General features: G+C 63.2%; 84 protein-coding genes and 1 riboswitch (1 of these 85 cut by a window edge). Of the genes, 47 read left to right on the top strand and 37 right to left on the bottom strand.

Annotation, left to right across the window (positions count from 1 at the left end; genetic code table 11):
- Together RBH19_RS12305 and RBH19_RS12300 are read left to right on the top strand one after the other, a co-directional pair.
- The coding region (locus RBH19_RS12305; RefSeq protein WP_306729149.1) for a hypothetical protein at positions 1-643 on the top strand (643 nt) is incomplete at its 5' end.
- A 522-nt stretch (positions 644-1,165) separates the two neighbouring features.
- Positions 1,166-3,178: a CARDB domain-containing protein gene (locus RBH19_RS12300; protein ID WP_306729148.1), complete on the top strand. Its 2,013-nt coding sequence runs from the start codon at positions 1,166-1,168 to the stop codon at positions 3,176-3,178.
- Positions 3,179-3,253: 75 nt separating this feature from the next.
- Here RBH19_RS12300 and RBH19_RS12295 read toward each other — a convergent pair whose 3' ends face one another.
- Positions 3,254-3,658 (bottom strand): hypothetical protein, encoded by a 405-nt coding sequence (locus RBH19_RS12295; RefSeq protein ID WP_306729147.1) that lies wholly within the window; start codon positions 3,656-3,658, stop codon positions 3,254-3,256.
- A 107-nt stretch (positions 3,659-3,765) separates the two neighbouring features.
- Between RBH19_RS12295 and RBH19_RS12290 the strand changes: the two genes are divergently transcribed.
- On the top strand, positions 3,766-5,373 hold the full coding sequence (locus RBH19_RS12290; protein WP_306729146.1) for a Na/Pi cotransporter family protein: 1,608 nt from the start codon (positions 3,766-3,768) through the stop codon (positions 5,371-5,373).
- An 11-nt stretch (positions 5,374-5,384) separates the two neighbouring features.
- Here the strand turns inward: RBH19_RS12290 and RBH19_RS12285 are convergent, their stop codons facing one another.
- A complete protein-coding gene (locus tag RBH19_RS12285) occupies positions 5,385-7,016 on the bottom strand; it encodes a cation:proton antiporter (RefSeq protein WP_306729145.1) in 1,632 nt (543 codons plus the stop codon).
- Between the two features lie 109 nt (positions 7,017-7,125).
- Here RBH19_RS12285 and RBH19_RS12280 point away from each other — a divergent pair, with 109 nt between their 5' ends.
- The 8 genes from RBH19_RS12280 to RBH19_RS12245 all read left to right on the top strand — a co-directional run bounded on the left by RBH19_RS12280 (position 7,126) and on the right by RBH19_RS12245 (position 15,120).
- Positions 7,126-8,550: an amidohydrolase gene (locus tag RBH19_RS12280; RefSeq protein ID WP_306729144.1), complete on the top strand. Its 1,425-nt coding sequence runs from the start codon at positions 7,126-7,128 to the stop codon at positions 8,548-8,550.
- Entirely contained in the window at positions 8,550-9,836 is a 1,287-nt protein-coding gene (locus RBH19_RS12275; protein WP_306729143.1) for an amidohydrolase family protein, read from the top strand. The genes RBH19_RS12280 and RBH19_RS12275 overlap by 1 nt, the downstream gene beginning before the upstream one ends.
- Before the next feature lie 45 nt (positions 9,837-9,881).
- The gene (locus tag RBH19_RS12270; RefSeq protein WP_306729142.1) at positions 9,882-10,130 is read left to right on the top strand and encodes a hypothetical protein; all 249 of its coding nucleotides are present in this window, start codon (positions 9,882-9,884) and stop codon (positions 10,128-10,130) included.
- A gap of 107 nt (positions 10,131-10,237) precedes the next feature.
- Positions 10,238-10,465, top strand: a complete 228-nt coding sequence (locus tag RBH19_RS12265) for a hypothetical protein (RefSeq protein ID WP_306729141.1) — start codon at positions 10,238-10,240, stop codon at positions 10,463-10,465.
- Between the two features lie 76 nt (positions 10,466-10,541).
- Positions 10,542-11,744: an NHL repeat-containing protein gene (locus tag RBH19_RS12260; protein WP_306729140.1), complete on the top strand. Its 1,203-nt coding sequence runs from the start codon at positions 10,542-10,544 to the stop codon at positions 11,742-11,744.
- The gene (locus RBH19_RS12255) at positions 11,741-12,709 is read left to right on the top strand and encodes a YbgA family protein (RefSeq protein WP_306729139.1); all 969 of its coding nucleotides are present in this window, start codon (positions 11,741-11,743) and stop codon (positions 12,707-12,709) included. Before RBH19_RS12260 ends, RBH19_RS12255 begins: the two co-directional genes overlap by 4 nt.
- A 255-nt stretch (positions 12,710-12,964) precedes the next feature.
- Positions 12,965-13,819, top strand: coding sequence for a hypothetical protein (locus tag RBH19_RS12250; RefSeq protein ID WP_306729138.1), 855 nt, complete (start codon positions 12,965-12,967; stop codon positions 13,817-13,819).
- 68 nt (positions 13,820-13,887) lie between these two features.
- Entirely contained in the window at positions 13,888-15,120 is a 1,233-nt protein-coding gene (locus RBH19_RS12245; RefSeq protein ID WP_306729137.1) for a DUF4785 domain-containing protein, read from the top strand.
- Positions 15,121-15,206: 86 nt separating this feature from the next.
- Here RBH19_RS12245 and RBH19_RS12240 read toward each other — a convergent pair whose 3' ends face one another.
- Complete coding sequence (locus RBH19_RS12240; protein ID WP_306729136.1) at positions 15,207-15,938, bottom strand: hypothetical protein; 732 nt, start codon at positions 15,936-15,938, stop codon at positions 15,207-15,209.
- Between the two features lie 269 nt (positions 15,939-16,207).
- Here RBH19_RS12240 and RBH19_RS12235 point away from each other — a divergent pair, with 269 nt between their 5' ends.
- Genes RBH19_RS12235 through RBH19_RS12225 form a run of 3 tightly spaced genes read left to right on the top strand, consistent with a single transcriptional unit; the run spans position 16,208 to position 18,255 of the window.
- Positions 16,208-16,609, top strand: a complete 402-nt coding sequence (locus tag RBH19_RS12235) for a DUF4168 domain-containing protein (protein WP_306729135.1) — start codon at positions 16,208-16,210, stop codon at positions 16,607-16,609.
- Positions 16,610-16,632: 23 nt separating this feature from the next.
- Positions 16,633-17,028, top strand: a complete 396-nt coding sequence (locus RBH19_RS12230; RefSeq protein ID WP_306729134.1) for a PilZ domain-containing protein — start codon at positions 16,633-16,635, stop codon at positions 17,026-17,028.
- Between the two features lie 3 nt (positions 17,029-17,031).
- Complete coding sequence (locus RBH19_RS12225; protein ID WP_306729133.1) at positions 17,032-18,255, top strand: cyclic di-GMP phosphodiesterase; 1,224 nt, start codon at positions 17,032-17,034, stop codon at positions 18,253-18,255.
- Between the two features lie 41 nt (positions 18,256-18,296).
- Here RBH19_RS12225 and azu read toward each other — a convergent pair whose 3' ends face one another.
- The 3 genes from azu to RBH19_RS12210 all read right to left on the bottom strand — a co-directional run bounded on the left by azu (position 18,297) and on the right by RBH19_RS12210 (position 19,452).
- Positions 18,297-18,749, bottom strand: a complete 453-nt coding sequence (azu, locus tag RBH19_RS12220; RefSeq protein ID WP_306729132.1) for an azurin — start codon at positions 18,747-18,749, stop codon at positions 18,297-18,299.
- Positions 18,750-18,830: 81 nt separating this feature from the next.
- A complete protein-coding gene (locus RBH19_RS12215; RefSeq protein ID WP_306729131.1) occupies positions 18,831-19,073 on the bottom strand; it encodes a DUF2835 family protein in 243 nt (80 codons plus the stop codon).
- Positions 19,066-19,452: a DUF4156 domain-containing protein gene (locus tag RBH19_RS12210; protein WP_306729130.1), complete on the bottom strand. Its 387-nt coding sequence runs from the start codon at positions 19,450-19,452 to the stop codon at positions 19,066-19,068. Before RBH19_RS12210 ends, RBH19_RS12215 begins: the two co-directional genes overlap by 8 nt.
- A 196-nt stretch (positions 19,453-19,648) precedes the next feature.
- On the opposite strand from RBH19_RS12210, the gene RBH19_RS12205 reads away from it, so the two are divergent.
- Positions 19,649-19,846: a hypothetical protein gene (locus RBH19_RS12205; RefSeq protein WP_306729129.1), complete on the top strand. Its 198-nt coding sequence runs from the start codon at positions 19,649-19,651 to the stop codon at positions 19,844-19,846.
- Positions 19,847-20,071: 225 nt separating this feature from the next.
- Here the strand turns inward: RBH19_RS12205 and RBH19_RS12200 are convergent, their stop codons facing one another.
- A complete protein-coding gene (locus RBH19_RS12200; protein ID WP_306729128.1) occupies positions 20,072-21,301 on the bottom strand; it encodes a TraB/GumN family protein in 1,230 nt (409 codons plus the stop codon).
- A 170-nt stretch (positions 21,302-21,471) separates the two neighbouring features.
- On the opposite strand from RBH19_RS12200, the gene RBH19_RS12195 reads away from it, so the two are divergent.
- Positions 21,472-22,008, top strand: coding sequence for a hypothetical protein (locus RBH19_RS12195; RefSeq protein WP_306729127.1), 537 nt, complete (start codon positions 21,472-21,474; stop codon positions 22,006-22,008).
- 140 nt (positions 22,009-22,148) lie between these two features.
- Positions 22,149-22,235, bottom strand: a riboswitch (cyclic di-GMP riboswitch).
- Positions 22,236-22,334: 99 nt separating this feature from the next.
- On the opposite strand, the gene RBH19_RS12190 is transcribed toward RBH19_RS12195, so the two are convergent.
- On the bottom strand, positions 22,335-22,973 hold the full coding sequence (locus RBH19_RS12190; RefSeq protein ID WP_306729126.1) for a c-type cytochrome: 639 nt from the start codon (positions 22,971-22,973) through the stop codon (positions 22,335-22,337).
- A gap of 280 nt (positions 22,974-23,253) precedes the next feature.
- Between RBH19_RS12190 and RBH19_RS12185 the strand changes: the two genes are divergently transcribed.
- The 3 genes from RBH19_RS12185 to RBH19_RS12175 all read left to right on the top strand — a co-directional run bounded on the left by RBH19_RS12185 (position 23,254) and on the right by RBH19_RS12175 (position 25,773).
- Complete coding sequence (locus RBH19_RS12185) at positions 23,254-23,766, top strand: DoxX family protein (RefSeq protein WP_306729125.1); 513 nt, start codon at positions 23,254-23,256, stop codon at positions 23,764-23,766.
- 106 nt (positions 23,767-23,872) lie between these two features.
- Positions 23,873-25,153 carry a metal-dependent hydrolase family protein gene (locus tag RBH19_RS12180; protein WP_306729124.1) on the top strand — a complete coding sequence of 427 codons (1,281 nt, stop codon included), beginning with the start codon at positions 23,873-23,875 and terminating at the stop codon, positions 25,151-25,153.
- 137 nt (positions 25,154-25,290) lie between these two features.
- Positions 25,291-25,773: an energy transducer TonB gene (locus tag RBH19_RS12175; protein ID WP_306729123.1), complete on the top strand. Its 483-nt coding sequence runs from the start codon at positions 25,291-25,293 to the stop codon at positions 25,771-25,773.
- A 32-nt stretch (positions 25,774-25,805) separates the two neighbouring features.
- Here the strand turns inward: RBH19_RS12175 and RBH19_RS12170 are convergent, their stop codons facing one another.
- The gene (locus tag RBH19_RS12170) at positions 25,806-26,450 is read right to left on the bottom strand and encodes a YbhB/YbcL family Raf kinase inhibitor-like protein (protein WP_306729122.1); all 645 of its coding nucleotides are present in this window, start codon (positions 26,448-26,450) and stop codon (positions 25,806-25,808) included.
- A gap of 101 nt (positions 26,451-26,551) precedes the next feature.
- On the opposite strand from RBH19_RS12170, the gene RBH19_RS12165 reads away from it, so the two are divergent.
- Positions 26,552-27,193: an alpha/beta hydrolase gene (locus RBH19_RS12165; protein WP_306729121.1), complete on the top strand. Its 642-nt coding sequence runs from the start codon at positions 26,552-26,554 to the stop codon at positions 27,191-27,193.
- A 72-nt stretch (positions 27,194-27,265) separates the two neighbouring features.
- Here RBH19_RS12165 and RBH19_RS12160 read toward each other — a convergent pair whose 3' ends face one another.
- The 5 genes from RBH19_RS12160 to RBH19_RS12140 all read right to left on the bottom strand — a co-directional run bounded on the left by RBH19_RS12160 (position 27,266) and on the right by RBH19_RS12140 (position 30,447).
- Positions 27,266-27,610 carry an HU family DNA-binding protein gene (locus RBH19_RS12160; RefSeq protein WP_306729120.1) on the bottom strand — a complete coding sequence of 115 codons (345 nt, stop codon included), beginning with the start codon at positions 27,608-27,610 and terminating at the stop codon, positions 27,266-27,268.
- Positions 27,611-27,716: 106 nt separating this feature from the next.
- Complete coding sequence (locus RBH19_RS12155; protein WP_306729119.1) at positions 27,717-28,154, bottom strand: DUF4426 domain-containing protein; 438 nt, start codon at positions 28,152-28,154, stop codon at positions 27,717-27,719.
- 93 nt (positions 28,155-28,247) lie between these two features.
- Complete coding sequence (locus RBH19_RS12150; RefSeq protein WP_306729118.1) at positions 28,248-28,820, bottom strand: YggT family protein; 573 nt, start codon at positions 28,818-28,820, stop codon at positions 28,248-28,250.
- A gap of 12 nt (positions 28,821-28,832) precedes the next feature.
- Complete coding sequence (proC, locus tag RBH19_RS12145; RefSeq protein ID WP_306729117.1) at positions 28,833-29,660, bottom strand: pyrroline-5-carboxylate reductase; 828 nt, start codon at positions 29,658-29,660, stop codon at positions 28,833-28,835.
- A 97-nt stretch (positions 29,661-29,757) separates the two neighbouring features.
- Positions 29,758-30,447 carry a YggS family pyridoxal phosphate-dependent enzyme gene (locus RBH19_RS12140; protein WP_306729116.1) on the bottom strand — a complete coding sequence of 230 codons (690 nt, stop codon included), beginning with the start codon at positions 30,445-30,447 and terminating at the stop codon, positions 29,758-29,760.
- A 202-nt stretch (positions 30,448-30,649) separates the two neighbouring features.
- Here RBH19_RS12140 and RBH19_RS12135 point away from each other — a divergent pair, with 202 nt between their 5' ends.
- Genes RBH19_RS12135 through RBH19_RS12125 form a run of 3 tightly spaced genes read left to right on the top strand, consistent with a single transcriptional unit; the run spans position 30,650 to position 33,997 of the window.
- On the top strand, positions 30,650-31,693 hold the full coding sequence (locus RBH19_RS12135; RefSeq protein ID WP_306729115.1) for a type IV pilus twitching motility protein PilT: 1,044 nt from the start codon (positions 30,650-30,652) through the stop codon (positions 31,691-31,693).
- Positions 31,694-31,727: 34 nt separating this feature from the next.
- On the top strand, positions 31,728-32,891 hold the full coding sequence (locus RBH19_RS12130; RefSeq protein ID WP_306729114.1) for a PilT/PilU family type 4a pilus ATPase: 1,164 nt from the start codon (positions 31,728-31,730) through the stop codon (positions 32,889-32,891).
- Positions 32,892-32,938: 47 nt separating this feature from the next.
- Positions 32,939-33,997 carry a PilT/PilU family type 4a pilus ATPase gene (locus tag RBH19_RS12125; RefSeq protein ID WP_306729113.1) on the top strand — a complete coding sequence of 353 codons (1,059 nt, stop codon included), beginning with the start codon at positions 32,939-32,941 and terminating at the stop codon, positions 33,995-33,997.
- Between the two features lie 168 nt (positions 33,998-34,165).
- Here the strand turns inward: RBH19_RS12125 and ggt are convergent, their stop codons facing one another.
- The 3 genes from ggt to rsmD all read right to left on the bottom strand — a co-directional run bounded on the left by ggt (position 34,166) and on the right by rsmD (position 37,885).
- Positions 34,166-35,848: a gamma-glutamyltransferase gene (ggt, locus tag RBH19_RS12120; RefSeq protein ID WP_306729112.1), complete on the bottom strand. Its 1,683-nt coding sequence runs from the start codon at positions 35,846-35,848 to the stop codon at positions 34,166-34,168.
- 430 nt (positions 35,849-36,278) lie between these two features.
- On the bottom strand, positions 36,279-36,761 hold the full coding sequence (gene coaD, locus RBH19_RS12115; protein WP_306729111.1) for a pantetheine-phosphate adenylyltransferase: 483 nt from the start codon (positions 36,759-36,761) through the stop codon (positions 36,279-36,281).
- Positions 36,762-37,297: 536 nt separating this feature from the next.
- Entirely contained in the window at positions 37,298-37,885 is a 588-nt protein-coding gene (rsmD, locus tag RBH19_RS12110) for a 16S rRNA (guanine(966)-N(2))-methyltransferase RsmD (RefSeq protein WP_306729110.1), read from the bottom strand.
- 283 nt (positions 37,886-38,168) lie between these two features.
- Here rsmD and RBH19_RS12105 point away from each other — a divergent pair, with 283 nt between their 5' ends.
- The 3 genes from RBH19_RS12105 to RBH19_RS12095 all read left to right on the top strand — a co-directional run bounded on the left by RBH19_RS12105 (position 38,169) and on the right by RBH19_RS12095 (position 47,205).
- The gene (locus RBH19_RS12105) at positions 38,169-40,331 is read left to right on the top strand and encodes a hypothetical protein (protein WP_306729109.1); all 2,163 of its coding nucleotides are present in this window, start codon (positions 38,169-38,171) and stop codon (positions 40,329-40,331) included.
- Between the two features lie 529 nt (positions 40,332-40,860).
- Positions 40,861-43,887 (top strand): S8 family serine peptidase, encoded by a 3,027-nt coding sequence (locus RBH19_RS12100; RefSeq protein WP_306729108.1) that lies wholly within the window; start codon positions 40,861-40,863, stop codon positions 43,885-43,887.
- Positions 43,888-44,112: 225 nt separating this feature from the next.
- Positions 44,113-47,205, top strand: coding sequence for a S8 family serine peptidase (locus tag RBH19_RS12095; RefSeq protein WP_306729107.1), 3,093 nt, complete (start codon positions 44,113-44,115; stop codon positions 47,203-47,205).
- A 336-nt stretch (positions 47,206-47,541) separates the two neighbouring features.
- Here the strand turns inward: RBH19_RS12095 and trmB are convergent, their stop codons facing one another.
- The 12 genes from trmB to gshB all read right to left on the bottom strand — a co-directional run bounded on the left by trmB (position 47,542) and on the right by gshB (position 56,623).
- A complete protein-coding gene (gene trmB / locus RBH19_RS12090; protein ID WP_306729106.1) occupies positions 47,542-48,231 on the bottom strand; it encodes a tRNA (guanosine(46)-N7)-methyltransferase TrmB in 690 nt (229 codons plus the stop codon).
- A gap of 307 nt (positions 48,232-48,538) precedes the next feature.
- Entirely contained in the window at positions 48,539-49,342 is an 804-nt protein-coding gene (locus tag RBH19_RS12085; RefSeq protein ID WP_306729105.1) for a thiazole synthase, read from the bottom strand.
- A 169-nt stretch (positions 49,343-49,511) separates the two neighbouring features.
- Complete coding sequence (gene thiS / locus RBH19_RS12080) at positions 49,512-49,712, bottom strand: sulfur carrier protein ThiS (protein WP_306729104.1); 201 nt, start codon at positions 49,710-49,712, stop codon at positions 49,512-49,514.
- A gap of 148 nt (positions 49,713-49,860) precedes the next feature.
- Positions 49,861-50,775 (bottom strand): dihydroorotate dehydrogenase electron transfer subunit, encoded by a 915-nt coding sequence (locus RBH19_RS12075; protein ID WP_306729103.1) that lies wholly within the window; start codon positions 50,773-50,775, stop codon positions 49,861-49,863.
- A complete protein-coding gene (locus tag RBH19_RS12070; protein WP_306729102.1) occupies positions 50,772-51,692 on the bottom strand; it encodes an aspartate carbamoyltransferase catalytic subunit in 921 nt (306 codons plus the stop codon). The genes RBH19_RS12075 and RBH19_RS12070 overlap by 4 nt, the downstream gene beginning before the upstream one ends.
- Before the next feature lie 2 nt (positions 51,693-51,694).
- Complete coding sequence (gene ruvX / locus RBH19_RS12065; protein WP_306729101.1) at positions 51,695-52,144, bottom strand: Holliday junction resolvase RuvX; 450 nt, start codon at positions 52,142-52,144, stop codon at positions 51,695-51,697.
- Positions 52,141-52,707: a YqgE/AlgH family protein gene (locus RBH19_RS12060; RefSeq protein WP_306729100.1), complete on the bottom strand. Its 567-nt coding sequence runs from the start codon at positions 52,705-52,707 to the stop codon at positions 52,141-52,143. Before RBH19_RS12060 ends, ruvX begins: the two co-directional genes overlap by 4 nt.
- 96 nt (positions 52,708-52,803) lie before the next feature.
- Positions 52,804-53,742: an energy transducer TonB gene (locus RBH19_RS12055; protein ID WP_306729099.1), complete on the bottom strand. Its 939-nt coding sequence runs from the start codon at positions 53,740-53,742 to the stop codon at positions 52,804-52,806.
- Positions 53,739-54,308, bottom strand: coding sequence for a Gx transporter family protein (locus tag RBH19_RS12050; protein ID WP_306729098.1), 570 nt, complete (start codon positions 54,306-54,308; stop codon positions 53,739-53,741). The genes RBH19_RS12055 and RBH19_RS12050 overlap by 4 nt, the downstream gene beginning before the upstream one ends.
- Positions 54,289-54,663, bottom strand: a complete 375-nt coding sequence (locus RBH19_RS12045; protein ID WP_306729097.1) for a NusG domain II-containing protein — start codon at positions 54,661-54,663, stop codon at positions 54,289-54,291. The genes RBH19_RS12050 and RBH19_RS12045 overlap by 20 nt, the downstream gene beginning before the upstream one ends.
- Entirely contained in the window at positions 54,660-55,691 is a 1,032-nt protein-coding gene (locus tag RBH19_RS12040) for an FAD:protein FMN transferase (RefSeq protein ID WP_306729096.1), read from the bottom strand. Before RBH19_RS12040 ends, RBH19_RS12045 begins: the two co-directional genes overlap by 4 nt.
- A complete protein-coding gene (gene gshB / locus RBH19_RS12035) occupies positions 55,691-56,623 on the bottom strand; it encodes a glutathione synthase (protein ID WP_445353983.1) in 933 nt (310 codons plus the stop codon). The genes RBH19_RS12040 and gshB overlap by 1 nt, the downstream gene beginning before the upstream one ends.
- A gap of 326 nt (positions 56,624-56,949) precedes the next feature.
- On the opposite strand from gshB, the gene RBH19_RS12030 reads away from it, so the two are divergent.
- The 6 genes from RBH19_RS12030 to RBH19_RS12005 all read left to right on the top strand — a co-directional run bounded on the left by RBH19_RS12030 (position 56,950) and on the right by RBH19_RS12005 (position 66,946).
- Positions 56,950-57,441: a response regulator gene (locus tag RBH19_RS12030; protein WP_374728975.1), complete on the top strand. Its 492-nt coding sequence runs from the start codon at positions 56,950-56,952 to the stop codon at positions 57,439-57,441.
- 62 nt (positions 57,442-57,503) lie between these two features.
- Complete coding sequence (locus RBH19_RS12025; protein WP_306729094.1) at positions 57,504-57,869, top strand: response regulator; 366 nt, start codon at positions 57,504-57,506, stop codon at positions 57,867-57,869.
- A 6-nt stretch (positions 57,870-57,875) separates the two neighbouring features.
- Entirely contained in the window at positions 57,876-58,442 is a 567-nt protein-coding gene (locus RBH19_RS12020) for a chemotaxis protein CheW (RefSeq protein ID WP_306729093.1), read from the top strand.
- A 71-nt stretch (positions 58,443-58,513) separates the two neighbouring features.
- Positions 58,514-60,793 carry a methyl-accepting chemotaxis protein gene (locus RBH19_RS12015; RefSeq protein ID WP_306729092.1) on the top strand — a complete coding sequence of 760 codons (2,280 nt, stop codon included), beginning with the start codon at positions 58,514-58,516 and terminating at the stop codon, positions 60,791-60,793.
- Positions 60,794-60,842: 49 nt separating this feature from the next.
- On the top strand, positions 60,843-66,398 hold the full coding sequence (locus RBH19_RS12010; protein ID WP_306729091.1) for a hybrid sensor histidine kinase/response regulator: 5,556 nt from the start codon (positions 60,843-60,845) through the stop codon (positions 66,396-66,398).
- A gap of 47 nt (positions 66,399-66,445) precedes the next feature.
- Positions 66,446-66,946, top strand: a complete 501-nt coding sequence (locus tag RBH19_RS12005) for a chemotaxis protein CheW (RefSeq protein ID WP_306729090.1) — start codon at positions 66,446-66,448, stop codon at positions 66,944-66,946.
- Positions 66,947-66,961: 15 nt separating this feature from the next.
- Here the strand turns inward: RBH19_RS12005 and RBH19_RS12000 are convergent, their stop codons facing one another.
- The 3 genes from RBH19_RS12000 to argE all read right to left on the bottom strand — a co-directional run bounded on the left by RBH19_RS12000 (position 66,962) and on the right by argE (position 70,576).
- The gene (locus RBH19_RS12000) at positions 66,962-67,678 is read right to left on the bottom strand and encodes a 16S rRNA (uracil(1498)-N(3))-methyltransferase (RefSeq protein WP_306729089.1); all 717 of its coding nucleotides are present in this window, start codon (positions 67,676-67,678) and stop codon (positions 66,962-66,964) included.
- A 6-nt stretch (positions 67,679-67,684) separates the two neighbouring features.
- Positions 67,685-69,040 (bottom strand): adenosylmethionine--8-amino-7-oxononanoate transaminase, encoded by a 1,356-nt coding sequence (locus RBH19_RS11995; RefSeq protein ID WP_306729088.1) that lies wholly within the window; start codon positions 69,038-69,040, stop codon positions 67,685-67,687.
- 387 nt (positions 69,041-69,427) lie between these two features.
- Positions 69,428-70,576, bottom strand: coding sequence for an acetylornithine deacetylase (argE, locus tag RBH19_RS11990; RefSeq protein ID WP_306729087.1), 1,149 nt, complete (start codon positions 70,574-70,576; stop codon positions 69,428-69,430).
- A 71-nt stretch (positions 70,577-70,647) separates the two neighbouring features.
- Between argE and ampD the strand changes: the two genes are divergently transcribed.
- Together ampD and ampE are read left to right on the top strand one after the other, a co-directional pair.
- On the top strand, positions 70,648-71,235 hold the full coding sequence (gene ampD, locus RBH19_RS11985) for a 1,6-anhydro-N-acetylmuramyl-L-alanine amidase AmpD (RefSeq protein ID WP_306729086.1): 588 nt from the start codon (positions 70,648-70,650) through the stop codon (positions 71,233-71,235).
- A 58-nt stretch (positions 71,236-71,293) separates the two neighbouring features.
- Positions 71,294-72,184 carry a regulatory signaling modulator protein AmpE gene (ampE, locus tag RBH19_RS11980; protein ID WP_306729085.1) on the top strand — a complete coding sequence of 297 codons (891 nt, stop codon included), beginning with the start codon at positions 71,294-71,296 and terminating at the stop codon, positions 72,182-72,184.
- A gap of 181 nt (positions 72,185-72,365) precedes the next feature.
- Here ampE and RBH19_RS11975 read toward each other — a convergent pair whose 3' ends face one another.
- Positions 72,366-72,941, bottom strand: a complete 576-nt coding sequence (locus tag RBH19_RS11975; RefSeq protein WP_306729084.1) for a cob(I)yrinic acid a,c-diamide adenosyltransferase — start codon at positions 72,939-72,941, stop codon at positions 72,366-72,368.
- A 171-nt stretch (positions 72,942-73,112) separates the two neighbouring features.
- On the opposite strand from RBH19_RS11975, the gene RBH19_RS11970 reads away from it, so the two are divergent.
- Positions 73,113-73,874, top strand: coding sequence for an inositol monophosphatase family protein (locus RBH19_RS11970; RefSeq protein WP_306729152.1), 762 nt, complete (start codon positions 73,113-73,115; stop codon positions 73,872-73,874).
- A 54-nt stretch (positions 73,875-73,928) separates the two neighbouring features.
- The gene (locus tag RBH19_RS11965) at positions 73,929-74,753 is read left to right on the top strand and encodes a PhzF family protein (protein WP_306729083.1); all 825 of its coding nucleotides are present in this window, start codon (positions 73,929-73,931) and stop codon (positions 74,751-74,753) included.
- A 17-nt stretch (positions 74,754-74,770) separates the two neighbouring features.
- Here RBH19_RS11965 and RBH19_RS11960 read toward each other — a convergent pair whose 3' ends face one another.
- Positions 74,771-75,439 carry a histidinol-phosphatase gene (locus RBH19_RS11960; protein ID WP_306729082.1) on the bottom strand — a complete coding sequence of 223 codons (669 nt, stop codon included), beginning with the start codon at positions 75,437-75,439 and terminating at the stop codon, positions 74,771-74,773.
- Positions 75,440-75,648: 209 nt separating this feature from the next.
- Between RBH19_RS11960 and RBH19_RS11955 the strand changes: the two genes are divergently transcribed.
- From RBH19_RS11955 to bfr, 7 genes are all read left to right on the top strand, one after another.
- Entirely contained in the window at positions 75,649-76,191 is a 543-nt protein-coding gene (locus RBH19_RS11955; protein ID WP_306729081.1) for an RNA pyrophosphohydrolase, read from the top strand.
- 110 nt (positions 76,192-76,301) lie between these two features.
- Entirely contained in the window at positions 76,302-77,318 is a 1,017-nt protein-coding gene (locus tag RBH19_RS11950; RefSeq protein WP_306729080.1) for an extracellular solute-binding protein, read from the top strand.
- Between the two features lie 4 nt (positions 77,319-77,322).
- A complete protein-coding gene (locus RBH19_RS11945; protein WP_306729079.1) occupies positions 77,323-79,011 on the top strand; it encodes an ABC transporter permease in 1,689 nt (562 codons plus the stop codon).
- On the top strand, positions 79,001-80,080 hold the full coding sequence (locus tag RBH19_RS11940; RefSeq protein WP_306729078.1) for an ABC transporter ATP-binding protein: 1,080 nt from the start codon (positions 79,001-79,003) through the stop codon (positions 80,078-80,080). The genes RBH19_RS11945 and RBH19_RS11940 overlap by 11 nt, the downstream gene beginning before the upstream one ends.
- A gap of 237 nt (positions 80,081-80,317) precedes the next feature.
- Entirely contained in the window at positions 80,318-82,606 is a 2,289-nt protein-coding gene (locus RBH19_RS11935) for a TonB-dependent receptor family protein (RefSeq protein ID WP_306729077.1), read from the top strand.
- 122 nt (positions 82,607-82,728) lie between these two features.
- Positions 82,729-82,932 (top strand): (2Fe-2S)-binding protein, encoded by a 204-nt coding sequence (locus tag RBH19_RS11930; RefSeq protein ID WP_306729076.1) that lies wholly within the window; start codon positions 82,729-82,731, stop codon positions 82,930-82,932.
- A 110-nt stretch (positions 82,933-83,042) separates the two neighbouring features.
- Positions 83,043-83,510, top strand: coding sequence for a bacterioferritin (gene bfr, locus RBH19_RS11925; RefSeq protein WP_306729075.1), 468 nt, complete (start codon positions 83,043-83,045; stop codon positions 83,508-83,510).
- Between the two features lie 14 nt (positions 83,511-83,524).
- Here the strand turns inward: bfr and RBH19_RS11920 are convergent, their stop codons facing one another.
- Complete coding sequence (locus RBH19_RS11920; protein ID WP_306729074.1) at positions 83,525-83,938, bottom strand: CopD family protein; 414 nt, start codon at positions 83,936-83,938, stop codon at positions 83,525-83,527.
- Positions 83,939-84,067: 129 nt separating this feature from the next.
- Here RBH19_RS11920 and RBH19_RS11915 point away from each other — a divergent pair, with 129 nt between their 5' ends.
- From RBH19_RS11915 to RBH19_RS11900, 4 genes are all read left to right on the top strand, one after another.
- The gene (locus tag RBH19_RS11915; protein ID WP_306729073.1) at positions 84,068-84,781 is read left to right on the top strand and encodes a DUF6776 family protein; all 714 of its coding nucleotides are present in this window, start codon (positions 84,068-84,070) and stop codon (positions 84,779-84,781) included.
- A gap of 97 nt (positions 84,782-84,878) precedes the next feature.
- A complete protein-coding gene (locus tag RBH19_RS11910) occupies positions 84,879-85,400 on the top strand; it encodes a bactofilin family protein (RefSeq protein WP_306729072.1) in 522 nt (173 codons plus the stop codon).
- Positions 85,401-85,470: 70 nt separating this feature from the next.
- Positions 85,471-85,845, top strand: a complete 375-nt coding sequence (gene erpA / locus RBH19_RS11905; protein WP_306729071.1) for an iron-sulfur cluster insertion protein ErpA — start codon at positions 85,471-85,473, stop codon at positions 85,843-85,845.
- 93 nt (positions 85,846-85,938) lie between these two features.
- The gene (locus RBH19_RS11900) at positions 85,939-87,474 is read left to right on the top strand and encodes a Ppx/GppA phosphatase family protein (protein ID WP_306729070.1); all 1,536 of its coding nucleotides are present in this window, start codon (positions 85,939-85,941) and stop codon (positions 87,472-87,474) included.
- 222 nt (positions 87,475-87,696) lie between these two features.
- Here the strand turns inward: RBH19_RS11900 and RBH19_RS11895 are convergent, their stop codons facing one another.
- Both RBH19_RS11895 and RBH19_RS11890 read right to left on the bottom strand, forming a co-directional pair.
- Positions 87,697-88,797, bottom strand: a complete 1,101-nt coding sequence (locus RBH19_RS11895; RefSeq protein ID WP_306729069.1) for an anhydro-N-acetylmuramic acid kinase — start codon at positions 88,795-88,797, stop codon at positions 87,697-87,699.
- 7 nt (positions 88,798-88,804) lie between these two features.
- Positions 88,805-89,248, bottom strand: partial view of a peptidoglycan DD-metalloendopeptidase family protein gene (locus RBH19_RS11890; RefSeq protein ID WP_306729151.1) — the end only. The gene runs 813 nt beyond the window's last position; the window shows 444 of its 1,257 coding nt (coding positions 814-1,257); the start codon falls outside the window, past its right edge — the gene reads right to left on this strand; it ends in the stop codon at positions 88,805-88,807.

Below are 89,248 nucleotides of genomic sequence, written 5' to 3'. Positions count from 1 at the left end.
ACACTCTGACCTCGGGGAACGCTTACAAAAAGGGGGTCTCAGCATGCGTCTCAGTGCCATCCTGACCGGGATTGCCGGTGCCGTTCTTCTGCTTTTTCCATCGATTCCGCTAGCCCAGTACGTCTCCGGGATTGCCATCAAGGTTGAGCCGCCCGTGCCGGAAATCCAGCGCAACGGGGATCAGCTTGAGCACCTGAACCTGGGGTTCGCCTGTGTGGATGGGCGAACCGGCGCGCCAATTCGCTGCCGTCTGCAGGTCGAGAAGCTTGGGCTGTCGAACGATCTGGAAAATGATCGCGTGAGCGGCGGACATCACCACGATGACCCGCCACGGCCAATGACGGGGCTCTACTCCCGCCTGGACGAAGAGCCGGATGATCCCTTGCGTGTCGTTGGGTGGACGGTCAACTTCGGAGAAGATCCACCCTATGATGAAGCCCACCGGCTCGAATACGAACTCATGGAAGTGGCAGGCGAATACGTGCTTGATGTCCGGCTAGAGCTTAGCGGCGGCTGGGTTTGCCTGAATTGGTGTTGGGACCGGTATACACGGCGTATCCTCTCCTATATCAGGACAGGGTTTGATCTTCACCCGCTCGAATGTGAGTACGACCACCCAGGAACGCCGACACCAGGTGCCTGACGATCGGACGATGGCAGCTTTTTGATAATTAGGGGTGAGCAGGTTACCCAGGAGCCGGCGCACAAGGAGGCGATGCATTTGAGGCGCTTGGCAAAAGCTCGGCTAATGCTGTACGCCGGCCTGTATCAATCCACGTATGGTGAGCCACTTAGTATTAATGATTTGAGCTTGCCTATTGGCGGTCTTTTTGACCTAAATGGGCAGTGGTGGGCGGATGGTAACAGCAGCGGGAATGGGCATTATTCTCATCGCGACGGTCGGCACGCGGATTTCAATTCGCGCCGACAAGATGGAAGCAGGTTTGAATGCCGGAGTAATCGTTGGCTGCGTGAACAAGTGAGGGAGTCCAATTATATTCTTTCTGGAAGCCGAAATCTCTCGGGGCCGATCCATTGGTCCTGCAGTACGGTTTACAGTACGCACCTTACCTTCGTTGCTGTCGATGATATCTAATTTGGAATCGTCTTCATCTCGAAATGAAGGTTCTTGGTGATCCGATGACGGTTGATTGGGAGAGTTCGTATGAGTCCTATTGCTGCAGGGCTTTTCTGGGGGGCGGCTGTGGGTTTGATTCCAGTGCCGGATTTCGTGATTCACGACTCAGATTTGACTGTCGAAATTAGCGGTAATGAGTCGTCACCCAGTGATTATGTCTATGAGTACTATGTGAAGAATAACGACTCAAACACAGGTAATATTGTTTTCTTCCGTGTCGAAATGAAAGTCCCGAGGGGGCAGGCTTGGCCGAGAGGTCGGCGTGATCTATTTGTCTATCCCGGCCGAGGCGAGACATTGTATTCGGAATTGGTCAACTCATCAGCCTATACGCCAGTACAGACGGTGCCCGAACCAGGGTGGGAAAATACTCTTCATCCTGACGTCGTCTCGTTCTTTCCCAGCCGCGACCCGGGGGTGCCGCCAGGGCGGCTTGCGGGGCCATTCAAGATTGTTTCTCCTGCGCCACCGGCATTAAGACAAGTCACAATCGAGACGGATTGGGCATTGATGACTGAAGCCCACGATCCGACACCTGAACAGGTACAGGCAGCCTGGGAGGTTGAGAAAGAACTTCGCCAGGAACTCATCTCAGTGGCTCCCTTTGGTGTCCGCCCCAACAGTGGTCTCTATCTTGAGAAGTTCCTCTCGGATATGGGGCAGTTGGCCGAAATGGGATGGTGCGGTGCGGCTTTCACCGAGGCCGCTCACGAGCTTGTAACAGCGCAGAGAGAGGCCATCCAGTCGGCGGACTACTCGGCGCGTGAGCCGCTGACCGATTTTCTGGACACCTTGCCGAACTGGGAGGAGGTCTGTTCCCGCCGCGAGGCTTTTGATCTGATTCTTTATGGTGTCGGCGCCATGCGGGGGCAGCTGCCGGAGGAGCCGCCATCATCGTCACCGCCACCCCCACCCGCGGAGCCGGTGTATGAGATTGAGCCCCATGTCGGTCGCTATTACATCGGTGAGGAAGAGAATCTGGCGGTGTTGGCCAGGGACGCCGCCAGTGGTTACGACCCGATCGTCGGTCAGGATGTGGTCATGACGATCACTCAAGGGCCGCATCAGGGTTTGGCGGATATTAGCCAGACCAACGAGGAGGGGCGGGCGACTTTCTCCTACGAAGGTTACAGAGTGGGCGAGGATGTCATCCGCTTTGAATACCTTGAGCTCGGCATGCCTCCCATGGGTGCGGTTGCAAATTTCGATCCCGAATTCCTCATTTCCCACATGATTGGTGAGACGCGGGTTCTTTGGCGAGGTGGTGCCGACCTTCTGGTGCCGTTTTTCTCACCGCCATTCATCCGCTGGGATGGGGAGCAGAAGATTCGATTCCAGGATGAGACTGAGAACCGTGGCCGCCTGCCGGTGCCGGAGACAACAACCCGTTATTACATCAGCCCGGATGAACACTTTCGGCATGACGTTCATGTAGTAGGTGAGCGCCGCGTCCCGCCTCTGGAGGCGTTTTCCGGCCATCGCGGTGAGGCTCAATGGCTGGCTTTGCCTTCACAGCTGGACGCGGGAGACTACTATTTTCGAGCCTGCGCAGATGCCGATGATGAAGTCGTCGAGACCGATGAGGACAACAACTGCGCCACCAACACCATGGTGCTGGTGGCCATTCCTGACGAGACCGTGCCTGAGCCGGAGGTTCCAGTCTGTGAAGCATTAAAGGCCGACCCGGAGACGATCTGGCCGCCGAACCATCGAATGCATGCCGTGAATTTCACGGTAACGCACCCTGGCCTGGGGAATGAACCGACGATTGTAGTGACGGGGATCTATCAGGATGAGCCGCTCAATGATCTGGGCGATGGGAATTTCGAGCCGGACGGCAAGGGCGTGGGTGGCTCAACGGCCTGGGTGCGGGCGGAACGATCAGGCCTCAAGCGAGGGCGAATCTACGAGGTTCATCTTGATGCCGAGGCGAACGGTGTTCGGTGTGAAGGTAGCGTCACGGTCAGTGTGCCTCATGACCGCCGCCCAGGCGGTGAAGCAGAAGACTCGGGTGAACGTTACGACTCAACCGCTGATTGATCCCTTCATCCTTCGCAATGATCAGGCCCTGCCTCGCAAGAGGTAGGGCCTTTTTTAGGTTCTTCGTGGCAGCGGCTAGGGCGTACGCTCCTGGTTCCGGCGGGCAAGCAGAGCCGACACCAGCAGCCAGAGGCCGATGACGAGCAGGAAGTACTGGACGGTAATCAGGTTCTGTTCCAGCTGCGGCGTGCCGTTTCGTTCCAGCAGCATGACCAGGGGCCAGCCGGCAAAGAAGGCGAGGATCATCATCAGCCAGTGGCTTTCATCGCCCCCCTGGTGGTACTGATGCCCCAGGTAGGCGCTCAGTATCCCCGCCGGCACGGCCGCCGCCAGTGCGCTCAGGGCCCCTTGCTCGAAGCAGAACAGGGCCAAGCCTGTGGCCACAAGCAGCAGGCCGAGTACCCAGCCACCCCGGTCGGCAAAGGCCAGCAGTGAGCGGATCCACTCACGATGCCGATTCTGGCTGGGCGCACGTCGCATGCCTGAACCTCTGGAAAGGCGCTCCCGGTATTCCGAGGGGGAAAAAGAAGCGCGGGTGGTCGACCGCTCATCGAGGATGAGCCCCCGTTCAGGCTATCATTGTCTCCATGAACCTGTGGCAGATCCTGAGTTTTCTGGGCGGCGTGGGCCTGTTCCTCCTCGGCATGAAACTCATGACCGAGGGGCTGAAGGTGGCGGCCGGAGACGGCCTGCGACATGTGCTCGCCTTTGCCACCCGCAGCCGCGCGCGAGGCCTGGCTTCCGGCGCCATGATCACCGGCGTGGTGCAGTCATCCAGCGCGGTGATCTTTGCCACCATCGGTTTCGTCAATGCCGGCATTCTCGGTCTGGGACAGGCGGTCGGCGTCATCTACGGGGCCAACCTCGGCACCACGGCCACCACCTGGCTGGTGAGCGTGGTGGGCCTGGAATTCAGTCTCAAGGCTTTCGCCCTGCCGTTCATTGGTGCCGGGATGCTTATCCGTCTCCTGGCCAGGGTCAGCCGCCTGCGCGGCCTGGGGGATGCCGTCACCGGATTCGGTGTTTTCTTCCTGGGGCTGGATGTGCTCACCGACATGTTCCGCGAAACCGGGCCCATGCTCACCCCGGCATTCACGGGCAGCGGTGCCCTCATGCTCTTCCTGCATCTGCTGGCGGGCTTTCTGATGACCGTGGTCATGCAGTCGTCGAGTGCCGCGCTGGCGGTGATCCTGACGGCGGCCACCGGGGGTGCCCTGGCCCTGCCGGGAGCCGCGGCAATGATGATCGGGGCCAATCTCGGCACCACGTCCACAGCGGTGTTTGCCGCCCTGGGAGCCACCCCCAATGCCCGGCGCGTGGCCTCCTCCCATGTGATCTTCAATGTGGTGGAAGCCGCGATCCTGTTCCTGTTTTTCGGTTTCCTGCTTCAGCTGGTGCAGTGGCTCGCCGCCAGCGTGGGCATGGCCCATTCCATCGCCGTGGCGCTGGCCTTCTTTCACACCACCGGCAAGCTCATCGGCCTGATGGCCATGTGGCCGCTGACCCCCCTGATGGTGGACTGGCTCAGTCGCCGCTTCCGGCCACTGCCGGACGAACTGGCCCGCCCCCAGTATCTCGACGAGACGGTGCTGGCCACGCCGAGCCTGGGCCTGCGCGCGGTGGAAAAAGAGCTCAATCGGGCCCTGGTGGCCGCCGGACATCTGTTCACGGATGCCATTGCGGAAAAGCGCATTGAAAGGGCTCGCCTGGAAGGGCGTCAGCAGGCCCTGCAGTCACTGCTGGACATCATTAATGACGCGGCCCAGAGTCTGTCCAGCCATGACCTGAGCAGCCAGCATTCCCGAACCCTGCCGGATGTGCTGCGTACCACCCGATATCTGGAGGAGTTGGGGGAGCGGGCACTGGAGCTGGATGAAATGGCCCGGCGTCTGCCTGCCATCTGTCCGGTGGAGGAAGGGCAGGAGGGACCGACGCTGTCGGAGCTGGCGCGGGCAGTGCCCTCCGAACCGCTGACGAAAAGCGGCGTTTCGCCGGAGTTCGAGGAACGCTACCAGCGCATCAAGTCCGAGCTGCTGTGGGCCGGTGCATCGCGCCGCATGGGCAGCCGTCAGATGAGTGACTGGCTGGATTACTTCAGCGTCCTCCGGCGCGCGGCCAAGGTGCATGGCCGGGCCTGCCAGCACGCTGCTCTGGTGGCCTCCGCCTTGCACGAGGAGGCGGAGGCCGAGCACTGAAGTGCCTGTCTTCAGGCGCCCAGATGCCGCACGATGCGCTCGGCCGTTTTCTCCGCGGCGTCCCGGAACGGCAGCAGCAGCTCATGTTCGGGCAGGTCGGCCAGGGCGCGGATATCCGCCGGATGATGGGCCGTGAGCATGACACGGCCACGAAAACCCGCGTGGCGGATGCTGTCGATCAGGGCCCGATTGGCCACGGGGTCCGGCACCGTGCTGATCACCATCCTTGCCTGACTAAGCGGCAGCCGGTCCGGCAGTTCCGGGTCCTCCGCATCGCCGTAGCAGGCAGGGACCGATTCCGATTGCAGGGCGTCCACCGCCGCCGGGTCAAAATCCACCCCCAGCACGCGCACTTTCTGGTCACTCAGGCCCATGGCCAGGTCATAGCCGAAGCGCCCCAGACCGATCACGATCACATCCGCCTGTGTGGCCTCCTCGTGGCTGTCATCCGCCTGCTGGATGTTCTGGCGTTCGAAGATCCGCAGCCAGGGGGCGAGACGGTCGTAGATGGGGTGGGAGTAGATGATGAGGTAGGTGGACAGGCCGATGGTGATCAGCCCCACCAGGGTTACCAGCCCCACGGTCTCGGCCGTGATGTGGCCAAGACTGTAGCCCAGGGCGGCGAGGATCAGGGAAAACTCACTGATCTGGGCAACGGTCAGGCCGGCCAGAAAGCCGGTGCGGCTGCGGTAGCCCATGATGCCCATGATGATCATGACGATGATGGGGTTGCCGATCAGCACGAAGACCGAGAGGATCAGGGCCGGGCCCACCTGCGCCCCCAGCAGGTTCAGCTCCAGCTGTCCGCCCAGGTGCAGGAAGAAGAACAGCAGGAGAAAATCGCGCACGGTGGTGAGACGGGCGCCCAGGGCGTCCCGGAAGCGCGTCGAGGCCAGGGAGATGCCGGCCAGGAAGGCGCCCACCTCCATGCTGAAGCCCATGGCGTCACCCAGTGCCGCCAGGGCCACGGCCCAGGCGATACCGAACAGCACCAGCAGCTCACGGTTGCGGGCAATTTGCTCCATCAGCCAGGGCAATACATAGCGCATGGCCAGGCCAATCCCGACCAGCATCAATGCCCCGGCAGCGAACACCCGCAGGGCCTCCAGCCAGGGTCCTTCCGCCCCGGCCCCGGCACCGAAGGCGGACAGGCCGATCATCACCAGTACCACGACGATATCCTGGACAATCAGGAAGCCGATGGCGATGCGACCATGGAGGGCATCGATCTCGCGCTTGTCCGAAAGGAGCTTGACGATGATGATGGTGCTGGAGAAGGTCAGGGCCACGGCCACATACAAGGCGGTCACCGGTGACATGCCGAGCATGATGGCGATGCCGTAACCGATGAAGGACGTGAAGATGACCTGGCCCATCCCGGTAGCCAGGGCCACCGGCCCCATGGTGCGGATCAGCGAGAGATCGAGTTTCAGGCCGACCACAAAGAGAAGCAGGGCGATCCCCAGTTCGGCCAGCAGCTCGATGTCATCGGGATGGGGCACCAGACCGGCCACCGCCGGGCCGGCGATGATACCGGCGGCAATAAAGGCTACGATGAGAGGTTGCCGGAGCAACATGGCCACGCCGCCAAGGGCGACAGCCAGTGCCAGCAGAATGGCGATGTCGATAAAGCCGGTTTCCATGGAGTCCCCTTGCCGTTCGATCAGGCATGGGATTGAAGCATATTTTTCCACGCATTCACACGGAAGGCATTCACTTGCCGCAATTCGAACCAGTCGTGAAGGAGGCAGCATGGCAACACAAGTGATCAGGCCGGCCCTGGTGGCGGCTCTCGGCGCACTGGCGCTGGGGTTCGCCGCCTGCGGTGACGGCGACCAGAAAACGCAGAATGACGAGGATTTCGAGTTTTCCGTCCTCTCGGGAGGCTTTGAATCCACCTATCGCCCAATGCCGTCCGAGACGGTGCTGTTCACCAATGCCACCATCCTGACCGGCACCGGTGAGCGTATCGACAACGGCAGCCTGCTCATCCGCGACGGCCGGATCGAGGCGGTGGGCAATGACATCGAGGCGCCGGATGATGCCGAAGTGGTGGATGCGGACGGCAAATGGCTGACACCCGGCATCATCGACACCCACTCCCATCTGGGCGTCTATCCCTCGCCGGGTGTCTGGGCTCATGCCGATGGCAACGAGATCGTTTCGGCCAATACCGCCCATGTCTGGGCCGAGCATGGCCTGTGGCCCCAGGACCCGGGCTTCATCCGCGCCCTGGAAGGCGGTGTGACCACCGCGCTGATCCTGCCAGGGTCGGCCAACATCTTTGGCGGGCGCGGGGTCACCATCAAGAATGTTCCCGGGCGCACCGCCCAGGACATGAAGTTTCCCGGAGCGCCCCACGCCCTGAAGATGGCCTGCGGTGAGAACCCCAAGCGGGTCTACGGTCAGGGGCGCAACTCCCAGCCCTACACCCGCATGGGCAACAAGGCATTCGTGCGCGCGGGATTCGAGGACGGCAAGGAATACCTCAAGCGCTGGGAAGACTACAAGCGCAAGCAGGCCAATGGCGAGGACGCCGAAGCGCCGAAGCGGGACCTGGCCCTGGAGACCATTGCCGGCGTGCTCAATGGGGAAATCCTGCTCCACAATCACTGCTATCGGGCCGATGAGATGAGGCATCGCCTGGATATCGCCGAGGAATACGGCTTCCATATCACCGCCTTCCATCATGCGGTGGAGTCCTACAAGATTGCCGACCTGCTGGCCGAGAACAATGTCTGTTCGGCCATGTGGTCCGACTGGTGGGGCTTCAAGCTGGAGGCCTGGGATGGCATTCGCGAAAACATTCCCTTGGTGGAAGCAGCCGGTGCCTGTGCCGTGCTGCACTCCGATTCGGCCCAGGACATCCAGCGTCTCAACCAGGAAGCGGCCAAGACCATGGCAGCGGCCAACCGGGCCGGCATGGACGTGAGCCGTGAGCAGGCCATTCGCTGGATTACCCTCAACGCCGCCTCCATTCTCGGCATCGATGAAGTGACCGGTTCCCTGGAGCCCGGCAAGAACGCCGATGTGGTGCTGTGGGATGGTGACCCCTTCAGTGTCTATACCCGGACACAGAGGGTCTACATTGACGGCGCCCGCCTGTATGACCGGGACGATCCCGAGCGTCATCCGGAACTGGATTTCACTCTCGGCCTATTTGAAGGAGACAAGTGATGCTCAGAGCCATTGCCATTGCACTGTTCGCGGCAGTCGGTCTGGCCGTCGGCCCCCTCAAGGCCGAGGTGATTGCCATTACCGATGCCACCGTCCACACCCTGGGCGAGCAGGGTGTGATCGAAGACGCCACCGTTCTGATCCGGGATGGCCGCATCGAGGCTGTGGGCCGGGATGTGGGCGTACCGCGTGAGGCGCGCCGTATCGACGCCATGGGCCGCATCGTTACACCGGGAATCATTGATGCCCACGGTCATATCGGCATTGTCGAAGTGTCTGCCGTTGGTGGCAGCAACGACAGTTCGGTATCCGGACGGCATTTCACGGCGGCCTTTGACGTCACCGACGCCATCAACCCCGCGTCCATGCTGATCCCGGTCAACCGGGTGGAAGGCATCACCCGGGCGGTGGTCGCCCCCAGCCACGGCAGCGGCGGCACCCTGATCGCCGGCCAGGGCGCGATCATGGACCTGGGTGATCCGGTGGATTTCATCACCCGCAGTCCGGCGGCCATGTACGCCAGCCTGGGCGAGACCGGCGCCGCCCTGTCCGGCGGTTCCCGCGGTGCGGCCATGCTGCACCTGCGCGAAGCCCTGCAGGATGCCCGCGACTACCGTGACAACCGCTCGGCCTTCGAGCGTCGCGAACGGCGGGACTACGCCCTCGGCCGGCTCGACCTGGATGCCCTGCAGCCGGTGATCGAAGGCGAATTGCCGCTGATTCTGCAGGCCCACCGGGCCAGCGACATTCGTGCTGCCCTGCGTCTGGCCACCGACTACGATCTGCGTCTGGTGATCAGCGGGGGTGCGGAAGCCTGGAAGGTGGCCGATGAACTGGCGGCAATGAACGTGCCGGTCCTCATCGACCCCCTGCAGAATCTCCCGGGCCGTTTCGAGTCGCTGGCATCGACACTGGAGAATGCCGCCCGCCTGCACGAGGCCGGCGTGCGCTTCGCCTTCGCCACCGGTGACAGCCACAATGCCCGCAACATCACCCAGGCCGCCGGCAATGCCGTGGCCCACGGTCTGCCCCATGACGCGGCCCTGGCCGCCATCATGGCCGTACCGGCGGATATCTGGGGAATCGGCGATCGGGTCGGCCGTCTTGAGCCGGGCCTCGAGGCCGATGTGGTGGTCTGGGACGGCGACCCCCTGGAGGTCACCAGCTACCCGGATCACGTCATCATCAAGGGGCGGGAAATGTCCATGGAGACCCGCCACACCCGTCTCCGGGATCGTTACATGAACCTGGATGACGATACCCTGCCGAGGGCCTATCGGCGCTGATGGATCAGCGTTGATCCCCGGCGAATCACCGCTCTGGAAAGGGTCTTGGTGGCCCTGACCAGAACCGTGGGAAACAGGGATGTTTCCCTCGAGCCTACAGGGACGTATTCACGGCGTGTTCTGGGCAGGGCCACCAAGACCCGCCCCGGCACCCACGCCCGAATTTCCTCCCCGCTTTTTCACGAAGAGCCATTTTTCGTTTCATTGCGCCATTCACCATTCCTGCGCGGCCTTTTCGATTCGGGATCGAACCGCACCCTGCCGGAAAAGGTCTATATTGAAGGGAAGCTCTGAGGAGAGCTTTCGGAGGCCTGCAGGCCAGGCCTTCCGGGTGATCCGGGCGTTTCGGCCGGATCGTTGGACAGTGTGCTCACCGTGCGTGTCACGCGGGAGGTGCGCTCATGAGAATGCCCTACCGGACTTTATTCCTCCTTTCCGGACTGTTTCTTCTGGCGGGTTGTGCAGCCACGCCTGATCGGGAGCAAATCGAGCGGGAGCTGCAGTCGGTCTACAACCCATTCGACATGGAATACGTGTCGGTGGTGAACCAGCAGGCCCGCCGGGCCGGTGCCACGGTCATCTGGGTCAACCCGCCGCGTAAATCCGATCGTGATCCGCGCCAGGACTGAAACAGACTGAGCGACCGGTGATCGAAGGCCAGCGGAACCGTCTACAGGGGTCAGGCGGGATGGTATGCTTTTGCACATGAACAAGACCCTCCGAATCCTTGGCCTGATCCTCGCCTGTCTCTTTCTGGCCGGCAACGATGGCTGCCCCTTTGACTGGCGCGAAGCCATCGAAGAGGGGGCGGGTGATGTGGGCGAGCTGACCTGGAAGCGGGCCGACTACGTGATCGGGCAGACTTCCCGCGACCGGGCCGAGACCGCCCGGCCGATTGCCGAGGACACCCTGCTGGAGCCCACTGGGGTTGCCTTTTCCGGTGGCCCCCTGTTTGTGTCGGACACCGGCAACAGCCGCATCCTTGCCTATGAAGGGATTCCCGCCCGCAACGGGGCGGGGGCGACCTTTGTGCTGGGGCAGGACGACATGCAGTCTGGCGAGCGGGGTGGGGACGCCGGTGGCCTGTTCTTTCCCACCGGGGTGGCCGCCGGTAGCTGGGGCCTGGCGGTGGCGGATACCGGCAATGACCGGATCCTGCTGTGGGACAGTCGCCCGTCCAGTGGCCCTCGGGATGCCGACCGGGTCTTTGGCCAGCCGGCACTGGATCAGAACTTCGGCCCGGGCTGTTTCGAGGATGCCCTCAACGAACCCTGGGGGGTGCAGCAGGCGGATGAACGCATCCTGGTGTCGGATTACGGCAACAACCGATTGCTGCAGTTCGAGCGTGAGGCGGCGTCGGGTAGCGCAGCCATTCGCGTCATCGGTCAGGAGGCGATGGACGTTTGCCTCTCGAACCGGGGGCAGGGGGTGCCGTCCGCGGACAGTTTTGACGGGCCGGCCGGTTTCTGGACGGATGGCAACCGCCTGGCGGTGGCGGATCGCTTCAACAACCGGGTGCTGTTGTGGCGTGATTTCCCCAGCAATGGCGAACCGGCCGACGTGGTTCTCGGTCAGCCGGACATGCAGAGCCGTGTCGTCAATGCCGACGGACTGTCACGGGGCATGAATGGCCCTACGGGGGTCCACTGGGACGGCGACCGCCTGTTCGTCAGTGATCGTGGCAATCATCGGGTGCTCGTGTATGACAGCTGGCCGCTGGCCAGCCATCCACGGCCGGACGCGGTACTGGGTCAGCCGGACCGCAACAGCAATACCGCCAACAATACCGGCGACGGCACCGAGGTGAATGCCCGCAGTCTCAATGGTCCCGAGGCGGTCTGGTCTGATGGCGATCGGTTGCTGATTTCGGACACCGGCAACGCCCGAATCCTGATCTTTGTGCTATGACGGATATTCCCCGCGAACCCGACCACCGGATTCCGGTCGGAATCAGCGCTTGTCTGATCGGTGAGGAAGTCCGGTACAACGGCGGACACAAGCGCCACCGATATGTGCAGGAAGTCATGGGGCGCCATTTCCGCTACATACCCCTATGCCCGGAAGTGGCCATCGGTTTGGGTGTGCCCCGGCCCCCGATTCGCCTGGTGGGTGATCCCGAACGACCCCGTGCCGTGGAGAGTGATAATCCGGAACGGGACAGCACGGATGCGCTGGCTGCCTATGGTCGTGAGCAGGCCCATGGACTGCACGGCGAGATCAGCGGTTACATCCTCAAGGCCAAGTCACCCAGCTGTGGCATGGAGCGGGTCAAGGTCTATGACCACAAGGGCATGCCCAGCGGCAATGGCCGGGGCATTTTTGCCGCGGCCCTGATGGAGCAGCATCCCACCCTGCCGGTGGAGGAGGAGGGGCGCCTCAACGATCCCGCCATTCGCGACAACTTCGTCGAGCGGGTGTATGTCTACGACCGCTGGCGTCAGCTGGTGGCGGGCGGCCTGACGGCCGGGCGCCTGGTGGACTTTCACACCCGGCACAAGTTTCTCATCCTCGCCCACGACCAGCTGGCCTATCGTGAGCTGGGTCGCTTGATGGCGAGTGCCGGCGAGGCAGATATCGAGACGCTGGCCGGTCAGTACCTCAAGCAGCTGATGGCGGCGCTGAGCAAACATGCCTCCCGCCGTGATCACAGCAATGTGCTCCTGCATGTGGCCGGTTATTTCAAGCGCCATCTGGACGCCGATGACCGTCAGGAACTGAGCGATACCATTCACGCCTATCGACGCGGCGAGCAACCCCTGCTGGTTCCGCTGACCCTGTTGCGGCACCACCTGCGCCGTCACCCCGAGCCCTATCTTGCCAATCAGCAGTACCTGGATCCCTTCCCCCGGGAGCTGGGCAGCGGCGAGCGTTAGCCGCTCGGCCCCTAAACCTCTGAGTATACGCCAAAAACAAACGCTTGTTTGACACCGCCCCGGTCTCGACTATGGTTTTAGAGGGGCCTCTGCGACGAGGCTCCCGGGCCGTGCAGCGGGGGTTTCCCGCGGGAAACAGCAGCAAGGCCCTGTGCGGCTCCAGGAGGGGAGCAGGCAGGCTTTGGAACGGCCAGGCAGGCCGTGCCGCCTTTGGCCGCAATCCAACGACCTGAACCTGAATCGCAAGGGGGATTCATGAGAGCAAGACACCTGATCGGGGTGCTGGCGCTGCTGTGCTCGCCGGCCCTGTTTGCCAATACCGGCGTGGCCTTTGTCCATGGGACGGGCAGCCAGACCGACGCCTACAATGATTACTGGACGGCTGACATGATCACGTCGGTCACTGCGGGTCTGGATGACCCGTCGCGCCATGTGGTGATCAACTGCGACTTCGACCAGTACATGTGGGACCAGGCCGCGGCCGGCTGTCTCGCGGGGCAACTCCACGACTTCATCCAGCAACGCGCGGTCACCGACCTGGTGGTCATCACCCATTCCAATGGTGGCAATGTGATGCGCTGGATTCTGTCCAATCCCACCTGGGACGGACGTTATCCCGCAATCATCAATGCCACGCGCTGGGTCAATGCCCTGGCGCCGTCCAGCCTGGGAACCCCGCTGGCGAATGCCGTGATGGAGGGCAATGTGTTCGAATCCTCCCTGGGCTGGCTGCTGGGCTATCAGAGCGATGCCGTGCGCATGCAGCAGACCCACTGGATGGCGCACTACAACGCCCACTGGCTGCTGGGCACCAACGGCCGTCCGTCCCTGCCCACGGGCTTCTGGAACGTGGTCGGCAGCAATGTGCGCGTGGCGGTCTGGTCCGGCAACAGCTATTGCGGCGGTTATCACTACAACGTCGGGCTGGCCATCACCCAGGCCTGGCTCGATGACTGTGCAGACGGCTTCCTGGAATGCAGCAGCCAGTCCGGCGCCGGCCAGGTCTGGTTTCAGGACACCTGGGCCATGGATAACGGCTATGTGCTCAGCCACAACCAGAGCCGGCGTCCCTGCTTCGGCCTCGACCGCATCCTGCGTCACGACCTTTGATGGCGGCCCATGGGAGAGAGACCGCCACCGGGCGGAATGAACCCGACCGCAAAATGACTGGGGGTATCATGACCTTTCGAATTGCATGCATTTTTCTGACGCTGGCGCTGGGCATCCCGGCGGTGGCTCAGGAGGCCCGTCTGCTACCGGCCTCCGACAAAGACTTTCGAGTTTCCGGCCAGATCATGACTCTGCGTGATGGCGTCACACGGGCCGAGGGCATGGCGGGCGAAGATGCCGCCGTGTTCATGCCGGCGCGCGGTGAACCCGTCAGCAGTGGCTTGCAGGCGCCGCAGAACGACAGCCGCAGCTACACCCTGCGGGTGGCCGCCCGGGAACTGGCCAGTGGCGTGAGCCTGCCCCTGACCGCGCCCGGTGCCATCGTGCGCCTGGCGCCGGTCCCCGGCAGTGGCGGGCGCACACTGCAGGGTGACGACATTCAGATCCGCCAGGGCCCCTGGGTGCTGGAAGGCCGGGAGGCAGCCCGTGATCTGGCCAGTGGGCCGGAGCTGGCGGCTGCCGCACCGGTGTTCTCCGCCGATACCGTGGCCTTGCGCTTGTCGGATCGCATCGTGGCCGGTGAAGCCGTGCTGCAGGTTCGGGAATCGGCCCTGTTGCGGGGTGGCCGCTATCACATCCACGTATTCGAGGCCGACAGCCCGGTTCGTGCCCGCATTGGCGCCGATTCGCCCCTGTTCGCGCTGGGCGAGGCCATGAGCGCCGAGGGCCGAATCGAGGGCATGAACGGTGTTCGCCTGTCGCGGGTCGAGGGGGTGCTGATCAGCCCGGACGGCCAGCGCCGTCCGGTGCAGTGGACGCCCGGCGAGGATGGGACGTTCGCGAGCGCACTTCGGCTGCCCCGGCAGCAAGCAGGCGGAGCCGGGCTGTGGGAACTCGAGGCGCAGCTGGAGGGCCGGGGCGAGAACGGCCCGGTGCGCCGTGACGTCAGACTGGCCTTTGATGTGGTCGCACCCACGGCGCGCCTGAACGGGCATACGGAAGTGGTTCGTCAGGCTGATGGCTGGCGACTGCTTGTGGGCGTGGATGTGGCGTCGCCGGGACGCTACGAATTGCGTGCCGGTCTTGACCGTCAGGGGACGGCTCACTCGGCGCGCTGGCTGGAGGCCGGGCGGCATGTGATGGAACTGACATTCCCGGGCGCACTGCCGCAGCGGGCCCTGCTCAGGGATGTGCGCCTCATCGACCAGTCACGGATGGCCCTGTTGCACGTCCAGTCCGACGGTGTTGCCGTCTCGGCCGATGACGCCGATCACCTGCCCGGGCCACGCCTCGGTCTCTAAATGACTGGGCGGCAAGCATCGCCCTGGAGCCCCCGACGTCGCGTCGTCGGGGGCTTTTTCATGTCAGCGCCGACGGCGACTCTGCTTCATTCACCCCATTCCAGGCGCAGGCCCATGAGCTGGGTCGGTTGCAGTCCGTCGATGTCCAGTGATGAGAAGCGCAAGGCAATGTGATCGGTGAAGTACAGGGAGAGACCGATATCCATGCTCCAGCGGCTGTCCATATCCGTGGATCCGGTGCCACGGGTGTAGACGATGGCCCCGTCCAGTTCGATGCGATCAGTGGGTCGGGCACGCATCCCGTAGCGGCCGCGCAGCATGTTCCCATCGGCCCAGGCTTCGTCGTCGCCACTCCAGCGATCCTGCAGATAGCCGGCGGTGATGAAGAAGGACGTTCGGTCCGCGTAGTGCTCCTGAAAGCCGAAGCCGACTTCCCGGGTGGTGCGCTCGCCCAGTGCTTCGTACTCCCCTTCCTGCCAGTTGAGGTAGAAATAGCTCGCCGGGCCGGTGCTCAGGGAGACGTCCAGTCGCAGGGAATCACCCTCGGGCCCATCCTCGTCCAGATCTTCGGTTCCGCCCCAGATCGTGACCTGGTCGTAGCGAAAACTCAGGCCGCCGGAGCGGGATTGGGGTTGGCGCTGATTCGGCTGTTGGCGCTGGTTCGGCATTTGCCGTTGATTGCCCTGACGGCTCTGGAATTGCGCGGCCGCCATTCCGCCGGAATCGGCGAACAGCCGTTCATTCGCCTCGAATGGGCCGGTGGTCAGGCCAGGCGAGAGCAAAAGCACGGTTGTGGCTAGGCTCAGGGAAATGGTCATGTGCGGGGAAATCCTCTTGAGTGCCCAGTGTCGCATTATAGCCAGCGGTCGAACCGGCCGGAAATGGTCGCGGCGAAAGCGGAAAGCCGGCCTGTCTGGCCGCCGGTCACACCCGCCGGCATGTGTTAGCCTAAAGGGCTCGCAGTCTACGGGCACGGCCGTCCGGATGCGAGTCTGCCCGGGGTCAGGGATCCCGGCCATGATGTACCCGGCCGGCGCAATGGCGCGGCCTGTCACCGGGTATTAGGTCTCTCAAGGAGGTTGTTTCGATGAACCGTCTATTGCCGATTGTGCTGTTGCTCTTCTTTCCCTTCGCTTCGGGCGCCGTGATGGCTCAGGCCATGCCGGAACAGGCTCAGGCCGAGCAGGAGCGGGAAGCCGAGGAGGATCGGGTGTTCGGCGAGCTCAGCGAAGAGGACGTGGAGGCCTTTGCACGGGCACAGCTTGAAGTGCGTGAACTGGAACGTGATTTCGCCCAGCAACTGCGAAACCGCGAGGAGGGAGACGATCCGGCCGAGATGCAGCAGGAAATGACCCAAAAACGGCTGGAACTGATCGAGGGCGCCGGGCTGAGTTCCGAAATGTATCGTCGCATTCTGGGTGCCATGGCGCGAAATGAGGCACTGCGCGATCACGTGGAAGCGCTGCAGGCGGAGTACCGCAACGACTGAATCATGGGGAGGCGGGGAACGGCATGAGCGATAACGACAAGCACGGTGGTGAACGGCGCCGGCATACGCGCGTGAATTTTCGTGCCAATGCCCGTCTTTTCAGTGACACGACCTACTGGCCCTGCGAACTGCTCAATGTGTCGGTGAAAGGCGCACTGCTGACATGTCCGGAGGGCTGGAAGGGCAGCGAGGGGGATCGTTGTCTGCTGGAAATCACACTGGATCAGAGCGCTCCGGTGGAAATGGAAGTGAACGTGGTTCGGGTCGAGGAAGACAGGCTCGCCTGCGACTGGGACATGTTTGACGTCAACGGCTTCGTTCAGCTTCGACGCATGCTCGAGCGTCAGCTTGGCGATCCTGAACAGGTGGCGAGGGAGATGGCCATCCTGCATGAGCTGGATCGCTCCGAGGGCGTCTAGGTCATGCCGCAGCGGAAAGTCCGTGTCGAGGATCTTGTCACCGGCCTGTATGTGAATGCCCTTGATCGCCCATGGACGGAAACGCCGTTCCTGTTCCAGGGCTTTCTGATCGAGACCCAGGCGGACATCGAGGCCCTTCGTGCTCATTGTCGGGAAGTCTGGGTGGATGAAGAGCGTTCCCGGGTGCTGCCGCCACAGAAGCCACCGGCTGCACACGAATCTTCCTTCGATCCCCGCCGGAAGCCAGAGCCCGCGATGCCTGACGTGCCGACACTGCACAGCGGTATTGTCAGTGGCCTGAGTAGTCATCGCTTCGCCTGCCAATGCCTTGCAGAGGCCTTTGCGCGGCTGAAACGGAACCACGGTGGCCCATTGTCCGGCCGTGTGGTCGAAGCCGCTTCCCGCCTCGATGCACTGGCGGGTACTCATCCCCAGATCGCCCACTGGCTGGCCAACCTGCAGGCCCATGATCGCCGCCTGGTGGATCATTCGGTCAATGTGGCGCTTCGTTCCCTGCTGTTCGCTCGAGAACTGGCCTTGCCGCCGGATCAGGTCGCGGCCATCGGCCTGGGTGCCCTGTTGCACGACGTGGGCAAGCTGGGCTTGCCGGTGGCCTTGCTGGACAAGCCGGGCCCCTTGAGTCGGGAGGAATGGGGGATGATCCGGCGTCACCCGGTAATGGGTGGCCAACTGCTGGCTGACAGCGCCCTGCCGGAAACGGTGTTGCGGATCATTCGCTATCATCATGAGCGCATCGACGGCGGGGGCTTCCCGGAAGGGCTCAAGGGCGATGAGCTGGATCTGCCCACCCGCATCGTTGCCCTGGTCAATGCCTATGACAGCATGACCTCCCGTCGTGTGGATCGGCCGACCCTTTCAGGCTATCAGGCCGTTTCCGAGCTCATGCGAGATGCGGATCGAAACTGGGGGCGTGAACTGGTGGAGGCCTTCGTGCGTTGCGTCGGCATCTACCCGGCGGGGACTCGGGTTCGTCTCAGCAATGGCGCCGAAGGTGTGGTGGTGTACACCCCACTCGGTCATCGCCTGCATCCCGTGGTGTGTCTCTATCGCCGCCCGGACGGCAGCAGTGATACACGCCTGCCGCTGCTGAATCTTGCCCTGGGTGATGGCGAAGGCGGCCGGCATAACGTGGAAAAGGTACTGGAACCGGATGGTGGTGAGCAGGCGCTGTACCGGCTCATTACCGATGAGGCATTTGCTGCCTGAGCGTCGGGGCGATCATGCCGCCCCGACACCCGGGCAGGGCTTCAGTTGACCAGGCGCACTTCTCCCTGCATGGCGCCCCAGTGGCCGGGAAAGGAACAGAAAAAGGCGTAGCGTTCATCACCATCAAACAGTGACGGATCAAGCGTCAGTGTGGTGGTTTCGCCGCCACCGATCAGATTCGTGGCTGCAACCACGCGGTCATCACCGGCTGGCACGTAATCATCCTCGGAAGCCTGCATGGCGTCCTGGGCCAGTGACTCCAGGTCTTCGGCACGGGTGAACACGATATTGTGCCCCATGGTGTCCACGCCCAGGTCACCCACATGCTTAAGGGTGAGCTCGATCTCTTCGCAGCTCTGATCAATGACGATTTCCTCGCTGTCGAAGTTCATCTGGTCGTCACTTTCGACCGTGATGTGGCAGTCGTTCGCCATCGCGCCCAGTGGAAACAGGAAAAGGCCCGCGATCAAGACAATGGCTCGATTGGCAGACATGTGAAACTCCTTGGGATTGGTGGTGCTGATTCGCGACGGGGGCAATGGTGTGACAGTGGGCGTTCGCCGGAGTTCGGCTCATCAGGCCAGGCGGCGCAATTCGATCAGCTTGTCATCGTCACTTCGATACCGCATTTCGAAACGTCCGTGCACGCCGGACTGGCTCAGGAAGGGTCTTAGGGCCGACGTGGGGAACACCACGCGTCGGCCATCCTCGGCTCGCACAGCGATACGTGGCATTCTGCCCTGGTAGTAGGCCTCCACGTCGTGCCATTCCAGAGCCAGGCGAAAGATCACGCACCGCACCTCGGCATGGTCAGCCATTGTAGCCGCGCACGGTGACGCCTTCCTCCTCCTCGTCGGCCTCGGACTCGTCTTCGGCACCCTCACAGCGATAGACGCCGAAGCGTTGCTTGCCATCCTCAATGGTGCTCAATGCCGCGATGGTGTCGCCGCCTCGCTCCACCGCATGATTGCGCGCCAGATTGGCCAGGTCTTTTTCGATCTCTTCCTCATGGCGATCAAGGCCGGCCACTCGGGCCAGCACGGATACTTCGACGGTTCCCAGGCGCTCACAGTCCTGCACGCGTCGTTCGGGCAGAAGCAGGATGTCATCCGCGCCGGGTTCCATGCGAACCCAGGTGCAGGCACTCAGCGCCAGCGAGCCGGTGAGCAGTACGATGATGGCGAGGCGAGTAGTCATGGTCATGTCCCTGTTTGTCATGCATGATCGTGGTTCCGTGAGGGCTATTTCACCTCAGCGGCGACGGGGTGTAAACCACACGTTGCAACTTCATTGATCTTTCGACGGCAGGAGGCCCGGCATGCTGCTTGATTCCGATATTCTGTCAAGTGAGCTGGTGGCTGGCGCTTAGAGATTCCTGAGGAGAGTGCATGTGATGATGGAAGAAATGGGGCCATTGCAGATGATCCTGCTGGGCGCTCTGTTGCTGGTCGTACTATTCTGGTTCGGCCGCGGCATAGGCAATGTGTTTCAGGAAAGCCGGGAAGCCGAGAGTGACTGGGCAGGTTTGCTGCTTCCCATCGGGGGCGTGGTGCTGTTCGTGCTTGTGTTGATGATGCTCGTCTCACGATGAAGGCGAGGCCGCGCCGAGCCTTCACTCGTTGTCGTAATCGTAGTCGTAATCGTAATCGGCATTGATCTTTTTCGGTTTCTAGAATTCCGACAACGACAACGACAACGACAACTACGACACAAATGCGTCGGGAACGTATTTGAACTCGCGTTCCGCGCGAGGCCCCGACCAGCGGGAGGGATAAGTCTCACGGATGAGACGCATAACGACAACGAGCGGCGATCTTCAGCCCGTCAGTAGATGTTCGAACACCCGGAATCCGCCCAGATAGGTGCCGGCGGCCGAGCCCAGGGTGACGAACAGGAAGACGAGCACGGTGCGGGCAACCCGGTTTCGCCACCAACCGGACCAGTGGGTGACCGAGTCACGCAAGGCCTGGAAATCCGCCACCCGTGGCTTGCGGAAGGTCAGTTCCAGGGCTGCGGCGACGAAACCGGCGCCAATGGTCGGGTTGAGGGAGGTGAGGGGGGCAGCCAGCATGGCGCCCACGATGGTGAGGGGGTGGGCCAGTGCCGCGGCCGCACCCAGGGCCGAGAGCCCGCCGTTGATCAGCACCCAGTCCGCTGCCATGCGCAAGCCCAGTTCCGGGCTGCGCATGAAGCCCATGACAAAGCCGCTGATGATGATGGCCGCCACGGCCCAGGGGATCAGGCGCGGCCAGCGGGCTTTCGGCGGCATGGCCGACAGCGCTGCCTCCGCTTGCGCATCACGGCGGGTGGTCTCCAGGGTCCGGGCCAGGCCCTCAAGATGGCCGGCACCGACCACCACGAGCACTTCCCGCGGCTTGTGTCCGGCAGCCTCCACTTCGGCAAGCAGGCGCTGAGCCATGTAGTGATCCCGTTCAGCCACCAGTTTCTCATGCAGGATGCCGGAATGCTCCGCCAGTTCACGGAAGCTGCTCTCGATCACGTCGCCCTGTTTGAGCTGTTCGATGTCTTCCTCACTGACCTTCTCACGGCTCAGCAGTGAGGCAAACAGGCCCGCCAGCAAGGGCAGTCGTTCCCACCAGCGGTGCGCGCGGTAGACCCGTTTCAGGGTGATTCCCACTTCCCGGTCAATCAGCCAGACGCGGGCATCGCGTTCTCGAGCGGCATCCTCTGCCTCACGCATCTCGGCCCCGGGTTCGGTGCCCAGTTGCTCCGACAGACGTCGCTGATAGGCGCCCAGCATGAGATTGGCCGCCACCATGCCGCCCTTGCCTTCGCGAAAGACCTGAAACAGATCCATGTCGGCCAGTGCAGCAGGGTCGCGCATGGCCCGATGCCGTGTTTCACACAGCTCCAGGGCAACGGCGTCAAAGCGGGCTTCGCCGGCCATGGCGGCGGCTTCCTCGGCGCTGGCGCGTGAGACATGGGCGGTTCCCAGAAGGGTATAGCGAACACCTTCGCGTTCCACCACGCGTTGCGGTCCACTCACGCGACCGGCGGATGCTTGCTGATCAGGCTTGCCCGTCATTGGCCCCTCTCTCCTGAATTGAGGAAGTCGTGTGCATCGCTTCCCAAGGCAACGGTTTGCGGCGATGGCAAAAGGTGCCCATTATAGGGGGCTGATGCCGGACTGTCCGGGTGGCTCCGGCTTCTCCGGGTAATTTTTCCCTTCTTACATCCAAATCAATAGGTTGCGCCATGATTCGAGTGCTGTCCGTTCTGCCCTTGCTGTGCCTTCTCGCGGCCTGTGCCACATCCGGTAATCAAGCAACGGTTGCCGGCCCGGTCAGCGTGGAGGCGCTTCTGAGCGACGAGGAGTTTCGTTCAGCGGGCCTGGATCGCTTGGATGCTCAAGAGCTGGAAGCCTTGAACCTGGCCCTGACTCGAGCCTTGGGTGACGGCGAGGTAGCAGCGCCGGACGAGGCCATGCTCGCCGCCTGGCAGCGCAGTGAAGAAGACGAGTTTGCCACCTTTGGTTTCCAGGACGAGCATCCATTGGCTCGGCGACATGACCGTATGCGTACACGCCTGGTGGAGCCGATCAGTGAATGGCCGCGAGGCGAGATTCTGACCCTGGCCAACGGTCAACGCTGGGAGCTTGTTCGACCCGGGGGGCATACTTTCGCGGCCGCTCCCGCCGGAACGGAGGTCACCATTCGCCGCGGCTCATTGGGTAGTTTTGTGATGCGGGTCGGTAATCGCAACCAGACCCTGCGCGTTCGCCGGGTGGATTGATCGCGAAAAAAGCGAGGTACAGCATGCCTCCGACTTGGGGGCATGCAGAAAAAAAGAAAAGGGGCGCAGACCCGATGACGGGTGGGGGGGAGTCCATTCTTTGCCATGGGAGGGGGGGGTCCGGCAAAGAAGCACTTGCTTTCGGCAATCCCGCCATCGTAGGGCCTGTGCCCCTTAGACCGGTGATTTTGCGCCCCCGCCTTTCGGCGGGTTTACCCTTTTCGTGCAAGGTGTTGCTTGATCGTGGGCGCGAGTATACGCCTCCGCCATCGGCGGATTCAAGGGCCGGCCCGCTCATTGGCGAGTGGCCGGCCCATTAATCCCGATCAGCGGCGGTACTGTTCCATCACGCGGAGCGGTCCGGGCTGGCTGGCGTAGAACGCGGCCAGATCCCGCATGTCGCGGTCACTGAGGTTCTGAACCTGGCCGGCCATGACCGCGCTGGTTCGGGTTCCGTCCTTGTACTGGCGCAGCGACTGATAGAGGTAATCGGCATACTGTCCGGCCAGAATGGGGCTGGGCGGCTGCATGCCTTCCGGGCTGTTGCCATCGCTTCCGTGGCAGGCAGCGCACCCTCGGTCACCGGCCACTTCCTCGCCCCGGCGGATATTGCCGGTTGCCCGGGCCCGGGGATAGGCGCGCATCTCTTCCGCCTGTTCGCTGGCGAGGAAGGCCGCGATGTCCTGGAATTCCTGGTCACTCAGGCCACGGGCCTGTCCCGCCATGGTGGGGTGTTCGCGCTCACCGTCACGGTAGGCTTCAAGGGCATAAACGATAAAGGCCGCATGCTGACCGGCGATCATCGGTACCTTGTAGGTGGGGTAGGCATTGGTGTAGCCGTCCACGCCGTGGCAACCAACGCAGGTGTCGGACAGGGTCCGGCCTTCGTTCACATCACCTTCCGCACGGAGTTCAGAGGCCGTCATGGCGGCCACCAGGGCCAGGGTCACCACTGCAATACGCATCGTTCAGATCTCCAGCTATTCGGAGGACTCGGGATCTTCGCCCGCCGCCGGAATGGGAATAATCCTCGCGCCGGGCGTGAAAAGGCGTAAATGTATCAGATTCCGCCGGCGATTGCCGCCCCTTTCCGGCGCCGTGTCGACGTGGGGGGAGGCATCCGGCGCCGGTTGTGGCAGAGCCGGATTCAGCTTCTACACTTAATCCGGATTGGACGGGCACCCGGCCGACCACACGCTGGCGCCAGTGCCCGATCTGCCATACCACTCAGCCCAGGAGCAGGAAATGCCCATCATCGACACCCTGAAAGAGCAGGCCTATGCGCGACTGGCCGGCTGGCCGATCGCCCTTCTCAGAATTTTTACCGGGATCATGTTTCTCTTTCCGGGCTGGCGGAAGGTGACATCGGAGTTCTCCGCGCGGGGGTTCGTGGAAGCTAGCGTGGCCGGCTTTCCGGGCGACGACAGTCGTCTGGGTGCGCCCGGCTGGTACGCCTGGTTTCTCGAGAACGTCGTACTGGCGGTGCCCGCCCTGTTCTCTTTTCTGGTGGCCTGGGGTGAGCTGTTCATCGGCCTTGCCCTGATCTTCGGTGTCGCCTCCCGTGCCGCCGCCACCTGTGGTGTCGTGCTGCTGCTGAGCTTCCACTTCGCCAAGGGCATCGATTTCTGGTCTGCCGCCAACTATGACGCCATCTGGGCCATGATTTTCTTCGTGCTGGCAGCCAGCGCCGCCGGGCGGGTCTTCGGTTTCGACGAATACCTTTATCGCCGTTGGCCCGGTGGTCGCTGGTTCTGGTAAGCGACCCCAAGAGCGCACCCGTTTATGGCAGGGCCCCGGTTTCGAAGCGGGGCCCTGTCTGTGTCAGACTGCCTCTTCACCGCTCATCCCATCCAGGAGATGAACCATGCGAAAGTGCCTTGCCCTCCTGTTCTGCTTCCTTGTCACCCCCCTTCAGGCCGATCCACTCTACGTTCATGTCGGCCAGCTGATTGACGGCCAGTCGGATCGTCTCCGCAGCGGGGTGACGCTGGTGATCGAGGAGGGTCGCTTCTCGGCGGTCGAGTCCGGTTACCAGTCGGTTCCCGAGGGGGCCGATTACCTGGACCTGCGGGACAGAACGCTCATGCCGGGCCTGATTGACACCCACACCCATCTCTCGTCCGAGCTGGCACCCGGCTCCTATATCCGCCGCTTCACCGAAAACCCCGGTGACGTGGCGTTTCGCATGGTGCCTTTCGCCGAACGAACCCTCATGGCCGGTTTCACTACGGTGCGGGAACTGGGCGACAGCCATGGCCTGTCCATCGCCCTCAGGGATGCCATTCGCGCCGGTCACGTGAAGGGGCCGCGCATCCATGCCGCCGGCAAGTCGCTGGCCACTACCGGCGGGCATGCCGATCCGACCAACGCCTGGGCCGATCACATTCAGGGCGATCCGGGCCCCCGCCACGGGGTGATCAACGGGCCTGCCGAGGCGGCCGCCGGTGTCAGGCATCGTTACAAGGAGGGTGCCGACCTCATCAAGATCACGGCCACCGGTGGGGTGCTGAGTCTTGCCGACAGCGGCGAGAATCCGCAGTTCACCGAGGAAGAGCTGAAAGCCATCGTCGAGACCGCAAGGGATTATGGTTTCCATGTGGCCGCACACGCCCATGGCGGCGAGGGAATGAAACGGGCCATTCGTGCCGGCGTGCGCTCCATCGAACACGGGACGTACATGGATCGGGAGATCATCCGCCTCATGCGCCGTCACGGAACCTATTACGTGCCGACCATTTCCGCCGGTCGATTCGTGGCCGAGATGGCCGAAGACGAGGATTTCTTTCCGCCCCGGGTGCGGGAGAAGGCCGCGGAAATCGGGCCCCTGATCCAGGACACATTTGCCCGTGCTTACGAGGCCGGGGTGCGGATCGCCTTCGGCACTGACAGCGGTGTTTCCCCCCATGGTGACAATGCAAGGGAGTTCATCTACATGGTGGAAGCGGGCATGCCGCCCATGGCCGCGATCCAGTCCGCCACAAGGGTGGCGGCCGAGATGATGGGCATCGCCGATGATCTGGGCACGGTGGCCGTCGGCAAGCGCGCCGACCTGGTGGGTGTTCCTGACAATCCCCTCGAGGATATCGGTCAGATGCTCAAGGTGAACTTCGTGATGAAGGACGGACGGGTCTACCGTCACGAATGAGGCCGGTCCGGAACTGAACCGGGGCGCCACCCGACGGTCTCAATGGGGTGGCGTTGGATTTCCGTCGATGGGGCTCAGCGCTGGCCGCTGCTATAATGACAGGTCTGCACTATTCGTTTCATTAGAGGTTTCCCCGCATGCTTCTGGTTCGTCTTTTCGTCTGCGCGCTGATCGCTTCGGTCCTGGTATTCATGATGGCGTCGCTGGGTGTGCGCTGGTTTTACGACCCCGAAAGCCAGGGTGAGAGTACGGCGGCTTTCATCGAGCGGGTAAATCTGACCAGTGTCATGGATGTGCCTGGTGCCGAGGAGCGTCGTCGCGAGACCCAGCGTGATTTCGTGCGCGAGGGGCCCCGCGAACGTGAAGCCCCGCCACCGGTCAGCGTGCCGGAACGCCAGGTTTCCGGCTTCGTGCAGGTGGAATACACCGTATTCCCCGATGGGACAGTCGAGAACGTGGAAGTGGTAGGGGCCCAGCCCTCTGGCATTTATGAGGACCGGGCCCGGGAGCAGGTTCAGGCGCGGGATTACACCGGTCAGGTCAGGCCGACTGAAACCGACGGTGTCCGGCGAACCGAAGTGGTCGAGTTCACCGTGCCAGCGAGCCGCTTGCAGGATTGAGTGAATCCGGCGCGACCGGATACCGGTTTTCTTCAGTCACCGGCCGGCGGATCGCTGACGGCCGGATTCAGGCTGTACCAGCCAGTGATGCTGGCTTCTCCCAGTACGTGACCCTTGATGGCCGCTTCCACATCCGGCCCGCGGAAGGCATCGTCCACGTTCAGACGCGGCAGTGAGGTGGCAATCAGGCGAAAGCGATAGCGGTGCGGTCGCTCGTCATTCCAGGGTGGGCAGGGTCCGTCATAACCGAAGTATTGTCCTTCCATGTCGGGGTTGCCCGCCATGAAGCCCGTATAGTCATTCAGGCCTTGCCGGCTGCCGGTCGGGCCCGGGGGCGAGTCCTTGCCGCCGGCCGTAACGCCTTCGCTGCAACTGCCTTCGCGGATTTCGCCCAGGCCGGGATCGATGTCCACCATCAGCCAGTGATAGAAGTCCACCCGGGGCAGGTCCTTCGCAATGCTTTTCCCTTCCTGGTTCACGTCATCCGCGACGCTGGGCACATCCGGATCCACACAGATCAGCACCAGTGAGCGCGTACCTTCTGGCAGATCCGACCAATGGATGGCGGGGTTCCGATTCTCGCCCAGCTGCATGGGGCCATCACTGGCCGGGATACCAAAGCAGAAGCGCTCGGGGATGGCCTGGTCATCGACGATTCCGGGAATCTCAAGCTTCATGGCAGTCTCCTTGCTCGAGTGAGGGCGCTGGCCCTCGGGTCGCTGTCTGCCCTGATGGAGGCAGGTTACAATGCGCCCCCAATCTTGGCAGGGAGATATCGATGATGGCAACGGGCAGCGGAAACAGTGAGCGGATCATGATCGAAGGCCCGGCGGGGCAGCTCGAAGGCATTCTGGAACACCCCGCCGATCCTCCCGTAGCCATTGCCGTTGCCTGCCACCCCCATCCGCAGCATGAGGGCACGATGCACAACAAGGTCGTGCATACACTGGCGCGTGCTTTCCGGGACGCGGGGGCGGTCACGCTGCGCTTCAATTTCCGTGGCGTCGGCAGGAGCGAGGGTGAATTCGATCGCGCCATAGGCGAGACGGAAGACGCGCTGGCCGCCATTGCCTTTCTGCGTGCACGGTATCCGGGCCTGCCCCTCTGGCTGGGTGGTTTCTCCTTCGGAGCTCAGGTGTCCATTCAAGCCAGCAGCAAGGCAAACCCGGACTGCCTGATCAGCATTGCACCACCGGTGCAGCGTTTCGGTGAGGCAAAACCCGCCCGTCCGGATTGCCCCTGGCTGGTGGTGCAGGGTGAGGCGGATGAAGTGGTGGAAGCCGACGGTGTTTTCCGCTGGATCAACAGCCATGATCCGGCGCCGACGGTGAAACGCTTCCCGGGCGTCGGGCATTTTTTTCACGGAAAGCTGACGCCTCTGCATCGCACCATTCGCGAGTTTCTGGCCGATCAGGCTTGAGTTGAGGTCATTGCGCCAAAAGAAAACCCGGCCTCAGGCCGGGTTTTCGGTTTTTCTCCCCTCTGGGAACGATCAGATCATTTCTTTCAGACCCTTGAGGGGGCTGACCTTGACCGCCTTGCGGGCCGGTTTGGCCTTGATGGTGATCTCCTCGCCGGTGAAGGGGTTGATGCCCTTGCGCGACTTGGTGGCCGGCTTCTTGACGGTCTTGATCTTGAGCAGGCCCGGCAGGTTGAAGTAACCGGGGCCACGGCGACCCACGTTGCGCTTGATCTCGGCGTTGAGGGATTCGAAAACCGCTTCCACATCCTTGCGTGTCAGCCCGGTGTCGGTGGCAATGCGGGACATCAGCTGGGCTTTTGTCGGCGGTTTCTCGGCCGCCTTGGCTGCGGTTTTCTTCTTCTTGCGCGTTGCCATCAAGAGGCTCCTTTCAATTCGCTAATGGGACACGGGTTCCCGGGACGAATCAGACCCGGTTCCGAATGGGTAATTGCAAAATACCACAGTCCCCGAACGGGCGTCATCAGAAGGCCCTGCGGAACTGGATCACCTCTTCGGCGTCACTGCCTTCGGGGGTGACGCGGATCTCGAAATTCAGATTCTCGCCGCTACTGATGCCAATGTCGCCGATGTAGTAAATGGCATCGTCCTCGGACAATTCCCGCAAGCGGAAACGCTTGAGCTGCCCGGTCAGATTGACGGCCTGGGCCTCGATCCGGGCGCGCACCGGTCCAGGATTGTCCTCGCTCGTGCGGTGTACGGTGACGTTGAGCAGTACCCGCGTTTCACTTCGAGTGATGCCATAGGCTCGGGCCATGGCTTCCGGCAGGGCACTGGTGGGAAGCACGTTGAAATAGATGATGTGGTTCTCCGTTTCCCGTTGCTGTTCCACCGACAGGGCGGTCGCGGCGTAGAACATCAGGGCAAGGAAGGAGAGCATCGATACTGCTCGCTTGGACATGGTGGCAACCTCCTGGCTGGATGGCCGGCCTGCCACGGGCAAGGGCCACATGGCAGGCGCTCTCTCAATCAGAATAGCAGGCCGGCGTCATGCTTACAGGCGCAGCAGAAAGGTCGGCAGGAACAGTTGCTGGACCAGCAGATTGAGAAAGAACAGTCCGATCAGAACCAGCATGGGCGAAATATCGATGCCGCCCAGGTTGGGCATCGCCCGCCGCACCGGATCCAGTACCGGGCGGTTGATTGTCCACAGCGCCCCCAGCACCGGGTTGGGGTTGCCGGGGCTCAGCCAGCTGATCACCACCTGCACCAGAATGGTGAAAATGTAGAGCATGATGAACAGGGTGATGAGCTTGATGGCGGCGAAGAAGGGGATCTGGAAGGGATCCAGCATGCCCACACCCTGGATCAGGGCCAGAAGCACCACGTTGATTGCCTGCAGGATCAGCATCAGTACCACGGCTGCCAGATCAAAGCCCCGCCAGGCCGGCATCACCTTGTGCATCGGGCGCAGGACCGGATCGGTGGCCCGGATGACCAATTGGGTCAGGGGATTGTAATAGTCAGCCCCCAGTTTCTGCAGCAGGAAGCGCAGCATCACCGCGAGGGTGTAGAGGCTGAGCAGGGTGTTGACGAGAAAGGACAGGGGGGTCGCAAGGCTGCCCATGGGGCGGTCTCCTCAATCTTTGCCGAATTCGTCCGACAGTGTACGGGAGCGGTCTCTTGCCGCCGTCAATGCCTTCTTGATGACGCCGGCGAGGTCTTCCTGGCCGAGCACTTCCAGTGCAGCGGCGGTGGTGCCGCCAGGTGAGGTCACCTTCTCCCGCAGGGTGCCGGGCTCGTCTTCTCCCTCACTGGCCATGCGTGCCGCACCCAGGGCCGTCTGCAATACCAGCTGGCGAGCCACATCAGCCGGCAGCCCCAGGTCTTCCGCGGCCGCCTGCATGCATTCCATCATGTGGAAGAAATAGGCCGGGCCGCTGCCGGAGGTCGCGGTCACCGCGTCCATGTGTTCTTCCTCATCCACCCAGAGGCACAGCCCCACCGCGCCCATGATCTCCTCGGCCAGCGCCTTCTGCTGCCCGGTCACCGACGGGTTGGCGTAGAGGACGGTCGCTCCGCAGCGGATGAGGGCCGGGGTATTGGGCATGGCACGTACCACCGGGACGTCACCGCCCAGCCAGCGGCTGATGTCCGGTTCCCGGAGGCCGGCGGCGATGGACAGCATCAGGGGTTTTCTTTCCTGCACGATGCTGGCGATCTGGGCAGCGGCATCCCGCAGGATCTGGGGTTTGACCGCGAGCACGATGACGTCGGCATTGGCAGCGGCCTCGGTGTTCTCCTGGGTGACATTGACGCCGTGACGGTGCCGATGGTTGTCCAGTTGATCCACGAAGGGGTCGGCAACCCAGATGCTTGTCGGCTTGCGGCCGCTGGCGATCATGCCGCCCACCAGGCTGTGTGCCATGTTGCCGCCGCCGATGAACGCAATGCTGCTGTCGGACATGCTGTCTCCCTGCTTGCTGTGTGTTCGCTGAATGCCGTTTCGGCATCATGCCGAAAGGCTTCATCATATCAGTGGTTGCCGATCGTTCGCTGCGGGCTCAGCCCGGTTCCCGTGCTCCGAACAGGGCTGACCCGACCCGCACCAGGGTGCTGCCTTCCCGTATGGCGTCTTCCAGATCGGCCGACATGCCCATGGAAAGGGTATCCAGTGGATGTCCCTTCGCTTCAAGTGATGCCTTGAGTTCCCGCAGTTGCCGGAACTCGGCGCGGCGGCTTTCCGTCCCCTGGTCAGGTGCCGGCAGGCACATCAGGCCGCGCAGCCGCAGGCGCGGCAGATCCCGGATGGCTTCGGCCAGCGCCCCCAGCTCGGCGGCCGCCAGTCCCGCCTTCTGCGGTTCACCGCTGGTATTCACCTGAATGCACACGTTCAGCGGTGCCAGGGAGTCCGGACGTTGCTGATGCAGTCGCCGCGCAATCTTGACGCGATCCACCGAGTGCACCCAGTCGAAGTGTTCCGCCACACCCCGGGTCTTGTTGGATTGCAGTGGACCGATGAAATGCCATTCCAGTCCGCGCAGGTCGAGCAGTTCGCCCTGCTTGTCCAGGGCTTCCTGCAGATAGTTCTCTCCGAAGGCCGTGTGACCGGCCCCCGCCAGGTTGCGTATGGCCTCTGCCGGCTTGCCCTTGCTGACCGCCAGCAGCCGGATGGCCTCCGGCGAACGGCCGGCCTGGGCCGCGGCCTTGCGGATTCGTGCCTTGATCTTGTCCAGTGCCGTTGTTGGATCCATGCCTCAATTTGCCCGTCTGGTGGTGCCCCGGCCCCGGCGAGGGGTGGGCGGGTTTGCGGATTCCGCGCATTCGGCGCTATCTTGGTAGCCGGTAGGCGCCGCCAGCCCGAGGGCGCCACCCCCGGTGACCGGCGCCGGTTGCCAGAGGCGCTATCTTAGCCTGTTGCCGGGGGACAGATCATTTCGCAGAGGAGACCCAGCGATGGCGGTCGATATCGCCCAGCTTCTGACGTTTGCAGTGAAGAATGACGCTTCGGACCTCCATCTTTCCGCCGGCGTGCCACCCATGATTCGAGTCCACGGTGATGTGCGGCGCATCAACATGCCGTCCATGGAGCACAAGGAGGTGCACGCCATGGTCTATGACATCATGAACGACAAGCAGCGGAAGGATTACGAGGAGTTTCTCGAATGTGACTTTTCCTTCGAGATTCCGGAACTGGCCCGCTTCCGTGTCAACGCCTTCAACCAGAAGCGCGGGGCCGGCGCCGTTTTCCGGACCATTCCCTCGAAGATCCTGACCCTGGAAGACCTCAATGCGCCCAAGATCTTCTCGGACATTGCCGAAAATCCGCGCGGCATCGTACTGGTGACCGGCCCGACCGGCTCCGGCAAGTCCACCACCCTGGCTGCCATTGTCAATTACATCAATGAAAATCACATGGGACATATCCTCACGGTGGAGGATCCCATCGAATTCGTGCATGAAAGCAAGAAATGCCTGATCAACCAGCGTGAAGTGCACCGGGATACCCTGGGTTTCAACGAGGCCCTGCGTTCGGCCCTGCGTGAAGATCCGGATGTGATTCTCGTGGGCGAGATGCGCGACCTGGAAACCATTCGCCTGGCATTGACCGCCGCCGAAACGGGGCATCTGGTCTTCGGCACCCTGCATACCAGTTCGGCGGCCAAGACCATTGACCGTATCATCGACGTCTTCCCGGCGGCCGAGAAGGACATGGTGCGTGCCATGTTGTCCGAGTCCCTGCGGGCGGTGATTTCCCAGACTCTGATGAAGAAGATTGGTGGGGGCCGCGTGGCTGCGCACGAGATCATGATCGGTACCCCGGCCATCCGCAACCTCATTCGTGAGGGCAAGATCGCGCAGATGTATTCCGCCATCCAGACCGGCCAGGGTGCCGGCATGCAGACCCTGGACCAGAACCTGCAGGATCTGGTGCGACGCGGTGTGGTGGACAAGAACCAGGCCCGTCTCAAGGCCATGAACAAGGAAAGCTTCGCCTGATCGGTGGCGGTCGCGGGTACAGAGGACACAATGAATGGATAGAGAACAGGCAACACGTTACATGCAGGACCTGCTGCGGGCCATGGTGCAGCGTGGCGGTTCCGACCTGTTTGTCACCGCGGGCTTCCCGCCGGCCATCAAGGTGGATGGCGAGATGACCCAGCTCACGGACAAGCCCCTGGGGCCGGACCAGAGCGCTCTGCTGGTGCGCGCCATCATGAATGACAAGCAGGCCAAGGTGTTTGATGCCACCAAGGAGGCCAATTTCGCCATCAACCCGCGTGGCATTGGCCGCTTCCGTGTGAGCGCCTTCGTGCAGCAGGGGCGCACGGGCGCCGTGCTGCGAACCATCAAGACCGATATTCCGCGCCTGGAAGATCTCAACCTGCCAAACGTTCTGGGTGAGATCGCCATGACCAAGCGGGGTCTGGTGATCGTGGTGGGTGCGACGGGTTCCGGCAAGTCCACCACCCTGGCGGGCATGCTGGGTTACCGCAATCAGAAGAGCCGCGGCCACATCATAACCATTGAAGACCCGGTGGAGTTCGTCCACCCGCACCAGGGTTGCGTGATTACCCAGCGGGAAGTGGGGGTGGATACCGAGGACTGGTTTGCGGCGCTGAAGAATACTCTGCGACAGGCGCCGGACGTGATCCTGATCGGTGAGATCCGCGATCGGGAAACCATGGACTATGCCGTGCAGTTCGCCGAGACCGGCCACCTCTGTCTCTCCACCCTGCACGCGAACAATGCCAACCAGGCCCTGGACCGGATCATCAACCTGTTTCCGGAAGAACGCCGGGAACAGCTACTGATGGACCTGTCGCTGAACCTCAAGGCCATCATCTCCCAGCGCCTGGTGCGCAACTCCGATGGTGAGGGCATGTCCGTGGCCGTTGAGATCCTCATCAATACCCCGCTGGTGGCCGACCTGATCCAGAAAGGGGATGTGGGCGAGATCAAGGAAGTCATGGGCCGATCCCGGGAACTGGGCATGCAGACCTTCGACCAGGCTCTGTTCGACCTCTTCGAAGCCGGTCGCATCAGTTATGAAGATGCCATTCGCAATGCCGACTCCGCCAATGAGCTGCGCCTGAAGATCAAGCTGGAAAGCGAGCGCCAGCCGCGGGATCTGGAGAAGGGCACCGAAAGCCTGCACATCATGGAAGACGAGGAACCGGGCGGTCGCCGGCGCTAAGCCGGCGTCATCCATTTGCCAGTCAGCCGTCATCGAGACAATAGCTAATGATGAATCTCGCCCCTTACCTGAAACTGATGGCCGACAAGAAGGCCTCGGATCTCTACCTCACCGCCAATGCGCCGGTGAAAATCCGCGTTGAAGGCCGGATTGCTTCCGTCGGCAAGACCGTCCTGACGCCGGAGATGGTGGAGGAGGCCATCATGGGCGTGCTTAGCGAAAGGGATCGCCGTGTACTGGAAGTGGACATGGAGGTGGACTTCGCCCTGTCCGAAAAAGGGGTAGGCCGTTTTCGTGGTAATGCATTCCGCCAGCGCGGGCAACTGGCCATGGTGCTGCGTTACATTCCATCCAGCGTGCCAGAGCTTGAAACTCTGGGGCTGCCTTCGGTTCTCAAGGACGTGGCCATGACGGCTCGTGGTCTGGTGCTGATGTGCGGTGCCACGGGTTCCGGCAAATCCACCACCCTTGCGGCCATGATCAACCACCGCAACCAGAACGCCAACAACCACATCCTCACCATCGAGGACCCCATCGAGTACACCCATCGCCACGGCAAGTCCATCATCAATCAGCGCGAGCTGAATCAAGACACCCTGTCCTACGCCAAGGCCCTGCGCAGTGCCCTGCGTGAAGCACCCGATGTGATCCAGATCGGTGAGATTCGTGACCGGGAGACCATGGAGTCCTGTATCCAGTTGTCCGGCACCGGGCATCTGGCCATCTCCACCCTGCATTCCAACAATGCCCACCAGACCCTGGACCGCATCGTCAATCTGTTCCCTAAGGAGCTGCACAGCCAGGTGTTCATGGATCTGTCCCTGAACCTGCGCGCCATCATTTCCCAGCGCCTGATTCTTGGTGTGGACGGCAAGCGAGTGGCGGCCTGTGAAGTGATGATCAACACCGCCTATATTGCCGAGTTGATCCTCAAGGGGCAGATCGAGCAGATCGCCGAAGCCATGGAAGACTCCAATGAACCGGGCATGCAGACCTTCGACGAAGCCCTGAGTCAGCTCTATCAGCAAGGCAAGATCGAACTGGAAGAAGCGCTGAGAAATGCGGATTCAAGGGCGAATCTGGAGGCCAAGATCAATTTTGGCTGAGCATGCATGCCTGCCTGACCGGTGAGCGCGCAAAATCCGAATCCAGATAGCTCCCGCAGTCATCATTGCTCTTCGCCCACGTGGCACAGTGGCTTCGCGACGCTCGTCGCGTTTCACAATAGGAAAATCCCGTTGGCCGCGGGCGCGAAGAAATCAGTCAGGGTTTCTCTAATACACATCCGGACTCCCTTCGCCTCGCGGATCCGACGCCGCTTCCAGCGCGCCGGTCATGCGGTCCCAGACCACCAGCTGCAAATTACCCCAGGGGCGCCCCCGGTTCTGTACCCGATGGCCCTTTTCCTCCAGGGCGCGGATGGTCTCCCGATCAAGGGCGCCGGGTTCGAAGCTGATCTCGTCCGGCCGGTACTGGTGGTGGAAACGCCGGCGCTCCACGATGGCATCCACATTGTCGCCATCCAAATAGGCCAGAATCCCGTGCAGTACCGTGGTGATGATGCGGCTGCCACCCGGACTGCCCAGCACGGCCACACCCCGTTCGTTCTCCACGAAGGTGGGGGTCATGCTCGAGAGCATGCGCTTGCCGGGGGCGATGGCATTCGCCTCGGACGACACCAGATCAAAGCCGTCCGGCGTGCCCGGGCGGGAAGAGAAATCATCCATCTCATTGTTGAGAATCACGCCCGTGCCTTCCGGCATGAAGCCCGAACCAAACCAGAAATTGATCGACAGGGTGCCGCCCACCCGATTGCCTTCCCGGTCAATGATGGAGAAATGGGTGGTCTCCGGGCCATCATCATCGCCGATGACGCCGGGCAGGGCGTCGGAGGGCGTTGCCCGATCCAGGCGAATGCCGGCCCGAAGCCCCGCAGCATAATGGGGATGGGTGAGCATGCCGATGGGCATGTCGACGAAATCCGGATCGCCCAGCCAGGCGCCCCGGTCCCGATAGGCACGGCGCAGGGCCTCGCTGACCACATGGGTGCGGGTAGCACTGTCCATGGCTTCCAGATCGAAACCCTCGAGAATGTTCAGCGTGGTGGCCAGGGCCACGCCGCCGGCGCTGGGCGGGGAGGCGGCGATGATGCGCGCGCCGCGATACTCGCTGACGATGGGCTCACGCTCCACCACGCGATAGTCGGCCAGATCCTGCAGCTGCCAGATACCTCCGGCCTCGCGCACGCCCCGCACCATCTTCTGGGCCAGCTCGCCTCGATAGAAGCCGTCATGACCTTCCTCGGCGATTCGACGCAGGGTGTCGGCCAGGTCCGGCTGCTTCACCCGCCAACCCTCCTCGGGCACTTCACCCTGGTCGAGGAAGACACTGGCGCCGGCCGGCCAGCGCTCGAGAATCTCCTTCTTGAATCGCACGCCGCGAATGTAGCGTTCACCCACCTCAAAGCCCTCGCTTGCCAGGCGGATGGCCGGCGCCAGGCTGGTGTTCAGGGGCAGTCGGCCGTAGTGCTCGGCGATGTGAACCAGTGCCGCCGGTTGGCCGGGAATGGCCGCCGCCAGCGGGCCGTTGCGGGAAAGATCCGTATCCACATTGCCGTCGTCATCAATGTACATGTCCGCGCGGGCTTCACCCGGCGCCGTCTCGCGCCCGTCCACCATCACATTGCGGTCTTCATCGGCCAGGTGCATCAGCCAGAAGCCGCCACCGCCGACACCGGAGCCGAAGGGCTCCACCACTGCCAGCGCGGCACTGACGGCCACGGCCGCATCAAAGGCATTGCCACCCTGGGCCAGAATCTCCCGCCCGGCCTCGGTGGCCAGGGGATGGGCGGTGGCAACCGCACCGCCTTCAACCGCCTCCCACTCCGGCGCAACCGGGCCGGCGGCACAGGCGGTGACAAGGGCAACAAGGAGGGCAAGAACAAGGTTTCTCAACATGGTGTCAGGACGCTTTTCATGGGGCAGTGATCGAAAGGCATAAGGTAACAAAAAGGCAGGAGCAAGGAGCAAAACCCCGAAGGCAGATTCAAGGTTTCTACCGGCACCGTAGGAGCGGATTCATCCGCGATAACAATCCATCCCCTGGCACGCCGCTATTCCGAAGCCCCCTGTGGGAGAGGCTTCAGCCTCGATCGGCCTGACCGGGGCCGTTAGCGTGTCGGGAGGCATCGCCGGCTGCCAGGCTCCGAAGGTGAGACGTAAGGCGTAAGGCGGGGCGCCTTTGGCGCCCAACGGCCGGCCGCAGGCCGGCCTTATACGCGCGAAGCGCGGAAGCCGAAGGCTTCGGGTTTTCTCCTCACGCCTTACGCCTCACACCTCACCTTCGAAGCCGTAGCACGATGAGTGCCCCGGCATTCTCTACCGCCGGTTATTTCTTCAGGGCCTTCTTGAGCTCGGCTTCGACGGTGGGGTGGACGAAATCGGAGACATCGCCGCCGAGGCTGGCAATCTCGCGCACCAGGCTGGAGGAGACGAAGGTGTATTGCTCGGAAGGGGTCAGGAAGACGGTCTCGACGTTCTGTTCCAGGTGGCGGTTCATGGCCGCGAGCTGGAACTCGAACTCGAAGTCGGAGACCGCGCGCAGGCCGCGCAGGATGGCGTTGATGCCGTGTTCGCGGGCGAACTCCACCGTGAGGCCGGTGAAGGGTTTCACTTCCACGTTGTCCACGTCCTGAAGCGAAAGCTGGGCGAAGCGGACTCGCTCTTCCATGGAAAAGCGCGGCTGCTTGCCCGGATTGGCCGCCACCGCCACCACCACGCTGTCGAACAGCTTGCTGGCACGCCGGATGAGATCGCTGTGGCCGTTGGTGATGGGGTCGAAGGTGCCGGGATAGAGGGCCTTCACGCTCATGGAGTGGATCCTTGTCGTTCTTGAATGTCGGCCCATGCGGCGGCCGGCGATCGCTTCATTTTAGCAAACGGGCGGCATCTCCGAGTGGGTCGCTGGCTACCGGCACCGCAGGAGCGGATTCATCCGCGATTACAATCGCTCGGGTAGCACAGCCGTTCGTTATACCCCCTGTAGGCGCGGATTCATCCGCGCAATGGCCGGAAACCGCCGCTCAACGGTTTTGTGCGGTTGAATCGTGAATTGTCGGAGCCGTTAGCGGACGCTGAGCCTCCACACGTTCACCGGCTTCGAACGTGAGGCGTAAGGGGTAAGGCGTGAGGCGGCAACCCGGGCGCCTACGGCACCCAACGGCCGGCCCCAGGCCGGCCTAATACGCGCAAAGCGCGGAAGCCGAAGGCTTCGGCCTTTCACCTCACACCTCACAATCGAAGCCGAAACACCATCAGCGCCCCGGCACCCTCTAACGCCCCCACTCAGCACTCAGCACTCAGCACTCAGCACTCAGCACTCAGCACTCAGCACTCAGCACTCAGCACTCAGCACTCAGCACTCACCCCAAACCCCACATCCCCCGCCCGGGACTGGCGCCGCCACTCCCAGCCCTCCGGCAGCTCCGGGGCGTCTCCGCTGGCGCGGTACTCGACGTAGAGGCGGGCATCCGGCGCCAGCCACTGGCCGGCGGTGAGGGCCTCCAGTACCGGGCGGTGGAGGTCGGCGTCGTAGGGCGGGTCGAGGAAGACCACATCGAAGGGTGGCTGATCCGCACCCTCCCGCCGGCCGGCCAGGAAAGCACGCACATCGGCTTGCACCACCTGGCCGGTCCCGCCCAGCAACTGCAGGTTCTCGCGCAGGCCCCGGGCCAGCCGGGCATCCTGCTCCACGAAGGTCACGCTGGCCAGACCCCGGGAAAGGCCTTCCAGGCCCAGCGCCCCGGAACCGGCGAAGAGATCCAGGCCGCGGCCGCCATGCAGTCCCGGGCCCAGCCAGTTGAACAGGGTTTCGCGAACCCGGTCGGGGGTCGGGCGCACGCCGCCCGCGGCCGGAAAGGCCAGTCGGCGGGACCGCCATTGGCCGCCGATGATGCGGAAGCGGCCGCTGGCGTGATTCTTTGCGGATCTGCTCATGGAATGACCGTTTCATCTCCGGTTTCCGGGTTTCGGCCCGGATATGCATTCAGACGCTTGTTTGAAAGCGCGCACCTACCTATAGTTGTCGGGGAAGCCGAAAAGTTGGGGCCGTGGAATTGACGCCCGTCCCGGGGGAGAAAAGGGGTTGCCCCGGCAATCCCTTGGGAAGGCGTCCGAGCCATTGCCACCTGAGTCTCGCCAGTCGGTGTCGGCTGCCTCTGCGCCAACAGGATAGCAGGAGCCCGCACCCAGGCGTCTTTCGCTCTGGAGGATGAATACCATGTTGAAACGTCTTCTGCCTGTCGCCGTTCTGACCCCGCTGCTGGGTCTCGGTGCCTGTTTTGTATCCGACGAGGAATCCGTCGAGCCGGATCCGCGGCCGACCGAGGGCTTCCGGGCCCAGTACGTGCCGCTGGGTCAGGTTCTGCCCTTTGGCAATGACCTGATGTTCGCCGGCAGCACCGACGGTACCCTGAACATCGCCGTGGCCGATCCGTCCAATCTCGGCAATCCGCTGACCGCCATGAACCGCCTGGACGGTTTCTCCACCACCGGTTCCGGCTATGTCCTGACCACCGAACCGGTGGACGAGGATAGCTTCCAGTACTGGACGCCGCTGGATCCGGGCAACATCGTGATGGTCAATGTCACCGACCCCTCCAGCCCGCAGATCCTCACGCCGGGCGATGACTATGAAGTCGTGGTGTCCGAGGTGCAGGGCGATCAGGGCATGCGCATCTTCTTTAACCCCCTGCGTCCGCTGGCCAGTGACCAGTTCGACGAGGACGGCAATCCGGTGCCTTCTCGTTACATGGCCCTGCTGGCCAACGGGATTGAAAGCACCACCGGGCAGAACCTGATCCCGGATACCCAGTTCCGCATCGTGCGGGATGCGGCCCTGGCGGACGAAACCCTCGACAACGCCCAGCTGGAACAGGTGCGTCAGGCCATCCGGCCGGCCCTGCAGGCGGCTACGGCGCCGATTCCCCAGGGTCTTGGCTACGATGGCCAGGACATTTCCGTGATCTGGACCTTCCAGACACAGTCCACCACCAATGCCCTGCAGGCTGTTGCCGAAATGGTGGAACCCCAGGAGGCCGCCATCCAGAATTCAGGCCTGACCACCGGTGATGTCATTGACGGTTCACCGGGCCTGGCCGCCATCTGGGCCGGCTTCACCGGCATGCCGTACTTCCACGATGCAGACAACCCCCTGTCCGGTTTCTGGACCAACCAGGCCGGTGGCCCGGTGACACGCTTCGCTCCGGTGCCGGCCCTGCAGAGCCAGCAGCAGATTCCGCTGTTCGTCACCACGCCCAGCGACGCCGCCCAGGCATCGCCGGACTGCCCCGCCGGCCCCGAGCCCGCCCAGGGCTGGCCGGTGGTGATCTTCCAGCACGGCATTACCGGTAACCGCACCAACACCCTGGGCCTTGCCGATACCTTCGGCTGTCTGGGTTACGCCATGGTCGCCATTGACCACCCGTTGCACGGCATCACCGACCCCGCAAGCCCGGTGTTTGTCGGTCCGGAATCGCCCCTGTACGCCATGGGTGTGCGTGAACGCCACTTCTACATGGTGGGTGGTGAGCCCTCCGATCCGGCCGATGTGCTGGAAGCGGACGGCGAGTTCGATGGTTCGGGCAGCCATTACATCAACGTGGCGAGCATGCTGACCAGCCGCGACAACCTGCGTCAGTCCGTGTCTGACCTGTTGCACCTGTCGGCAACGGTCAACAACATCGCCATTCTGGGTGAGGACGGCCAGCCGGTCGGGCTGTTCAATGCCGATTCGGATCGCAAGTTCTTTGTCGGTCACTCCCTTGGTGGCATCGCCGGCACCGGTTTCGTGGGTCTGGATGACAGCATCAACGCCGCCGTGCTTGGCATGCCGGGTGGCAAGATCTCCGATCTTCTGCTGGATTCGGATACCTTCGGTGACCCCATCCGGGCCGGCCTGCAGGCTCAGAACCCCGGCCTGGTGGAAGGCAGCCCGCTGTTCGCCAACTTCTTCCTGCAGGCCCAGGCGGTCATCGATTCCGGTGACCCGGCCAACTACGGCGCCTGGAGCCAGGATCGCAACGTCTTCATGATCGAAGTCGATGGCGATAGCGTGGTGCCGAACACCGCCACCGCTTACCTGGCCGACACCATTGATCTGCCGCTGGTCAGCGATAGCACCGAAGGCCTGTCCGAAGGCCGCGGCCTGGTTCGCTACCTGCTCGGCAATCATGGCTCCCTGCTCCAGCCCGGCGCCGAGGATGCGGAAGCCGTCATGGCCTGGCGCGCCATCCAGTGCCATGCCGCCACCTACGTCCTCACCGCCGACAACGGTACGCCCTGGATTGACGTGGAAGGCAACTTCTACCTGGCCCAGGGCAACACCGAACGGGCCGAGGAGTGCAACGCCAGTGACTTCGTGGACGACGGCAACGACGACTGAAACGCCCAATCCACGCAGCAAGACAAAAAAGGCGGCCCAATGGGCCGCCTTTTTTCATCACCGCCTCCCACCCGTGCGGCCGCTATCAGCACCGTAGGAGCGGATTCATCCGCGATAACAATTCATCCCCTGGCACGCCCCAATTTCGAAGACCCCCTGTGGGACCGGCGTCCGCCGCGACCAACGCTCGGCCGCAGCCGTTAGCGGGCAGGGGGCACCGCACGTTCATCGGCTCCGAAGGTGAGGCGCAAGGCGTGAGGTGAAAGGCCGAAGCCTTTGGCTTCCGCGCTGCGCGCGATCCGCCCGGCCGGCAGGCCGGCCGTTGGGCGCCGTAGGCGCCCGGGTTGCCGCCTCACGCCTTACCCCTTACGCCTCACGTTCGAAGCCGCAACACCCCAAACCACCCCGACACCCTCTAACGCCCCCACTCAGCACTCAGCACTCAGCACTTTGACATTCCCCCGCCATCCCGGTTGAATGACCTCTGGGGAAGAATCCACATTTCCTGCCATCGAAAATGGGGAACAACATGAACTGCCGCCATCGCTTTTCCGTGCTTCTCTGCCTCCTGACCCTGGCCTTCGCCGCCCAGGCCGAACCGGTGCAGGTTCGCCATCTGCTGGGTGAGGTCAGCGCTGAAGAGATCAGTGCCGGCTGGGAGACCGAGCAGGCCCTCTATCTGGTGCGGCTGGAAAGCCCACCCCTGGCCGCTCACCAGGCCCGCCAGGCGGCGTTGGAGAAGATGGATGGCGGCGCAACCGCACCCCTTGGCCTGCAGAGTGAGCGCAGCCAGAACTGGCTCGCCCACCTGGACGCCGAACGGCGGGATTTCCTCGCGCGCGCCGCCGAACACCTCGGCCGCCCGCTGCAACCCGCGTATGTCTACCGCCTGGCCAATCATGGTTTTGCCGCTGCCATGACCCCCGCCGAGGCGGAACAGCTGGCCCACGTCCCGGGCGTGCGCGCCATTCAGCGCGATCATGAGCTGGAGCTGGCCACCGATGCCGGCCCTCAGTGGATCGGCGCGACCAGCATCTGGGAGGGCACCGCCATCTCCGGCATGGAAGGCTTCGAGGGCGAGGGCATCGTGTTTGCCATCATCGATACCGGCATCAACTACTCCAACCCCAGCTTCGAAGACCAGGGCCACAGCAACCCCCTGGGCGACGGCGTCTTCCTGGGCGACTGCGCCGCCGGCGAGCCCTATGAAAACTACTGCAACAACAAGCTCATCGGCGTGCGTGGCTACAGCGATATCGCCGGTGGTGATCCGGTCGATACCGACGGCCATGGCTCCCATGTGGCCGGCACCGCCGCCGGCAACCCCGTCACCCTGGAAGTGGGCGACTCCCAGCTGGAGATCAGCGGCGTGGCCCCGCGTGCCAACATCATTTCCTACAATGCCTGCTGCACCTTTTCCGCCCTCAATGCCGCCATTGAGGACATCGTTGCTGATTACGACACCCTGCGTAACGCGGATCCGGACGTACGCATGGTGGCCAACTACTCCATTGGCGCCAGTACCCAGGTGTCCCCTTGGGAGCGCTTCGACGGCACCGGCTTCCTGAATGCCCGGGCCGCCGGCATCTTCGTGGCTGTGGCCGCCGGCAACACCGGCCCTCTGGAAGCTACCCTGTGGACACCGGCGGTGGCGCCCTGGGTCGCCACCGTGGCCAATTCCAGTCACGATCGTCGCATCCTTGAAGTGGTTGTCTCCGTGACTGGCCCCGAGCCGGTGCCGGAATCCCTGGAAGGCATGGAAGCCCGGGTCGGTGAAGGCCCGGACGTGCCCGATCTGGACGGTGAAGACGCCGTCTGGGCCGGTGAGGCCGACCCCGGCAATGAACTGGCCTGTGATCCCTTCCCCGGCAACGCCTTTGATGGCGCCATTGCCGTCGTGGTTCGCGGCGAGTGCAATTTCTCCGACAAGGTCAACCACGCCGACGACGCCGGCGCCATCGCCGTGGTGGTGATCAACAACGAACCCGGCCCGCCCGTTCCCATGGGCATGGCGGACGCCATCGACATCCCGGCAGTCATGATCAGTCAGGAGGACGGCGAGAACGTCATCGACTGGCTGCTGGAGCATGACAACGCCACCCTGGGCATGGAATCAGGCGGCATCGTCATCGATTCCGACTTCGGTGATCGCCTCAATCCCAGCAGCTCCCGCGGCCCCGCCACCGTGGCGCCGGGCGCCCTGGCCCCCGATCTGGCCGCGCCCGGCACCGACATCCTGGCCGCCTACGGCAGCAACAACGAAATCACCTGGTCCTTCCTCACCGGCACTTCCATGGCCAGCCCCCATGTGGCCGGTGCCGCCGGCCTGCTCATGGGCGTGCATCCGGACTGGAGCGAACAGGAGATCCAGTCTGCCATGATGCTCACCGCCCACCATGAACTGCGCGAGTGGGATGGCACGGACACCACGCCCTATGGCGTGGGCGCCGGGCGCGTGGACCTGGAACGGGCCGCCCGCGCGCCCTTCCTGCTGGACGAGACCGCCCAGAACTTCGAAGACGCCAACCCGGCCGCCGGCGGCGACCCGGCCAGCCTCAACCTGGCCAGTCTCGATACCAGCAACTGCGATAACAGCTGCACCCTGAGCCGCACAATCCGCAGTCCGGGAGGTGGTAGTTTTACCGTCAGCTTTGAGGTTCCGGATGGCCTGGATGTCAGCGTCAACGTGAGCAATAACAGCTTTGCCATGGCGCCGGGGGACGTCCGTGACCTGGAGTTCAGTTTCGACAACATCTATGACGCGGAGAGCCGTTTTGGCTATGTTGTTTTCGAGGACGATGGCGACGGACCGACCGTGCGCATGCCCATTGTGTTAGGCAACCTCTTTGTCAACCTGGAAGGGATTATTCAGGGCCTGGCCCAGGGTCGCCCCGCCGATCTCATCCTCTACCGCGAGGGCGACGACGGCCCCGAGATCGCCGAAGTGTTCAGCTTCATCGGCTCCGGGGGCGATGTGCCCTTCCTGCTGGCCCTCAACCCCGCCGAGCATTACCCCATGGTCACGGTGGAAGCCCCCGGCTATGAAATCGCCGTGGCCGACAACAATGGCGAGGGCTGGTCACCGGAAGCGGGCGAAACCCTGGACAGCGAAACCATCAGCCTCCAGCGCCTGCCCATCAGTGTCAGCCCGGTCACCGTGGAAGACGTCACCCGAACCAGCGGCCGGGCGGTATTCAACGTGGGCAGCAACCTCTGGCCCTTCTCGTACCGCGCGGACCTCTACCGTGAAGGTCAGTTAGTGGCCGAGCTGGAACGGGACGTGGTCACCGCTCTGGACGAAACAACCCAGGTCGCCATCGACCTGGAAGATCTGGCCTGCAGCAGCGAGCTCACTGTCGAGCTCTTTGTCACCCAGCTGGGCAGCAACGCCGACAACGCCAGCGGCGACATCGCCTTCAGTACCCGCAGCTGCTTCGAAGGCGGCGGCGGCATCGGCTGCACCGCCGGCGACAGCAACCGCCTCGACCCCGTCATCCCGGTGCTGTTCATGCTCGCCTTGATCGGGCTCGCCGGCCGGTTGCGTCGGTACGAGTGAGGCGTAAGGCGTAAGGAAAGCCCGGTTTTGTGGTCTTCTCTTGTGGGAGCGGCATCCGCCGCAACTGCGGCTTCGGCGAAGTCCTTGTTCGCGGCGGATGCTGCTCCCACAAACAAGGCGATAACAGTCTCGGTCTTTTCACCTCACGCCTTCCGCCTCACCCCTCACTCGTGTCGGCAACGACGGCCCAGTACTCAGCACCGAGCCTCACGGAGGAGCCTGACAATGAACCACCCCATTCGCCTCATGGCAGCGGCCATTCTGCTGGCCATCATCAGCGCTTCCCTCATGGCCGCGCCGGCAAACAGGGCGCCGGTTCATCATTTCCCCAAGGGGGCGCCCGCGGAAGCGCCCACCGCGGACTGGTACCAGGAACGCGCCATCTACCTGCTGCGGCTGGAATCGGCCCCCCTCGCCATTCACCATGCCCGTCAAAACCGCCTGCAAAAAGCCAGTGGTGAGTCGGCTGGTGCGCGTCCCGAGCCGCTCAACCTGAACAGCCAAAGCAGCCGCGATTGGCTGGCCCGCCTGGACAGCGAGCGTTCCGCTTTCCTGGACAAGGCCGGCCAGACCCTGGGCCGTGATCTGGACGTGGTCTTCACCTACCGCATGGCCAACCATGGCTTCGCCGCCCGCATGAGCCCCGCAGAAGCCGATCGCCTAGCCACGCTTCCCGGGGTGCGCTCCATCCAGCGGGATTATGAACTGGAGCTGCACACCGACGAGGGTCCCGAACTGATCGGCGCACCCGCCATCTGGGAAGGCACCGCCATGCCCGGCATGGGTGAGTACCGGGGCGAGGGTGTGGTGGTCGGCATCATCGATACCGGCATCAACTACTCCAACCCCAGTTTTGCCGACCAGGGCCACAGCAACCCCCTGGGCGATGGCGTCTTCCTCGGTGACTGCGCCGAGGGCGAGCCCCACGCACACTACTGCAACAACAAGCTGATCGGTGTGCGCGGTTACGCCGTGACGAACCCGATTGGGGGCATCATCAAGGACGGCGATCCGGTCGATTACAACGGTCATGGCAGCCATGTAGCGGGCACCGCCGCGGGCAATGCCATCACCGTGGATGTGGGTGGCGACAGTTTTGACATTACGGGCGTGGCCCCGGGTGCGAACATCATTTCCTACAACGGCTGCTGCTGGGTTTCATCACTGACACAGAGCATTGACGATATCGTCGTGGATTACGCCACCTTGCAGGCAGCCGATCCCGATATTCGAATGGTGGTCAACTACTCCATCGGTGGATCGGCCATGATTTCCCCATGGGAGAGCTTCGATGCCCAGGGTTTTCTGGCCGCCCGTGAGGCGGGCGTGTTGCCCGTCAGCTCTGCGGGTAACAGTGGCCCGCACAGCGCCAGTGTTGCCAACCCCGCCCAGGCCCCCTGGGTCATGGCCGTCGCCGCCACCACCCATGCTCGCCTGGTTGGCGCCACCGTCAGCGTGACGGCCCCGGAACCGGTGCCGGAGGATCTGGAAGGCATGTTCGCCTCGGTGGCGAGCGGTCAGGATGGCGCGGATCTGGACGGCCTGGAAGCCCGTTATGCCGGCGACGTGGATCCCGGCAACGAACTGGGTTGCGACGCCTTCCCGGAGGATGCCTTCGATGGCGTGGTGGCGGTGATTCGAAGAGGCAGCTGCCCATTTTCCGACAAGATCAACTTTGCGGATCAGGCGGGTGCCGTGGCCGCTGTTCTGGTCAACAATGTCCCCGGTTATCCCCCTGCCATGGGGCTGGGTGATCCCATCAGCATTCCCGCCTTCATGCTCGTTCAGGACGATGGTGAAGCCCTGATCGACTGGCTGGGTAGCCATGATTCGGCCACCGTGGCCACCACGACGACCACTGTCCAGTACGATGCCGATGCGGCTGATCGTCTCGCCGCCTTCAGCTCTCGCGGACCATCGCCTGACCCGAGCCTGGGTGTGCTGACGCCGGATCTGGCCACACCGGGTGTGGGAATCCTCGCGCCATACGGTGAGTACAACGCCATTGAATGGGGCTTTGCCAGCGGTACGTCCATGAGCTCGCCTCATGCAAGCGGCGCGGCGGCCCTGCTCATGGGCGTGCATCCGGACTGGAGCAATGAAGCCATTACATCGGCCCTGATTCTGTCCGCCGAGCGAGACATTACTGAAATGGATGGCTTGCGGCCCGTTACTCCCCGTGACGTGGGTGGTGGCCGTATCGATCTGGAGGCGGCGGCCAACGCGGGCTTCGTCCTCGATGAATCGGTGAACACCTTTGAGACGGCCAACCCGGCCAACGGTGGTGATTCATCCAGCCTGAATCTGGCCACCCTGTCCACCGCCGATTGTGGTAACAGCTGTACACTCACGCGCACCATCATCGGCACCGCCAGCGGTGGTGATTTCACCGTGAGCGTGGAGGCCCCCGAAGATCTGTCGCTCAGTGTCAGCCCTTCAACTTTCTCCATCGCCGAAGGCGAAACCCTCGAACTGACCTTCAGTTTCAACGATATCAGCCAGGCTGGCGCAACCGGTGGCTGGGTGGTCTTCCAGGACGCTACGGGCGGTCCAGAACTGGCCATGCCCTTCGGCCTGGATAATCTCTTCGTTCCACTCCGGGGGGAGGTGCGCCTGGAAGGGAGTATCCGGCCCGTGACGCTGCGTCGCTACGAACAGCCCCCCATCGGTGATGAGGTGATGAGCGAACAGCTGTTCGAATTGATCCACTCGCGGGAAGACGGCGATTTATTCGTGCCTCTTCTGCAGACGCTTCCCGGCAACCGCTGGTACACGCGCGTGGAGCTCAGTGCCCCCGGTTATCAGGACCTGGAACTGGACAATGACGGCGAAGGCTGGATTCCGGGCCCCGGTGAAAGCATTGATCTCGGCGATATCCACATGGAAGCCCTGCCCATGACCGTCTCGCTGGAAGAGGTGGAACGTGTCGAACGCAGCGAGGCCAGCTTCATCATCCGCGTGGAGTCCGAGGGATGGTCACACTGGATCAGCCGTGTCGAGCTTCTGCGCCAGGGGGATAGCCTCGGCAATCTGTCATGGGAAACGATTGAGGGGGACGGCGGCGAGACTTCTCTCTACCGAGTGGAAATGAGTGGCCTGGCTTGTGGCACAAGTTACGAAATCGACCTCGTTGCCAGGAGGAGCGGCGTGGGTGATGAAGCGGCTCTTCTCCATGCCTTCCACACCGAGAGCTGTTTCAAGAGCGACAACGGCGGCGGCTGTACCGCCGGCGACAACAACCGCCTCGACCCCGTCATCCCGGCACTGCTGCTGCTCGCTCTCATCGGCCTCGCCGGCCGCCTGCGCCGGCAGGGATAAGGCAAGGAGCAAGGAGCAAAAAAACCGGCCCCGGGATTTTCTGTTGTGGGAGCGGCATTCCTGCCGCAAAAGGGCTTAATCGAAGCCCCGAATCGCGGCAGGAATGCCGCTCCCACAAGGGGTGGTGAGATAGCGGCGTGCCAGGCGCAGGATTGTGATCGCGGATAAATCCGCTCCTACGGTGGTGGTAGAGACCGCGTGCCTTCCTTAGACACAGCCCCTCCGAAGCAGCACGGCGGTCCACCACACACGGCCAAAATCTAGCGTCCATTTAGCGTGCATTTCGCGGCTAAATGGTTTTAAAGCTTTTATCTCGTGTGCATTTCGTGGTCCCAATCAACTCTTCCGGTAGACCAGATCCCAAACCCCATGCCCCTTGCGCACCCCGCGGCGCTCGAAGTGAGTCACCGGCCGATCATCCGGGCGTGGCACCGTTCCGCCCGGGCCGGCCGTGTTCTCCAGCATCGGGCAGGCATCCAGCACCTCCAGCATGTGGTTCTTGTAGTCTTCCCAGTCCGTGGCCAGCAGCAGCTGGCCATCATCGGCCAGGCGGCGGGCGGCCAGCTCGGCAAAGGCGGGCTGAATCAGCCGGCGCTTGTGGTGGCGTTTCTTCGGCCAGGGATCGGCAAAGAAGATCAGCAGGCGGTCCAGGCTGTTCTCCGGAATCTGCTCTCGCAGCACCTCCACCGCATCATGGGTGGAGACCCGCACATTCTCCAGGCCTTCCTCCTCGACACGGTTCAGCAGGCGACCCACCCCCGGCCGGTGCACCTCGATGCCCAGAAAATTTCGCTCCGGATGCTGTGCCGCCAGGGTCGCCAGCAACTCCCCATTGCCAAAGCCAATCTCCAGCGTCACCGGCGCCTCCCGCCCGAACAGGGCAGCAAGATCCACCGGCGCCTTCTCAAAGGACAGGCCATAACGCGGATACAACTCCGCCATCGCCCGCTCCTGCGCCGGCGTCAAACGACCCTCGCGCCGCACAAAACTGCGAATCGGCCGCAGAAACTTCTTCTCGTCAGTCATGGAATCAACCGTCGTGATGTTGGTAAGTCCGGGGGAAATAGCCACCGTAGGAGCGGATTTATCCGCGTAATGGCCAGAATTCGCCGTTTGATTCTCTAACGGGATCGTTTCAATCCGTGGCGCACCTCATTGAATGGTGGGGCGTCGGATTCCAGCCATTGCGCGGATAAATCCGCGCCTACAGGGGGCGTCGATTTAGCGGCGTGCCAACCGCAAGATTGCAATCGCGGATAAATCCGCTCCTACGGTGGAGATAGAAGCGGATTGGCGCCCAGCACGGCATTGCCTCCAGCACGGGCCACAAAAATTACTGAATGACGCCTTCAATCGGCGATGACGCCGATGCAAACCGCTTCTTCGGTATCCGCCCGGCCAAGTAGGCCTCGCGCCCGGCTTCCACGGCCTTTTTCATGGCCGAGGCCATCAGCACCGGATGCTTGGCGCCGGCGATGGCAGTGTTCATCAGCACGCCGTCACAGCCCAGCTCCATGGCCACGGCCGCATCGGACGCGGTGCCCACGCCGGCGTCCACCAGGATCGGCACCGTGGCGTTCTCGACAATGGTGATGATGTTGTAGGGGTTCTGCACGCCCAGGCCGGATCCGATGGGCGCGGCCAGGGGCATCACCGCCACGCAGCCGATCTCCTCCAGACGCTTGGCCACGATGGGATCATCATTGGTGTACACCATGACTTCAAAGCCCTCATCCACCAGCACCTTGGCCGCTTCCAGGGTGGCCGGGATGTCCGGGTACAGCGTGCGCTCGTCGCCCAGCACTTCCAGTTTCACCAGGCGGTGATCATCCAGCAGCTCCCGCGCCAGGCGGCAGACCCGGATGGCGTCCTCGGCTGTGTAGCAGCCGGCGGTATTGGGCAAAATGGTGTACTTCTCCGGCGGAATCGCATCCAGCAGGTTCGGCTCATCCGCCTTCTGCCCGATGTTCGAGCGCCGCAGCGCCACCGTCACGATTTCCGCCCCACTGGCCTCGGTGGCCTCCCGTGTCTCCTGGAAATCCTTGTACTTACCGGTGCCTACCAGCAGGCGAGATTGATACTCTCGCCCCGCAATCACCAGCGGCCCAAGCTCAGGGGTCTTAACAACGTCAGTCATGATCTCTCCAGTATGTTTTTTGCCGGCAGAGCCGGTACGAGCGAGGGGCGAGGCGTAAGGCGTAAGGTGAGAAAAACAGATCGTGGCTTTCTTCTTGAGTGGCTTCCCGCCTCAATCCTCACTCGTTCTGGCCCAATCCTCAGCACTCTGCACTCAGCACTCAAAACCCTCACCCCCCTCCAACCGCCTGGACAATTTCCAGTCGGTCGCCATCCTCCAGCCGGGTCTGCCCATGCTGGCTGCGGGGCACGATCATGCCATTGTGCTCCACCGCCACCCGGCGGCCGGTAAACTCCAGCGCTTCCAGCAGCTCTGCAATGCTGAGTTCTCTTTCAAACTCTCGCGTCTCACCATTCACTTCCAGCCGCATGACCACCTCACCCGCTTCTTCAAAACCGCCATTTTAACAGTGCGCCTCCTGCCGCAGCCTAACCCGTCCCGCTCCTCTTGCCGCTCTGGCCGGTCAGGTCACGGGAAGCGGAGAGGGGAAGGGAGGTCGCACGGATGCTCACTCATGACTAGTGAAACAATCCGGCCTTTTCTACAGGTTTGTCGGGCGGAAAGACGGTGTTGGCATGGAACACCGGGCCATCGACACACACGCGCTTCATGGCCGGGCCACTGTCGGTTTCCACCCGTACCACGCAGCCAGCGCAGCCACCCACGGCACAGGCCATGTACTCCTCCAGCGCCACCTGGCAGGGTAGCTCGTGTTTCTGGGCCAGGCGGGCGGTGGCGGCGAGCATGGGGGTGGGGCCGCAGGCGTGGATTTCCACTTCCTGGCGTGCCTGTTCATCCAGGCTCTGCAGCCAGTGATCGGCCAGTTCGGTGACAAAGCCGTCGAAGCAGCCGGCATAGCCCTGAGCACTGGCCAGGCGGCAGGGAATGTTCCAGTCTTCCAGCAGCGGCATGGTGGCAATCACGCCCTCCGGCATGCCGGGAATGACCAGGGTCGAGGGGCGGGCTTTGAAGGGGAAGGGGACTTCCGAGCCGAGGATGGCCAGGGGCTGCATGCTGCTGTCCTGGCGCAGGCGGTCGGCCAGAAAAACCATGGGCGGAATGCCGACTCCGCCGCCGATCAGCAGAGGGCGTCGCCGACCCGGTGTGGGGGAGAAGCCCTTTCCGATGGGGCCCATGACACTGATGCTCTCGCCCACCTGGCGGTCTGCCAGCAGACGGGTTCCCTTGCCCACCACCTTGTACAGGCATTCCACCCAGCCTTCGTCCGCTGACGCCCGCATGATGGACAGCGGGCGGCGCATGGGCAGTGCAGTGGCGCAGCGAATATGCACGAAACTGCCCGGCTCGGCCCGCTTTGCCGTCTCCGGAGCCTGGAAGCGCAGCACATACTGTTCGGCCTCATAGGCCTGCTGCATCAGGATTTTCGCTTCTTCCACGAAAATGCTGCCACGGTGCTCACCACCTGCCTTCATCGCTGATTCTCCTCTGCCAGCCATTCCAGTGCAGCCATGCGTGCGGCGACACCGTTGCGTACCTGATCCAGGATCAGGGAGCGGGGACCATCGGCCACCGCGTCTTCGATTTCGACCCCGCGATTCATCGGGCCGGGGTGCATGATGCGCGCCCTGGGCGCGTACTTGGCCAGTGTCGCTTCACGCAGGCCCCACTGGTGGTGATAGTCGTCGATTCCGGCCAGTTCCCCGGCCTGCATGCGTTCGCGCTGGATGCGCAGAGTCATGACCACATCGGCATCGCGGATGGTGTCGGCCAGATTGTCATGGCATTCCACCTCGGGCGGTGTGGTTTCCGGCAGAAAGGCCGGAGGGCCGCCCAGGCGAATGCGCCGGCAGCCCAGAGTCTGCAGGGCCGCAATGACGGAACTGGCCACGCGGGAATGACGGATGTCGCCCACGATGCTGACCGAGAGAGCCGCCGGGTCGAGTCCGGCTTCGTCCAGGGTGATCATGTCCAGCAGGGCCTGGGTGGGGTGCTGGCGCCGGCCGGCTCCGGCATTGAGCACGGCACAGCCTGGCGGCAGGGCATCGGCCAGTGTCCGGATGAGTTCGGCGTCGGCGTGTCGAATGACGAACAGTCGCACGCCCATGGCCGCCAGCGTCATTGCGGTATCCAGGGCCGTTTCCCCCTTGACCGTGGATGCCGTGTCGATATCCAGATTCAGGACGTCGGCCCCCAGACGCCGGGCGGCCAGCTCGAAGGAACAACGGGTACGGGTGCTGGGTTCATAAAAGAGCTGAGCCACGCTGAGCCCCCGCAGACCAAGCCGCGATTCCTGGCGCGGGTCGGCAGCGGCATGGTCGCGGCCGCGGCGAATGAGTCGTAACAGTTGATCCGGGTCGAGATCGCTGATGGCAAGAAAATGTCGTGTCATGGTCATTCTTCTGTGGTTTCGCCGAGGGCCTGGGCGGCCTGCGGTTCGAGCAGCCAGTCCTGCAGGATGCAGGCCGCGGCCAGATCATCCAGTGGCTGCCCGCGTTTTCCGTCGGACTGAACCTCGGCTGCCGCGCGTGAGCTGAGGCGTTCGTCCAGCAGGTAGACGGTTTTCCCAAATCGTCCCTGCAGGCGCCCGGCGAAGCGTCGGGCGCCGGCCGTGATGGGGCTGTCGCTGCCATCGGCATGGCGAGGCAGTCCGACCACCAGAGCGGCAGGCCGCCATTCGGTGATGATCTCGGCAACCTTGCCCCAATCCGGCTGGCCGTCACGCGCGGACAGGATGCAGAGGGGGTTGGCGGTGCCGGTGACCGTCTGGCCCACGGCGACCCCGATGCGCTTCAGGCCGTAATCGAAACCCAGCAGGGTGCCGACGGGCATCGCTTCGCTCATGCGTGACCCGACTGATCGCTTAGGCGGCTTATATCCACGCCCATGGTGCGGGCGGCGGCACGCCAGCGTTCCGAAGGCGGAACGTCGAACAGGATGTTGTGACTGGCCGGTGTGCTCAGCCAGGCATTGTCCGCCATTTCCTGTTCCAGCTGACCCGCTGCCCAGCCGGCATAACCGAGCGCGACCATGCACTGTTCGGGGCCTTCGCCACGGATCATGGCGGCCAGGATGTCACGAGAGCTGGTCACGCCCAGCTGTTCGGAAATGTTCAGCGTGGCTTCCCATTCGCCCAGGGGGGTATGCAGGACAAAGCCGCGTTCCTGTTCCACCGGGCCGCCGTGAAACAGGGTGGTGGCGCGCAGGGTCTCATTGCTGTCGCCCAGCTCCAGCTGGTCGAGCACATCGCCCAGATGGATGTCGTCCATGGGGCGGTTGATGGTGATTCCCAGGGCACCATCGGCATTGTGTTCGCAGATCAGCGTGACCGCATGGTGAAAGTTCGGATCCCCGAGCCCGGGCATCGCGATCAGAAAGTGGCCGTTGAGAAAGTCCTGCTGGGGCATGGGGTTGCCTGGTCGCTGCGAATGATGGAAGCGCCATTCTACCAGCCCCCTTGCGGCGCCGGTAACCGCCGGCCCTGACGCCAGCCGGGCCGGCGCTCAGTCGGCGGGCAGCCGCACGCCGGTACGCACCGTGCGATCGGCGCCGAATTCCCAGCGGAAGGCAAAGCGAATGATGTCCGTCTCTTCGCGGATGGCCTCCGGGAAGGGCGGAAAGGGGGAGGCCATGCGCACGATCCGGGCGGCCGCCCGATCCAGCGGTGCATGGCCGGAGCTCTGCAGCGGGCGAACCTCGCGCAGGGTGCCGTCGGCGGCAATGGCCACTTCCAGCGTCAGTGCGCCCCGCAGCTGTTGCTGGCGTGCCTCTTCGGGATAGTTGTCATTACCCACGGACTCCACCCGCCGGCGCCAGCTCTCCAGGTACTGGGCGTAGTTGTGTTCACGGGTGTTGACCGAGATGAAGCGTTCGCGGGGGTTGTCGCTGTAGGCCAGCGGCTGGCGATCGTCGTCACTGATGGGATCGGCCTGTTCCTCGCCATCGGTGAGGAGTCTGGCCAATTGCAGCGGCTGACGGGTGTTTCGGGGCGTGGCGCTGGCGCTGGCAACCGTTTCCGGGCTGCGATTGGCGGTGAGCAGCGGCTGCGGTTCGGGTTCCGGATCCCGGCTGTCCAGGGTGTCCGGTGACTCACTGCCGTCGCTGACATCCACTTCGGTGTCTTCGGCCCACCCTTCGGCCAGGCCGGGGTTGGGCATCTGATCCAGTGTGGACTGGGCGGATTCGGGGCGCACCCGTTCCTCGATGTTGCCCGCCCCGCGCTGGTGGGCCTGGGCCAGGTAATCCGGCTCATCCGGCGCCTGCTCGTCCGGGGTCGCCACCAGAGTCACTTCCAGGGTGTTGGAGCGCAGATCCTCACTCTCGCCGCCGGAGAAACTGACGCCGAGTATGATCATGCCGTGCAGCAAGCCGGCCAGAAAGACCGTGGTGATGAGGCGGTCGCTGGAGCCCGGCCGCAGCTTGACGACTTCAACCTGTCTCATGCGCGTGTCTTGCCTTCCCGTTTGCGTACATGGATGTGTTCTTCCGGTTCTGACCCCTCAAGCCGTCTGAGTGTTTCCACCGCCACCAGGCCGGTCATGATGCCCAGGGGCAGGGCCGCGGCCATCAGCCACGGAGCCATGGCCCAGAGTCCCGGATGAGGGATGAAGATCAGCCAGGCCAGCAGCAATTGTCCCCCGACATGGGCCAGGGATGCCAGTGCGCCCGCCCCGACCGGTCCCAGCCCCAGACGCATCAGGGGCATAAGCAGGCCGAGCATGAGCAGGGTGGTGATCGCCCCGGACAGGCTGAGGAGAAAGGCGGGGGTGAGAAACGTCCCGATCAGCAGGCTGCCGGCCACCACGCGCAGCAGGTTCACCCAGGCGGCGATGCGCCAGCCATGTCGGAACAGGACGATCAGGGTGATGGCGTTGGCCAGTCCGGGCCGAAGACCGGGGATGGGGCTGGGGATGGCCGTTTCCAGGACATGCACGATGACGGCCAGCGTGGCCAGTCCCACAATGAGCCGGTCTTCACGGCTACGGTGCTCAGAAATTGATGCTGTCATAAGCACGCTCTCGTCCTGCCAGCTGCACGTGAACCCGGTTCGGGATGCAGCTGGCGCTTTCACCGTTGTGCCTCAGCCAGCCGCGTCGCAGGCAGATGCGTTCGTTGCAGGGCGCCTCCAGAAAGCGGATGCGGCCGTCACGAATCTCCAGCAGCGTCTCACCCAGGGGGCCATCTAGCCGGTGGTGACCGTCTTCGGACAAGGCCAGCGTCAGGGCTCGCTCGCCTTCCAGATAGATTCTCGCCTCGCTGGCGGCTCCGCTTGGCCAGTGGCCGGCCAGGAGCGCGCCGATGCCGGCTCCGGCCACGGTGATGACCAGCAGATCCAGCCAGTGGAGGCGCGGTCTTGCTGTCATGGCAGCTCCCGAACCACCTGCAGTGGTTCACGATCCTGGAACCGGATTCGATCCCGCATCGCGGGACTGAGTTCGGCCTGCCCTCCGGGCGTGATCAGCATGACCCGATCCACACCCATGGCGCTGGCCACGGCAGGCCAGTGGCCGGGGCCGGCCACGAACAGGGCGGTGGCGGCGGCATCGGCGCGGGCGCAGTCCTCGTCAATGACCGTGGCCGAGGCCGTGGCCTGTGCCGGCCGCCCGGTACGGGGGTCAAGCAGGTGGTGGAAGCGCTCCCCCTCATGGATGAAATCCCGTTCATAGTCCCCGGAGGTGATGATGCACTCCCCGTCCCGCGCAGCGACGCTGGCGAGCACGCCATCGCCCCGGGGATCCAGAATGCCGATTCGCCAGTCACGGCCCCCGGCATCACCCAGCACAATCAGGTCACCGCCGGCGTTGATCAGTCCATGTCGAATGCCGAGCTCGCCAAGGATCCGCCCCAGTTTTTCCAGTGCCAGGCCCTTGGCGAAGCCGCCCAGATCCAGTCGAGCGCCGGTCTGCCCAGTATCCAGGCGCCCATTTTCCAGGTTCATGGCATCAATGGGTGGCAGGCGCTGCAGCACGGCGGTGACGGTCTGTGGAGACGGGGGTGGTGCCTGTGGCCGTGGCTGGCGATGAAAGCCCCAGGTTTCGACCAGCTCCCCGATGCCCGGGTGAAAGAGTCCGCCGCTGGCTTTCGCCAGTGACAGGGCCCGTTCGATTCCGGCCTGAATGGACGTCGGAACCGCGGCCGTGTCCGAATGGCTGAGCGACGCATTCAGCGTGCCCAGGGCCCCGTCTCCCCACGCGTCCCAGCGTTGATGAAGGGTTGCCGCCTCCGCTGCCAGAGCCGCATGTGCCTCCGCGGCTGCACCGCTTTGCGCGCGCACAGTGATTTCAATGCGCGTGCCCATGGCATAGAAATGGCTGTCGTGACGCGGCTCATCCTCACGGGCGCAGGCCGTCAGGATCATCAGCGCCAGCAATGTGGCTGCAACACGCGGCATCAGGGAGTCCAGCCCGCCTCAGCGGCGATGGCATCCATGAGCTGACCGGCGATGTTGCTGCCATAGAGCGAATCCAGTTCCCGAATGCAGGTGGGGCTGGTCACGTTGATTTCAGTGACGTAATCGCCGATGACGTCCAGGCCGACGAACATCAGTCCCTTGTCGCGCATGACCGGGCCGATGCGCTCGATCAGCCAGTGATCCCGTTCACTCAGCTCCGAACCCTGCACCGAACCGCCGGCCGCGATATTGCCCCGGGATTCACCGGCGCGCGGGATGCGCGCCAGTGCCGGCCCGCTGGCTTCGCCATTCACCAGCAGGATGCGCCGGTCGCCCTTGCTGATCTCCGGCAGATAGCGCTGGGCCAGCGCGAAACGCGCGCCGCTGCCGGTCAGGTGCTCCAGGATGACACTGGTATTGGGGTCGCCATCGCGTACCACGAAGATGTCGCGACCGCCCATGCCGTCGAGGGGTTTCAGGACGGCATGACCCTGTTCGTGAATGAAATGGCGAAGGCGCGCCGGATCGCGGGCGATGACGGTGGGTGGGCAGCATTCCGGGAACCAGGCGGTGTAGACTTTCTCGCTGACGTCCCTCAGGCTGGCCGGTCGGTTCACCACGCGAACGCCCGCCGATTCCGCCCGTTCCAGCAGATAGGTTGCGTAGATGTACTCCATGTCGAAGGGTGGATCCTTGCGCATCAGCAGGCAATCCATGGCGGTGAGCGGCCCTTCAGCGCTCTCGCGCAGGGTGAACCAGTCCTCGTTGTCGTCGCGCACCTCGATGCCTTGATGGCGGGCGCAGGCCGTGCCGTTGTCGAGAAAGAGGTCTTCCAGGGTCATGTAGCGCAGTTCCCAGCCGCGACGCTGGATCTCCAGCATCATGGCCAGCGTGCTGTCCTTGTAGGGGGTAATGGCCGTGATGGGGTCCATGACCACGCCGATGACCGGTTTGCGTGTACTCAATTGTCTCTCCTCGGGGCCGCCTGAGTCGGATTGCCGGCGCCCATTATGCCTGTTCCGGGCGCGCTGGAGCGGCTGGAAAAGCAGGCCATTTCCGAGTGTTTCCGTGAACCAGTTCAAGGAAACTTATTGGATTGTGCGCTAATATTATGATAGAAGGCGATATTATTGCTTTCAGCGGCTTTGGAAGGGCGCGGTGAGCGCTGCGTTCCGATTACGATACAGGTGCGGGCTTTGACACCGGTAGCCCATACGGTGTCAACTTATGACAAAGGCCGCGCCGGGGGGATTCAGTCATGAATCGGGTTGTGGCTATTTCGGAGGCCGGTGCCGTCTCGGCGAATCATTCGCCAGGCAGGCACGGCCGGTTTGACGATGCGACGGAGGTTCCGGTGGCGAATGACAGTGATCTGAGTGGACTCAAGGTCCTGGTCATCGATGACAGCAAGACCATTCGCCGGACGGCCGAAACCTTGCTGAAAAAGGCCGGATGTGAGGTCCTCACCGCCGTTGACGGTTTCGAGGCGCTGTCGGTGATTGCCGAATCCGAACCGGACATCATCTTTGTCGACATCATGATGCCGAGGCTTGACGGCTACCAGACCTGTGCCCTGATCAAGCGTAACACCAGTTTCAAGAACACACCGGTGATCATGCTCTCCAGCAAGGACGGGCTGTTTGACCGGGCGCGTGGGCGTATCGTGGGTTCGGAGGAATACCTCACCAAACCGTTTACCCGCGACGAACTTTTGGGGGCGATCGAGAATCATGTGCGGCGCACGGCTTGATCGATGTTTTCGGCACACACTTCACACATTCTGACTAAACATAAATCTGGAGGATTTTGCAGATGGCGACGGTTCTGATCGTTGACGACTCCCCCACGGAAGTCCACGTATTCAAGACACAGCTTGAGAAGCACGGATATACCGCCATTTCCGCCGAAAGTGGTGAAGAAGGCCTGGAGGTGGCGCGCAAGGAAAAGCCGGACGCCATCATCATGGACGTGGTCATGCCCGGCATGAGTGGTTTTCAGGCCACCCGCCAGCTGGCCAAGGATGAAGCCACCCAGAATATTCCGGTGATCATCATCACCACCAAGGATCAGGAAACCGACAAGATCTGGGGCATGCGCCAGGGCGCGATTGCCTATCTGGTCAAACCCGTCAAGGAAGAAGCGCTGATTGGCAAGGTGAAAGAAGTACTGGAGAAGTAATCGCCCATGGCTGAGATGACCTCGCTGACCGATCTGGTGGATCAACCCTTCCGGCTGCTGCAGGAGCTGGATCGCCGTTGCCGGCAGGCGGCCGCCGGTCGGCAGCAGGAGTCCGGGCTGGAAACCGGCGACGAATGGGTCGGCGTGGGTCTGGTCATGGGAGACCAGAACATCCTGGTGGAGCGGGACGAGGTGCGCGAGGTGCTGCCCGTTCCAACCCTGGCCCGAGTGCCGGGCGCACGTCCATGGTTGAAGGGGCTGGCCAATGTCCGCGGCCAGCTCCTTTCGGTTGTGGATCTGTCCATGCTGGCGGGTCGGGAGCCGACCCCCATGGATCGCAAGGCGAGGGTGGTCGCGGTCAAGCACCCGGAGATCCCGGCGGGTCTGCTGGTGCACGAAGTGCGCGGGTTCCGGCGTTTTCAGCCGGATGAGGCGGTGCAGGAGCTGCCCGATCTGGATGAGCCCTTCCGGAGTCTCTTCCGGGGTGGCTTCCGTCGTGGCGATGAATATTGGGGCATCCTGAATCTGCGGGATCTGGTGGAGAGCCAGCTCTTTCTTCAGGCGGCCCAGTGAACGGAACAGGAATCAGTGACGCGGGCCGCGGCCCGGGCAGAACAACGATGAACGATACCAGGTGAAAACCAATGGCCAAGTCCTCAGGTAGCACTTCAAACAAGCTGCTTTACGTTCTCATCATCGTGGTGCTGGCATTGCTGGCCGCCGCCATCGTGAACTTCTTCTTCGTGACGCAGCGCGCTTCCCATGACGAGGAATTTCTGGGGTACGCCGCCGAACAGGCCGTGCTCTCCCAGAGTGTCGCAAAGAATGCGCAGTTGGCCATTACCGGTGACCGCGAAGCCATCCAGCGGCTGTACACGGATCGTGAGCGGTTTGACCGCACGCTGCGGCTCATGCGCCAAGGCAACCCGGAAACACTGATGCCCCAGCCGCCGCGCACCGTCCGCCAGGAACTCTCGCTGTTGCAGGAGAACTGGAGCACTGCCCGGGACGCGGCCCAGGTGCTGCTGGACAATGGGGATCTGATTCGCCGCGCCAATCAGTCGCTCAGTGTCATCGAGGAGAACATGCCCTCCCTGCAGAGCGAAATCGAGGCGCTGGGCGATCGCATGCTCGACATCAACGCCGGTGCCAGTCAGGTGTTCTATCAGGGGCGCCTTGCACAGTTGGCCCCGCGCATCCAGCAGTGGTCCAGCTCCCTGGTGAGCGGAACGGGCCAGCCGGCTGACGCGGCGCGCCGTCTGGGCAATGACAACGCTTTCTTCGGCCGTGTCCTGGCCGGTTTTCAGGACGGTGATGACGATCTGGATATTCAGCGCATCAACGACAATCTGACCCGGGATATCATCAACGACATTGCCTTCTATTACGGGCGCGTGAATGACGAGGTTCGCAGCATCGAGGGCCAGCGGGCCGACCTGGTACTTATCCATTCCGCCAACAACACGCTGGCGGAACTGAGTGACCGACTGCTGTCCGGCGTGCGTTCAGCCGAGAACAATTACCGTCGCTCCATTGATGACCGCATGTTTTCCGCCACCTACGGTTACATCTTCGGTGGTGCGGCCCTGCTGATTCTCGCCGTACTCATCTACGTCTACGTACTGACCTCGGACACCCGCAAGGCCGCTGCCTTGCAGCTGGAACAGAATGAGCGCAACCAGGAAGCCATTCTCCGGCTGCTGGATGAGCTGGGCAGTCTCGCCGATGGTGACCTGACCGTTCAGGTGTCGGTGACCGAGGACATCACCGGGGCGATCGCGGACTCCATCAACTACGCCGTGGATGCCCTTCGGGACCTGGTGGTGACCATCAACGACACCGCCGTGCGGGTGGATGCCACCGCCCAGCAGACGCGTGCCACCGCCTCTCACCTGGCCGAGGCCTCCGAGCACCAGAGCTCGGAAATCACCTCGGCAAGCCGCCAGATTCAGGAAATGGCGGAATCCATTGAGCAGGTGTCCGAGAACGCCGAACGTTCGACTCGAGTGGCGCAGCAGTCGGTGGAAATCGCCCATAAGGGCGGTGACGCGGTGCGCCGCACCATCGACGGCATGAACAACATCCGCGAGAACATTCAGGAAACGTCGAAACGAATCAAGCGTCTGGGTGAGAGTTCCCAGGAAATCGGTGATATCGTGGAGCTCATCAACGACATTGCCGAGCAGACCAACATCCTCGCCCTCAACGCCGCCATTCAGGCGTCCGCCGCCGGTGAGGCCGGTCGCGGCTTCGCGGTGGTGGCTGACGAAGTGCAGCGCCTTGCGGAACGCTCCGGTAATGCCACCCGGCAGATCGAGGCCCTGGTGAAGACCATTCAGACCGACACCAACGAGGCCGTGATCTCCATGGAGCACAGTACCTCCGGCGTGGTGAACGGGGCCCAGCTGGCCGAGAACGCGGGTGAAGCCCTGGACGAAATTGAAAAGGTGTCCAACCACATCGCGACCCTGATTCAGAGCATTTCCAGTGCCGCTCGCCAGCAGGCCCAGGCCGCGACCGACGTGTCCCGGACCATGCAGGTCATTCAGGAAATCACTTCCCAGACCCATGAAGGCACCACTGCCACCGCCGACAACATCGGCAAGCTGGCGGCCCTGGCTACCGAGCTTCGTAAATCCGTCTCCGGCTTCAAGCTCCCGGGCAAGCAGGAAGAACAGACCGTGGTCATGTCTTCGGATGATTTCGGTGGCGAGGTGTCTGGTCTGGAAGACTACAGCGACGCCGGTCTGGGCGAGGAATCCGCGGATCTGGATGATGGTGGCGAGGAGCTGCCCGAACTCAGCGATGCTGTCCAGGACGATACGGATGAATCCACCGAATTCGTGGATGAGATCGAATGGCCGGAAGATGAGACCGAAGGTGAGGATGACAAGGATCCGCGTCGCACCGAGAAGGTCGACTGACAGGTCCGGTTGGCCTGATGACCAAGATTAAGGGACCAGGAAAAGCGCCATGACACAGGCTGCCTCTGATTCGCTGCTCTGGATCAAATCGGAGCTCGATAACACCTTTACCCAGGCTCGCCATGGACTGGAAGCCTATGTGGAGGATGAGCAGCAGGATGGTCTTGAGAATTGCTTGCGTGCATTGCGCCAGGCGCATGGCACCCTGCGCATGGTCGAGGTGTATGGTGCCGCCATGCTGGCCGAGGAGATGGAAGCCCTGGGGCGTGCCATCGCGGAAGGGTCGGTCAAGGATGGCGACGGTGCCCTGGAGGTCCTCAGCCGTGGTCTGCTCCAGCTGCCCGACTACCTCGAGCGGGTCGTGGGTGGCCAGCCGGATGTGCCCCTCGCACTGCTCTCCCTGATCAATGACATGCGGGCTTCGCGGGGGCGTCCCCTGCTCAGCGAGAGTGCCATTTTTGCCAAGGACATCGGTGGCCGACGCCTGTCGGAGAAGGTCGCCCGCCCCGGTGCCGCGGTAGGCGACAGTCAGCAGCTTGCCCAGAAACTTCGCGGCAAGTTCCAGAAGGCTCTGCTGGGCTGGTACCGCGAACCCACGGCCGGCAAGTACCTCAAGGCCCTGGCCAAGATTGCCGAAAAGCTTGAAGAGGCCTCCGAGTCACCGCCGGTATTCCAGCTCTGGTGGGTGGTCGGTGGTGCTCTGGAGGCGCTGGCCCACGGTGGCCTGGAAGCCGATGTGAGCTTCAAGCAGCTGATGGGCCGCGTGGATCGTGAGATCAAGCGGCTGGCCGACCAGGGCGAGGACATCATCCAGTCCGATCCGCCTGAAGAACTCATCAACAACCTCCTTTACTACATCGCCCGCGCCACGGCGGGCGGTGATCGGGTGCGTGGCATTCGCGACAGCTTTGGTCTGGACGAGCTGTTGCCGGATGAGGAACGCCTGCGTTCGGTGGAGGATGCACTGGCCGGGCCCAACGCCGCCCTGATGCAGACCGTCTCCACGGCGGTGAAGGAAGACCTGGCACGAGTCAAGGACACCCTGGACATCCACGTCCGTACCGGACAGACGGATTCCAGTGAACTTGGCCCGCTGGCAGACCTGTTGCGCAAGGTGTCGGACACCCTGGGCATGCTCGGCCTTGATCACCTCAAGGAACGGGTGGCCAATGAGCGGGACAATCTGCAGCAGATGGCCCAGTCCCAGGCCGCAATCGACGACAACAGCCTGATGCAGACCGCCAGTGCGCTGCTGGAGGTCGAGCAACGTCTGGATCGCCAGATGGCCGGCGTGGCCACTGGCCGTGGTGACGACGACGGCGCCGACCAGGAAGTGTCCGGGGCAGTCATCCGGGAATGCATTGTCAACCTGGCCAAGGTCAAGGAGCGGGTGCAGGATTTCGTCAAGACACCCGAGCAGCGCGACAAGCTGGAGCCGATTCCGCAGCTGGTGCATCAGATTCGTGCCGGTCTCGGTCTGCTGGAGCTGGAACGGGCCGGGAATATCCTGCAGGCCGCTGCCCTGTTCATTCGCGACCGTATTTTCGGCAGTCAGGAAACGCCGGGGCCGGAGAGCCTTGATCGCCTGGCCGATGCCATTGTCAGCACGGAATTCTATCTGGAGACCATTCAGCAGGGCCGGGGGCGCCCCGAATCCATGCTGGACAATGCCGAACACTGCATTTCCGAGCTGGGCTATCGCCCGGGAGCATTGCCGGAGGATTCCGCCGCGGCGGCACCGTCGGATGCCGCCGGCGACGAGATCGTGCTGGAAGGTCCGCCGGACACGACGGACGAATCCATTGAGAGCGAGGCCCTGACGATGCCGGGTCTTGCCGAAGAGGAGGCAGGGCCGGAGGAGGAGACGGCACGTCCCGATGCCGGCCTGGAAGCGCAGGCCCCTGCTCCGGAGCCCGAGTCCGCGAGCAAGCCGGCCGCTCCGGCGAAGAAGAAACTGCCACCGGCCGATGAAGTGGCACCAGAGATCGTGGAGATCTTCCTCGAGGAAGCGGACGAGGAGCTCGCCTCCCTGCGCGAACAATATCCGCGCTGGCGGGACAATGCCGGTGATCAGGAGGCCCTGACTACCGTTCGCCGCTCTTTCCATACCCTGAAGGGCTCCGGGCGCATGGTCGGCGCCGAGTTCATTGGTGAATTTGCCTGGTCCTTCGAGAACCTTCTCAATCGCATCATTGATCAGACGGTGGACCCCGGACCGCCCATGGTGGCGCTGGTGGGCGATGCCATTGATGCCATTCCGGACCTGATTCGCCACCTCAAGGGTGAAGGCGACATCGAGGTGGACGCCGTCGGCCTGATGGAAAAGGCGGACGCCTACAGTCGCGGGGAACAGCCCGGTGAAGCCACGCCGGACCTGCATGCCGGCGCCCTTGAAGAGGCCGCTGCCACCGATGAAGAGCCGGAAGCGATTGAGATGCCGGCCGTTCCCGAGCCGGACGATTCCGCCGATGACGAGGCCGGGGTAGGGGAGCTCTCCTCCGAGGATCTCGACCTCAGTTTCGACGAATCCGATGACAGTGCTCTCGACGCGGCCCTGGATGAACTGGAGTGGCCGGCGGAAGAATACACCGCCGAGACCGAAGCCGGGCCGGATGCGACAGGAGTTGTCGGGGAAGCGGCGAGCGAAACGGCTGACGAGGCCGGGCTGGATCTGGAAGGTGAAGACGCCTTCGACGTCGAACCTGCCATGGATCCGGTGCTGTTCGAGATATTCCAGAAGGAAACGGATCGCCACCTGAGTACCGTCAGCGAGCAGGCCGACGCCATCAATGAAGAGCCGGTGATCAGCGCTGACCTGCTGCGCGCACTGCATACCCTGAATGGCAGTTCCCACACGGCCGACGTGGAAGAGATTCCCGCACTCATCGCACCGCTTGAGCGCCTGGCCCGGGAAATGCAGGAAGCCGACATTGCGCCGGATGCCGGTTTTGCCGACTTGCTGAGGGAGTCCGTGGCCGAAGTCCGCAAGCAGGTGGCGGGGCTGGCCACACCGGCCGGTGCGCCACAACCGGATGCCGCCCTGCTTGAACGCATCCATGAGCGTGCCCAGGCGCTGTCGGTGTCCACGGCCGTCGAGCCGGAGCCGGTTGCCGAAGACGAGAAAGTGAGCCATGCCGCCGATTCCACCGCCGCCAAGGTGGTGAGTCCGGATCGAATTCCGCTGGACGATCTGCCGGATTACGATGAGGAACTGGCCGGCGTCTTCATGGAAGAAGCGCTTGAGCTGCAGGAGGCGATGGACGAAGCGTTGCAGGAATGGCGGGTTGAGCGAGATGAGGCGGCATTGGTGGCGGCCCTTCAGCGCCATCTCCACACCCTGAAGGGCGGGGCCCGCATGTCCGGCCTCAAGCCCATGGGCGACCTCAGTCACGAGATGGAGACCGTCCTCACCAAGGCGGTGGATGGCAAGTTGCCCGTGAGCGCCGAGTTCACCAGCCTTATCCAGCGCTGCGTCGACCGGGTACACCGCATGATCGAACAGGTCGGGGCCGGCGAAGCCATCGTTGACGGTTCCGACCTGGAGGACGAGCTCAAGCGGCTCGATCGTCGGGGTGGGCGCGTCTTCGATGACGAGCCCGTCAGTGATCTCGAGCAGGAAGACGAGTGGACCCCGGAACCAGACGAAGCTCCCACCACTTCCACCCCTGTGGAGCCGACCGCCGGCGAAGCCCCTGCGGAAGAGTCGGCCCATGATCCGCTGGCTGAACATGGTGAGCGACGCAGTGCGTCCCGCGTGCAGCAGGAAGTGGTGCGTGTCCGTGCCGATTTGCTGGAAAACCTCCTCAACAATGCCGGTGAGGTCAGCATTTACCGCTCCCGGGTGGAGCAGCAGCTCTCCAACATGGACTTCCACCTCAAGGAACTGGATCAGACGGTGGATCGACTGCGCCATCAGTTCCGCGATCTGGAAATCGAGATCGAGGCGCAGGTGCGCTATCAGTGGGAGAAGGAAGAGGGGAGTGCCGACCTGGAATTCGACCCGCTGGAGCTTGATCGTTATTCCCAGCTTCAGCAGCTGTCACGGGCCCTGCAGGAGTCCGTGAGTGACCTTGTGAGTCTTCAGGGCCTGCTCAGCAACCATGCCCGCGAGGCCGAGACGCTGCTGGTGCAGCAGTCGCGTGTGAACACGGATCTGCAGGACGGGCTCATGCGCACCCGCATGCTGCCCTTCTCCCGTCATGCCCAGCGGCTGCGCCGCCTGGTGCGTCAGACCGCGGCCGAGGAAGGCAAGCAGGTGGATCTGCGCCTGATCGGTGGTGAAGGGGAAATGGATCGCCAGGTGCTGGAACGCATCATCGCACCCCTGGAGCACATGCTGCGTAACTCGGTGGTGCATGGTATTGAAACACCGGAAGAACGCGACAAGGACGGCAAGCCGGAAGAGGGCCTGATTGCCATCGAGCTTCACCGGGAAGGCTCGGAAGTGGTCATCGAGGTCATGGATGACGGGCGCGGCCTCAATGTACAGAAGATCCGGGCCCGGGCCGAGAAGATGGGTCTGGTCAAGCCGGGAGTGGAGCTGAGCGAAGCAGAGACCATCCAGTACATCCTCGAGCCCGGGTTCTCCACCGCGGATACCATTACCCAGACGGCCGGACGCGGCGTGGGCATGGATGTCGTCCACAGCGAGATCAAGCAGCTCGGTGGCAGCTTCCACATGACATCCAGTGAAGGGGTGGGGAGCCGTTTCACCATCCGCCTGCCCTATACCCTGGCCATTACCCAGGCTCTGATGGTGGATGTGGCGGACGAAGTGTTCGCCATCCCCCTGCCGTCCATCGAAGGTATCGTTCGCATTTCGAAGGACGAGATCGAACAGAAACTGGCCGATGAAGAGCCGCGTTTCCGATATGGCGGCCGCGACTATCAGCTTCAGCACCTGAGCGGCATGCTTGGATTTGGTCGTCCCAGCCTGCCGGACGACGCCAGTACCCTGCCCGTGCTGCTGGTGCGAGTCGGCGACTACGCTTCGGCTCTGGTGACTGAAGGCATGCGGGGCAGCCGCGAAGTGGTGGTGAAGTCCGTGGGCCCGCAGATTGCCAATGTGCGCGGGATTTCCGGTGCCACCATCATGGGCGATGGCAGCATTGTGCTTATTCTCGACGTGGGTGGCATGGTGCGCGGCGGCGTGCAGACCGTGACCACCGACATGGCCGAGCAGCCCGCCGCCGCCCGAGCGGATGAAACACCCACCGTCATGGTGGTGGACGATTCCATCACCGTGCGCCGCGTCACCGAACGCCTGCTCAAGCGTTATGGCCTCAAGGTGGTAACCGCGAAGGATGGTGTGGATGCGCTTGCCGAGCTGCAGGATGTCAAGCCGGACGTGATGCTGCTGGATATCGAGATGCCCCGCATGGACGGCTATGAACTGGCCACCCACATGCGCAACGATGAAGAGCTGAAATCCGTGCCCATCATCATGATCACCTCCCGAACCGGGGACAAGCACCGTAACCGGGCCTTCGAGATCGGTGTCGATCGTTATCTCGGCAAGCCCTATCAGGAAACCGAGCTGATGGAAAACATCCGTTCGCTGGTGGGTGACTTCGATCCTCAACGAACCAGCATGGGTAGCGAGTGAAGGGCCTAATGATTGATCATCGAAATGCCGGGCGGAGCTGAGAAGCGATGACAGAGCGAATCGAAGACGTCTACAGCCTGCTGGTTCCCATCAGTGGTGGCAAGCTGATCGTCCCGCGTAGTGCGGTGCGCGAAGTCATGGGTTACAGCCTGCCCCATGGCCGCCCGGACAACGCACCGGAATGGTTCATGGGCATGGTGCGCTGGGAGAAGCAGTCGGTGCCCCTGGTGTGTTTCGAGGCCGCCTGCGGGCGTGGCATTCCTGAGAGCAGCAGCCGGACGCGCATCACCTATTTTCACGCCCTCAAGGGCTGGTTGAATCCGCCAGTGATCGCGGTCATGACCCAGGGCTACCCCTATCTGGTGCGCGTCACCGAAGGGGTGCTCAGTGGTGGTGGCAAGCCGGATCTTCCCGAGCACGCCCCGGTCATCACCCAGATCCGCATGGCCAACGAGCGCCCCATCGTACCCGACCTCGAGAGTCTCGAGGAGCGCCTGCGCGAATACCTGCCCGAGCGGGAAACCGCCATGGTGGACCAGGAGGGCTGAACGTCCTCCGGCCGATCAGCGAAAGTCCCCCTGAATGGCCTGCATGACTGCCAGTGCGGCCACGCCAGCGGTTTCGGTCCGCAGGATGCGTGGGCCGAGCGTGACACCCCGAAAGCCGAGATATCGCAGCGTCGCCAGCTCTCCGTCACTCAGGCCGCCCTCTGGTCCCACCACCAGACTGGCGTGGGCCGCGAAGCCGCCATCAATCAGCTTGCCATCCCCCTGCGGATCCAGATAGAAGCCCTCGCGGTAGCTGACCGGCGGCAATTCCGCCAGCCCGCAGGCGGCTTCCAGCCGTGGCAGACAGGTTCGGCCTGATTGTTCACAGGCCGAACGGATGACACCCTGCCAGTGATCCATGCGTCTGGCGAGGCGCTTGTCGTCCAGTTTGACCACGCTTCGCTCGCAGAACACTGGCCGGATGGCACTCACCCCCAGCTCCACCGCCTTCTGCAGGGTGTAGTCCATGCGTTGCCCCCGGCTGATGCCCTGAATCAGGCAGACCGAAAGCGGTGATTCGGCCTGGCGTCCGGTCGCCGACCCGATCCTAACCTCGCCATCGGCCAGCAGTTCGCCCTCGAATTCTCCACCGACACCGTCGAGCAGGTGCAAAGGATGACCGGGTTGCAGCCGCAGAACCTTGCCAAGATGGTGCCGGGCATCTCCCGGGAGGGAGACGATGGCCCCTGGCTCAAGTGTCAGTGGGTGCAGCAGAACCCTTGGAATTCGCATGCCTCATTATTCCTGTTTCGTCGCCAGATCCACGCCTTCCAGGGCGATCTGCGCCACATGATCAATCTGTTCTTCGTTGATCACATAGGGTGGCATGAAATAGACCACATGGCCCAGTGGCCGCAGCAGAACGTCATTCTCAAGGCCGTGACGATAGACCGTCAGGCCGCGCCGCTCCTTCCAGGGGAAGGGCTTTCTTGTCGCCGGATCCTGCATCATCTCCGCAGCGAGAATCATGCCGTGCTGGCGTACCTCTCGGATGTGGGGGTGATCCGCCAGGGGGGCAAAGGCGCGGGCTGCATGATTAGCCAGCACCCGATTGCGGGCGATGACGTCATCGTCCTCGAAGATTTGCAGGGTTTCCAGGGCCACGCGGCAGGCCAGGGGGTTGCCGGTGTAGCTGTGGGAATGGAGGAAGGCGGTCAGGTTCTCATAATCATCATAGAAAGCCTGATAGACCCTGTCCGTGGTCATGACGGCGGACAGGGGGAGATAACCCGCCGTCAGGCCCTTGGACAGGCACATGAAATCCGGGCTGATGTCGGCCTGTTCACAGGCGAACAGGGTGCCGGTGCGCCCGAACCCCACGGCGATTTCATCGGCGATCAGGTGCACATCGAATTGATCACAGGCCTCGCGCAGGAGTTTCAGGTACACCGGGTGATACATGCGCATACCCCCGGCGCACTGCACCAGTGGTTCCACGATGACCGCGCTCACTTCTTCATGATGGCGCTGGAGCAGGTCCCGCATGGGTTCGAACTGGCGTCGGGAGAAGGCTTCCCAGCTTTCTCCGTCTTCCCGCTCGAAACAGTCCGGTGAGGGAGCGGTGATTGTCTCCATCAAGAGCGGCCCGTAGGTTTCCTTGTAGAGCGCCACATTACCCACCGCCAGGGCGCCCAGGGTCTCACCGTGGTAGCTGTTGGCCAGGGTGATGAAGCGTTTCTTTTCCCCCCGGCCCACATTGCGCCAGTAATGGAAGCTCATCTTCACGGCCACTTCCACCGCCGAGGAGCCGTTGTCGGCATAGAAGCAGCGTTCCAGCTTCGGCGGTGTGACTTCGATCAGTTTCTCGGCCAGCGCGACCGCCGGCTCGTGGCTGAAACCGGCCAGAATCACGTGTTCCAGCTTGTCCATCTGATCACGCAGCGCGGCGTTGATGCGGGGATTGGCATGACCGAAGAGATTCACCCACCAGGAACTGACCGCGTCGATGTAGCGATTGCCGTCAAAATCCTCCAGCCACACCCCTTCGCCCCGTTTCACGGGTACCAGGGGCAGCCATTCGTGGTCCTTCATCTGGGTGCAGGGGTGCCAAAGCGCGGCGAGGTCGCGGGCGACCAGGGAGGCATTATCGGTCATGGTGGGGCCTTTCTGTCTGCAGTCAACCGGAAGCGGGGTATTGTGGTTTACCGCTTTGCCTATCGCAAGGGCGCCATCGCTTCGTCGTGACGCGTGAATCGTGAATCGAAGGGGAGCGGTAGAGGGTGGCGGGGCGCTTTTGATACTGCGGCTTCGAAGGTGAGGTGTGAGGCGTTAGGAGTGAGGTGAAAGGCGGGGCGCCTGATGGCGCCCAACGGCCGGCCGTCGGCCGGCCTGAATCGCGCAAAGCGCGGAAGCCGAAGGCTTCGGGTTTTCTCCTCGTGCCTCACACCTCACCTTCGAAGCCGTCACACGATGAGCGCCCCCGCACCGTCTACCGCCCCCCTCCGATTCACGTCTTACGATTCACCATTCACTCGTCCCAGCTCAGCCTTTCTTCACACAAAAGCGCTGAATCAGGCCATCAATCAGATCCAGCGTCGGCTGCAGCGTCTCCGTGGCCAGAAACTCATCCGGCTGGTGGGCCTGGGCGATGTCACCGGGGCCGATGATCACCGTGTCGATGCCCAGTTCCTGCAGGAACGGCCCTTCGGTGGAAAAGGCGACGGCCTCGGGTTCGCGCCCGGTGAGTTCGGTGACGGCCTTGACGATGTCCGACTCCATGGGCGTGTTCAGCCCGCCGACACCGTCGAAAAGATCCAGGAACTCCAGTTCCAGGCCGGTATCACTCACGACCTGGCGGATTCGCTGCTGCAGGCCTGCGCGGGTTTCAGCCATGTCCTGTTCCGGCAGGGTGCGCAGGTCGTAATGGATCTCCGCCTCCGGACAGATCCGGTTCGGGTTGTCGCCGCCATGGACATGGCCCAGATTGAGCGTGGGGAAGGGCACATGAAAGGCAGGGTTGTGGTACTGCCGCGCCATTTCTTCCCGAAAGCCCATCAGCTCGCCGATGACCTTGTGCAGGCCTTCAAGGGCGTTGTTGCCGAGCGAAGGGTCACTGGAATGGCCGGATCGACCCCGCAGCCGTACCCCTTCCATGTAAATGCCCTTGTGAAGGTGCACGGGCGTCAGCCGCGTGGGTTCGCCGATGATGGCGCAGCGCGCGCGCAGACTGTGTTCGGCTACCAGTGCCTTGCCGCCGGCCATGCTGGATTCCTCGTCCGCCGTGCCCAGAATGATGATGGGTTCGGCCAGATCCTCGCCCCGGTAGCGGCTGGCGGCCTCGATGGCCAGGCCCAGGAAGGCCTTCATGTCGCAGGTGCCAAGGCCGTAATAGCGGTTGTCCTTCTCCACCAGCTTGAAGGGGTCGGTGTTCCAGCGGTTCTCATCGTAGGGCACGGTGTCGGTGTGCCCCGCCAGCACCAGTCCGCCACTGCCCTTGCCGAGGGTGGCAATGACATTGAATTTGTCCTCGCCTTCCACGGCCTGCAGGCGAACCGAAAAATCGAGTGCCTCCAGCCACTCCGCCAGCTTCTCCGAGACCTCCCGGTTGCCGGTGTCGAATTCCGGGGTGACGGCGCTCATGGAGGGGGAGGCAATCAGCTCACTGAGCATGTCCTTGAGGGTCGGGCGCATGGTTTCGGACTCCTGCCTGATATAGTGGGCGGCATGATGCAATGCCACCTTAGCGCAGGAATCCCGGTGCCGTGAACACTCTGCCTGACATCCACGACGGCCTGATGGAGGGCGCGCGCCAGTGCCCTTCGCCCAATCACGATGCGAGACCGGCGGACTGCGCACCCTCCCTGCTGGTCATTCATGGCATCAGCCTGCCACCGGGGCAATTCGGTGGGCCCTGGGTTGACGCACTGTTTCGCAATCAGCTGCCATCCGGGGAACACCCCTTTTTCCGGCAAATCGCGGGCCTGCGGGTTTCCAGCCATCTGCTGATCCGGCGCGACGGTGAGCTGGTTCAGTATGTCCCCTTTCAGCGCCGAGCCTGGCATGCGGGTGTCAGCCACCATCAGGGACGCCGTGCCTGCAATGACATTGCCATCGGCATTGAGCTTGAAGGCACGGACGAGCTGCCCTACACCGACGCCCAGTATCGCCGCCTCGGGCCGGTGGCGGCGGCCATCAGTCGCCACTATCCTGATATCAGCGCGGAAAGGGTGGTGGGCCATTGCCATATTGCGCCCGGCCGCAAGAGTGATCCGGGGCCCCATTTCCAGTGGTTCCGCCTGCGCCAGGCCATGCGGAACTGGTCGGCGAGCGGGTCGGGGGCTGGAGCGTAGCGCGGTCAGGCAGTATCCTTCACTGACATCAAAGCTGAGTACTAAGGGGGACGGTTCGATGACATTCCTTGCCATCATCGCGGCCTTGGCGCTGGAGCGTGCCCTGCACGCGGCCGACCTGGAACATTTCCGGCGCATGCAATGGTTCAGTGCCTTCCGCGACCAGCTTCTGCAGCCCCTCGCTTCAGTACCCGGCGGCAATGGCCCGCTGGGTGTCGCCGCCGTCTGCCTCCTGCCGACGGTGATGATCTGGCTGGCCGTCTGGCTGCTGGCCCAGTTCTCCGTGGTGCTCGCCTTCGCGCTGAGTGTGTTTGTGCTGCTCTATTGCCTCGGGCCCGGCGAGATTCTTGGCCAGCTCAAGCGTTATCTGGATGCCCATGACCCCTCCGCCGACGAGGGTGGTGATGCCAGTCGACTGGCCGCAGAGATCATGGAATCGGAGCAGGGGCTTTCGCCCGAGGACGACAGCCACCGCGCGGTGACCGAAGCGGCACTGGTGCGCGCCAATGATCGCCTGTTCGCGGTCATTTTCTGGTTCGTCCTTCTCGGGCCGGCCGGGGCCGTGCTCTATCGCAGCGCCGATCTTCTGCGTCGAGGCATCACCGTGCCGGGTGAGGAAGCCCGCACCGGTCTGGCCCAGCATGCCGTGATGTTCGAAGGAATTCTCGCCTGGCTGCCGGCTCGTCTGCTGGCCATCAGCTACGCCCTGACCGGCAGTTTCGAGGAAGCCATGGCCGACTGGAAGGCCTATTACGAGGAATGCACCGAACCCTTCTTCGAAACCAGCGAAGGCGTGCTCTCCTGTGCCGGCTGCGGTGCCCTGCGCATTTCCGCCGGCACGACCGAGTCCGGGTTGGCGGTGGTGCGCAGCGCCCGTGGTCTGTTGATGCGCAGTCTGGTGCTGTGGCTGGCCGTGCTGGCGATGTTGACGTTGGCGGGATTGACCTAGAGCCCCAGTGATCAGATGGCTCAACAGTCGTAGTCGTAGTCGTAATCGTAATCGGCTTTTTCAAAAGCAGCCATGAGCGACGAGCGAAAAGACAACAGCCCCGCCGTACCGGCTCTTAAGGTGTTGCTCGTAGGTCGTTTTTCCCTGCTTGTGACCTGGTAAAAGCCGATTACGAATACGATTACGATTTATTGGAATCACCCCCCGCCTGGCTGTATCCCTTTTTCCAGATCACTTCTTCGCCCTGTTCGTGGCGCACGATCACGCGGGCCAGCACGAACAGCAGATCCGAGAGGCGGTTGAGGTAGCGGGCCACTTCCGGATTGATGGCTTCCTGTTTGCTCAGGGTCCACACCACGCGCTCGGCTCGACGGCAGACCGTGCGGGCCAGATGGCAGGCCGCCGTGGCGCGTCCGCCACTGGGGAGAATGAAGTCCTCCAGCGCGGGCAGCCCGGCATTGAATCCATCCAGGGATTGCTCGAGGCGTTCGGTGTAATCGGCGGAGATCACTGTCCAGCCCGGCATGCAGAGCTCGCCGCCCAGATCGAAGAGATCATGCTGGACGCGCATCAGGCAGTGGCGGATGTCCTCCGGCAGGTCTTCCGCCAGGACCATGCCCACCACCGCATTGAGCTCGTCCGTGGTGCCGTAAGCGCTGACACGGGCATCGTCCTTGTCCACCCGGCTGCCGTCGCCCAGGCCGGTGGTCCCCTTGTCGCCGGTGCGTGTATAGATCTTGCTCAGTCGCTTGCCCATGCTGTCGTCCCGCGTTCGCTGTGGAGAAGGCCGGCAAATGGTCGTCTGGCGGTGCGGTAGTGTCAAGCACGCCACGGGTTCTTGCCTGCACAATCCGGCGGCCTCCGGTATATTGAGGTATCCATCCGCCGGGGCTGAGGAGCATGTTCCTTGAGTGATTATCAGGCTTGTCTGGACAGTGCGCGCCGGGCGGCGGAGGCGGCGGGCAGAGTCCTCCATGAGGCCTTCTCCGGGGGTGCCCGGGATGTGCGCTTCAAGGAAGACCAGACCCCCGTCACCGAAGTGGACCTTGCCGCCGAGGCGGTGATTCTGCAAACGCTGAAGAGCGACTGGCCGGAGCATGGGGTCTGGAGCGAGGAAAGCGGCCGGGATAGCCGGGATGCCGAGTTCCTCTGGCTGGTGGATCCCCTCGACGGAACACGAAGCTTCATTCGCGGCACGCCCTTCTTCTCCACGCAGATTGCCCTGATGCATCGTGGCCGGCTGGTGGCTGGTGTATCCGCTGCCCCCCTTTTTGGGGAGATGGCCTGGGCCTGTGAGGGGGGTGGCGCCTGGCTCAATGATGAGCCGATCCGTGTCAGTGACGTGGGCGGCCTGCGTGAGGCCACCCTGTCGGCCGGAAATCTCGGCAGTCTGGCGAAGGACGGCGACGCCTGGGGCCGATACGGTGATCTTCTGACCCGGGTCGAGCGCATGCGTGGTTATGGTGATTTCTGTCACTATCACTTGCTGGCCCGCGGTGCAGTGGATATCGTCGTGGAGTCGGACGTGAACATTCTTGACGTGGCAGCGCTGGCGGTGATCGTCGCCGAGGCCGGTGGCCGGGTCAGTCAGCTGGATGGGCGTCCGCTGGATCTTGAGACTCGCGATATACTGGCCAGCAACGGCCGGCTTCATAGTGCCGTGCTGCGCCAGCTTGCCTGGTCACGCTGAATTCAGCCACGATCCCGTTATCCATACCCTGAACCATTCATACGGATGTCATTAATGATGCAATTGCCCATCTTCCAGGTGGACGCCTTCGCCGATCGTGTCTTTGCCGGGAATCCGGCGGCTGTCGTGCCCCTGCCGCACTGGATTGACGCGGGCCTGATGCAGGCCATCGCCGCCGAGAACAATCTGTCGGAAACAGCCTTCATCGTGGGTGAAGGTGATCACTGGGAAATTCGCTGGTTCACGCCGAGCACTGAAGTGGATCTGTGTGGGCATGCCACCCTGGCCGCCGTCTGGGTCATTCGCCATCGCCTGAGCCAGGGTGTGGGCACCGTCCGCCTGGAGTCGGCCTCCGGTCAGCTGCGTGTGAATGTGGACGAGGAGGAGCGCCTGGTACTGGATTTTCCGGCCCGCCCGCCGGTGCCCGGGGCAGCCGAGCTCCGTGATGCGCTCACCGATGCCCTCGGGGAGGAACCGGAAGTGGTCATGACGGCCAGTGACGTACTGGCGGTCTACCGCAACCCGGCCAGCGTCACGGGCATGAACCCGGACATGACCCGCCTGGCCGGGATCGAGGCGCGCGGCGTCATTGTGACCGCCCCCGGCGATGGCAACTATGACTTCATCTCGCGCTTCTTCGGGCCGCGGGTGGGTGTGCCGGAAGATCCGGTAACCGGCTCGGCTCACTGCACGCTGGTGCCCTACTGGGCCAAGCGCCTGGAAGTCACCCGTCTGCGCGCCCGTCAGGTCTCCGCACGCGGCGGCGAGCTGGCCTGTCGCCTGGTGGGAGATCGGGTCCACATTGCCGGCCACGCCACGCTCTACATGAGTGGTGTGATCGACATCCCGGAGGTGCCGGTCGCCGCCGGCGGGGAGTGAGCCGGCTTCGCCCTGGCTCAACCCTCCCTTGAGACGGACAGGCGCATCACCGGCCAACCCCTGTCGCGAGCGATCTCGGCCAAAGCCGGGTCGGGATTGACGGCCACGGCCCTGCCCACGGCCTCTAGCAGCGGCAGATCGTTGCGTGAGTCGGAATAGAAGACCGCCTCCGTCAGGCTGGCGGTCTGTCCATCCAGCCATTCCCTCAGTCGCTGCAGCTTGCCGTCCTGAAAGCAGGGGGTTCCCGCCACCCGGCCCGTGAATTCGCCATTGCGCATTTCCGGCTCCGTGGCCAGCAGGTGATCGACCCCGAAAAGCTGGGCAATGGGTTCGGTGACAAAGCGGTTGGTGGCCGTGATGATCAGGGGCAGCTCACCGGCGGCACGATGCCGGTCGATGAGATGAAGCGATGCCGTCGGAATCCGATCCATGATCTTGCGTTCCAGGAAGTCCGCACGCCACTGCTCCAGCTGCCGACGCGGATGGGCGGCCAGTGGTTCCAGGGCAAAGGCGAGAAAGTCCATGATGTCCAGCTCTCCGGCCTTGTAGGCCTCGTAGTAACGCTGGTTCTCCCGGCGATAATGCTCGCCGTCCACCACACCCAGTTCCACCAGGTACTCGCCCCAGAGATAATCGCTATCCCCGTCCAGCAGGGTATTGTCCAGATCAAACAAAGCCAGTCGCATGTTCTAATCCTGAAATCGTAATCGTAATCGTAATCGTAATCGGCCTTTCAACCGTAGCTCGTAACCCTCGAAAAAGCCGATTACGACTACGATTACGATCACGACGACGAGCCATCGCCCGCACCCGCCATTGCTCCACGCCGCTGCCCGTGCAAGAATCAGGGACATAAGGAACCCATCGGGGTTCCCATCGATTACGGAGTCTGACCGTGATAGATCGCGACGGATTCCGGCCCAACGTCGGCATTATCCTGTGTAATGACGTGGGTCGGGTTTTCTGGGCGCGCAGGATCAACCATACAGGATGGCAGTTTCCCCAGGGGGGAATCCAGCAGGGTGAGAAGCCGCGGGATGCGCTCTACCGCGAGCTGGAAGAAGAGGTCGGTCTCGGGCCGCAACACGTGGAAGAGCTGGGGCGAACCCGTGGCTGGTTGCGGTACCGTCTGCCAAAGCGCTTCGTGCGCCGGCACCAGACGCCGGTCTGTATTGGCCAGAAGCAGATCTGGTACCTGTTGCGTCTGGTGGCCGACGAAGCCAGTGTGGATCTGCAGCTGAGCCGGCACCCGGAGTTCGACAACTGGCGCTGGGTGGACTGGTGGCAGCCCCTGGATGGTGTGGTGTTCTTCAAGCGCCGGGTGTACGAGCGCGCCCTTCAGGAGCTGGCTCCGCTGGCTTTTCCCGAGGGTGAGGCGCCGGCCCCGCCCCCCGGTGTGCGTCCGCCCCCTGTCCCTGCCCGGACCTCCCGCCGATAGCGTTGGTCGATAGCGAGCGCTTATCGGCGGAATTGTTCGGGTATCAATTAAGAACAATTCTCATTATCATGTGCATTCCCATTACCAACCCCAATTCCGGAGGTTTGCCCATGGCTTCTCGGCATCTGTTGCAGGGCGGGCTGTTGCTGCTGCTCTGTCTGGTCTTGTTTCCCCCGCCGGTCGAGGCCGATTCGGAGGAGCTGGTGGTCTACTCCGCCCGGCAGGAGCACCTGATCAAGCCCCTGTTCGACCGTTACCAGGAGAAGACCGGCGTTCGCATCCGCTACATCACCGGTGACGCCGGCCAGCTGATGCAGCGTCTCGCCGGGGAAGGCCGTCGTACCCGTGCCGACCTCTTTCTTACCGTGGACGCGGGCAATCTCTGGCAGGCGGCCGATCGCGGCCTGCTGCAGTCGCTGGATTCGGATGAGCTGCGTGACCGCATTCCGCCGCACCTGCGGGATCCCGACGGTCAGTGGTTTGGTCTCAGCCTGCGTGTGCGTACCATGGTCTATCACCCCGAGCGGGTTGAACCGGGTGAGCTGGGCAGCTATGCACAGCTGGCCGATGAGCGCTGGGCGGGCCGTCTCTGCCTGCGCACCTCCCGCAAGGTCTACAATCAGTCCCTGGTCGCCATTCTGATTGAGCAATACGGGGCCGATCGCACCGAGGAGATCGTCCGTGGCTGGGTCGACAATCTCGCCGCCGATCCCTTTTCAAACGATACCCGGGTGATGGAGGTCATCATGGCCGGGCAGTGTGATGTGGGCATCGTCAACAGCTACTATTTCGGGCGCCTGGAAGCCGCCAACCCGGACCTCCCCATCCGCCTGCACTGGGCCGACCAGGACGGCAGCGGCGTTCACGTCAATGTTTCCGGGGCCGGCGTGACCCGCCATGCCCGCAACCCGGAAGGGGCCCGCAAGCTGCTGGAATGGCTGAGTGGCGAAGAGGCCCAGTCCCTGTTCGGTGCGCTCAATCTGGAGTATCCGGCCAACCCGACCGTTCCGCCGGATCCGCAGGTGGCCCTGTGGGGCGAGTTCAAGCAGAACGATATCAATGTGCGGCAGAGCGGCGAGCGCCAGCGGGAAGCCGTGATGCTGATGGATCGAGCGGGTTACCGCTAGATTCATGTTCCGGTTTTCGTTTCGCAACGGTTGGCATCCCAGGCGCGGGCTGAGTGGCAGTGTCCTCGCCTGGCTGCTGGCCCTGCCGGTGCTGTTGCCGCTTCTGGTGGTCAGCGCCAGCCTGCTGACGGCGGAAACGGAAATCTGGGCGCATCTTCGCGCCCATGTGCTGCCCGAAGTCATCGTCAACACCCTGTGGCTGGTGCTGGGCGTCGCCGTGGGCACGGCGCTGCTTGGCACCGCGCTGGCCTGGCTGGTGGCAACCTGTGAATTTCCTGGACGCCGCCTGTTTGCCTGGGCCCTGTTGTTGCCCATGGCCGTCCCCGCCTATGTCATGGCCTTTGTTCTGATCGGGTCGCTGGAATTCGCCGGCCCCCTGCAGACCCTGATGCGTGAGCAGTGGGGGGCCGAAGCCGGTCTGCCGGCCATCCGATCACGCGGTGGTGTCATTCTCGCGCTGGTGCTGGTGCTCTATCCCTATGTCTATCTGATCGTACGCAATGCCTTCGCCACCCAGGGTGGGCGCGCCCTGGAAGTGGCCCGTTCCCTGGGTCTGGGGCCGTGGCAGGGCTTCTTCCGCGTGGCCCTGCCGCTGGCTCGCCCCTGGATCGCCGCTGGCGTGCTGCTGGCGATGATGGAAACCCTGGCCGACTTTGGCACAGTGGCGGCCTTCAATTACGAGACCTTTACCACCGCCATCTACAAGGCCTGGTATGACCTTCAGTCCATCGAGGCAGCCATGCAGTTGTCCTCGATCCTGGTCATTGTGGTGTTGCTGATTCTGGTGTTCGAGCAGTTGTCGCGCCAGAGAACCCGCTACACCCAGACCGGGGCGGCTGCCGGCCCCCGTTTTGGCCTGAAGGGTTTCCGCGCTTGGCTGGCCAGCGGTTTCTGTTTCCTGGTGTTGCTGTGTGCCTTTCTTCTGCCGGGCGGGCAGCTTCTCTGGTGGGCCTTCGATAACCTGGCTTACCTGGATGGCCGCTACCTGGGTCTGGCCGGGCGTTCCCTGGGGCTGTCGGTCATGGCCGCCGCGGTATCAATTGCCATCGGCCTGATGCTGGCCTTTGCCGTCCGGCGGGCCCCGGGCCTGGCCGCCCAGCTCGGGGCGCGCGTCGCCACCGTCGGCTACGCCGTACCAGGGCCGGTGCTGGCCGTGGGCCTGGCCTTGCCCCTGATCTGGTTCAGCGGCCTGTTGCAGGAGGGCAGCGACTGGCTGTTCGGTGAGGATCGCTTCATCATTCTGCTCCAGGGCAGCCTGCTGGGGCTGATCGTGGCCTATGTGGGTCGTTTTCTCGCCGTGGCCCACAGTCCGGTCAATGCCAGCCTGATGCGGGTGTCCAGCAACCTGGATGACGCGGCTCGCGGCATGGGGCTGGGGCCGCTTGGGCTCATTCGCAAGGTGCATCTGCCGCTGGTGCGTGGCGGCCTCATTACCGGCGCCATTCTGGTCTTTGTGGACGTGATGAAGGAAATGCCCATCACGCTGATGATGCGTCCCTTTGGCTGGGACACCCTGGCGGTGCGTATCTATGAGCTGACGGTGGAGGGGCACTGGGAGCGGGCCGCCCTGCCGGCAGTGACCCTGGTGCTGGTCGGCCTGGTGCCGGTCATTCTGCTCACCCGGCGCCTGGAAGAGGGCAGACGGCTGGCCATGCACCGGGACGTGGTCGAGGAGGACGCCCATGCTGCTTGAACTTCAGAACATTCATCTGGCCTACCACCGGCAGCCGGTGCTGAAAGGCCTGACCATGCACCTTACTCACGGACAGATCGCCTGTCTGCTGGGGCCGAGCGGCTGTGGCAAGACCACGGTGCTGCGCGTCATTGCCGGATTCGAATCGGTGGATGCGGGTGAAGTGCGGCTGGACAACCGGGTGGTCAGCCATCGCGCTTTCACCTTGCCGCCGGAACACCGAGATATCCGGATCGTTTTCCAGGATTACGCCCTGTTCCCCCATCTGGACGCCCGCGACAACGTCGCCTTCGGGCTGCGCGAGGGTCGCCGGCGCGAGCGTCGAGCCCGTGCCGAAGAGATGCTGGCGGCCGTGGGTCTGGCGGATGCCGGCCGGGCCCAGCCCCATGAGCTCTCCGGCGGGCAGCAGCAACGGGTTGCCCTGGCGCGTGCCCTGGTTTCGCGTCCACGCCTGATCCTGATGGATGAACCCTTTTCCAATCTGGACGTGGAGCTGCGTGAGCGTCTCGGCATCGAGGTGCGTGCCGTGCTGAAGGAGTTCGGCGCCACCGCGCTCATGGTCACCCACGACCAGCAGGAAGCCTTTGCCGTGGCCGACGAGGTCGGCGTCATGCACGAAGGGCGTCTGCAGCAGTGGGATCGCCCCTACAATCTCTATCATCGTCCGGCCAATCGTTTCGTTGCCGATTTCGTCGGTCAGGGCGTGCTCATACCCGGGCGGGTGACGGCTCCCGGCAAGGTCGAAATCGAGCTGGGCCGCCTGGAGGGGCGTCTGATCTCCGAGGTCAGCCCGGGTACGGACGTGGACGTGTTGCTGCGCCCCGACGATGTCATTCATGACGATGACAGCGATATGACCGCCGAGGTGCGATACAAGGTCTTCCGGGGTGCCGAAATCCTCTACACCCTGCGCCTCGACAGCGGAGTCCGGGTGCTGGCCCTGGTGCCCAGCCACCACAACCACCGAATTGGCGAGCAGATCGGCATCCGGCTGGATACCGAGCATATCGTTGCCTTTCCCCGCAACGGGAGCGAGGGCGCCTGGTGCCCCACCGAGCCGGCGGCCTGAGACGACGAGCCGTTACGGCCCTAACCAGACAGGCTCGGCAGGCACGATAGAGATTGCCTGTCGCGGAAAATGCCGGAAACATCCAGTATATTATTGAAAATGAGAATCGTTATCATTTATATTAGCGATCGCTCGGCATAGGCAACCCCGTCCGGAGGGGTCACTGACGGCCGCGGAAGTCCGGTTTCGGCGGAAACCGGGTGATTCGACAACCCCTCAAGACTGCTGGAGAGAATCGTGAAGTACCAAGCTGAACGACCCCTTGCACTGCTCCTGGCCGCGGGCCTGTTGCTGTCCGCTCCTGTCCAGGCCGAGAATGACCTTGATGCCGACATCCAGCTCGACCCGCGCGTATTCGAGCGGATCAGCATCACCGGCAGCCGCGATGCCATTCGTGAAATCCCCGGGTCGGCTCATGTCATCGGCGAGGAAGAGCTGGAACGAAGCGGCTACAGTGACCCCCATCGCATCCTGCGTTCCGTTCCCGGCGTCTACATCCACGAGGAAGAAGGTTTCGGTCTGTTCCCGCACGTCTCCATCCGCGGTTCGCGCCTTGAGCGCTCCGGCCGGATCACCGTGATGGAGGACGGTGTCCTCGCCGCTCCGGCGGCCTACAGTGCGCCGGCCGCCTATGTTTCACCCAATATGGCGCGCATGCGCCAGGTGGAAGTGCGCAAGGGCTCCAGCGCCATCCAGTATGGCCCCTACACCACCTCCGGTGCCCTCAACATGATTACCGCGCCGGTGCCCGAGGCCAGCGAGGCCAGCGCCAGCCTGATGTACGGCAGTCGTGGAGGCTACCGGCATCACGCCACCGTCGGCGGCCGCTCCGGCAATCTCGGTTGGCTGCTGGAAGCCTGGGATTCAGGCAGTGAAGGCTTCAAGGTGCTGGACGTGGCCCAGCGCCGGGACAACCGCATGCCGGATCCCGACATCGGATTTGCGCAGCGGGATCTGATGGGCAAGCTGCAGTGGCGCCCCAACGGAGGCGAGCGATTCCAGGAGATCGAGCTCATGTTCGCCACCCAGGATCGCACCATTCACGATACCTACCTCGGTCTGACCCAGGCCGATTATTCAGCAACGCCCTTTCGCCGTTATGCCGGTTCCGCGCTGGACGAAATCAATACCGAACAGGATCGGGTCTCCCTGCGTCACAGCATCGAACTGGGTGCGCGCAGCAATCTGACCACCACGCTGTACAACGCCGACTCCGCCCGCAACTGGTACAAGCTCCACGAGGTCTGGGACGGGCAGGGTACGCCCAGCTACGTCGGCATCAGCACCATCCTGGATGACCCGGATAACCACGTTGGCGAAATGGCCTGGATCCACGGTGAGGGCGGTGATGCACGCGGCAATGTCCGGGCCAATAACCGCACCTACTACTCCCGTGGTGTGCAGTCGGTCTTTGATACCATCTTCGAGGCCGGAAACTGGAACAACCAGCTCGAAGTCGGCGTCCGCTATCATCAGGACAACGAAGACCGCCTGCAGTGGCAGGACACCTATAGCATGTCCAATCGCATGATGCGCCTGGTCAGCCCCGGCAGTGAGGCCGGTGCCGAATCCGGCATCCCGGGCAGCACCACGAACCGTGTCACCGAGGCCACGGCCCTGGCCCTGCATGTGCAGAACCGCATGCGCCGCGGGAACTGGACCGTCATCCCGGGTGTGCGCTTCGAAGACATCGAGATCGAGCGCACGGATTATCAGCAGGGTGAAGATGCCACCCGGGACGTGATCAATCGCGTGCGCACCGGCAGCTACAGCGTGGTGACGCCCGGTCTGGGCGCGGTGTACCGCCACAGTGACGCCCTCAGCAGCTTCCTTGGCATTCACCGGGGCTTCTCGCCGGCGGGCGCCGATCCGGACGTGGACGAAGAGCGCTCCATCAACTATGAGACCGGCATCCGTTACCAGAACAACGGTCTCAGCCTGGAAGTGATTGGCTTTCTTACCGCCTATGACAACATGGTCGGTACCTGCACCGCAGCCAGTGGCGCCGACTGCGAGGTGGGGGATCAGTTCAACGGCGGCAAGGTGGATGTGCTCGGCCTGGAAGTGCTGGGCCGCTACGATCTTTCCCGCCTGATGGCCACCGGCCTCAACCTTCCGCTGGAAGTCGCCTATACCCGCACCAGCGCCGAATTCAAGGAATCCTTCGGCAGCGGTTTCGACGAGTGGGGTGAGGTGACCCGGGGTGACGAGCTGCCGCAGATTCCTTCCGATCAGCTGAACATCAGTCTCGCGGCCATCGCCGGTGACTGGCTGATTCGCGCCGGCGCCAATTATGTTTCCGAAACCCGGGCGACTGCGGGCTCCGGCCCCATCGCCGAAACGGATCGAATCGACGCCCGCTGGCTGTTCGACGTGTCAGGCGAGCGCCGAATCGCCGACGGGGTGCGCCTGTTCGGGAGTATCGAGAACCTGAGCGATGAGACCTATGTCGCTGCCCGCCGTCCGGCTGGCGTGCGTCCTGGCATGCCGCGCACCGTCTGGGCCGGTGTGAAGTTCGATTTCTGAGGACCTCGGGGGCGGGCCGGTGGCCCGGCCCTCGATTTTTTCTCTGACTGCAATTGACAATCATTCTCATTTGCAATTAGTATGGATCCTGAGCATCGCCCAGTGATCCCGGAGCCGCCGCCATGTATGTCTGCATCTGCAACGCCGTCAGCGACAAGGCCATCGTTCGCGCCATCGACAATGGGGCGCGCACCTTTGATGCCCTGATGGACGAGCTGGCGGTGGCCACGGCCTGTGGCAGCTGCGAAATGGCTGTCCGCCACCATCTGGCCGAGCGCCTGCACGCCCTCGGGCATGACGAGATGCTGGCCGGCGTTGCCGCCTGACTGCGCACCTTCCAACCGCCCCGCCCTCTGGTCTAGACTGACCAGTCTCCGGTACCCGCCTGCGGGTGCCTGCCCATGCAATGCGATAATTGCCCGAAGGAGACGGCCAGATGAATGGCGACGCCAAGATCATCGAGCACCTCAACACCATCCTCAAGAATGAGTTGACGGCCATCAACCAGTATTTTCTGCATGCCCGCATGCTCAAGGACTGGGGTCTGGAGCGCCTCGGCAAGAAGGAGTACGAGGAATCCATCGATGAAATGAAGCACGCCGATGAGCTGATCGAGCGAATCCTCTTCCTTGAGGGGCTGCCGAATCTCCAGGATCTGGGCAAGCTGCTGATCGGCGAGGATGTGCGCGAAATCCTTGAATGCGACCTCAAGCTCGAGCTGGCGGGTCATGGCGACCTGAAAGCCGCCGTGGCCTATGCCGAGTCCATTGGGGACTACGCCTCCCGGGATCTGTTTGCCGCCATCCTTCGTGACGAGGAAGAACATGTGGACTTTATCGAAACCCAGCTTGGCCTGATCGATCGCATGGGCCTGGAGAACTACGTGCAAAGCCAGGTGGAGTGAGCCGCGCCGCTTGCTCAGAAGGGCTTGAGCATGGCCAGCAGGACGATGCCGATCAGGCCAATCGCCGGGGCTTCATTGAACAGGCGCAGGAAGCGATCCGAATGGGGCATGCGCCCTTCACGGAACTGGCGCATGATGATCAAGCAGTGAAAGTGAAAGACCAGCAGGCCGGCTACCAGCAGCAGCTTGGCCTGCAGCCAGGCCGGCATGGGCCACCACCAGAAGGCGACCAGCAGCAGGCCGCTGAGTACCGTCAGGGCGGCGCCAATACTCATGATGACCCAGAGTCGCCACTCCATGGTCTCAAAGCGTTTCCGGCCGCCGGGGTCTTCGGTGGCCAGATGGTAGATGAACAGCCGCGGCAGATAGAAAAGGCCGGCGAACCAGGTGACCATGAATATGACGTGGAAGGCCTTGAGTGTCAGCATCGTTTCCCTGTCCTTGAATCCGGGCGTTTTCCGGGCCCGGGCTTCCGGATGTTTGCGCTTGGCCGTAAGATACCAGAGCCGCCCTTCGGCAGCTGAACCGACGACGCAACCCCCGGAGCTGTCCGTCCAATGAGTACGACCCACAGTCTGGTGGTCAAGGCCTATCGGCCCTGGCGCTATCGCATCACCATCCTGATCCTGCTGGCGCTTGCCATTGCCGCGGTCACCTATGCCTATCACCGTGGTCTGGCGGATGGCGGCTATTTTCGTGGCGAAGCCCGGGTGGAACGTGAGCGCATGGAAAGTGATCTGGCCGAGGCTGCCAGAACCGAACAGCGCTTGCGTGAGCAGGTGGCTGTCCTGGAGCGGGCGCAGGAAGTCAGCCAGGCGGCCCGGGAGAACCTGCGCCGGGATGTGGTGGGCCTGCAGGACGATATTCAGCAACTGCGCGAAGAACTGGCCTTCTACCGGGGCATTGTCAGTCCGGAAGACGGGCAGCGTGGACTGCAGGTTCAGGAATTCAGTATCACCCCTACCGGGGATCCTGGGCATTACCAGTACAGTCTGATGCTGATCCAGGCGCTCACCCATGACCGGCGGGTAGACGGACAGGCCCGAATCACCGTGCAGGGTCGCCTCGACGGTGAGCCCCATTCACTGGATCTGGCCACCCTGTCCGATCGGGATGCTCTGCATTTTTCCTTCCGGTATTTTCAGGGTTTCGATGGCGAGATTCAGCTTCCCGAGGGCTTCGAGCCGCAGGAGGTGGAGCTCAGCGTTCAGCCGTCCGGGCGCAACCGCAGTGCCATTGAGGAGCGTAGAGAATGGCCGAACGGCCAGTGAAGTCCGGATCAGCGGTCTGGCATGGTAGGCTGAGCCTGAGCGAGCCTGATAAACTGCGAATTGGGATTATCTGACACGATTGGAGGCGGTGCCGAGCATGTTTGGCAGCGGAAACAAGAGCAAGGCCAAGAGCGCGAAAATCGAGACCCTGGTGGGTCGCAACACCGAGATTACCGGTGATGTGACGTTTCAGGGCGGCATGCATGTGGACGGCACCGTGCGCGGCAATGTGAGGGCCGACGGTGACCATTGTGTGATCAGCGTCAGCCAGCATGGCGTGATTGAAGGTGACGTCAAGGTGCCCCATATTGTTCTGGACGGTACGGTCACCGGCGATGTTTATTCCAGGGAGCGCCTGGAACTGGAAGCCCATGCCAAGGTCAATGGAGATGTCTATTACAACCTGGTCGAGATGGCCGTCGGAGCCAGCGTCAACGGCAAGATGGTGCACAAGCCCGCCGAACGACCGCTGCTGCTGGAAAAGGGGCGGAGCGAATCGGCTGGCGACAAGCCCGGAGCTGCCCGGCCCGACAGCCAGGCCAATCGACAGCCCGGTGGCCAGCAGGGTCGTTTTGACCCTGGTGCCCAGCACCGTGAAGGCAAGGTTTCCGGGAGCTGAAACTCCCTGAATCGACCGGCAGCGTTGGCATGAGGGCGTGCCCGCACCGCTGGAAGGAGGCAGAGATTTCATGAGCAGCACAGAAGCATACATACCGGGTGATACATCCGCCGAAGCGGATGCGCTGATTTTCACCGATGCGGCGGCCCGCAAGGTCAGCGAGCTGATCAAGGAAGAGAGCAACGATCAGCTCAAGCTGCGGGTCTTTGTCACCGGCGGTGGCTGTTCCGGTTTCCAGTACGGTTTCACCTTCGACGAAGAAGTGGTCGACGGTGATACGGAGATCCACAAGGGCGGCGTCACGCTGCTGGTTGACCCCATGAGTGTTCAATATCTGATGGGTGCCGAGATCGACTACAGCGAGGGCCTGGAAGGGGCTCAGTTCGTGATCCGCAACCCCAATGCCAGTACCACCTGTGGCTGCGGTTCTTCATTTGCGGTATGAAGCGGTGGCGCAGGCGAAAAATTTGATTTGACTCGGGGGGTGCCAATGGCGCCCCCTTTTGCTTTATGCCGGGCTTGATTCGGAGGGGAGAGCATGGGGCCACTGGTGGAGCAGGTCAGGGAGTGGTGGCCGTTGGCGCGCGGTGAACGCCTGCTCGCGGCCATCGATCTGGGCTCGAACAGCTTTCATCTCATCGTCGCGCGCTTGCACGGCCGGGATCTGCACGTCATTGATCGCATCAAGGAAACCGTGCGACTGCGCAGCGGCCTGAGCGATGATGGTGATCTTGCGCCGGAAGCGCGCACCCGCGCCCTGTCCTGCCTGTCCCGCTTCGGTGACCGCCTCAAGGGCATGGATTCCGCTCAGGTTCGTGCCGTCGGTACCGACGCCCTGCGCCGTGCCGGTGACAGCCGGGATTTCCTTGAGGCCGCTGAGGCCGCGCTCGGCCATCCCATCGAGATCATTTCCGGCTACGAGGAAGCCCGGCTGATTTACGCCGGGGCGACACCGGATGTGAGTGAGGGCGAGGAGGCCCGTCTGGTGCTGGACATCGGTGGGGGCAGTACGGAAGTCATTCTTGGTCAGGGTGCCCGGCCAAAGCTGCTGGAATCACTCGGCATGGGCTCGGTTTCTTTGACCGAGCGTTGCTTCGACGGCGGGGAGGTGAGCCGATCTGCCATGAAGCGCGCGCTCAGGATCGCGCGGGGGGAAATCAGTGGCGTCGCGCCGGCCTATCGGCGGGTCGGCTGGGGCCGGGCCCTCGGTGCATCGGGAACCATCCGCTCGATCGCCGCCATTGCCGAAGCCCGCGGCTGGAGCGAGTCCGGCATCACCCCCGACAGTCTTGCCGCCCTGTGTGACGACCTGGTGGCGAGGGGACGCCCGGAGGCGGACGATTACCCCGAGCTGCGGCCGGATCGGGTCCCCATTCTTCCGGGTGGTACTGCCATCCTTAGTGCGGTTTTCGAAGCACTCGATATCGAATGCATGGAGATCGCGCCAGGGGCTCTGAGGGAGGGGTTACTGGAGGACATGGCCGGGCGAATACGTCATCGGGATGTGCGTGATCGCACGGTCACGGTCATGATGGGGCGTTATCGCATGGATCGCGCCCATGGGCGTGCCGTTGCAAGAACCGCCGTGGAGGCCTGGGATGCCGTTGCGGCACCCTGGGGTCTCGATCAGCGGCCGGAAACCCGCGAGTTTCTCCGCTGGGCCGCCTGCCTGCATGAAATCGGCATGGCCGTGTCCCACAGTCAGCACCACCGTCATGGGGGCTATATACTCGGCCACGCCGACATGGCGGGGTTCTCCCGCGATGATCAGTCAATGCTCTCCGTGCTTGCCCGATTACAGCGCAAGAAGCTTTCACGCCGCGTGCTTGATGAGCTGGCCCACCGGCATCGCCCCTTCGGTCTGCATCTCGCGTGCCTGCTTCGGGTGGCCATCGTCCTGCACCGGGCGCGGGACGGGATACCCAGCCTGGCCTTCAGTGCCGACCGGCCAACGGCCTGGACGCTGACACTGCCGGAAGGTTGGCTGGAGCGTCATCCCCTGCTGGCGGATGACCTTGCGGAGGAGGTTGATTTCGAAGAGGCTGCCGGCCTGCGCCTTGAGGTTTGCAGTTAAGGCACCTTTTTAGGTTCTCCGCGAAGAACCTTTTGTCAGAGGTTCCCGAAGCGGACTCAACTGCGTTCTGCCAGATCCTCAAGCAGGGAGGCCTGTGCGGTGTGTGGCTTGTTTCGGCCAGGTGTCAGCAAGCGGTATTGCCCATCGTTCTGCAGCTCCCAAACCTGGGAAGCGGGCGCATCAGCCTGGGTCATGCCTGTGACAATCTGATGAAGGGCGAGGTCAGGGCAGCCAGAGACCGCCCAGGATGCCGTCGCGGTCGGCGCCCGTGACTGCTGTCAGCGGTACCGCTTGTTGACACCAGCGCTGCTGGGCCAGCCAGGCAAAGCCGGCGCTTTCCACGTGGTCCGGGTCGAGACCGTGGACCTGGCTGCTCTCCAGCGGGACATTCCCCAGGTCATGCTGCAGCCGTGTCATCAGGGTACGGTTGTGGGTTCCGCCGCCGCAGACGATGACCCGGTCAACACGATTCGCTCGGGCAATGGCCGCTATCGGTTGAACGCTGAGTTCGACGAGCGTTGCCTGAACATCAGCGGCTCCCATCTCATTCATTGCGGCGGGTGCGTGCTGGGCCAGCCAGGCGAGATTGAAGTGTTCGGGCCCGGTGCTCTTGGGAGGCGCCTGCTGAAAATAAGGGTCGCCCAGCAAGCGTTCCAGTAATTCAGCCCGGCTCTCGCCGCTGGCCGCCCACTGGCCTTCGGGATCCCAGTTGGCGGTTTCATGATGCCTTTGGTACCAGGCGTCCAGCAGGGTGTTGGCCGGGCCGGTGTCCCAACCGACTGGGGCATGGTTCGGGCGAAGCAGGGAAACATTGGCGATACCGCCCAGATTTACCACCAGGCGACATTCCTCGGGGTGCCCGAAGAAGGCGGCATGGAAGGCAGGGGCCAGTGGCGCACCCTGCCCGCCCCGAGCCATGTCGCCGCTGCGAAAGTCAGCCACCACGGGCAGATTGCAGAGCGCTGCGAGCCGGGCGGGGTTACCAATCTGCCAGCTGAAGTGCTGATTTGGCAGGTGGCGTATGGTCTGACCGTGATTACCGATGGCGACCACGTCGGTGCCGGAAAGCGACAGGGAAGACAGCAGCTGCTGAACGGCGTCCGCGTAGCGATCGCAGAGCTGGCGCTCGGCATCGGCCAGCGTTTCCGGGGCGATCCGGCTATCCTGGCACAGCCGCACGAGGAGCCTGCGCAACTCCGGGTCGAAGGGCCGGTGATGACAGCCCAGCATCGTCGCCGAGTTGCTGCCAAAATCCACCAGGCAGGCATCCACCCCGTCCAGGCTGGTTCCGCTCATCAGGCCGATGAAGCGGTGGTTCGCCATCAGTGGCTCAGTCCGAGCGCTCGGCCAGACGTTCCCCCGGGCGTGCGATATCCAGGTGGGCGATCAGGGTGGCCGTGGTGGTCAGAAAGTCGTCTCGATACCGTTCGGGTACCGGGTCGGCGGCTGGAAAGTCGACCGTGACCGGGTTGCGGTGGACCCCGTCCACCAGGAATTCATAGTGCAGGTGCGGGCCGGTCGCCAGACCGGTCTGGCCCACGTAGCCGATGACCTCACCCTGGCGGACCCGGCTGCCTACCTGATGGCCACGTGCAAAGCGCGACATGTGTGCATACAGGGTGGAATAACGCTCACCGTGCTGAATCTGCACGGTGTTTCCCAAGCCGCCGTGACGTCCGCGCAGGGTAATCCGGCCATCCCCGGCCGCCCGGATCGGCGTGCCGGTGGGGGCGGCGTAGTCCACGCCCCGATGTGCCCGGATGCGGTTCAGAAC

The sequence above is a fragment of the Natronospira bacteriovora genome (assembly GCF_030848495.1).
Lineage (GTDB): Bacteria > Pseudomonadota > Gammaproteobacteria > Natronospirales > Natronospiraceae > Natronospira > Natronospira bacteriovora.
The sequence above is the reverse complement of the archived record's forward strand: the minus strand, read 5'-3'. Positions and strand labels throughout refer to the sequence as shown.

Coding starts and splice junctions, on each gene's coding strand:
- RBH19_RS12000 (WP_306729089.1), bottom strand. CDS start 67,678: ATGCGAATTCCAAGGGTTCTGCTGCACCCACTGACACTTGAGCCAGGG.
- RBH19_RS12055 (WP_306729099.1), bottom strand. CDS start 53,742: ATGAGACAGGTTGAAGTCGTCAAGCTGCGGCCGGGCTCCAGCGACCGC.
- RBH19_RS12210 (WP_306729130.1), bottom strand. CDS start 19,452: ATGACTACTCGCCTCGCCATCATCGTACTGCTCACCGGCTCGCTGGCG.
- RBH19_RS12205 (WP_306729129.1), top strand. CDS start 19,649: ATGATGGAAGAAATGGGGCCATTGCAGATGATCCTGCTGGGCGCTCTG.
- RBH19_RS12230 (WP_306729134.1), top strand. CDS start 16,633: ATGAGCGATAACGACAAGCACGGTGGTGAACGGCGCCGGCATACGCGC.
- RBH19_RS12030 (WP_374728975.1), top strand. CDS start 56,950: ATGAATCGGGTTGTGGCTATTTCGGAGGCCGGTGCCGTCTCGGCGAAT.
- RBH19_RS12275 (WP_306729143.1), top strand. CDS start 8,550: ATGCTCAGAGCCATTGCCATTGCACTGTTCGCGGCAGTCGGTCTGGCC.
- RBH19_RS12235 (WP_306729135.1), top strand. CDS start 16,208: ATGAACCGTCTATTGCCGATTGTGCTGTTGCTCTTCTTTCCCTTCGCT.
- RBH19_RS11920 (WP_306729074.1), bottom strand. CDS start 83,938: ATGCTGACACTCAAGGCCTTCCACGTCATATTCATGGTCACCTGGTTC.
- ggt (WP_306729112.1), bottom strand. CDS start 35,848: ATGTTGAGAAACCTTGTTCTTGCCCTCCTTGTTGCCCTTGTCACCGCC.
- RBH19_RS12025 (WP_306729094.1), top strand. CDS start 57,504: ATGGCGACGGTTCTGATCGTTGACGACTCCCCCACGGAAGTCCACGTA.
- RBH19_RS12165 (WP_306729121.1), top strand. CDS start 26,552: ATGATGGCAACGGGCAGCGGAAACAGTGAGCGGATCATGATCGAAGGC.
- RBH19_RS11940 (WP_306729078.1), top strand. CDS start 79,001: ATGCTGCTTGAACTTCAGAACATTCATCTGGCCTACCACCGGCAGCCG.
- RBH19_RS12095 (WP_306729107.1), top strand. CDS start 44,113: ATGAACCACCCCATTCGCCTCATGGCAGCGGCCATTCTGCTGGCCATC.
- RBH19_RS12060 (WP_306729100.1), bottom strand. CDS start 52,707: ATGCCCCAGCAGGACTTTCTCAACGGCCACTTTCTGATCGCGATGCCC.
- RBH19_RS11915 (WP_306729073.1), top strand. CDS start 84,068: ATGAGTACGACCCACAGTCTGGTGGTCAAGGCCTATCGGCCCTGGCGC.
- trmB (WP_306729106.1), bottom strand. CDS start 48,231: ATGACTGACGAGAAGAAGTTTCTGCGGCCGATTCGCAGTTTTGTGCGG.
- proC (WP_306729117.1), bottom strand. CDS start 29,660: ATGTCCGACAGCAGCATTGCGTTCATCGGCGGCGGCAACATGGCACAC.
- RBH19_RS12070 (WP_306729102.1), bottom strand. CDS start 51,692: ATGACACGACATTTTCTTGCCATCAGCGATCTCGACCCGGATCAACTG.
- RBH19_RS12260 (WP_306729140.1), top strand. CDS start 10,542: ATGAACAAGACCCTCCGAATCCTTGGCCTGATCCTCGCCTGTCTCTTT.
- RBH19_RS12160 (WP_306729120.1), bottom strand. CDS start 27,610: ATGGCAACGCGCAAGAAGAAGAAAACCGCAGCCAAGGCGGCCGAGAAA.
- RBH19_RS11950 (WP_306729080.1), top strand. CDS start 76,302: ATGGCTTCTCGGCATCTGTTGCAGGGCGGGCTGTTGCTGCTGCTCTGT.
- thiS (WP_306729104.1), bottom strand. CDS start 49,712: ATGCGGCTGGAAGTGAATGGTGAGACGCGAGAGTTTGAAAGAGAACTC.
- RBH19_RS12020 (WP_306729093.1), top strand. CDS start 57,876: ATGGCTGAGATGACCTCGCTGACCGATCTGGTGGATCAACCCTTCCGG.
- RBH19_RS12050 (WP_306729098.1), bottom strand. CDS start 54,308: ATGACAGCATCAATTTCTGAGCACCGTAGCCGTGAAGACCGGCTCATT.
- RBH19_RS12185 (WP_306729125.1), top strand. CDS start 23,254: ATGCCCATCATCGACACCCTGAAAGAGCAGGCCTATGCGCGACTGGCC.
- RBH19_RS12295 (WP_306729147.1), bottom strand. CDS start 3,658: ATGCGACGTGCGCCCAGCCAGAATCGGCATCGTGAGTGGATCCGCTCA.
- RBH19_RS12155 (WP_306729119.1), bottom strand. CDS start 28,154: ATGTCCAAGCGAGCAGTATCGATGCTCTCCTTCCTTGCCCTGATGTTC.
- RBH19_RS12225 (WP_306729133.1), top strand. CDS start 17,032: ATGCCGCAGCGGAAAGTCCGTGTCGAGGATCTTGTCACCGGCCTGTAT.
- RBH19_RS12255 (WP_306729139.1), top strand. CDS start 11,741: ATGACGGATATTCCCCGCGAACCCGACCACCGGATTCCGGTCGGAATC.
- RBH19_RS12140 (WP_306729116.1), bottom strand. CDS start 30,447: ATGGATCCAACAACGGCACTGGACAAGATCAAGGCACGAATCCGCAAG.
- RBH19_RS12150 (WP_306729118.1), bottom strand. CDS start 28,820: ATGGGCAGCCTTGCGACCCCCCTGTCCTTTCTCGTCAACACCCTGCTC.
- RBH19_RS12100 (WP_306729108.1), top strand. CDS start 40,861: ATGAACTGCCGCCATCGCTTTTCCGTGCTTCTCTGCCTCCTGACCCTG.
- RBH19_RS12285 (WP_306729145.1), bottom strand. CDS start 7,016: ATGGAAACCGGCTTTATCGACATCGCCATTCTGCTGGCACTGGCTGTC.
- ampE (WP_306729085.1), top strand. CDS start 71,294: ATGACATTCCTTGCCATCATCGCGGCCTTGGCGCTGGAGCGTGCCCTG.
- RBH19_RS11960 (WP_306729082.1), bottom strand. CDS start 75,439: ATGCGACTGGCTTTGTTTGATCTGGACAATACCCTGCTGGACGGGGAT.
- RBH19_RS12280 (WP_306729144.1), top strand. CDS start 7,126: ATGGCAACACAAGTGATCAGGCCGGCCCTGGTGGCGGCTCTCGGCGCA.
- RBH19_RS12075 (WP_306729103.1), bottom strand. CDS start 50,775: ATGAAGGCAGGTGGTGAGCACCGTGGCAGCATTTTCGTGGAAGAAGCG.
- RBH19_RS12170 (WP_306729122.1), bottom strand. CDS start 26,450: ATGAAGCTTGAGATTCCCGGAATCGTCGATGACCAGGCCATCCCCGAG.
- RBH19_RS11900 (WP_306729070.1), top strand. CDS start 85,939: ATGGGGCCACTGGTGGAGCAGGTCAGGGAGTGGTGGCCGTTGGCGCGC.
- RBH19_RS12135 (WP_306729115.1), top strand. CDS start 30,650: ATGGCGGTCGATATCGCCCAGCTTCTGACGTTTGCAGTGAAGAATGAC.
- ruvX (WP_306729101.1), bottom strand. CDS start 52,144: ATGAGCGAAGCGATGCCCGTCGGCACCCTGCTGGGTTTCGATTACGGC.
- RBH19_RS12240 (WP_306729136.1), bottom strand. CDS start 15,938: ATGACCATTTCCCTGAGCCTAGCCACAACCGTGCTTTTGCTCTCGCCT.
- RBH19_RS12215 (WP_306729131.1), bottom strand. CDS start 19,073: ATGGCTGACCATGCCGAGGTGCGGTGCGTGATCTTTCGCCTGGCTCTG.
- RBH19_RS12015 (WP_306729092.1), top strand. CDS start 58,514: ATGGCCAAGTCCTCAGGTAGCACTTCAAACAAGCTGCTTTACGTTCTC.
- coaD (WP_306729111.1), bottom strand. CDS start 36,761: ATGAGCGTGAAGGCCCTCTATCCCGGCACCTTCGACCCCATCACCAAC.
- RBH19_RS12105 (WP_306729109.1), top strand. CDS start 38,169: ATGTTGAAACGTCTTCTGCCTGTCGCCGTTCTGACCCCGCTGCTGGGT.
- RBH19_RS12175 (WP_306729123.1), top strand. CDS start 25,291: ATGCTTCTGGTTCGTCTTTTCGTCTGCGCGCTGATCGCTTCGGTCCTG.
- RBH19_RS12265 (WP_306729141.1), top strand. CDS start 10,238: ATGAGAATGCCCTACCGGACTTTATTCCTCCTTTCCGGACTGTTTCTT.
- RBH19_RS12290 (WP_306729146.1), top strand. CDS start 3,766: ATGAACCTGTGGCAGATCCTGAGTTTTCTGGGCGGCGTGGGCCTGTTC.
- RBH19_RS12040 (WP_306729096.1), bottom strand. CDS start 55,691: ATGCCGCGTGTTGCAGCCACATTGCTGGCGCTGATGATCCTGACGGCC.
- RBH19_RS12045 (WP_306729097.1), bottom strand. CDS start 54,663: ATGACAGCAAGACCGCGCCTCCACTGGCTGGATCTGCTGGTCATCACC.
- azu (WP_306729132.1), bottom strand. CDS start 18,749: ATGTCTGCCAATCGAGCCATTGTCTTGATCGCGGGCCTTTTCCTGTTT.
- RBH19_RS11975 (WP_306729084.1), bottom strand. CDS start 72,941: ATGGGCAAGCGACTGAGCAAGATCTATACACGCACCGGCGACAAGGGG.
- RBH19_RS12085 (WP_306729105.1), bottom strand. CDS start 49,342: ATGACTGACGTTGTTAAGACCCCTGAGCTTGGGCCGCTGGTGATTGCG.
- RBH19_RS12180 (WP_306729124.1), top strand. CDS start 23,873: ATGCGAAAGTGCCTTGCCCTCCTGTTCTGCTTCCTTGTCACCCCCCTT.
- RBH19_RS12005 (WP_306729090.1), top strand. CDS start 66,446: ATGACAGAGCGAATCGAAGACGTCTACAGCCTGCTGGTTCCCATCAGT.
- RBH19_RS12130 (WP_306729114.1), top strand. CDS start 31,728: ATGGATAGAGAACAGGCAACACGTTACATGCAGGACCTGCTGCGGGCC.
- RBH19_RS11895 (WP_306729069.1), bottom strand. CDS start 88,797: ATGGCGAACCACCGCTTCATCGGCCTGATGAGCGGAACCAGCCTGGAC.
- RBH19_RS11995 (WP_306729088.1), bottom strand. CDS start 69,040: ATGACCGATAATGCCTCCCTGGTCGCCCGCGACCTCGCCGCGCTTTGG.
- RBH19_RS12300 (WP_306729148.1), top strand. CDS start 1,166: ATGAGTCCTATTGCTGCAGGGCTTTTCTGGGGGGCGGCTGTGGGTTTG.
- RBH19_RS12125 (WP_306729113.1), top strand. CDS start 32,939: ATGATGAATCTCGCCCCTTACCTGAAACTGATGGCCGACAAGAAGGCC.
- argE (WP_306729087.1), bottom strand. CDS start 70,576: ATGCGCCCGACCCTCAAGGACATGCTCAGTGAGCTGATTGCCTCCCCC.
- RBH19_RS11910 (WP_306729072.1), top strand. CDS start 84,879: ATGTTTGGCAGCGGAAACAAGAGCAAGGCCAAGAGCGCGAAAATCGAG.
- RBH19_RS12195 (WP_306729127.1), top strand. CDS start 21,472: ATGATTCGAGTGCTGTCCGTTCTGCCCTTGCTGTGCCTTCTCGCGGCC.
- RBH19_RS11965 (WP_306729083.1), top strand. CDS start 73,929: ATGATGCAATTGCCCATCTTCCAGGTGGACGCCTTCGCCGATCGTGTC.
- gshB (WP_445353983.1), bottom strand. CDS start 56,623: ATGGACCCCATCACGGCCATTACCCCCTACAAGGACAGCACGCTGGCC.
- erpA (WP_306729071.1), top strand. CDS start 85,471: ATGAGCAGCACAGAAGCATACATACCGGGTGATACATCCGCCGAAGCG.
- bfr (WP_306729075.1), top strand. CDS start 83,043: ATGAATGGCGACGCCAAGATCATCGAGCACCTCAACACCATCCTCAAG.
- rsmD (WP_306729110.1), bottom strand. CDS start 37,885: ATGAGCAGATCCGCAAAGAATCACGCCAGCGGCCGCTTCCGCATCATC.
- RBH19_RS12010 (WP_306729091.1), top strand. CDS start 60,843: ATGACACAGGCTGCCTCTGATTCGCTGCTCTGGATCAAATCGGAGCTC.
- RBH19_RS11945 (WP_306729079.1), top strand. CDS start 77,323: ATGTTCCGGTTTTCGTTTCGCAACGGTTGGCATCCCAGGCGCGGGCTG.
- RBH19_RS11930 (WP_306729076.1), top strand. CDS start 82,729: ATGTATGTCTGCATCTGCAACGCCGTCAGCGACAAGGCCATCGTTCGC.
- RBH19_RS12250 (WP_306729138.1), top strand. CDS start 12,965: ATGAGAGCAAGACACCTGATCGGGGTGCTGGCGCTGCTGTGCTCGCCG.
- RBH19_RS12200 (WP_306729128.1), bottom strand. CDS start 21,301: ATGACGGGCAAGCCTGATCAGCAAGCATCCGCCGGTCGCGTGAGTGGA.
- RBH19_RS12245 (WP_306729137.1), top strand. CDS start 13,888: ATGACCTTTCGAATTGCATGCATTTTTCTGACGCTGGCGCTGGGCATC.
- RBH19_RS12190 (WP_306729126.1), bottom strand. CDS start 22,973: ATGCGTATTGCAGTGGTGACCCTGGCCCTGGTGGCCGCCATGACGGCC.